The sequence below is a fragment of the Pseudomonas graminis genome (assembly GCF_004364335.1).
Lineage (GTDB): Bacteria > Pseudomonadota > Gammaproteobacteria > Pseudomonadales > Pseudomonadaceae > Aquipseudomonas > Aquipseudomonas graminis_D.
On the sequence record NZ_SOCR01000004.1, the window covers coordinates 392,580 to 507,922 of the forward strand.

General features: G+C 61.2%; 94 protein-coding genes, 4 tRNA genes and 1 riboswitch (2 of these 99 cut by a window edge). Of the genes, 57 read left to right on the plus strand and 41 right to left on the minus strand.

Going from position 1 to position 115,343, the window contains the following annotated elements; all coding sequences use genetic code 11:
- Together EC919_RS09400 and pap are read left to right on the plus strand one after the other, a co-directional pair.
- Window positions 1-593 carry the end of an NEL-type E3 ubiquitin ligase domain-containing protein gene (locus EC919_RS09400; protein WP_166650517.1) on the plus strand. 3,709 nt of this gene lie to the left of the window's left edge, so the window shows 593 of its 4,302 coding nt (coding positions 3,710-4,302); its start codon lies off the left edge, out of view; it ends in the stop codon at window positions 591-593.
- A 153-nt stretch (window positions 594-746) separates the two neighbouring features.
- Complete coding sequence (gene pap, locus EC919_RS09405) at window positions 747-2,249, plus strand: polyphosphate:AMP phosphotransferase (protein WP_133773281.1); 1,503 nt, start codon at window positions 747-749, stop codon at window positions 2,247-2,249.
- A gap of 74 nt (window positions 2,250-2,323) precedes the next feature.
- Here the strand turns inward: pap and EC919_RS09410 are convergent, their stop codons facing one another.
- Window positions 2,324-2,911: a YecA family protein gene (locus EC919_RS09410; protein ID WP_133773283.1), complete on the minus strand. Its 588-nt coding sequence runs from the start codon at window positions 2,909-2,911 to the stop codon at window positions 2,324-2,326.
- A 210-nt stretch (window positions 2,912-3,121) separates the two neighbouring features.
- Here EC919_RS09410 and recQ point away from each other — a divergent pair, with 210 nt between their 5' ends.
- The 5 genes from recQ to EC919_RS09435 all read left to right on the plus strand — a co-directional run bounded on the left by recQ (window position 3,122) and on the right by EC919_RS09435 (window position 9,559).
- Window positions 3,122-5,248 carry a DNA helicase RecQ gene (gene recQ / locus EC919_RS09415; protein WP_133773285.1) on the plus strand — a complete coding sequence of 709 codons (2,127 nt, stop codon included), beginning with the start codon at window positions 3,122-3,124 and terminating at the stop codon, window positions 5,246-5,248.
- A 178-nt stretch (window positions 5,249-5,426) separates the two neighbouring features.
- On the plus strand, window positions 5,427-5,861 hold the full coding sequence (locus EC919_RS09420) for a MarR family transcriptional regulator (protein WP_133773287.1): 435 nt from the start codon (window positions 5,427-5,429) through the stop codon (window positions 5,859-5,861).
- A 143-nt stretch (window positions 5,862-6,004) separates the two neighbouring features.
- Window positions 6,005-8,320 carry a FimV/HubP family polar landmark protein gene (locus tag EC919_RS09425; RefSeq protein WP_133773289.1) on the plus strand — a complete coding sequence of 772 codons (2,316 nt, stop codon included), beginning with the start codon at window positions 6,005-6,007 and terminating at the stop codon, window positions 8,318-8,320.
- Window positions 8,321-8,323: 3 nt separating this feature from the next.
- Window positions 8,324-8,620, plus strand: a complete 297-nt coding sequence (locus tag EC919_RS09430; protein WP_133773291.1) for a SelT/SelW/SelH family protein — start codon at window positions 8,324-8,326, stop codon at window positions 8,618-8,620.
- Window positions 8,621-8,740: 120 nt separating this feature from the next.
- Window positions 8,741-9,559 (plus strand): UDP-2,3-diacylglucosamine diphosphatase, encoded by an 819-nt coding sequence (locus EC919_RS09435; RefSeq protein WP_133773292.1) that lies wholly within the window; start codon window positions 8,741-8,743, stop codon window positions 9,557-9,559.
- A gap of 67 nt (window positions 9,560-9,626) precedes the next feature.
- On the opposite strand, the gene EC919_RS09440 is transcribed toward EC919_RS09435, so the two are convergent.
- Window positions 9,627-9,938 carry a DUF962 domain-containing protein gene (locus EC919_RS09440; RefSeq protein ID WP_133773294.1) on the minus strand — a complete coding sequence of 104 codons (312 nt, stop codon included), beginning with the start codon at window positions 9,936-9,938 and terminating at the stop codon, window positions 9,627-9,629.
- A 104-nt stretch (window positions 9,939-10,042) separates the two neighbouring features.
- A complete protein-coding gene (locus tag EC919_RS09445) occupies window positions 10,043-11,497 on the minus strand; it encodes a TrkH family potassium uptake protein (protein ID WP_133773296.1) in 1,455 nt (484 codons plus the stop codon).
- 174 nt (window positions 11,498-11,671) lie between these two features.
- Between EC919_RS09445 and EC919_RS09450 the strand changes: the two genes are divergently transcribed.
- Window positions 11,672-12,232: a nitroreductase family protein gene (locus tag EC919_RS09450; protein WP_133773298.1), complete on the plus strand. Its 561-nt coding sequence runs from the start codon at window positions 11,672-11,674 to the stop codon at window positions 12,230-12,232.
- 108 nt (window positions 12,233-12,340) lie between these two features.
- Here the strand turns inward: EC919_RS09450 and EC919_RS09455 are convergent, their stop codons facing one another.
- The 5 genes from EC919_RS09455 to EC919_RS09475 all read right to left on the minus strand — a co-directional run bounded on the left by EC919_RS09455 (window position 12,341) and on the right by EC919_RS09475 (window position 16,356).
- Window positions 12,341-13,681, minus strand: coding sequence for a sensor histidine kinase (locus tag EC919_RS09455; protein WP_133773300.1), 1,341 nt, complete (start codon window positions 13,679-13,681; stop codon window positions 12,341-12,343).
- 93 nt (window positions 13,682-13,774) lie between these two features.
- The gene (locus EC919_RS09460) at window positions 13,775-14,218 is read right to left on the minus strand and encodes a Spy/CpxP family protein refolding chaperone (RefSeq protein WP_133773302.1); all 444 of its coding nucleotides are present in this window, start codon (window positions 14,216-14,218) and stop codon (window positions 13,775-13,777) included.
- Between the two features lie 279 nt (window positions 14,219-14,497).
- Window positions 14,498-15,175, minus strand: coding sequence for a response regulator transcription factor (locus tag EC919_RS09465; protein WP_133773304.1), 678 nt, complete (start codon window positions 15,173-15,175; stop codon window positions 14,498-14,500).
- A 271-nt stretch (window positions 15,176-15,446) separates the two neighbouring features.
- Window positions 15,447-15,746: a YciI family protein gene (locus tag EC919_RS09470; protein ID WP_133773306.1), complete on the minus strand. Its 300-nt coding sequence runs from the start codon at window positions 15,744-15,746 to the stop codon at window positions 15,447-15,449.
- A gap of 1 nt (window position 15,747) precedes the next feature.
- Window positions 15,748-16,356 (minus strand): septation protein A, encoded by a 609-nt coding sequence (locus EC919_RS09475; RefSeq protein WP_133773307.1) that lies wholly within the window; start codon window positions 16,354-16,356, stop codon window positions 15,748-15,750.
- Between the two features lie 65 nt (window positions 16,357-16,421).
- Between EC919_RS09475 and EC919_RS09480 the strand changes: the two genes are divergently transcribed.
- The 6 genes from EC919_RS09480 (at window position 16,422) to rluB (ending at window position 21,265) form a co-directional block, all read left to right on the plus strand.
- Window positions 16,422-17,282, plus strand: a complete 861-nt coding sequence (locus EC919_RS09480; protein WP_133773309.1) for a PHP domain-containing protein — start codon at window positions 16,422-16,424, stop codon at window positions 17,280-17,282.
- Window positions 17,283-17,295: 13 nt separating this feature from the next.
- Window positions 17,296-17,928, plus strand: a complete 633-nt coding sequence (locus tag EC919_RS09485; protein WP_108121457.1) for an L-threonylcarbamoyladenylate synthase — start codon at window positions 17,296-17,298, stop codon at window positions 17,926-17,928.
- 125 nt (window positions 17,929-18,053) lie between these two features.
- Window positions 18,054-18,752 carry a segregation and condensation protein A gene (locus tag EC919_RS09490; RefSeq protein ID WP_166650522.1) on the plus strand — a complete coding sequence of 233 codons (699 nt, stop codon included), beginning with the start codon at window positions 18,054-18,056 and terminating at the stop codon, window positions 18,750-18,752.
- Between the two features lie 17 nt (window positions 18,753-18,769).
- Complete coding sequence (scpB, locus tag EC919_RS09495; protein ID WP_133773313.1) at window positions 18,770-19,561, plus strand: SMC-Scp complex subunit ScpB; 792 nt, start codon at window positions 18,770-18,772, stop codon at window positions 19,559-19,561.
- Window positions 19,562-19,615: 54 nt separating this feature from the next.
- Window positions 19,616-19,810 (plus strand): DUF1289 domain-containing protein, encoded by a 195-nt coding sequence (locus EC919_RS09500; protein ID WP_133773315.1) that lies wholly within the window; start codon window positions 19,616-19,618, stop codon window positions 19,808-19,810.
- Between the two features lie 207 nt (window positions 19,811-20,017).
- The gene (gene rluB / locus EC919_RS09505; protein WP_133773317.1) at window positions 20,018-21,265 is read left to right on the plus strand and encodes a 23S rRNA pseudouridine(2605) synthase RluB; all 1,248 of its coding nucleotides are present in this window, start codon (window positions 20,018-20,020) and stop codon (window positions 21,263-21,265) included.
- Between the two features lie 83 nt (window positions 21,266-21,348).
- Here the strand turns inward: rluB and EC919_RS09510 are convergent, their stop codons facing one another.
- Entirely contained in the window at window positions 21,349-22,317 is a 969-nt protein-coding gene (locus tag EC919_RS09510) for a leucyl aminopeptidase (RefSeq protein WP_133773318.1), read from the minus strand.
- Between the two features lie 69 nt (window positions 22,318-22,386).
- Complete coding sequence (locus tag EC919_RS27135) at window positions 22,387-22,524, minus strand: hypothetical protein (RefSeq protein ID WP_163022139.1); 138 nt, start codon at window positions 22,522-22,524, stop codon at window positions 22,387-22,389.
- Between the two features lie 492 nt (window positions 22,525-23,016).
- Here EC919_RS27135 and EC919_RS09515 point away from each other — a divergent pair, with 492 nt between their 5' ends.
- Both EC919_RS09515 and arfB read left to right on the plus strand, forming a co-directional pair.
- Window positions 23,017-24,441: an amino acid permease gene (locus EC919_RS09515; protein WP_133773320.1), complete on the plus strand. Its 1,425-nt coding sequence runs from the start codon at window positions 23,017-23,019 to the stop codon at window positions 24,439-24,441.
- 53 nt (window positions 24,442-24,494) lie between these two features.
- Window positions 24,495-24,908 carry an alternative ribosome rescue aminoacyl-tRNA hydrolase ArfB gene (gene arfB / locus EC919_RS09520; protein ID WP_065986956.1) on the plus strand — a complete coding sequence of 138 codons (414 nt, stop codon included), beginning with the start codon at window positions 24,495-24,497 and terminating at the stop codon, window positions 24,906-24,908.
- Between the two features lie 890 nt (window positions 24,909-25,798).
- Here arfB and EC919_RS09525 read toward each other — a convergent pair.
- The 5 genes from EC919_RS09525 to phhA form a co-directional block, all read right to left on the minus strand.
- Window positions 25,799-27,013 carry an MFS transporter gene (locus EC919_RS09525; RefSeq protein WP_133773322.1) on the minus strand — a complete coding sequence of 405 codons (1,215 nt, stop codon included), beginning with the start codon at window positions 27,011-27,013 and terminating at the stop codon, window positions 25,799-25,801.
- A gap of 279 nt (window positions 27,014-27,292) precedes the next feature.
- Window positions 27,293-27,430, minus strand: a complete 138-nt coding sequence (locus EC919_RS27140; protein ID WP_166650518.1) for a hypothetical protein — start codon at window positions 27,428-27,430, stop codon at window positions 27,293-27,295.
- A 180-nt stretch (window positions 27,431-27,610) separates the two neighbouring features.
- Complete coding sequence (locus EC919_RS09530; RefSeq protein WP_133773324.1) at window positions 27,611-28,807, minus strand: amino acid aminotransferase; 1,197 nt, start codon at window positions 28,805-28,807, stop codon at window positions 27,611-27,613.
- A complete protein-coding gene (locus EC919_RS09535) occupies window positions 28,808-29,164 on the minus strand; it encodes a 4a-hydroxytetrahydrobiopterin dehydratase (RefSeq protein ID WP_133773326.1) in 357 nt (118 codons plus the stop codon). It abuts the gene before it with no gap.
- 50 nt (window positions 29,165-29,214) lie between these two features.
- The gene (gene phhA / locus EC919_RS09540) at window positions 29,215-30,003 is read right to left on the minus strand and encodes a phenylalanine 4-monooxygenase (RefSeq protein WP_133773328.1); all 789 of its coding nucleotides are present in this window, start codon (window positions 30,001-30,003) and stop codon (window positions 29,215-29,217) included.
- 269 nt (window positions 30,004-30,272) lie between these two features.
- Here phhA and EC919_RS09545 point away from each other — a divergent pair, with 269 nt between their 5' ends.
- Complete coding sequence (locus EC919_RS09545; RefSeq protein ID WP_133773329.1) at window positions 30,273-31,838, plus strand: sigma-54-dependent transcriptional regulator; 1,566 nt, start codon at window positions 30,273-30,275, stop codon at window positions 31,836-31,838.
- Between the two features lie 93 nt (window positions 31,839-31,931).
- On the opposite strand, the gene EC919_RS09550 is transcribed toward EC919_RS09545, so the two are convergent.
- The gene (locus EC919_RS09550; protein ID WP_133773331.1) at window positions 31,932-36,443 is read right to left on the minus strand and encodes a deaminase domain-containing protein; all 4,512 of its coding nucleotides are present in this window, start codon (window positions 36,441-36,443) and stop codon (window positions 31,932-31,934) included.
- A 197-nt stretch (window positions 36,444-36,640) separates the two neighbouring features.
- Entirely contained in the window at window positions 36,641-36,907 is a 267-nt protein-coding gene (locus EC919_RS09555; RefSeq protein WP_133773333.1) for a DUF2790 domain-containing protein, read from the minus strand.
- Between the two features lie 450 nt (window positions 36,908-37,357).
- Between EC919_RS09555 and acs the strand changes: the two genes are divergently transcribed.
- The 14 genes from acs to astE all read left to right on the plus strand — a co-directional run bounded on the left by acs (window position 37,358) and on the right by astE (window position 54,181).
- Complete coding sequence (acs, locus tag EC919_RS09560; protein WP_133773335.1) at window positions 37,358-39,313, plus strand: acetate--CoA ligase; 1,956 nt, start codon at window positions 37,358-37,360, stop codon at window positions 39,311-39,313.
- Between the two features lie 1,278 nt (window positions 39,314-40,591).
- A complete protein-coding gene (locus tag EC919_RS09570; protein WP_133773339.1) occupies window positions 40,592-41,368 on the plus strand; it encodes an ABC transporter substrate-binding protein in 777 nt (258 codons plus the stop codon).
- A 91-nt stretch (window positions 41,369-41,459) separates the two neighbouring features.
- The gene (locus EC919_RS09575) at window positions 41,460-42,149 is read left to right on the plus strand and encodes an ABC transporter permease (RefSeq protein ID WP_133773341.1); all 690 of its coding nucleotides are present in this window, start codon (window positions 41,460-41,462) and stop codon (window positions 42,147-42,149) included.
- The gene (locus EC919_RS09580; RefSeq protein WP_133773343.1) at window positions 42,146-42,844 is read left to right on the plus strand and encodes an ABC transporter permease; all 699 of its coding nucleotides are present in this window, start codon (window positions 42,146-42,148) and stop codon (window positions 42,842-42,844) included. The genes EC919_RS09575 and EC919_RS09580 overlap by 4 nt, the downstream gene beginning before the upstream one ends.
- Before the next feature lies 1 nt (window position 42,845).
- Entirely contained in the window at window positions 42,846-43,958 is a 1,113-nt protein-coding gene (locus EC919_RS09585; RefSeq protein WP_133773345.1) for a succinylglutamate desuccinylase/aspartoacylase family protein, read from the plus strand.
- 21 nt (window positions 43,959-43,979) lie between these two features.
- Complete coding sequence (locus EC919_RS09590; protein WP_108121445.1) at window positions 43,980-44,744, plus strand: ABC transporter ATP-binding protein; 765 nt, start codon at window positions 43,980-43,982, stop codon at window positions 44,742-44,744.
- A 149-nt stretch (window positions 44,745-44,893) separates the two neighbouring features.
- Window positions 44,894-45,877, plus strand: a complete 984-nt coding sequence (gene argR, locus EC919_RS09595; protein ID WP_133773347.1) for a transcriptional regulator ArgR — start codon at window positions 44,894-44,896, stop codon at window positions 45,875-45,877.
- A gap of 295 nt (window positions 45,878-46,172) precedes the next feature.
- Complete coding sequence (locus EC919_RS09600) at window positions 46,173-47,393, plus strand: aspartate aminotransferase family protein (protein WP_133773349.1); 1,221 nt, start codon at window positions 46,173-46,175, stop codon at window positions 47,391-47,393.
- 177 nt (window positions 47,394-47,570) lie between these two features.
- Window positions 47,571-48,602 carry an arginine/ornithine succinyltransferase subunit alpha gene (gene aruF / locus EC919_RS09605; protein ID WP_133773351.1) on the plus strand — a complete coding sequence of 344 codons (1,032 nt, stop codon included), beginning with the start codon at window positions 47,571-47,573 and terminating at the stop codon, window positions 48,600-48,602.
- A 124-nt stretch (window positions 48,603-48,726) separates the two neighbouring features.
- Complete coding sequence (astA, locus tag EC919_RS09610; protein WP_133773353.1) at window positions 48,727-49,752, plus strand: arginine N-succinyltransferase; 1,026 nt, start codon at window positions 48,727-48,729, stop codon at window positions 49,750-49,752.
- Window positions 49,749-51,218 carry a succinylglutamate-semialdehyde dehydrogenase gene (gene astD, locus EC919_RS09615; RefSeq protein WP_208294962.1) on the plus strand — a complete coding sequence of 490 codons (1,470 nt, stop codon included), beginning with the start codon at window positions 49,749-49,751 and terminating at the stop codon, window positions 51,216-51,218. Before astA ends, astD begins: the two co-directional genes overlap by 4 nt.
- 218 nt (window positions 51,219-51,436) lie before the next feature.
- Window positions 51,437-52,783, plus strand: a complete 1,347-nt coding sequence (gene astB / locus EC919_RS09620; protein ID WP_133773357.1) for an N-succinylarginine dihydrolase — start codon at window positions 51,437-51,439, stop codon at window positions 52,781-52,783.
- Between the two features lie 76 nt (window positions 52,784-52,859).
- Window positions 52,860-53,153: a topoisomerase II gene (locus EC919_RS09625; protein WP_065986195.1), complete on the plus strand. Its 294-nt coding sequence runs from the start codon at window positions 52,860-52,862 to the stop codon at window positions 53,151-53,153.
- Window positions 53,154-53,173: 20 nt separating this feature from the next.
- Window positions 53,174-54,181, plus strand: coding sequence for a succinylglutamate desuccinylase (astE, locus tag EC919_RS09630; protein WP_133773359.1), 1,008 nt, complete (start codon window positions 53,174-53,176; stop codon window positions 54,179-54,181).
- A 250-nt stretch (window positions 54,182-54,431) separates the two neighbouring features.
- Here the strand turns inward: astE and EC919_RS09635 are convergent, their stop codons facing one another.
- Entirely contained in the window at window positions 54,432-54,926 is a 495-nt protein-coding gene (locus EC919_RS09635; RefSeq protein WP_133773361.1) for a 6,7-dimethyl-8-ribityllumazine synthase, read from the minus strand.
- Window positions 54,927-55,051: 125 nt separating this feature from the next.
- Window positions 55,052-55,211: riboswitch (FMN riboswitch) on the minus strand.
- A 183-nt stretch (window positions 55,212-55,394) separates the two neighbouring features.
- Between EC919_RS09635 and ltaE the strand changes: the two genes are divergently transcribed.
- The 7 genes from ltaE (at window position 55,395) to EC919_RS09670 (ending at window position 61,406) form a co-directional block, all read left to right on the plus strand.
- Window positions 55,395-56,399, plus strand: a complete 1,005-nt coding sequence (ltaE, locus tag EC919_RS09640) for a low-specificity L-threonine aldolase (RefSeq protein ID WP_133773363.1) — start codon at window positions 55,395-55,397, stop codon at window positions 56,397-56,399.
- A 142-nt stretch (window positions 56,400-56,541) separates the two neighbouring features.
- Window positions 56,542-59,163: an alanine--tRNA ligase gene (gene alaS / locus EC919_RS09645; RefSeq protein WP_133773365.1), complete on the plus strand. Its 2,622-nt coding sequence runs from the start codon at window positions 56,542-56,544 to the stop codon at window positions 59,161-59,163.
- A gap of 90 nt (window positions 59,164-59,253) precedes the next feature.
- Window positions 59,254-60,486 (plus strand): aspartate kinase, encoded by a 1,233-nt coding sequence (locus EC919_RS09650; RefSeq protein ID WP_065986190.1) that lies wholly within the window; start codon window positions 59,254-59,256, stop codon window positions 60,484-60,486.
- A gap of 178 nt (window positions 60,487-60,664) precedes the next feature.
- Window positions 60,665-60,853, plus strand: a complete 189-nt coding sequence (csrA, locus tag EC919_RS09655) for a carbon storage regulator CsrA (RefSeq protein WP_133773367.1) — start codon at window positions 60,665-60,667, stop codon at window positions 60,851-60,853.
- Window positions 60,854-60,915: 62 nt separating this feature from the next.
- Window positions 60,916-61,006, plus strand: a tRNA-Ser gene (locus tag EC919_RS09660).
- 107 nt (window positions 61,007-61,113) lie between these two features.
- Window positions 61,114-61,190 (plus strand) — tRNA-Arg (locus EC919_RS09665).
- A gap of 139 nt (window positions 61,191-61,329) precedes the next feature.
- A tRNA-Arg gene (locus tag EC919_RS09670) sits at window positions 61,330-61,406 on the plus strand.
- Between the two features lie 41 nt (window positions 61,407-61,447).
- Here the strand turns inward: EC919_RS09670 and EC919_RS09675 are convergent.
- The gene (locus EC919_RS09675; RefSeq protein ID WP_133773369.1) at window positions 61,448-61,933 is read right to left on the minus strand and encodes an outer membrane protein assembly factor BamE; all 486 of its coding nucleotides are present in this window, start codon (window positions 61,931-61,933) and stop codon (window positions 61,448-61,450) included.
- 321 nt (window positions 61,934-62,254) lie between these two features.
- Here EC919_RS09675 and mgtE point away from each other — a divergent pair, with 321 nt between their 5' ends.
- Window positions 62,255-63,697 carry a magnesium transporter gene (gene mgtE / locus EC919_RS09680; protein WP_133773371.1) on the plus strand — a complete coding sequence of 481 codons (1,443 nt, stop codon included), beginning with the start codon at window positions 62,255-62,257 and terminating at the stop codon, window positions 63,695-63,697.
- A gap of 145 nt (window positions 63,698-63,842) precedes the next feature.
- On the opposite strand, the gene EC919_RS09685 is transcribed toward mgtE, so the two are convergent.
- The 3 genes from EC919_RS09685 to EC919_RS09695 all read right to left on the minus strand — a co-directional run bounded on the left by EC919_RS09685 (window position 63,843) and on the right by EC919_RS09695 (window position 65,120).
- Window positions 63,843-64,169, minus strand: a complete 327-nt coding sequence (locus EC919_RS09685) for an Arc family DNA-binding protein (protein WP_065986187.1) — start codon at window positions 64,167-64,169, stop codon at window positions 63,843-63,845.
- Window positions 64,170-64,599: 430 nt separating this feature from the next.
- Window positions 64,600-64,797 (minus strand): PA3371 family protein, encoded by a 198-nt coding sequence (locus EC919_RS09690; protein WP_133773373.1) that lies wholly within the window; start codon window positions 64,795-64,797, stop codon window positions 64,600-64,602.
- 74 nt (window positions 64,798-64,871) lie between these two features.
- Window positions 64,872-65,120, minus strand: a complete 249-nt coding sequence (locus tag EC919_RS09695) for a hypothetical protein (RefSeq protein ID WP_133773375.1) — start codon at window positions 65,118-65,120, stop codon at window positions 64,872-64,874.
- Window positions 65,121-65,406: 286 nt separating this feature from the next.
- On the opposite strand from EC919_RS09695, the gene EC919_RS09700 reads away from it, so the two are divergent.
- Window positions 65,407-65,478: transfer RNA gene (locus tag EC919_RS09700), tRNA-Arg, on the plus strand.
- A gap of 83 nt (window positions 65,479-65,561) precedes the next feature.
- Here EC919_RS09700 and EC919_RS09705 read toward each other — a convergent pair.
- The 4 genes from EC919_RS09705 to EC919_RS09720 form a co-directional block, all read right to left on the minus strand.
- Entirely contained in the window at window positions 65,562-67,139 is a 1,578-nt protein-coding gene (locus tag EC919_RS09705) for a sensor domain-containing diguanylate cyclase (protein ID WP_133773377.1), read from the minus strand.
- Window positions 67,140-67,162: 23 nt separating this feature from the next.
- Window positions 67,163-67,759, minus strand: coding sequence for a chemotaxis protein CheB (locus EC919_RS09710; RefSeq protein ID WP_133773379.1), 597 nt, complete (start codon window positions 67,757-67,759; stop codon window positions 67,163-67,165).
- 214 nt (window positions 67,760-67,973) lie between these two features.
- Window positions 67,974-69,614 (minus strand): malate dehydrogenase (quinone), encoded by a 1,641-nt coding sequence (gene mqo / locus EC919_RS09715; RefSeq protein WP_133773381.1) that lies wholly within the window; start codon window positions 69,612-69,614, stop codon window positions 67,974-67,976.
- Between the two features lie 378 nt (window positions 69,615-69,992).
- Entirely contained in the window at window positions 69,993-71,633 is a 1,641-nt protein-coding gene (locus EC919_RS09720) for a methyl-accepting chemotaxis protein (protein WP_133773383.1), read from the minus strand.
- Between the two features lie 308 nt (window positions 71,634-71,941).
- Between EC919_RS09720 and EC919_RS09725 the strand changes: the two genes are divergently transcribed.
- Window positions 71,942-73,546 carry a response regulator gene (locus tag EC919_RS09725; RefSeq protein ID WP_133773385.1) on the plus strand — a complete coding sequence of 535 codons (1,605 nt, stop codon included), beginning with the start codon at window positions 71,942-71,944 and terminating at the stop codon, window positions 73,544-73,546.
- On the plus strand, window positions 73,543-74,235 hold the full coding sequence (locus tag EC919_RS09730) for a sensor histidine kinase (protein WP_133773387.1): 693 nt from the start codon (window positions 73,543-73,545) through the stop codon (window positions 74,233-74,235). The genes EC919_RS09725 and EC919_RS09730 overlap by 4 nt, the downstream gene beginning before the upstream one ends.
- A 91-nt stretch (window positions 74,236-74,326) precedes the next feature.
- Here the strand turns inward: EC919_RS09730 and EC919_RS09735 are convergent, their stop codons facing one another.
- Both EC919_RS09735 and EC919_RS09740 read right to left on the minus strand, forming a co-directional pair.
- Window positions 74,327-75,049 (minus strand): FadR/GntR family transcriptional regulator, encoded by a 723-nt coding sequence (locus EC919_RS09735; RefSeq protein ID WP_133773389.1) that lies wholly within the window; start codon window positions 75,047-75,049, stop codon window positions 74,327-74,329.
- A gap of 291 nt (window positions 75,050-75,340) precedes the next feature.
- Window positions 75,341-77,083: an IlvD/Edd family dehydratase gene (locus EC919_RS09740; RefSeq protein WP_133773391.1), complete on the minus strand. Its 1,743-nt coding sequence runs from the start codon at window positions 77,081-77,083 to the stop codon at window positions 75,341-75,343.
- A gap of 230 nt (window positions 77,084-77,313) precedes the next feature.
- Here EC919_RS09740 and EC919_RS09745 point away from each other — a divergent pair, with 230 nt between their 5' ends.
- From EC919_RS09745 to EC919_RS09780, 8 genes are all read left to right on the plus strand, one after another.
- Window positions 77,314-78,630 (plus strand): MFS transporter, encoded by a 1,317-nt coding sequence (locus EC919_RS09745; RefSeq protein ID WP_133773393.1) that lies wholly within the window; start codon window positions 77,314-77,316, stop codon window positions 78,628-78,630.
- 239 nt (window positions 78,631-78,869) lie between these two features.
- Complete coding sequence (gene araD1, locus EC919_RS09750; RefSeq protein WP_133773395.1) at window positions 78,870-79,862, plus strand: AraD1 family protein; 993 nt, start codon at window positions 78,870-78,872, stop codon at window positions 79,860-79,862.
- A 173-nt stretch (window positions 79,863-80,035) separates the two neighbouring features.
- Window positions 80,036-81,361: an MFS transporter gene (locus tag EC919_RS09755; RefSeq protein WP_133773397.1), complete on the plus strand. Its 1,326-nt coding sequence runs from the start codon at window positions 80,036-80,038 to the stop codon at window positions 81,359-81,361.
- A gap of 83 nt (window positions 81,362-81,444) precedes the next feature.
- Window positions 81,445-81,744 (plus strand): DUF5629 family protein, encoded by a 300-nt coding sequence (locus EC919_RS09760; RefSeq protein ID WP_133773399.1) that lies wholly within the window; start codon window positions 81,445-81,447, stop codon window positions 81,742-81,744.
- A gap of 346 nt (window positions 81,745-82,090) precedes the next feature.
- Entirely contained in the window at window positions 82,091-83,260 is a 1,170-nt protein-coding gene (locus EC919_RS09765; protein ID WP_133773401.1) for a lactonase family protein, read from the plus strand.
- 183 nt (window positions 83,261-83,443) lie between these two features.
- Window positions 83,444-83,626: a hypothetical protein gene (locus EC919_RS09770; RefSeq protein WP_065986171.1), complete on the plus strand. Its 183-nt coding sequence runs from the start codon at window positions 83,444-83,446 to the stop codon at window positions 83,624-83,626.
- 557 nt (window positions 83,627-84,183) lie between these two features.
- Entirely contained in the window at window positions 84,184-84,375 is a 192-nt protein-coding gene (locus tag EC919_RS09775; protein WP_133773403.1) for a hypothetical protein, read from the plus strand.
- Window positions 84,372-84,602, plus strand: a complete 231-nt coding sequence (locus tag EC919_RS09780; RefSeq protein WP_133773405.1) for a hypothetical protein — start codon at window positions 84,372-84,374, stop codon at window positions 84,600-84,602. The genes EC919_RS09775 and EC919_RS09780 overlap by 4 nt, the downstream gene beginning before the upstream one ends.
- 35 nt (window positions 84,603-84,637) lie before the next feature.
- Here EC919_RS09780 and EC919_RS09785 read toward each other — a convergent pair whose 3' ends face one another.
- From EC919_RS09785 to EC919_RS09835, 11 genes are all read right to left on the minus strand, one after another.
- A complete protein-coding gene (locus EC919_RS09785; protein WP_208294963.1) occupies window positions 84,638-85,267 on the minus strand; it encodes a glutathione S-transferase in 630 nt (209 codons plus the stop codon).
- A 2-nt stretch (window positions 85,268-85,269) separates the two neighbouring features.
- The gene (locus EC919_RS09790; protein WP_133773407.1) at window positions 85,270-85,779 is read right to left on the minus strand and encodes a peptidylprolyl isomerase; all 510 of its coding nucleotides are present in this window, start codon (window positions 85,777-85,779) and stop codon (window positions 85,270-85,272) included.
- A 104-nt stretch (window positions 85,780-85,883) separates the two neighbouring features.
- On the minus strand, window positions 85,884-89,531 hold the full coding sequence (locus EC919_RS09795) for an AAA family ATPase (protein WP_133773409.1): 3,648 nt from the start codon (window positions 89,529-89,531) through the stop codon (window positions 85,884-85,886).
- A complete protein-coding gene (locus EC919_RS09800; protein WP_133773411.1) occupies window positions 89,528-90,769 on the minus strand; it encodes an exonuclease SbcCD subunit D C-terminal domain-containing protein in 1,242 nt (413 codons plus the stop codon). The genes EC919_RS09795 and EC919_RS09800 overlap by 4 nt, the downstream gene beginning before the upstream one ends.
- A 199-nt stretch (window positions 90,770-90,968) precedes the next feature.
- The gene (locus tag EC919_RS09805; protein WP_133773414.1) at window positions 90,969-92,663 is read right to left on the minus strand and encodes a BatD family protein; all 1,695 of its coding nucleotides are present in this window, start codon (window positions 92,661-92,663) and stop codon (window positions 90,969-90,971) included.
- Window positions 92,660-94,393: a VWA domain-containing protein gene (locus EC919_RS09810; RefSeq protein ID WP_133773416.1), complete on the minus strand. Its 1,734-nt coding sequence runs from the start codon at window positions 94,391-94,393 to the stop codon at window positions 92,660-92,662. The genes EC919_RS09805 and EC919_RS09810 overlap by 4 nt, the downstream gene beginning before the upstream one ends.
- A complete protein-coding gene (locus EC919_RS09815; RefSeq protein ID WP_133773418.1) occupies window positions 94,390-95,457 on the minus strand; it encodes a vWA domain-containing protein in 1,068 nt (355 codons plus the stop codon). Before EC919_RS09815 ends, EC919_RS09810 begins: the two co-directional genes overlap by 4 nt.
- The gene (locus EC919_RS09820; protein WP_133773420.1) at window positions 95,450-95,941 is read right to left on the minus strand and encodes a DUF4381 domain-containing protein; all 492 of its coding nucleotides are present in this window, start codon (window positions 95,939-95,941) and stop codon (window positions 95,450-95,452) included. Before EC919_RS09820 ends, EC919_RS09815 begins: the two co-directional genes overlap by 8 nt.
- Window positions 95,938-96,882 carry a DUF58 domain-containing protein gene (locus EC919_RS09825; protein ID WP_133773422.1) on the minus strand — a complete coding sequence of 315 codons (945 nt, stop codon included), beginning with the start codon at window positions 96,880-96,882 and terminating at the stop codon, window positions 95,938-95,940. Before EC919_RS09825 ends, EC919_RS09820 begins: the two co-directional genes overlap by 4 nt.
- A gap of 4 nt (window positions 96,883-96,886) precedes the next feature.
- On the minus strand, window positions 96,887-97,846 hold the full coding sequence (locus EC919_RS09830) for an AAA family ATPase (RefSeq protein ID WP_037013687.1): 960 nt from the start codon (window positions 97,844-97,846) through the stop codon (window positions 96,887-96,889).
- Between the two features lie 187 nt (window positions 97,847-98,033).
- Complete coding sequence (locus EC919_RS09835; RefSeq protein WP_133773424.1) at window positions 98,034-98,396, minus strand: hypothetical protein; 363 nt, start codon at window positions 98,394-98,396, stop codon at window positions 98,034-98,036.
- 965 nt (window positions 98,397-99,361) lie between these two features.
- Here EC919_RS09835 and EC919_RS09845 point away from each other — a divergent pair.
- Window positions 99,362-104,218, plus strand: coding sequence for an NAD-glutamate dehydrogenase (locus EC919_RS09845; RefSeq protein WP_133773426.1), 4,857 nt, complete (start codon window positions 99,362-99,364; stop codon window positions 104,216-104,218).
- Between the two features lie 745 nt (window positions 104,219-104,963).
- Here the strand turns inward: EC919_RS09845 and EC919_RS09850 are convergent.
- Both EC919_RS09850 and acnB read right to left on the minus strand, forming a co-directional pair.
- Entirely contained in the window at window positions 104,964-105,488 is a 525-nt protein-coding gene (locus EC919_RS09850; protein WP_243842233.1) for a GNAT family N-acetyltransferase, read from the minus strand.
- Between the two features lie 709 nt (window positions 105,489-106,197).
- Window positions 106,198-108,807: a bifunctional aconitate hydratase 2/2-methylisocitrate dehydratase gene (gene acnB / locus EC919_RS09855; protein ID WP_133773430.1), complete on the minus strand. Its 2,610-nt coding sequence runs from the start codon at window positions 108,805-108,807 to the stop codon at window positions 106,198-106,200.
- A gap of 412 nt (window positions 108,808-109,219) precedes the next feature.
- Between acnB and EC919_RS09860 the strand changes: the two genes are divergently transcribed.
- The 6 genes from EC919_RS09860 to EC919_RS09885 all read left to right on the plus strand — a co-directional run.
- Window positions 109,220-109,693, plus strand: coding sequence for a DUF1289 domain-containing protein (locus tag EC919_RS09860; protein WP_133773431.1), 474 nt, complete (start codon window positions 109,220-109,222; stop codon window positions 109,691-109,693).
- Window positions 109,694-109,812: 119 nt separating this feature from the next.
- Window positions 109,813-110,421: a tRNA-(ms[2]io[6]A)-hydroxylase gene (locus tag EC919_RS09865; RefSeq protein WP_133773488.1), complete on the plus strand. Its 609-nt coding sequence runs from the start codon at window positions 109,813-109,815 to the stop codon at window positions 110,419-110,421.
- A 280-nt stretch (window positions 110,422-110,701) separates the two neighbouring features.
- The gene (locus EC919_RS09870; RefSeq protein WP_133773433.1) at window positions 110,702-111,175 is read left to right on the plus strand and encodes a MarR family winged helix-turn-helix transcriptional regulator; all 474 of its coding nucleotides are present in this window, start codon (window positions 110,702-110,704) and stop codon (window positions 111,173-111,175) included.
- Entirely contained in the window at window positions 111,172-112,665 is a 1,494-nt protein-coding gene (locus EC919_RS09875) for an efflux transporter outer membrane subunit (RefSeq protein ID WP_133773436.1), read from the plus strand. Before EC919_RS09870 ends, EC919_RS09875 begins: the two co-directional genes overlap by 4 nt.
- A 10-nt stretch (window positions 112,666-112,675) precedes the next feature.
- A complete protein-coding gene (locus EC919_RS09880) occupies window positions 112,676-113,953 on the plus strand; it encodes an efflux RND transporter periplasmic adaptor subunit (RefSeq protein WP_133773437.1) in 1,278 nt (425 codons plus the stop codon).
- A gap of 69 nt (window positions 113,954-114,022) precedes the next feature.
- On the plus strand, window positions 114,023-115,343 hold the 5' portion of the coding sequence (locus EC919_RS09885) for a DHA2 family efflux MFS transporter permease subunit (RefSeq protein WP_133773439.1). The gene runs 212 nt beyond the window's last position; only the first 1,321 of its 1,533 coding nucleotides appear in the window; its start codon is at window positions 114,023-114,025; the stop codon falls past the right edge of the window.

Consider the following 115,343-nt stretch of genomic DNA (forward strand, 5'->3'; position numbering starts at 1 on the left):
GCCAGGACGGTGCGCGGCTGATTTTCAGTGACATCCAGGTGGCGGTTTACAGTCATGGAGCGCTGCTCGGGGTGGCCGAGGGTCAGCGTACGGAGGCGTTGCTGGGCGTCATTCGCCAGCTCTTTCGGCTCAACGAGGTGCAGGCGATCGCCGACGCCGAAATAGCCAGACGTGAGAGCCTCGGCCGGCCCGTGGACCATGCCGAGGTACGGCTCGCCTACCGGATAGGGTTGGCGGACGATCTCGGCCTGCCGGGGCAGCCTTACCGCATGGCCTGGGAACGGCTGGCCGCGGTTGATCGTGGCGCGTTGCTGGATGCCCGCCGTCACGTACTGGACGCCGAACGCGGGCCGAGGTTTCTGCAGTTCGCTGTCGATGATCGGCAGTGGAATGCGCGGCTGCGCTCGGAGCACCAGGAGGGTCTTGATCTGGCCACTGCTTCAGTGCGCGAGCGCATGAACGCGCTGGAAGACCACCCGCCGACCGATCCGGACGACTATCATCGCCAAGGGGTGGCGCTCATTGCCGAGCGCGAAGCTGCCGAAGCATTGATGCTCCGCCAACTCACGGATCTGTACCGCGCGGGCTGGTAACCTGCGGCACGAGGTGGCTGCCCATGACAGCCACCTTCGGCTTCAACCGCGACCGAATGTCACTCCCGCATTGATCCATCGCTACAGTTGGGGGTCATACCTGCATCGGCACTGTCGCCTGCCAGTCTAGAGCGATCCTGAAGGGAGCCCTGCATGTTCGAATCCGCTGAAATCGGCCACACCATCGACGACGAAACATACGACGCTGAAGTCCCGGCCCTGCGCGAAGCGCTGCTGGAGGCTCAATACGAACTGCATGATCAGGGCAAGCGCCAGATCATCGTATTGATCAACGGCATCGAAGGCGCCGGCAAGGGCGAGACCGTCAAACTGCTCAACGACTGGATGGACCCGCGCTACATCGAAGTGCGCACCTTCGATCAGCAAACCGATGAAGAACTGGCCCATCCGCCGGTCTGGCGTTACTGGCGGCAGCTGCCGCCGAAGGGGCGCATCGGCGTGTTCTTCGGGAACTGGTACAGCCAGATGATTCAGGGTCGGGTGCACAAACAGTTCAAGGACCCGGTGCTGGATCAGGCCATCAATGGTGCCGAGCGACTGGAAAAGATGCTGGTTGACGAAGGCGCAGTGATCTTCAAATTCTGGTTTCATCTGTCCAAGCGGCACATGAAGCTGCGCCTCAAAACCCTCAAGGACGACCCGCTGCACAGTTGGCGGATCAGCCCGCTGGACTGGCAGCAATCGAAGACCTACGACCGGTTCGTGCGTTTCGGTGAGCGCGTGCTGCGCCGCACCAGTCGCGACTACGCACCCTGGCATGTCATCGAAGGCGTAGACCCGAACTACCGCAGTCTGACCGTCGGCCGGCTGCTGCTTGAAGGTTTGCAAAACGCCCTGAAGACGCCTGAAGGGGCGACCCATCTTGTCGGACTCGGCCCTTTGCCCCACAACAGCAATGAGTTGAGCCTGCTCGATAACCTCGACATGACCCTCGCACTTGAAAAGGACGATTACGACGAGCAACTGATTACCGAACAGGCGCGACTGTCCGGGCTCATGCGCGACAAACGCATGCGCCGTCACGCACTGGTGGCGGTGTTTGAGGGCAACGATGCCGCGGGCAAGGGCGGTGCGATCAAACGGGTCGCCGGAGCCCTGGATCCGAGGCAGTACCACATCGTGCCAATCGCCGCGCCCAGTCAGGACGAACTGGCTCAGCCTTATCTGTGGCGGTTCTGGCGGCAGATTCCGGCGCGGGGGAAATTCACCGTGTTCGATCGTTCATGGTATGGGCGTGTGCTGGTCGAGCGGGTCGAAGGCTTCTGCTCCGAGGCTGACTGGCTGAGGGCTTACAGCGAAATCAACGATTTCGAAGAGCAGCTCACGGACTTCGGCATCGTGGTGGTGAAGTTCTGGCTGGCGATCGACGACAAAACCCAGCTGGAGCGTTTCCAGGCGCGGGAGAAAGTGCCGTTCAAACGCCACAAAATCACAGAGGATGACTGGCGCAACCGCAGCAAGTGGCCGCTGTATCGCGAGGCGGTGGGCGACATGGTGGATCGCACCAGCACCGAAATCGCGCCGTGGACACTGGTCGAGGCCAACGACAAACGCTGGGCGCGGGTCAAAGTACTGCGCACGATCAACGAAGCGATCGAGGCGGCATTCAAGAAAAGTGACAAGAAACACAAGTAGCGGGGAGGGGGACGTACGAGCCGGAGTCGGCTCGTACGTGTCTCACTCGGTAACGGTGAGGATGATCCGGGGGCTTAGTGATGGCGTGGCTTGAGGATCGCCGGTTTTTCATCCGGGGCTTGCAGCAGGAGATACAGCGCGGTCAGCGCTTCCGGAATCTGCACGATCATGTCGTCCATCAGGTTGGCGTCGGCGGCGATGTCGGCAAACTCTGGCTGTTCATCGAACAGACCTGAGCCGACCATGATCGGCAGCAGCATCTCGCTGACTTCCTCTTCATCGTTCTCGAACCAGGCCGACTCGCGCAAGAACACGCCTTCCATGAATCCGATGCACCAGCCGCGCAGCTCGGAGTCGTCGGGGTCATCGCCCAGGTCCAGATCGCAAGGCAATTCGAACTCTTCGTCCGACGCCAGCTGACGAGCGATGTGCGCTTTGAGCGCGATCAGGGTGGTTTCGATTTCCTGATGCTGCGCCTCGTCGGCGTAATGCGGCGGCTCGGCGAACAGTGCGTCGATCCACTCGCGATCGGGTACGGTTTCGGCGCAAATGGACAGCGCGGTGAGATAGCCGTGGGCGGCTACATAGTCCAGCGCTTCGTCATGCAGCTCATCGGCATCGAGGAAGGCTTGCAGGCGGTGTAATTGCTCAGCGAAGGACATTGACAGACTACCTTGGGAATAAACGATGCTGAATTCTAGGCCCTGAGGGCGCCCGGCGCCAGCGCAGAGGCCACAGGAATCGGTATTCCGGTTAATTTCGACCGCCGGTGTCACCGCTGTCCAATCTGTCGGAGCGCTCCGGTATACTGCCGCGCTTTGCGATTTCCACAGCGATTCTCGACCGCTGTTGCGGCACCATCCGGGGTATTTATGCTCGACCAGGCTCAACGCGTACTTAAAGACATCTTCGGCTACGACAGCTTCCGTGGTCGCCAGGGTGCCATTATCGAGCGCGTGGCCAGTGGCGGTGATGCATTGGTGCTGATGCCCACCGGCGGCGGCAAATCCCTGTGTTTCCAGGTGCCGGGCCTGTTACGCGACGGCCTTGCGGTGGTGGTTTCGCCGCTCATCGCGTTGATGGACGATCAGGTAGCCACGCTGGAAGAGCTTGGAGTTTCGGCTGCTGCGCTGAACTCAACGCTCAGCGCCGAGCAGCAGCGCGATCTCGCCAACCGCATTCGTCTGGGCGAGATCAAGATGCTGTACCTGGCGCCAGAGCGTCTGGTCCAGCCGCGCATGCTGTCGTTTTTGCAGAACCTCAAGATCGCCCTGTTCGCCATCGACGAAGCCCACTGCGTGTCGCAATGGGGTCACGACTTCCGTCCCGAATACCTGCAACTGGGGCAACTGGCCGAGCTGTTTCCGGACGTGCCGCGCATCGCCCTGACCGCCACGGCCGACAAGCGCACGCGCGAGGAAATCGTCGAGCGTCTGCACCTGCAGAACGCCGAGCGCTTCCTGTCGAGTTTCGACCGCCCGAATATTTTTTACCGCATCGTGCCCAAGGAACAGCCGCGCAAGCAGTTGCTGGCGTTTCTGTCCGAGCGGCGCAGCGACGCCGGCATCGTTTATTGCCTGTCCCGCAAGAAGGTCGAAGAGACCGCCGCGTTCCTCAGCGACAACGGCTACCCGGCGCTGCCGTACCACGCCGGTTTGCCCATCGAAACCCGCTCCAGCAATCAGCGGCGCTTCCTTAATGAGGAAGGCCTGATCATGGTCGCCACGATTGCGTTCGGCATGGGCATCGACAAGCCCAACGTGCGCTTCGTGGCGCACATGGATCTGCCCAAATCGCTGGAAGCCTATTACCAGGAGACTGGCCGGGCAGGGCGCGACGGTCTGCCGGCCGATGCGTGGATGGCGTACGGCCTGCAAGACGTCCTGATGCTCAAGCAGATGCTGCAGAACTCCGAAGGCGACGAGCGCCACAAGCGCGTCGAACAGCACAAGCTCGACGCGATGCTGGCGCTGTGTGAAGAGACCCGTTGCCGACGTCAGTCGTTGCTCGCCTACTTCGACGAAATCATGCCCAACCCTTGTGGGCATTGCGACAACTGCGTCGACGGCGTACAGACATGGGATGCCACCGAACCGGCGCGACAGGCGCTTTCAGCGATCTACCGGACCGGCCAGCGCTACGGCGTGGGCCATCTGGTCGACGTTTTGCTGGGCAAGGAAAACGACAAGGTGCAGAGCTTCGGTCATCAGAAGCTTGCGGTGTTCGGTGTCGGCAAAAGCCGCAGCGAAGGGGAATGGCGTTCATTGTTCCGACAGCTGGTGGCGCGCGGTCTGGCCGACATTGATCTGGAAGGCTACGGCGGCCTGCGCCTGAGCGACACGTGCCGGCCGTTGTTGCGTGGCGAAGTGACCTTGCAGCTGCGCCGTGATCTGAAACCGCAGACCACCGCCAAAGCCTCCGGCAGCCCGGCGAGCCAGCTGGTGCGCGGCGAAGAGCGCGAACAGTGGGAAGCGCTGCGCGCATTGCGACGCAAGCTGGCGGAAGAACATGGCGTGCCGCCTTATGTCATTTTCCCGGATTCAACTCTGCTGGAAATGCTCCGCAGCCAGCCGGGGACCATGGCCGAAATGGGCCGGGTCAGCGGTGTGGGCGCGCGCAAGCTGGAGCGTTACGGCGAGGCATTCCTGGAAGTGCTCGGCGGTGCTGCGCCGGCGCCGCGCGTGGTCGCCGATGTGCGGCACGAGCTCATCAGCCTTGCCCGCGCCGGCATGACGCCGATGCAGATCGCCGGGCAACTGCAGTGCTCGGAGAAGAACGTCTACACAATGCTCGCCGAAGCCATTGGCAAACAGCAGCTTTCTCTGGATCAGGCGCTGGACCTGCCCGAGGACCTGATGACCGAGATTCAGGATGCGTTCCTCGACGGCGAAGGCGAGCTGCCCCCTGTCGCCGCCATTGCCGAATTGTTCACCGGCCGTGTACCCGAAGGGGTGCTGTACTGCGTGCGCGCGGCGTTGCAGTCGGAGTTTGAGGTTTAACCCGACGCAGTCGCGGCCGGCTGCACACGCTCACTCAAGCCATCCCGAGCAATCCGAAGGCATACCCGCCGCATCCTGGCCCCTGCGACGAATCACCACGTCCAGGCGCTTGCCTCGTACCGGCCTCCATGGTTAGCTGCCTATTAATTAGGAATCGCCTTTAACCATCGAGTTACCTATGCCGTTAACCGAAGAACACCGCTTTGGCATGCAGCTGGCCCATATGTCCCGGGGCTGGCGTGCGGAGCTGGATCGCCGCCTCGCTGATCTGGGATTGTCCCAGGCGCGCTGGCTGGTTTTGCTGCATCTGGCCCGCTTCAAAGCACCGCCGACCCAGCGTGAACTGGCCCAGAGCGTGGGCGTTGAAGGCCCGACCCTGGCCCGGCTGCTGGACAGTCTGGAAAATCAGGGGCTGGTGCTCAGGCAGGCAGTGCTCGAAGACCGTCGGGCGAAAAAGATCGTGCTCTGCGATACCGCGCGGCCGCTGATCGAAAAAATCGAAACCATCGCTACCGCCTTGCGCCACGAGTTGTTTGAGGGCATCGACGAAGAAGAGCTGCACCTGTGCATGCGCGTTCATTCGAAAATCCTCGCCAATCTCGAAAAATCCTGAAAACCGCGCGAACGCCCGCGACAAATACATTGATGCGGGCGAAACATCCTGTTCTATTTGCACCCATACTGATGCTGCCCGGGTGACGTGTCCGGGCGTACCGAATGTGCAGGGACGCCTGCCTCGTCTTCTAAAGGGTTCGCATGCTGAAGAGTTTTCAGACCGGTAGTCGTCGCGAAGGGGGTGCGCCCCTTCGCGTTCAGTCAGGTCTTCGTTCGGGTTTTTTCGCCATCGGGCTCCTCTCGGCCGCGTTGCTGCACAGCTCCGTGGCCGCTGCGCTGGGTCTGGGCGAAATCAGCCTGCATTCTGCCCTCGGGCAACCCTTTAACGCCGATATCGAGTTGATTGAAGCGGGCGGGCTGAGCCCCGAGGAAATCGTCGTCGGTCTCGCACCGCGCGACGCTTTTGCCAAAGCTGGCGTGGATCGCGTGTTCTTCCTCAACGACCTGCGTTTCACCCCGGTAATCCGGGGCAACCGCAGTGTGATTCACATCGAATCGCACAAGGCAGTCACCGAGCCGTATCTCAATTTTCTCGTCAGGCTGATGCGGCCCAACGGCGACCAGTTGCATGAATACACCGTGCTGCTTGATCCGCCGACATCGGCGACAGGACTTGCCGCGACGCGCAGCCGTACTCAATCGCCGGCGGCCAGTGCGAAGAATGATGAATCGCGCCTGCCGGTCGCGCCGCCTCAGGCCAGACAAGGCAAGCATTACACGGTTGTGTCCGGCGACACGCTGGCGGGTATTGCCCGTCAGGTACAGGCACCGGGCAGCAAGACCTCTTCTGCTGAGTTGATGAAAGGCGTGGTCGCGCTCAATCCGCAAGCGTTTCCCAATGGCGAGCGCAGCCAGTTGAAAGTCGGTCAGAGCCTGTTGCTGCCGGACAACGCCGTTGAACCGAAGGCCGCCAGTGCGCCTGCCGTTGCAGGCAGCAGCGCTTCGGCGGCGGCCTCTGCCCCATCGTCTGCACCGGCCAATCAGAGCGCCGTCGATCAACTGTCGGCGACGGCGCTGGAAAACCAGCAGTTGAACAGGACGCTGGACGACCTCAAACAGCAAGTGCAGACGTCCACTGTCGAAGAGGCTGACAAGGACAAGCAGATCATCGAGCTGCAGACCCAGCTCGCCGAACTCAAGGCGGGGGCGGCCAAACCGGCGCCCGTTGCTCCTGTCGTTTCGGCGCCGACGTCAGCGCCGATCCCTGCGCCGGCCGCCACTGCGGTACAAGCGCCGACGCCGGTGCCGGTTGCCGCCGAGGATGACTTCCCCTGGACGTCGGTCCTGGCAGCGCTGCTGGTGATATTGCTGCTGCTCGCGCTGGTCTGGTCGGTGCGCCGCAACCGGATCAAAAACCAGCTGGCTCTCGAGCCCGTGCCGGTGGAGCCGGTGGTCAGGTCTGCCGCGACGGTGACGCCAGTCTTCGAGGTGCCGGCCGTCACGGCCGCGCGTCCGGCCTCGTCAGCGCCTGCCGGTCAACGCCTGGCCGGTGCTGCCACCGACGCGCTGGATGGTGCGAGCATTTACATCGCCTACGGTCGTTTCGCCGAAGCGCTGGCCATTCTGCGCGACGCGCTGGACAAACAACCGGAGCGCACCGATGTTCGCCTGCGCATCCTTGAACTGCTCGGCGAGCAGGGCGAGGTGGAAGCGTATGACGAGGAAGAAAGAATCCTCCTGAGCCAGGGCGTCGACGCGCAGAAGCTTCAGGACATCCGTAATCGGTACCCGAAACTGAAGCCCGAGGCCGTTGCGCCCGAAGCGCCGCCCGCGCCAGTCGCGTCGCCTGCCATGATTTCGGCGGCAGCCCCTGCTGCGGCGCTGGGTGCAGCCGCGGTGCTGGCGGGTCAAACAGTCTCGGCCAGCCAAGCCTCGGAGGCCCCTCCAGAGCTCAGCCTGACAGACCCCGCTGAGTTGGACGAAAATCCGGCCGCGTCGCTGAACCCGGTTGACCCGGCCGATGATTTCCAGCTCAACCTCGACGACCTCTCCATGGACGCCGACTGGGATCTGGTCGATCCGTTCGACAGCACGCCCGCGCCCCGCAAGCCCGCACCTGCACCGGAAGCCGAACCTGAACTCGACGCCTCGTTCTCGTCCGACCTCACGCAACTGCCCGAGGTCTTTGAAATGCCGGAAGAGGGGTTCCTCAGCGATTTCGCCGAAGAGGAAACGCCGCCGGAAATGGACGTGCAGTTCGAGCCGGGGCCGGCAGCCATTGTGCAGAGCAACAGCGATTTGCTGGACGACGCTTTTCTCGACAGTTTCATGATCGAGGAGGGCGGCTTCGATTTGCTGAGTCTGGACGAAGAGCCGCTGAGCAAGATCAATGAGGCGCAAGTGCTGATCGATGAAGGCAAGGTCGACGAGGCCCGCCGGCTGTTGCAGGAAGTGATCGACGGCGCCGACGACGGCCCGCAGCAGACGGCCCGTGATCTGCTGGCAGGGTTGGGCTGATCAATGTCCGCCAGGCCTGAAATCACCATCACCTACTGCACCCAATGCCAATGGCTGTTGCGCGCCGCCTGGCTGGCTCAGGAATTGTTAAGCACCTTCACCGATGATCTCGGCAAGGTGTCGCTGATTCCGGGCACCGGCGGCGTGTTCCGCATCACCTGCGATGACGTGCAGATCTGGGAGCGCAAGGCCGACGGCGGATTTCCCGAGGCCAAGGTTCTCAAGCAGCGCGTGCGCGATCAAATCGACCCGGCCCGGAATCTGGGGCACAACGATCGTCACGCAGGCCTGGACACCTGAATGCGCGTCGGGTCTCGCAAAGTGTTAACCGATATGTCGTGTCATCAAAGCTAAACACAGCCGTCATGTTCATATCACCGGCCGCGTCCACCCTTGGGAAAACCAAAGTGGAGGTGGTCCATGAGCATTGCCGAGAACGTGAAACCCAGCCGTAAACAACGTGTCCGGACCTTGTGGATCTCCGATGTGCACCTGGGCACCCGCGACTGCCAGGCCGAGCACCTCTCCGGATTTCTCAAGCAATACCACGCCGACAAGGTGTATCTGGTGGGCGACATCATCGACGGCTGGAAGATGCGCGGCGGCATGTACTGGCCGCAGGCTCACACCAACGTCATCCGCCGCCTGCTGACCATGAGCAAACGCGGCACCGAAGTCATCTACGTCACCGGCAACCACGACGAATTCCTGCGCCGCTATTCGAAGCTCATTCTGGGCAATATCCAGCTGGTCGATGAAGCTGTGCACCTGACCGCCGATGGTCGTCGTCTGCTGGTGATCCATGGTGACCAGTTCGACGTCATCACCCGTTACCACCGCTGGCTGGCGTTTCTTGGCGATTCGGCCTACGAATTCACCCTGACCCTCAATCGCTGGCTCAACCACTGGCGTGCCAAATACGGCTACGGCTATTGGTCGCTGTCGGCGTACCTGAAGCACAAGGTCAAGACTGCGGTGAGTTTCATCAGTGACTTCGAGGAAGCCATCGCCCACGAATGCGTAAAGCGCGGGCTGGACGGGGTGGTCTGCGGGCACATTCACCACGCCGAAATCCGTCAGGTGGGTGGCGTGGAGTACCTCAATTGCGGCGATTGGGTCGAGTCCTGCACCGCCTTGATCGAACACTGGGACGGCACGATCGAGCTGTTCCGGCTGGCCGATGCCCACCTCAAAGCGAAAAGTCCGGAAGTACCGCAGCCAGTGGGCGAGACGGTCTGAGCGCCGGCAGCTCTTTGCTCAATCGGCGCCGCAGCGAGGCGTCATACGTGATGCCGAGAAGTGCCGATCAAAACGGCACTTTGCCCCTGAGCATGTCCTTGTACATCACGAAATCGCCGAGCAGGCTGTAGAACGGATGCTTGAACGTGGCCGGGCGGTTCTTCTCGAAAAAGAAGTGGCCGACCCAGGCGAAGGTGTAGCCCGCCAGCGGCAGGACCCACAGCAATGTCCAGTGAGCGCCGAGCACGGCGAATGCCAGAATCAGGATAACCAGACTCGTGCCGATGAAATGCAAACGGCGGCAGGTGCTGTCTCGATGCTCATGCAGATAATAAGGGTAGAAGTCTGCGAATCGGTCAAAACGCTTCACTGTTTCCACAGGGCTGTACTCTGAAGCAGGCGTTGGCTGAGCTTAGTCCAGCCAACGTGTTCTTCGCGAAATTTCTCAGAGCTTCGCGAATGACAGTCCCGGCCCGCCGGGCTCTAGTGCCGCCAAAACGCCGGGATGCACAGCACCAGCACCGTGATGATTTCCAGCCGACCGAGCAGCATGCCCAGGGACAGAATCCACTTGGCCGCATCCGGCAGCGTCGAGAAATTACCCGCCGGCCCGATGGTTTCACCCAGCCCCGGCCCCACGCCTGACACCGTGCTGGCAGCGCCGGTCAGCGCGGTCATCCAGTCCAGCCCCAGCAGCGACAGCATCAATGCGATCAGGCAGATGGTGAAGGTGAAGAAAAAAGAGAAGGTCAGAATCGAACGCACAATCTCGTCGTCGAGCCGGTGACCGTTGTACTTCTGCTTGATCACCGCGCGCGGGTGAATCAATTGGTGCAGGTTGGCACGCAGCAGGATGTACGCAACCTGAAAGCGGAAGACCTTCACGCCGCCCGCCGTTGACCCCGAACACCCGCCGATGAACCCCAGATAGAAGAACAGCATCAGGGCGAAGTTGCCCCACAGGCTGTAGTCACCCAGCGCGAAGCCGGTGGTGGTCACCACTGAGGTCACGTTCAGCGCCACATGACGCAACGCGTCGTACCACGGCAGATCGGTTGTCGCCCAGTACCAGGCGGTCATCACCAGCCACATCACCAGCAGCAGGACGAGGAAACCCTGCACCTGCTGATCCTTGAGCAGCGCCCCGCGATTGCCTCGCAGGGTCGCGACATACAGGGTGAACGGCAGGGCGCCGAGGATCATCACCACGATCGCCACCCAGTGCACGGCGGGTTGCGGCCATTTCGCCAGGGATTGATCCGAGGTGGAGAAGCCGCCGGTCGAGATCGCCGACATGGCGTGGTTGATGGCGTCGAACAGGCTCATCCCCGCCCACCAGAACGCCAGCGTCCCCACCACGGTAATGCCGAGATAAACGAGGACGATGAACTTGGCGACCATGTGCGAACGCGGCATGACTTTTTCGGAGCGGTCCGACGACTCGGTCTGGAACAGGCGCATACCGCCGATGCGCAATAACGGAAGAATCGCCACCGCCATGCCGATGAAGCCGATGCCGCCGAGCCAGTGCAGCAATGAGCGCCAGATCAGGATGCCGGGAGACATGGTGTCCAGGCCGCTGAGTACGGTGGAGCCGGTTGCGGTGATGCCGGACATGCTTTCGAAGAAGGAGTCGGTGTAGCTGATGTGTTGCGTGAGCAGAAACGGCAGCGCCGCGAAGATGCAGACGATGACCCAGCTGCTGACCGTCAGCAGGTACATGTCCCGCGGGCGCAGGTGCACGTGTTCAGGTCGGCCCTGGCCCACCAGCGCCAGCCCGGACAGGAAGGTGATCAGGCTCGACCATAGGAACGACGGCATGTCGGCGGTGCGGTGGAAGATCATCAGGGTGATCATCGGCACGACCATGGCGATGGCCAGGGTAATCAGGAAGATGCCGATAATGAAACCGATGATGCGGAGAGTCGGCAACGCCATGCAGTCGCTCTGATCAGGTAGTGAGAGGGCGGCCATTCTACCCGCGGGCCCGTTTGTGTAAACCGAGGCGTTTCCGAGAGTGTTGTAAGTAAATGCCCTGGTTAATCGTTATTGAAGTTCAAGACTGCACTCAGGGCACTACAATGGCCCGTCATTTTTCCTGGAGACGACTTAATGGAAGCGCTCGACGTATTGCTTAATCGCGTGTCCGTGCCCCGCTTGATCGAACCCGCGCCGGACGCCGAGCAACGCGAGATCCTCTTCGGCGCTGCCCTTCGCGCGCCCGACCACGGCGTTTTGCGGCCTTATCGCTTTCTCACCGTCGAAGGCGACGCACGTAACCGCATGGGTGATCTGCTGGCTCAGGCGTTGATCGACAAAGGCGGCGATGTCGAGGCCAAAGCGCTGGACAAGGCTCGGAACGGGCCATTGCGTGCGCCGTTGGTGGTCGTGGTCATCGCCAGGTTGACCGACCATTTCAAGGTGCCGAAAAAGGAGCAACTGATCACCGCAGGGTGTGCCGCCCACGGCATTTTGCTGGCTGCCTACGCGATAGGCGTTGGTGCGGTCTGGCGCTCGGGGGACTTGTCCTACACACGCCATGTCGCCGAAGGGCTGGGGCTGACAGCCGACGAAGAAGTCGTCGGCTTTCTCTACCTCGGTACCCCGCAAAACCCGCCTCGTGAACCCGCGAAGCCTGAGGTGGCCGGGTTTGTGAGCGCGTGGGAGGGCTAGTGGGACCGGCTTTAGCCGGGAAGGCGTTCGGCGTCACGCTGCAAAATGGATGGCGCCTGCACTGGCCTCTTCCCGGCTGAAGCCGGTCCTACCAGGCACCGCACCCATTCAGCGGGACTGCGTACCGGTCAGCTCGCGGGGGACCACGATGCTGGCCACGAATCCACCCTGCGGGTGATTGCCCAGCGTCAGCGTCCCGCCGTGCTTCTCCGCTGCCCGCTTGGCAATTGCCAGACCCAGTCCGTAACCCGGTGCGGTCTGGTTGGGCGCGCGATAGAACGGCTCGCCCAACTGCGCCAGATGCTCCGGGTTGGCGCCGGGGCCATGGTCCCGAACGCTGAGCCGTAACTCATCCCCCTCAAGGGTCGCGCTCAGCTCGATCGGCTGTCCCACCGGATTGAAGCGCAGGGCGTTGCGCAGCAGATTATCCAGCGCCCGTTCCAGCACGCTCGGCCAGCCCTGTAACTGCACGTCTGGCTGCACCGACACAGAAACCGTCTGCTCGCCGCTGCCCATCTCCGTCTCGGCCTGCAAATGGTGCAACAGCCCTGACAAATCCACCGGCGTGGCGCTGCCCATGTCAGCGTCCAGTCGTGCCAGCGCCAGAATTTCACTGATCAACTCTTCCAGCCGGTCGCACTCACGGGTCAGGCGCGGCCACAGCTTGTCGCGCTCCACCGGCTCGGCGCGTTCGGCCAGGGCCAGGGCAATTCGCAGCCGGGCCAGGGGAGAGCGCAGTTCATGGGAAACGTCGCGCAGCAACTGGCGCTGGCTGCTGATCTGACTTTGCAGGCGGGCGCCCATGCGGTTGAAGTCGTTCGCCAGCACGCCGAATTCATCGCGGCGGTTGGCCAGTTGCGCCAGGCTGTTCTGCTGGTAGGTGGTCTGGCCGAGATCATGCACCGCGCCACGCAAACGGCTTAACGGGCGGGTGATCGACAGCGTCACCATCAGGCTGAACAACGTCAGCACCACCAGCGCGATACCCAGCGCACTCAGCGGCCAGACCAGACTGTCGCGGTGCCAGGCGTCCAGCTCCGGATGAGGGATCCGGTAAATCAGCAGGTAGGTTTCCCCGGTTTTGTCACTGGTGTATTCGGTGGTCAGGCGCCGCCACGGCAGTGGACGCGTGTCGTCATTCTGCCGCTCTTCAAAGGCCGCCGCGCGGGGCGGGAAAGTGCCCGGAATCACCGCTTCGCCGCTGTCGTTCAGCACCTGAACGTCGATGTGGTATTTGCGCTTGAGGTCTTGCAGATAATCCTGGGCAGATTTCTCGCCCTGGCCTTCGTACAGTTCGACCCACTTCTGCGGCAAATTGTGCAGGCCGGGATGACGGCTGAGGATCCAGGCGTCCTGATTGAGCACATGCCCCATCAGAATCGACAGGCCTGCCACCAACGCAATAGCCAGCCAGAAGCTCGCCAGGATTCTCCAGAACAATGAACGCACGTGCTGCCCTCGACCCGGTTCGTCAAACAGAAAACCCGACACGCCGGGGAGCGTGTCGGGTTGGGGGAAGTGTAATGCCGCGCCAGCAGCCGGTTACTGGGTTTTTTGCGCTTTTTGCGCTTTCCAGGCTTCGAACTCGGCGCGGTCCGCACGGCGCTGGGCTTCATCCTTCTGCATCTGGTCGAAGGTCTTCTGTTGCTCGGGCGTCAGCAAAGCGCGGACGTCGGACTGGGTTTTGTCGTGGGCAGCGGCCATTTCATCCTTCATCGCCTTCTGATCGGCGGCCGACAGCTTGGCCAGATACTTCTGAACGATCTCGTTGCGGCCGTGCCACTGAGCGCCCATCAGTTTGTCGACTTGCTGACGTTGTTCCGGGGTCAGGTTCAGCTTGTCCATCGGACCTTTGCGATGATGCATGCCGGGGCCATCGAAGCCTTGGCCGCCAGGGCCACCCATCGGGCCGCCTTCCGGAGGCATGGCCATTGCTACGGTCGGCAGGGCTGCGGCGAACATCAAAGCCATCAAAGTCTTGCGCATGGTGAATCTCCTTGTCTCGATTTCGGCTCTGTGCCGGTTGAGGCCAGTTTAGGGAGATCAAGGTCAAGCGAGGTCAGGCGTCGGTAAAGCTTGGGTAAAGAGGATCCGTCGGGCGGCTGACACAAAGAGAGGAGCGCGTAGTCACACTGTAGGAGCGCGCTTGCCCGCGAACGCAATCTCCCTGCAACGAGGATGGCGCCTGACACACCGCAATCGCGGGCAAGCGCGCTCCTACAGGGGGCATGGCTCAATCCTGATGGTTATCCCCAAACACGAAGATCAGACCGCGTAGTAATACCCACGGCTGCGCAGGGCCACGATGCGCGGGCGGCCGTCGGCGTGGGGGCCGATCTTCTTGCGCAGGTTGCTGACGTGCATATCAAGGCTGCGGTCGTACAGGGTCAGCTTGCGGCCCAGGGCCAGTTGCGCCAGCTCCTGCTTTTCCAGAGGTTCACCGGGCTGGCCGAGCAAGGCCTCAAGCAGGCGCGCTTCGGAAACGGTCAGGGTGAATTCCTGCTCGTCAATCGTGACCACGCCCCGCGCCGGACTGAAACACAGGTCGCCCAGTTCGATCTGTGACGACACGGCCGTCGGGTGGCTGCGGCGCAGCACGGCGCGCAGACGCGCCGTCAGTTCGCGGGGGTCGCAGGGCTTGGCCAGATAATCGTCGGCACCCAGCTCCAGACCGAGAATGCGGTCCAGCGGTTCGCCGCGGGCCGACAGCATCAGCACGGGGAGGTCGGGGTGATCGGTACGCAGTTGTTTGAGCAGTTCCAGACCGCTGCCGTCGGGCAGCATCACGTCCAGCACCACCGCGGCAGGTGCGGATTCGGCGAGCGCCTTGCGCGCACTGAGGCCATCGTGGCAGGCGCGCACGGCAAAGCCTTCCTGACTCAACCAACTGCTCAGGAGCTCACACAGCTCCTGGTCATCATCAATAAGTAACAGCTCGCTCATGACTCACTCAATTTAGCCATTGCCGACGACGTCTACGCCAGCCGCTGGCAAAGATACCGCAATGGAGGGCCACCCTTGCTGCGCGGCCCTTTGCGACACACCATTATTGTTCGATCAACCCCCATAAAGGCATGACCGCCCGTGCCTCTTTGAGCCACAGTCTGGCCCTTGGTTCTAGCAACTTATCGGCAGGCCCGTGGGAAGGGTGAGCAAGGGAAAGCGGATGAAGGCGGTCCGGCCCGGTGTACGGAGCCGGGCGCTTGACACAGAATCAGGGCAGGACTTGCTTGAACGGTTTGACGATCACGTCGGCATAGACACCCGCTGCCACGTAGGGATCGGCGTCAGCCCAGGCCTGGGCGTCCTTGAGCGACTCGAATTCGGCGACGATCAGGCTGCCGGTAAACCCTGCAGTGCCCGGGTCGATGCTGTCTACCGCAGGCATCGGGCCGGCGAGGACGATGCGGCCCTCGGCTTTCATTGCGTTCAGACGCTCCAGGTGCGCAGGGCGCGCGGCCAGGCGTTTCTCCAGCGAGTTGGCGACGTCGGTTGCCACGATTGCGTAGAGCATGTCAGTCCTCTCTTTTCTTGTTTGAAGGCTGGGTAGACGGGTCGGCGTCATGGATGTGGCGGGCCAGGTAGACGCCCTGGCCGACCAGGAACAGCAGGGTCATGCCCAGGCTGCCGAACACCTTGAAGTCGACCCAGAATTCTTGATAGGTAAACGCCACATAGAGATTGGCGGCGCCGCAGAACAGGAAGAACACGATCCAGGCGATGTTCAGCTTGGTCCAGACCGCCTGGGGCAGGGTCAGCGCGTGGCCCATGATGCGTTGAATCAACAGACGGTCGCCAATGAAGTGACTGCCGGCGAAGATCAGCGCGAAGACCCAGTTGACGACCGGGGCTTTCCACTTCAGGAAGGTTTCGCTGTGGAAGGCCAGGGTCAGGCTACCGAAGATCAGACAGGCAATGAGCGTCAGCCACTGGCTTTTTTCCAGTCTGCGCTGACGGACATAAAGGACGCCGTAAACCACGAGGGAACTGGCGATCAGCATCGCGGTGGCGCTGTAAATACCGCCTACCATGAAGCTGTGGCCAAGGACATCGACGGCTTGCGGGCTGATTTTGTAGACGATGAAGAACAGGATGAGCGGGATGAAGTCGATGAATTGTTTCACAGTAAGAGCCAGAAGCTGGATGTGACGGCATAATAACAAACATCAATGACTGCGAAAGCGCCCCTATGAACGTCGATCTGCACTGCCACAGCACCGCTTCCGATGGCGCCCTTGCGCCCGCGGTACTTGTCGCACGTGCCCATGAGCACGGCGTGAAAGTCCTCGCGCTGACCGATCACGACACCCTTGAAGGCCTGGCCGAGGCCCGTACTGCGGCGGTTGCGCTGGGTATGCAGCTGATCGACGGCATCGAATTGTCCTGCACCTGGGGCGGTGCCACTATTCATGTGCTGGGCTATGCATTCGATGTGGACGCCCCGCAATTGCGTGAGGCCATCGAGCAATTGCACACCGGCCGATGGCTGCGGGCCGAAGAAATAAGCCGCAAGTTGGCGATGAAAGGTATGCCCGGTGCGCTCGAAGGCGCTCGCGCGGTGCAGCAGGCACTCGGCGACAGTGGCAATGCGCCGGCCCGGCCGCACTTTGCCGACTTTCTGGTCAACCAGGGTTTCGTCAAGGACCGCGCCGAAGCGTTCCGCAAATGGCTCGGCGCGGGCAAGCTGGGCGACGTCAAGCAACACTGGCCGACCCTTGAGCAAACGGTGGCCACCCTGCGCGCCGCCGGTGCATGGATCAGCCTCGCGCACCCTTCGCATTACGATTTCACTCGCAGCAAGCGTCGCAAGCTGGTCGCCGACTTCATCCAGGCCGGCGGCCATGCAATAGAAGTGGTCAACGGCCTGCAGCCTGCCGATCAGGTCGGCAGTCTGGCGATTCTGGCCCGTGAGTTCGGTCTGCTGGTCAGTGCCGGCAGTGACTTTCATGCCCCAGGCGCATGGTCTGAAATCGGCGTTTATCGCCCATTGCCCGAAGACCTGCCGCCCCTTTGGTGTCGGTTCAAACATGACCAGCCTACTGCCGTCTGAACAGGAAATTACCGTGAGTCAATTTTTCCAGGTCCACCCGGAGAACCCGCAAGCGCGCCTGATCAAACAGGCCGTGGAAATCATCCGGGCGGGCGGTCTGGTGGTTTATCCCACCGATTCGTCCTACGCATTGGGTTGCCAGATGGGCGACAAGACGGCCGTCGAGCGCATCCGTCGCCTGCGTCAACTCGATGACAAGCACAACTTCACGCTGATGTGCAGTGATCTGTCGCAGCTGGGGTTGTTCGCCAAGGTCGACACGGCGGCGTTTCGCGTGCTCAAGGCGCACACGCCGGGGCCGTATACCTTCATCCTCGGCGCCACCCGTGACGTGCCGCGGCTGGTGCTGCACCCCAAGCGGCGCACCATCGGTTTGCGCGTGCCGGGTCATCCGATCGCGCAGGCGCTGTTACAGGAACTGGGCGAGCCGCTGATGAGCGTCAGCCTGATCATGCCCGGCGAGACCATTCCTATGAGTGACCCCTACGAGATGCGCGGGATTCTCGAGCATCAGGTCGACTTGATCATCGACGCAGGCGAGGGCGGCATTTCGGCCTCCACCGTGGTCAATCTGACCGATGGCGAGCCCCAGGTGGTGCGCGTGGGTTGCGGCGATCCGACGCCGTTCGGGGTCGAAGTCGAGTGACCGAGGCGCCGACCCTGGATGCTCAGACCGATCAGGCCAACGCCCAGCAAGAGCTGCCGTTTGCCATGGTCTACGGTCAGGCCGTCACGCAGATGCCGGTCGACCTGTACATCCCGCCGGATGCGCTGGAAGTGTTCCTCGAAGCCTTCGAAGGCCCGCTGGATTTGCTGCTTTACCTGATTCGCAAACAGAACATCAACATCCTCGACATCCCCGTGGCGGAAATCACCCGTCAGTACATGGGCTATGTCGAGCTGATGAAAACCGTGCGCCTGGAGCTCGCCGCCGAATACCTGGTCATGGCGGCCATGCTCGCCGAGATCAAATCGCGCATGCTTTTGCCCCGCTCGGAAATGGCCGAGGAAGAAGAGGGCGATCCCCGCGCCGAACTGATCCGTCGCCTGCAGCAATACGAGCGGTTCAAGGCAGCGGCTGAAAGCATCGATCAGCTGTCTCGCGTGGGCCGCGACGTCGTCATACCTAGGCTTGAGGCCCCCGAAGCGCGGGTGCGCAAGTTGTTGCCGGACGTCGCCCTCGAAGAGCTGTTGATGTCCATGGCCGACGTGCTGCGCCGCGGCGATATGTTCGAAAGTCACCAGGTCAGCCGCGAAGCGCTGTCCACCCGCGAGCGCATGAGTGATGTGCTGGAGCGCTTGAAAGGCGCGGGTTTCGTGCCCTTTGCCGAGCTGTTCACGGCAGAAGAGGGACGGCTGGGCGTGGTGGTGACGTTCATGGCCGTGCTGGAACTGGTCAAGGAGCAACTGGTGGAGCTCGTACAAAACGAAGCTTTCGCCGTTATTCATGTGCGGGCGCGAGCCGAATAAAGAGCAAGAGCTGATCAATGAACCTGAATGAACCCCGCGATCTGGCGCCGTTGCTCGAAGCGTTTCTGCTCGCCTCCGGAAAACCGCAGTCCCTGGAGCGCCTCTACGAGCTGTTCGAAGAGGGCGAGCGGCCCGAACCGCCGGTGTTCAAAAAGGCGCTGACGTTGCTGGGCAAGTCCTGCGACAACCGCGCCTTTGAACTGAAAGAAGTTGCCACTGGCTATCGCTTGCAGATCCGCGAGAAGTTCGCGCCCTGGGTCGGGCGCCTGTGGGAAGAACGCCCCCAGCGTTATTCGCGGGCCCTGCTGGAAACCATGGCGCTGATCGCCTATCGCCAGCCGATTACCCGGGGCGAGATCGAGGACGTGCGCGGCGTGGCGGTCAACAGCAACATCGTCAAGACCTTGATGGAGCGCGAGTGGATCAGGATCGTCGGCTACCGCGATGTGCCCGGCAAGCCGGCGATGTTCGCCACCACCAAAGCCTTTCTGGATCATTTCAACCTGAAGAACCTCGACGAACTGCCACCGCTGGCCGACCTGCGCGAGATGGAAACCGAGCCAGTGCTGGAGTTCGACGACGCGCCGGTGCCCGCTCATTTGCAGGCGTTGGCCGACGCCAGCCTGTCGCTCGATGCTGACGCAGAGCCTGAAGCGCCCCGGGATGAGACCAGTTTCCGCAGCCTGCTCGCCGAACTGGATACCATGGAGCAGGGCCTGAAAATCGACTTCGACGATTTATTGCTCGATGAGCCCGATAAAGAGTCTGAATTGGAAGAACCGCCGCAGGACGATGAAGATCCGCGGTGATGATCGCTGTGGCAGGAAGATGCACAGCGCCCAATTCCTCACTCAGGCGAACCCATGAGCACCAAGAATCCCTGCATCAGCCTCTGCAAGTTTGACGAAGATATCTGCCTGGGCTGTGGTCGCAGCAAGCGCGAGATCAAATCCTGGAAGAAGATGGAGAAGGACGAAAAACGCTCGGTGCTCGACGAGTCGGCGCTGCGGTTGATCAAGCTCAAAGGCGCCAGTCGGCGGAAAAAGAAGTCAGCCTGAATTTTTCATCTAGTCTCTGATGCGCAACGCGCGTCAGGCGCGTATGATTCGCGACCTTTTGGCGATCCACACGCGCCAGGGATTTCAGTTTTCCGCCCGTTCCGCCTCAGAATTGTTCTGATCCGGAGCCGCTTTCGTCCAGGGAGCCGGGCCACAGGCCATGCCCACTCGCGCATGCCCTGATTCGACACACCGGGAGGTGCCCAGATGAGTGAACAAGACAAGCAAGACAAAGAGATCGGCCCAGCAGGCGAAAAACTGCAGAAGGTTCTGGCGCGCATTGGCGTCGGTTCCCGTCGCGACGTTGAAGCCTGGATCGGCGAAGGCCGCATCAAGGTCAACGGCGTTCAGGCCACTCTCGGTCAGCGCGTCGACCTGCACGACGCCATCACGGTCGACGGTCGCGTTATTCGACGCGAAGAAGCCGCCGAAACCGTTCGCCGCGTCGTCATGTACAACAAGCCAGATGGCGAAATCTGCACCCGTGACGACCCTGAAGGCCGTCCGACCGTATTCGATCGCCTGCCGCGCCCGAAAGAAGGCCGCTGGATCAACATTGGTCGTCTGGACATCAACACCACCGGCTTGCTGATGTTCACCACCGACGGTGAACTGGCCAACCGCCTGATGCACCCTTCGTTCGAAATGGACCGCGAGTACGCCGTGCGCGTCCGTGGCGAAGTCGACGACGACATGCTCGCGCGTTTGAAGGCTGGCGTGGTGCTGGAAGACGGCCCGGCGCGTTTCACCGACATCCAGCAGGCGCCGGGTGGCGAAGGCTTCAACCACTGGTACCACTGCGTGGTCATGGAAGGCCGCAACCGTGAAGTTCGCCGGTTGTGGGAATCCCAGGGGTTGGTGGTCAGCCGCCTGAAGCGCGTGCGTTTCGGTCCGGTGTTCCTCAATTCCGATCTGCCGATGGGTCGCTGGCGCGAAATGAGTCAGCAGGAAGTCGACATCCTCAGCGCCGAGGTCGGCCTGACGCCGGTCGCGATGCCGCAGATGACCGCCAAGACCAAGGACAAGCTGGAGCGTTTGCAGCGCCAGTCGTCCCGTCCGTTGGGCAAAGGCGAGCGTGTGCGTCAGGTGCGTCCGGCCAAGGATGCGGTGTCGCCGGATCGTCCGGCCCGCGAGCCGCGTCTGGCGGATGGCGAGCGCCCGGCGCGCAAACCTGCGGAAAGCGGTCGTCCGGCGCGCACCCCGCGTCCGGCCATCGGTGGTCGTGGCGACAATGCCCGTGGCGGCACTCCACGTGGCGACAGCGCTCGCAGCGAAAACGGTCGCGGCACGCCGGTCGCGGAACGTCCGAGCGACATGAACAAGCGTCCTGCCAAGCCGAAGCCTTCGCGTCCCGGCATCGGTCTGGTGGACGACAAGACGCCGTCCGGCAAACGCCGCGGCCCGCCAAGCGGCTCTGGTCAACGTCCTGGCTTTGGTCGTCGCAAGCCCGAGTAATGGCGTTGTAAAACGGTAATCGCGGTCTGAAGTACAAAAAACGCCAGTCGAGAGACTGGCGTTTTTTTATGCACGCTTGGGAGTCAGACGACGTAGGCAGTCCCGTCAAACACCACGCGCTTGTCCACGGCCAGTGATCCGCCGTTGAAAATCAGGTCCATGTGATGGCTGCCCTTGGCGCCGCCGCCCAGTCCCAGGTGCAGCCCGCAGTGGCGCTCTTCGAAGCCTGCGTTGCGCGCGTACAGCTGACTGACGCCTTCGTTGGTGCCGATCCCCAGTTCTTCGATGCGCCGGTTCGAGGGATTGGCGTCCAGGTATTTGTTGAAGTCGTGCTCCAGCCCCGGTACGTCAGTGGCAATGCGCGTCACCACGGAATTCTCGATCCACAATTCCAGTGGCGACTCGATGATCCCGTACTTGCGTGCGAAAGGAATGGTGCTGAGAAACGTGCCGAGAAACCGCACATGCCCGTTGATGGATTCGCTGTGGGTGGCGATCTCACCGGGTGCCAGGTCGTAATTGCCGACGCCGTTGATGTTGGTCCACTTCTTCAGTTCGCGCAGTGGGGCCTCGAAGTAAGAGCCGTGGGCGTCGCTGAAGCTGAGGGTTTCGCCCTGGTTCATGGTGTCGATGAGTGCAGCATTCAGCTGCGCGATACGCTCCGGCTCAACGCTGAATGTGTCGTAGAAATAGTCGCCGTAATCTTTGAACAGCAAAGACTTCTTCCACTGCGCCGACATCACCTCCTGTAACTGGCGAATGAACGGCGGCCCTTCCGCGCGAGGATTGGGCAGCGTTGAGGAATCGTAGAACAGGACGAAGAGATCGGAATCGGTGATGGCTTCTGTCAATTCGTTGATAGGGGAAGTGTCCAGCGGCAGGGTGCTGAATCGGAAAAAATCCCGCGCCGTCGAGCTTTCGATGATGCCGTCGACGATGTTGCGGTATTCCGGGGTATGGGCCAGCAGGACTTGGGGGGTGGTTATGCCGGTGACGGCGGGGTGGCGTTGCAGGTAATACAGGAAATGTTCGATGGCGCTGCTGTTATCCATAGTGCGCTCCACTGCGAATGCTTAAAACAAGAGGGCGAACGCGTTAGCCACGTTCGCCCTTCAGCTGTTTTAGAACGGCCACATCGCGGTGCCAAATGGCACCACGGCGTCAGCCTGCATCATCTCCACAGCGGCATCATGAGTCGGTGCTTCAAACCAATCGTCCAATTGCAGTTCTTCTTCCAGAGCCAGTTCAACTGTTTGCATAGGTGAATCTCCTGAGAATGACGTACTTGCCGAATGCAGCGAGGACGAAGGGCTGACCCCTCGGGCCTCGTCATGGAAGCACACTGACCTTCGTGGCCAGCAAGCACTGAAAAAACTAGTTCAATAGTCAGACTGTTGCAAAGTAAAAATCGGTCGGTAAATGCTGGCATTTCGCCGGACTTATTGAAACTTGCTGCGAAAACAACGTTAGGGAGGTTTCGATTTCGGTGAATTATTTTTGCGACAGAATTGTGTCGGCGGTGTGATGGAGAGCAGGGTCATTAACAGTTTCCCGGCTAAGGCCGGTCCTCCCGACTGCGTACTTGCGCCCAATCCGGTGTGGGCGGTGTACAATGCGCGCCCGTTTTTTCTGTGATCCACCGGCGTATGGACGCCAACCCCTCGGGGTTATCCACTCCGTTTCCCTCCGCCGCGTCATGAGCGCGTCGGGTTCGATTCCGTCACAGACAAGCGCGCCAAGGTGGTTTGCCAATGAGTGAAAACATGTCCCATTCGGGTGACTTGAAGCGTGGTCTGAAGAACCGTCACATCCAGCTGATCGCCCTCGGCGGCGCGATCGGCACGGGGCTGTTCCTGGGTTCGGCAGGGGTGCTGAAGTCAGCCGGCCCGTCGATGATCCTTGGCTACGCCGTCTGCGGCTTCATCGCCTTCATGATCATGCGCCAGCTGGGCGAAATGATCGTAGAAGAGCCGGTGGCCGGGTCGTTCAGCCATTTCGCCCACAACTACTGGGGCGGTTTTGCCGGCTTTCTGTCGGGCTGGAACTGCTGGGTCCTGTACATTCTGGTGGGCATGTCCGAGCTGACCGCCGTCGGCAAATACATCCAGTACTGGTGGCCGGAAGTCCCGGCGTGGGCGTCAGCGGCGGTGTTCTTCGTGATGATCAACGTCATCAACCTGGCCAACGTAAAAGTCTTCGGCGAGGCCGAATTCTGGTTCGCGATCATCAAGGTCGTGGCGATTCTGGGGATGATTGCCCTGGGCAGCTATCTGCTGGTCAGCGGCGAGGGCGGGCCGCAAGCGTCCGTCAGCAACCTGTGGGATCGGGGCGGGTTTTTCCCCCATGGCGTGAGCGGGCTGGTCATGGCGCTGGCGTTCATCATGTTCTCGTTCGGCGGCCTTGAGATGCTCGGCTTCACCGCCGCGGAAGCGGACCAACCGCGCACCATCATTCCCAAGGCAATCAACCAGGTCATCTACCGGATTCTGATTTTCTACATCGGCTCGCTGGTGGTACTGCTGTCGCTGACGCCGTGGGACGCCTTGCTGATTGACCTCAATGCGTCCGGCGATCCCTACAGCGGCAGCCCGTTCGTGCATGTGTTCTCGATGCTGGGCAGCACCACGGCGGCGCACATTCTCAACTTCGTTGTGCTGACGGCGGCACTGTCGGTCTATAACAGCGGCACCTATTGCAACGCGCGCATGCTGTTTGGCATGGCCGAGCAGGGCGATGCGCCGCAGTCACTGGCGCGGGTCGACAGCCGTGGCGTCCCGGTGCGGGCGATTCTGGTGTCGGCGGCAGTGACGTTGATTGCCGTGCTGCTCAACTACCTGATGCCGCAAAACGCCCTTGAGCTGCTGATGTCGCTGGTGGTCGCCACCCTGGTGATCAACTGGGCGATGATCAGCTATTCGCACCTCAAGTTCCGAGAGCACCTGAACCGGATCGGTCAGCAGCCGCTGTTCAAGGCGCTGTGGTATCCATACGGCAACTACGTCTGTCTGGCGTTTGTGGTGCTGATTCTGGGGATCATGCTGATGATTCCCGGCATCCGGATCTCGGTGTACGCGATTCCGGTCTGGCTGGCGGCGATGTGGATGTTTTATGTGATCAAGAACAAGCGCCGGGCCAATAGCGAGTCGATGGCCCAGCGGACGTCGATCATCAAATAAGGCGAGAGCCGCCGGTGACGTCGCGGCGGCTTCGAACCAGGACACCGATTGCCATGCTGATCATCTCCAATAACATCCATCTGCCGGACAGCGACGTCGAGCTGACCGCCATCCGTGCGCAGGGTGCCGGTGGTCAGAACGTCAACAAGGTGTCCAGCGCCATGCACCTGCGCTTCGACATCAACGCCTCGTCGCTGCCGCCGTTCTACAAGGAGCGCCTGCTGGCGTTGCGTGACAGCCGCATCACCAGCGACGGCGTGCTGGTCATCAAGGCGCAGCAGTACCGGACGCAGGAGCAGAACCGTGCCGATGCGCTGGAACGCTTGAGCGAGCTGATCATCAGTGCGGGGAAGGTCGAGAAGAAGCGCCGGCCGACCAAGCCGACCCTGGGCTCGAAGACCCGCCGGCTGGAGTCGAAAACCAAGCGCGGGTCAATCAAGGCGGGGCGAGGCAAGGTCGATTTTTGAATGTCGCTTGCGCGATCAACTGGCAGAAACCGTTGCAGACCCACCGCGTTCGCCAGCAAGCCGGCTCCTACGGATTTGCATCCACTGCAGACTCGGCGTTTGACGCCGACCCACTGTAGGAGCGCGGTTGCCCGCGAATGCGCCGGTTCAGACAACACTGCCGCTGCTGACCCACCGCGTTCGCCAGCAATCCGGCTCCTACGGATTTCCCTCCACCCCGGACTCGAGGTTCGACGCCGACCCACTGTAGGAGCGCGCTTGCCCGCGAAGGCGTCAGTTCAAACAACACTGCCGTTGCAGACCCACCGCGTTCGCCAGCAAGCCGGCTCCTACGGATTTGCCTCCACTCCGGACTTGGGGTTTGACGCCGACCCACTGTAGGAGCGCGCTTGCCCGCGATGGCGGTGTGTCAGGCGCCACATGGATTGCAGGCATACCGCGTTCGCCAGCAAGCCGGCTCTTACGGATTTGCCTCCACCCCGGACTCGGGATTTGACGCCGAACGACTGTAGGAGCGCGCTTGCCCGCGATGGCGTCAGTTCAAACAACACTGCCGTTGCAGACCCACCGCGTTCGCCAGCAAGCCGGCTCCTACGGATTTGCATCCACTGCAGACTCGGGATTTGACGCCGACCCACTGTAGGAGCGCGCTTGCCCGCGAAGGCGTCAGTTCAAACAACACTGCCGTTGCAGACCCACCGCGTTCGCCAGCAAGCCGGCTCCTACGGATTTGCATCCACTGCAGACTCGGCGTTTGACGCCGACCCACTGTAGGAGCCGGCTTGCTGGCGAACGCGTCAAACCAGCCAATCACCCCCACAGGCATTGTGTTTGCCGCGCGACAGTGCGGGTGTCTCGATGACGCGGCATCTTCTGCAGTCAATGCCGCGTCACAGCGCAGCCGGTTTTTCCCGCATTGCCTTCGCATGCTTGTACAGATACACACTCAGCCCCAGCCCGCTCAGCGAAGCCAGCGCGGCAAACAGGAAGATCGACGCAAAGCCGAAACCTGCCGCCACGGCGCCCGCCACTGGCCCGGTAATCCCCAGGGACAGGTCGATGAACAGCGAATAAGCCCCCACTGCTGCACCGCGACTGGCCGGCGGCACCAGATTCACCGCTTCAACGCCGAGCGCCGGGAACACCAGGGAGAAGCCGAAGCCGGTCAGGGCCGCACCGGCCAACGCCAGATTCGGGTTGGGCGCCAGCCACAGCAGCAGCAACCCCAACGTTTCCACTGACAGGCAGGCAATCGCCACGCGGAAGCCGCCGATGCGATTGATCAGGTTGCCGAACAGCAGGCGTGCGCCGATGAAACAGGCGCCGAACAGGCTCAGGCACAACACTGCATTCGGCCAGGTGTGGCTGGCGTAATAGAGGGTGATGAAGGTGGCGATGGTGCCGAAGCCGATAGAACCCAGCGCCAGCCCGGTGCCGTGGGGCAGCACGCGGCCGAGCACGTGAAGGAAGGGCAGACGCTCCCCATGCACCAGCGGCGCCGGGGTTTTCTTCCAGGCCAGGGAGATCCCCAGCGCCGCCAGCAACATGATGCTGACGCCCATGCTCCACAGCCCCAGCGCGTTGACCAGCAACACCCCCACCGGCGCGCCGATGGCCAAGGCGCCATAGCTAGCGATGCCGTTCCAGGAAATCACTTTGGCTGTATGGGCAGCGCCGACGCGGCCGATGCCCCAGCCGATCGAGCCAGAGCCCACCAGGCTTTCTGCGCTGCCGAGCACCAGTCGCCCCACGAACAGGCTGATCAGGCTGACCATTGGCCAGGCGTCGAGCCAGTCGGCGAGAAGCATGAATATGCCGCTCAAGCCGCAGCCGAACAGGCCGATGATCACCGCTTTCTTCGGGCCTCGGGTGTCGATGAGGCGCCCGGCGTAGGGCCGGCTGAGGAGTGTCGCGAGGTATTGCACGCTGATGACCAGCCCGGCAGCCACCGCGCCGAAGCCAAGGTCGGTGTGCACATAGCCAGGCAATACGGCCAGCGGGATACCGATGTTCAGGTAGCCGATGAAGGTGAACAGCACGATGGAAACAACCTGCAGCGTGACAGCCATAGGACGTTGAGGGGCAGCGCTCGAAGCGTCTGGCATGGGCATAGATCCACGGTTACGACGGAAAAAGAATAGCGAGGGGGCAATCGGGTTGAAGCGTAGACGCTTGAATCCGCGCGAGGGCACATGATAGCGAGGCACGGCGGTTCATGGGAGTGGCGGATGGGCGAAGCTGATGTCGGGGTGGAGCAGAGGTGACGCCTGTCGCGAATGATTCAGCCCTTATGGAAATACACCTTGAAGACGCTCTTCCATAGGGGCTGAAAAATCAGTGGCTGAAAATCAAGCGACTGAAACATCAGTGGCTAAATCAGCGACTCAGCGCGGGCTTTGGGCTTTGCTGCTGTCGTTGCGTTTACCGCTGGCTTTCATCTCGATCGGCTGACCGAGTTCCTGGCGGGCTGCTGCGCTTTGCTGATTCTGGCTTGGGAAGGGGAAGTTCGGGATTTCATGCATATCGTCGCTCCTCACAAGTGTGTTGCGGCTGAATTGAACAGCGCGTCCGAGAACGCTCAAGGAGGATACAGCAGTACAAATGACAATCAGACTTTTAAATGCGGGCCGCTGGTCATGTAGTGAGGATGAGTTCCTACAACATGCGTACGGCCCTCGAAAAACGTCGGACCCGTGATCGCCTCAGTCCTTGCAAACCGCCGCAAACGCCGCCGCCAGCTCGTCCAGCCGAGTGGCGTCGATTCCCGCGACATTGGCTCGACCCGCCGCCACCATGTATACGCTGTGCTCGTTGCGCAGACGCGCCACTTGGTGGTCGTTCATCCCGGTGTAGGAAAACATGCCGCGCTGCACGCCGATGTGGGCGAAGCGTTCACCCAGGCCCAGCGGTGTCAGTGCCTCGACCAGCCCGACCCGAAGTTGCGCAATGCGGCTGCGCATCGCTTCCACTTCTTCAGCCCACAGGGCTTTCAGTTCAGGATCGCCGAGGATTTCGGCCACCACGGCGGCACCATGGTCTGGCGGGTTCGACCACAGATTACGGGCCGTCGCCGACAGTTGACTGCGCACATCCATCAGCTTCTCGGTGGTGTCAGCGCAGACCAGCAAGGCGCCGGTGCGCTCGCGGTACAGGCCGAAGTTTTTCGAGCACGAACTGGTGATCAGCAGCTCAGGCAGCGCGCCGGCGAACAGGCGAACCGCCCACGCGTCCTCCTCGAGACCATCGCCAAAACCCTGATACGCGAAGTCGATCAGCGGCAGCAGGTTGCGTTGCTTGACGATTTCCAGCACCGCGTGCCAGTCATCATGGGACAGGTCAAACCCGGTGGGGTTGTGACAGCACGCATGCAGCAGGACAACATCGCCCTCGGGAATGGTTTTCAACGTCTCCAGCATGGCCGGCACGTTGAGCTTATTGTCGCTGCCCACGTAGGGGTAGTGACTGACCTTCAGGCCCGCCGCGGCGTAGATGGTTTCGTGAATTGGCCAGGTCGGATCGCTCAGCCAGATGCCTTTGCCCGGCAGGCAATTGGCAATGAAGTCGGCGCTCAAACGCAGCGCGCCGGTGCCGCCGGGTGTCTGGGTGGCGCCGACGCGTTTGCTGGAGATGAGCGGCGAATCGGCGCCCATGACCAGCTCACAGATCAGCGTGCCGAAACGCGGTTCGCCATGGCCACCGATGTAACTCTTGGTGGGCTGGGAGTCGACCAGTCGCTGCTCGGCGATTTTCACCGCGCGGGGGATGGTGGTCAGGCCCTGCGCATCTTTATACACGCCCACGCCCAGGTCGAACTTGTTCGGATTCGGGTCTTTGGCGTAGGCCTGAATCAGGCCCAGGATGGGATCGTCCGGTACGCGCTGGATCTGTGAAAAATGCATTTACTTAAGGCCCTCGGCGCTTTTGGCCACCTCGTCGGTGCGGGAGGCCATGATGAAATCGTTGCGGTGCAGCCCCTTGATGGAATGGCTCCACCAGGTCACGGTCACTTTGCCCCATTCGGTCAGCAGACCGGGATGGTGACCTTCGGCCTCGGCAATTTCGCCGACCGCGTTGGTAAACGCCAGCGCAAATTTGAAATTCTTGAACAGAAAGACTTTTTCCAGCTGCATAACGCCGTCACGCACTTCGATGTTCCAGTCCGGTATCTGCTTGAGCAAATCCGGCAGTTCGGCATCGCTGACCTGTGGGGCGTCGGCGCGGCAGGCTTCGCACTGGGATTGGTTGAGAGCGGTCATCGGGAGGTTCCTTGGTCGGGTTCGGGCTGCTTGGTCAGGCAGCATTTGTTTCAGGCGGCTTTCGTTTTAGCGGGAAACTTGGCCGCGTGCAGTCCCCGTTCAGCCGCTGTGCGGGCCATGCCCATGATGTCTTCATGGGCAAGATCGAACAGACGCTTGAGGTCCGGCAGCACAAAATACACCGGCTGCAGAATGTCGATGCGATAGGGCGTGCGCATGGCTTCAATGGGGTCGAAGGGCTGATGTTCAGGGGTTGATGACACGCTGTAAACGGTTTCCTTGGGCGAGGAGAGGATGCCGCCGCCGTAAATCTTGCGCCCCTGGGGCGTGTCGACCAGGCCGAATTCGATGGTCATCCAGTAGAGGCGGGCAAGGTACACGCGCTGCTCTTTGCTGGCTGCCAGACCGAGCTTGCCGTAGGTGTGGGTAAATTCTGCGAACCAGGGGTTGGTCAGTAACGGGCAGTGTCCGAAAACCTCGTGAAAGATGTCGGGCTCTTGCAGGTAGTCGAGTTCTTCTTCGCTGCGAATGAACGTGGCCACCGGAAATCGTTTGCTCGCCAGCAACTCGAAGAAGGTTTGAAAGGGGATCAGCGCCGGCACGCGCTCGACTTGCCAACCCGTGGTGGCGCCCAGCACACGGTTGATTTCGCCGAGTTGCGGAATACGGTCGTGGGGCAGGGCGAGCTGCTCGATGCCGTCCAGGTACTCCTGACACGCACGGCCTTCGATCACCTTGAGCTGTCGGGTAATCAGGGTGTTCCAGATGCTGTGCTCGGCGTCGGAGTAATCGATGAATCCGGTGGCGTCCGGCTCGCGGGCGACGTACTGCGTACTCATGGGGCTCTCCTGATGGTTTGTTCTTATATGGAGCGGCGATATAGGGGTAAATCCGATTGAGCCATTGATAGCTGGTTTGACGCCCGTGTAGTGCAGGGTTAGCACTCGATCTGCGCCCTTATGTCCGCTTATTCGTAAAGAAATCGTGACGATTAGTCTTGCTTGAGCGAATACTGCACCTTGGACGCATCATCCAGCCCTTGCGCTGTAACGTATTCTTGACGGTAAACTCCAGCGAATCCTAAATCGCTGCTACCCGCGAGCGTCCCATGCGCATCAAAGTCCATTGTCAGAACCGCGTCGGCATCCTGCGTGACATCCTCGAGCTGCTGGTGGCCTATGGCGTCAACGTTTCCGGCGGCGAAGTGGGCGGTGAACATGGCGATGCCATTTACCTGCGTTGCCCGAACCTGATCAATCTGCAGTTCCAGGCGCTGGTGCCGAAATTCGAGACCATCGCCGGGGTGTTCGGCGTCAAGCGTGTGGGATTGATGCCCAGCGAGCGTCGGCATATGGAGCTCAATGCCTTGCTGGGTGCTCTTGAATTCCCCGTGCTGTCCATCGACATGGGCGGCTCCATCGTGGCGGCCAACCGCGCTGCGGCGCAGTTGCTGGGCGTGCGGGTCGATGAGGTGCCGGGCATCCCGCTGTCCCGTTACGCCGAAGATTTCGACCTGCCGCAACTGGTGCGCGCCAATCGCTCGCGCATCAACGGCCTGCGCGTGAAAGTGAAGGGCGACATCTTTCTGGCTGACATCGCGCCCCTGCAGTCCGAGCACGAAGACAGCGAGGCCATGGCCGGCGCGGTGCTGACACTGCACCGCGCCGACCGGGTGGGCGAGCACATCTACAACGTGCGCAAGCAGGAGCTTCGCGGCTTCGACAGCATTTTTCAGAGCTCGAAGGTGATGGCGGCGGTGGTTCGGGAGGCCCGGCGCATGGCCCCGCTGGACGCGCCGTTGCTGATCGAAGGCGAAACCGGCACCGGCAAGGAATTGCTGGCGCGGGCCTGTCACCTGGCCAGCCCCCGCGGCCAGTCGCCGATGATGGCGCTCAACTGCGCGGGGTTCTCCGAATCCATGGCCGAGACCGAGCTGTTCGGCTATGGCCCGGGCGCGTTCGAAGGTGCGCGTGCCGAAGGCAAACTGGGGCTGCTGGAACTGACCTCGGGCGGCACGCTGTTTCTCGATGGGGTCGCGGAAATTAGCACGCGGTTGCAGGCGAAACTGCTGCGCTATCTGCAGGAGGGCTGCTTTCGACGGGTAGGCAGCGACGAAGAGGTGTATCTGGACGTGCGGATCATCTGCGCGACGCAAGTGGACTTGTCGGAGCTCTGCGCTCGGGGTGAATTCCGCCAGGATCTCTACCACCGGCTTAACGTGTTGTCGCTGCACATTCCGCCCCTACGCGACTGCCTGGACGGTCTCGCCCCGCTGGTCGAGCACTTCCTCGATCAGGCCAGCCGGCAAATCGGCTGTGCGCTTCCGAAAATCGGTCCCGAGGTGCTGGACCGGCTGCGCCACTACCACTGGCCTGGCAACGTGCGGCAGTTGGAGAACGTACTGTTTCAGGCGGTTTCGTTGTGCGAGGGCGGGCGGATCAAGGCGCAGCACATCCGCTTTCCCGAATACGGCGAGCGTCAGCCACTGGGCGGCTTTTCGCTGGACGGGAGTCTGCAAGACATCGTCGGGCGCTTCGAAAAAGCGCTGCTCGAGCGGCTCCATGAAGAGCACCCGAGCAGCCGCCTGCTGGGCAAGCGCCTTGGCGTTTCCCACACCACAATCGCCAACAAATTGCGCCAGTACGGTCTGGGTCCGAAACCCGATCTACCGTAGGCGCGAATTCATCCGTCAGAGCCGGATTTACTCCCGAGTCACCTTCGCGACCGATGATGCCTCGCGGTTAAACCCGTTCCTGAAGCTCGGCCCTCAGCTTGGCGGGGTGTAGGGCAGAATGTAACTGATGGAAAAGTCTGCCTGTGGGTAGTCCAGTTTCAGGCGTGGCAGCACGAATCCTCCGCAGGAATCGCAGGTGTCCATCAGCGTGAAGAAATGGATCCTGGTCACAGCCGGTCCCGCCGGGATGTCTTGCTTGAACGCTGTTGCAATCAGACGTTCAGCATCGAGGTAGCGGTCATGCTCGCGAATCTTGAGTTTTTGTGCAGTGCGCAGGACCGGCAAACTGGTGAATGCCGGACTGGGCGGCTGGCTGCTCATGCGCTCCCGTGCATCGATAAACGTCGTGGAACTGTTTTCACCGGTTTCGGGGACGCGCAGCGTCAGTTTCCTGGCCCGCTTGCCCCCCGCCAGTGCGTAGTAGACGTGACGCCTGCGATCCGACGTTTCGGCCAGCAGAAACGCCAGATTGGTCGTGTTCAGGTGTCTGCGGATATTTTCGCCCGTCGTCTCCAGGCCAATCTCGGCAGCGGATACCGGGATCCAGTCATGTTTGGACGCGGACGCTGGCAATAATGAATTGAGCACGCCTGCAACATGCAGACGCGTCAGTGCGTCCGCTTCCCCAAGGGGTTTGAAGTTGGCGAGGATGCTTTTGGTCAGCCTGACGAAATTTTCCAGCGCCGTCGCCTGCGTGAGAATGTTTCGCGCGTGGTTTTCCATGATCGCTCGGTAGGGGCGATAGATGCGTTGCATGTCGACGTCGGGGCTTTCCAGTTCAAACAGCATGCGGGCGATGTTATGCACGTCCTGAACAAGGGTGCGTCGGCCCGCTCCCAGACGGTAACTCTCGCTGTATGTCAGGTAGGCGTTGATATCCGCGTCGGATGTCATGCGCTCAAACGTCAATTGCGCAGCCTCCGGCAGCTCCCTGGCTTTGTAAAACTGCCCCGTGTCGGCTTCGACGGCGATATACGGTCCGTCCTCAAGCGTCAGCCTTACCGCGCGCAGTTCACGCTGGTCGTTGACCGTCCTGCAGATTGAATCCAGCTGCACGACCGGCAGCTCGTGGTTTATACCTACGCGCCAGCTGTACTCGAGGTCATCCGGCAGCCCTAGGCTCTGGTCCTTCATCAATCTGCCCTGGACGGAGGGCCGGTAGTGCAGCGGTAGGGTGATACCCAAGTGAAGGGCGTCGTCAGGGGAAATAGGGGCAAGTGTTTTGCGCACCGTCATCTGTACGTTCCGTGCGCCTTGCCCCGGTGACGTTTCGTCGACCCAGGCGCTGACCTTGCCGTCGTCTACCAGCAGGTGAGTTCTTTGCGCAGAGGCCTGTCCGCGTATCGGCGTAAACCGTAATACAGGTCTGAACCGGCGGGTCATGAACGCATGACTCGCCTGTTCGCCAAGCGTGAATGGCTCAAGCGCCGGGTCGATTGGCCGACGCGTGGTGGAGACCAGAACCACTGCGCCGGAACAGCTGGCCTGCATCGGGCTGCGACGAGTCACGCAGTGAGAGGACGCCTCCTCCAGTCGGCCAAGCCTTGCGGCGGGTGATTCCAGTTCCAGTTTTCGTAGCATGCCGGATGGCGCGTTATCGTCGAAGCGGTAGCTGACGTCATCGATGATCAGGTCAGTGACGGATTGACCCCGGCGCGCCAAACGGATGTTTCGTTCACCTGTTACCGACAGATCGTAGCCATGGCCGTCCACTTCGTTCAGGTGCACGGCGCCGGGAAACTGGCCTGGCAGCAAGTGCTTCTGGGTGGTGGTAAACACCGGTGCTTCATCCGTCCATGCAGCCGGGTCGCGGATCAGCAGAGGGCCATAGGGTTTTTGATCGTGGGGATTGCACCAGCGGTAGTCCGGGGTTTGCTCGGTAGCGATGTTTCGTATCAGCACCTGGTCGACGTTATCCACTTTCGCCAGCATCAATGCTGAGTCAGCCGTCTCCTGCGTGTTGGAGATGCGCTGGAACATGCCGCCACGTTGACTGAAATTGCCCATGACGACGGTGGCACGGCCGGCATGCACCCGGCTCTCGAAGCGCGTGCGTGCGGCGTCCTGTCCGGCAAACCACTCGGCGTTTTGCCGGCGGGGGCTGGCTGGCGAAGGAAGACGAGGCGAGCCGATGCGCGCTTTATTCCCCAGCTTGATTAAAGGTTTGAGGGCGCGTCCGGCGATGGCGATGACTCTGCTGGCCTCTGTAGTGCCGTCGGCCACATCGGCGACGCAGGAGACGCCGTCGCCACCGGTCGTGACGTCAAAGCATCCGACGATGGGGATCACCGACTTGATCAGCTTCCAGGCATACATCGCATCCGAGGTCGACTCGCGGTGGCGTTTCCAGGTTTCCTGGCGGGTCGCGCCTTTGCAGGCTTCGCGCAATTCCTGGCTGTGGTGCAGGACAATCTGGTCGACGAAGCCCTGCACCAGATGGGTCTGGTTATCGGCGCCGGGACGACGGGTCAGCGGAACCACTGTTGACAGGCTGGACTTTTCATAGGGCAGGGGAACGCCGTTGTAGCGCTCATGATCGGGACTGACCAGCAGGTTCAGCGCTTCGGCGGCCAGATTTGAATCGTCAAGCTGCATCACCCGGCTGGCCTCGACGACGGTGCACTCGAACCCAAAGCGCTCGGGGAACAACTCGTACACCCAGTGCTGCCCTTCATGGACGACATGCACCAGGCCGCCGTGCCCGCCTCGGCAATCCTGCCAGTCACCGGCAGGACTGCTGTCGATCGAAGGCACTGCGCCCGTGATCCGGCCGACGTATTGGCGCCACACCGCTGCGTAACAGACGATATGTGCGTTTAGCAGACGGTTGCGATGAAGCGTCGGCAGGTCGTCCAGAAACAGCGTCATCAGGTGCGTGTAGGTCTGTCTCGCCTCTATCAAATAGCGATCAAATGCCCGGTTGAACTGCAGCGTGGCATCGGGAAGGGCGGGCGCCGGAGGACGTGCAGGCCGATACGCCGCGCCGTTATCCAGGTACGCCTCAAGTTCGGTGGTGATGTCAGGGCCAGACGTGTTCGCTGCATCGGGGTCGATGCCCGCTTCTATCAGCAGTCGTCGCGCATCATTGAGGCGATCGGGGGGATTGTTGAGTGCCTGTCGATCACACGCGGACTCGAAGTACCGGGTCATGCGAGCGATTTCGTCGGCAGAGTAGCGAGGTTGCTCGACGATGTGGTTGTCGTACAGATTCCACACGATCATGGCGTCAATTCGGGTCGTTGCGATGTGCAGCCTTTCCTCTATTGTCGTGGCCTCGGCCGCCAGTTGCGCGGGCAGCGCTTCCCACTCTGCGAACGTCCGGGATCCTGGGGCTGCGCGGTCCAGTGTCATGGCATGGCGAAGATTGGCCCAGCGCAGGTCGGGTTGGTAACGAAAATCGTCGGGCGCATCGGTCAGCAGCAGTTCCGGGGCAAAGCGCGTCGCCAGTAACTGCATGATGATCTGCGCGTCGGCGTACCGGCATCCCAGGGCGCTGCGCAGACTGTTGATCAGATTGATGCGAATGTCGTACAGCGAACCGCCGGCGTTGTCCTCGGCGAACAGGTGGAAATCGAGCAAGTAGCCGATGCGCCTTTGTTGGATCGGGTAAATGCAGTCGATCAGCGCCTGGACCGCCAGTTGCCGCGCCATTGAAGTCGAAGCGAGATGCCTGTCCTCAGGGTTGTACCATTCGAGCGCTCCTACCAGACGGTTCTGCAAGGCGGCAAACGGCGCGCAGTTCAACAGTGCATCCAGTGCAATATCGACAGGGTGGGTCAAGGTCGCACCGGGAAAAAACGCCGTTCTGTCGTCTCTGCCCGGAGTCAGGTCGGCGCCTGCTTCGATTTCCTGGGCGCTGGCAGGGCGAAATTGACCGCTGCTCATGCTGAGCAGGTCCATGGGCAGCAGGTTCAAGAGCTTGATGCAAAGGGAGTCCCCAGGTTGATCAACCAAGAGGTGACTGACCAGTGGGTTCAGATCTTGATAACCGTGCAGGTCGAGGGGCGGGGGTAAAGGCGTTGTCTCGGGTGTCGGCACGCCAAGGCCCAAGTCGTCATACAGCAGGAATGCCGCTGCCCACAGAGCACCGACACGGCGCAGTGGCGGCAACGATCTCCACAATCGATCGGCCAGGGAAAACGTTTTGTAGGCGCAAGCGCTTTGGCGAATCTCGCTGAGCGCAGCATCCAGTGTGTCCGGTCGTTCGTGCTCAATGGCCAGGCGACACACCGTCTGGAAAAACGTCACTCGGGTTTTCGTGTCAATGGCGGTGTTTTCATCGCCGTCGTACAGCATGCCGCTGATATAGCGTTCCACTTTGGCGGAGCCGAGTGCGCGGTGTATCAGCGCCAGGTAATCACTGTCGCGCAGCGTCTTCTCAACAATCGCATCAGCCGCCAGGTATTCTTTGAATAGATCACCCAACGATACGGCGATGGATTGGGGGCCGGTAATCTCGTTGACCCGCACTATGTCCTCAGCCTTGAGGCCTTGAAGTCTCGGGTGAATCAATGCGGATGTTTCGCGATGGGGGCGGGAACTCATAATGTGCACTTCCTGATTAACTATCGAACGTTCAGCTCCCAGTGATGACTGGCAACCGTTCCCAGGACACGTTCGTTATTTCAAGCAGTGCGTGGTATTACATAGTTATTGAAAGCAATATTTTAAAGGCGCAGACAAGATAACGTTCACCGCCTCGTGATGAGAGTCCGCGAGACGGTGAATGTCGGGGGCGCCGGTCAGCCGTTGCTGCAGCCGTTACCCATGACCTGATACTCAAGCACGTGGCGTTTGCCCTGCGAGTCTTCGTAGGTCATGTGCTGCGGGACGACCTGGCAGACGTTCGGCACTTCATCCACCGAAATGACCTTCGCGATATCCAGCTTGGTGGAGTAGGTGTACTCCTCGACACGCTGTTGTTGGGCGGCCACTTTAGCGCCGGATTCTTCTGCCATTGCCATGGCGCTGAAACCACAAAGAGCCATTACAACCAGTGCAGCTTTCATTACTGAGTTCCTCTAAGTTGCTTCATTAACACTGCGGCGCAGAAAGTGCGGTCGGCAGGGTGCACAGAACCCTTGTGGAGCTCTGGGTGAAGCGAATATTTACCGGGTGGGTTTAATTGATTGAAAGTCCAGCGTGGGGGGCTGTTGTTTATCAATCATTTGCCGTGTTGGCGGAACGGATTCTAAGCCCCTGTCTGGAATTCATATAGAAACCATTTTGATAAAGTCTATTGAGCAAAACTGCAACAATCGCCGTTATCAGATTGTTGGCAGGCGCTCGATGGGTTCTTTAGTCGTAGCCGGGACATGAAGATTTGCCTGAAACCGGGCACTTCACCTGCATTCGGCGCTATGCTCGGGGTCGGTAAGACCATCGTCGAATGGCCTTCGCAGCCATCGGCGGATACAACAGGGTCATAAAACAACAACATTTCCACCGAGGTAAGAAAGATGAGTGCGGCTTCCCTGTACCCCGTCCGCCCTGAAGTGGCAGCCAACACGCTGACTGACGAGGCGACCTACAAGGCGATGTACCAGCAGTCGGTGGTCAATCCCGATGGCTTCTGGCGCGAGCAAGCTCAGCGCCTTGACTGGATCAAGCCATTCACCACCGTCAAACAGACCTCCTTCGACGACCACCGCGTCGATATCAAGTGGTTCGCCGACGGCACCCTGAACGTTTCCTACAACTGCCTCGACCGCCATCTGGCCGAGCGTGGTGATTCGATCGCGATCATCTGGGAAGGCGATGATCCTTCCGAGAGTCGCAACATTACCTACCGCGAACTGCACGAAGAAGTCTGCAAGTTCGCCAACGCGCTGCGCGGGCAGGATGTCCATCGCGGCGACGTCGTCACCATCTATATGCCGATGATCCCCGAAGCCGTGGTTGCCATGCTGGCCTGCGCGCGTATCGGTGCGATTCACTCGGTGGTGTTCGGCGGTTTCTCGCCTGAAGCACTGGCCGGTCGCATCATCGACTGCAAATCGAAGGTGGTGATCACCGCGGACGAAGGTCTGCGTGGCGGCAAGAAAACCCCGATGAAGGCCAACGTCGACCGTGCGCTGACCAACCCGGAAACGGCCAGCGTACAGAAAGTGATCGTGGCCAGACGCACCGGCGGCGAGATCGAGTGGAACCGCCATCGCGACATCTGGTACCACTCGTTGCTGGACGTGGCTTCAAGCACCTGCGCGCCGAAAGAAATGGGCGCCGAAGAGTCGCTGTTCATCCTCTACACCTCGGGCTCCACCGGCAAGCCGAAGGGCGTGTTGCACACCACAGCGGGTTATCTGCTGTACGCCGCGCTGACCCACGAGCGCGTATTCGACTACCGTCCGGGCGAGGTGTACTGGTGCACCGCCGATGTCGGCTGGGTCACCGGCCACAGCTATATCGTCTACGGCCCGCTGGCCAATGGCGCCACCACGCTGTTGTTCGAAGGCGTGCCGAACTACCCGGACATCACCCGCGTGTCGAAAATCGTCGACAAGCACAAGGTCAACATTCTCTACACCGCACCGACCGCCATTCGCGCCATGATGGCCGAGGGCACCAAAGCCGTAGAGGGCGCCGATGGTTCGAGCCTGCGCCTGTTGGGTTCGGTCGGCGAGCCGATCAACCCGGAAGCCTGGAACTGGTACTACAACACCGTCGGCAACAAGAATTGCCCGATTGTGGACACCTGGTGGCAGACCGAAACCGGCGGCATTCTGATCAGCCCACTGCCGGGCGCCATTGCCTTGAAGCCGGGTTCGGCGACGCGTCCGTTCTTCGGCGTGATCCCGGCCCTTGTGGATAACCTGGGCAACCTCATCGAAGGCGCGGCGGAAGGCAATCTGGTGATCCTCGATTCGTGGCCGGGTCAGTCGCGCAGCCTGTACGGCGATCACGACCGTTTCGTCGACACCTACTTCAAGACCTTCCGCGGCATGTATTTCACCGGCGACGGTGCTCGTCGCGACGAAGACGGTTACTACTGGATCACCGGCCGCGTCGATGACGTGCTCAACGTGTCCGGCCACCGCATGGGCACCGCCGAGATCGAGAGCGCGATGGTGGCTCACCCGAAAGTCGCCGAAGCGGCCGTGGTGGGCGTGCCTCACGATCTTAAAGGGCAGGGCATCTACGTCTACGTCACGCTCAATGGCGGTGAAGTGCCGGATGAAGCGTTGCGCATTGAATTGCGCAACTGGGTGCGCAAGGAGATCGGTCCGATCGCCTCGCCGGATGTGATTCAGTGGGCACCGGGCCTGCCGAAGACCCGTTCCGGGAAGATCATGCGCCGCATCCTGCGCAAGATCGCCACCGGGGAGTACGACGCGCTGGGCGATATCTCCACGCTGGCCGACCCGAGTGTGGTTGCGCATCTGGTGGAAACCCACAAGACCATGACTGCGGCCTGACGGACACGTTTCGGCGAGCGATTTGACAATCGTTAAGATCAAGAGCGTCCGCCTAATGGCGGACGTTTCGCCTTCGGCGAGTTACTTTTAAAAAGCACTAAAAGTAACTAAAAGTGCCTGCTCTCGGTTGGGCCCTTCCTTCGTCAGGGTTCCTTCACCCCGGTCCCGCTCCGTGGGCCCGCTGCCATCCGCCATCCATGGCGGGGGGCAGCTCTCGCCGCATCCATGCGGCTCGGCCCACTCCGCGAGACCTCCGTTCAGCCTGCACCCAAGTCGCTTTTTGCGGTGTCTGGACTATCGCGTAGAAGATCAAGAGCAACAGCTTCCCGGCTAAAGCCAGTCCTACAAAACCACGCGTACACACTGTGGGACCGGCTTTAGCCGGGAAGGGGCCAGTGGGTTCACCATCAATTTTGCGGCGTACATAACGACGCCTTCCCGGCTAAAGCCGGTCCTACAGTCGGAGCCAGTCTCACTGGACGCACGCGATGCTTTTGCAGGACCGGCTTCAGCCGGCAAGCCTCTGATCTGCCTTTGATCTTGATCTTCAAACACAAGAAGCTCAGACGACACCTATCGCGACTTGGGTGCAGGCCGAACGCAGACGACGCGCAGTGGGCCGAGCCGCATGGATGCGGCGAGAGCGCCGTTGCGGACATGGATGTCCGTTCGGCGCGGGCCCACGGAGCGTCGTCGGAGTGAGGGGACCCCGAGGAACGAGGGGCCCAACCAGGAGCAGGCACCCTTGGTTACTTGGGGTGCTTTTCCAAGTAACTCGCCGAAGGCGAAACAGTCTGCCCTCAGGCAGACGCTCTTGATCTCAAGCCGTTAGGCGTCCACGAGAATCGGGAAATATCGATTTGTTACCGCACACCCGCCCCGGTAACCTCCCGCGCTCCAGTGGGGCATTTCCACCCGAAAAGAAAGCATCTCATCGCCCTGAATCAACCCGCTCCAACGCTGGACTTGCCGGATCATAAGGCTTTGCCAATAATGGGCGCGTTATTTGCTTCGTTGATAGGTTTGCCAACTCTGGCACTTGCATAAAGCTTTTTGGATGTCAATTGGCCTGATCGCGATTTCATGCGCTTCTGTAACTAGTTGTCGCATTGAAGAAATATCGACTTTCAGCCTGCCGCTAAAATGCCGACCACTCGCCGAAGGCTTGTCGGGTCCAGAGACCCGCCGGCACCTCGCGTCGCAATTTCTGATTCCTCCTGTTCAATGAGCGCTTCGCTCACTGCCATTTGTCGCGTTATACCGATGGAGTTCCAAGAAATGAAAAAGCTCATGCTGCTGGGTGCGCTGGCACTGTCCGTATTGGCACAGCCCGTATTCGCCGATGAAAAGCCCATGAAGATCGGCATCGAAGCGGCATACCCTCCGTTTGCCTCCAAGGCCCCGGACGGCAGCATCGTCGGCTTCGACTACGACATCGGCAACGCCCTGTGCGAAGAGATGAAGGTCAAGTGCGTATGGGTCGAACAGGAATTCGACGGCCTGATCCCGGCGCTGAAAGTGCGCAAGATCGACGCCATCCTGTCCTCGATGTCCATCACCGAAGACCGCAAGAAGTCCGTCGACTTCACCAACAAGTACTACAACACCCCGGCCCGTCTGGTCATGAAGCAGGGCACCGTCGTCAGCGACAGCATGACCGAACTCAAGGGCAAGAACATCGGCGTGCAGCGTGGCTCGATCCACGAGCGTTTCGCCCGCGAAGTCCTGGCCCCGCTGGGTGCTGAAATCAAGCCGTACAGCTCGCAGAACGAGGTCTACCTGGACATCGGCGCCGGTCGTCTCGATGGCACCGTGGCTGACGCCACCCTGCTGCAGGACGGCTTCCTGAACACCGAATCCGGCAAAGGCTACGCGTTCGTCGGCCCGGCCTTCACCGACGTCAACTACTTCGGCGACGGCGTCGGCATCGCCGTGCGCAAAGGCGACAAGGCTGATCTGGACAAGCTCAACGCCGCCATCGCGGCCATTCGTGCCAACGGCAAATACAAAGCCATTCAAGACAAGTACTTCGACTTCGACATCTACGGCAAGTAACGTGGTTTGAAGCCGTCAATGGCGCAAGCAGCCGGTCACCGTACCGACTGATTGCGCCATTTTTCTATCCCGCGCTTGAGGGCCAAACAACATGTTGAAAGGTTACGGAGCCGTCATCCTCGACGGTGCATGGCTGACCTTGCAGCTCGCTCTGTGCTCCATGGCGCTGGCGATCGTGCTCGGCCTGATCGGCGTGGCATTGCGGCTGTCGCCGGTGCGCTGGCTGGCCTGGCTGGGCGATCTGTATTCCACCGTGATCCGCGGCATTCCCGATCTGGTGCTGATTCTGCTGATTTTCTACGGCGGTCAGGACCTGCTCAACCGCGTTGCGCCGTTGCTCGGTCACGACGATTACATCGACCTGAATCCGCTGCTGGCCGGTATCGGCACGCTGGGTTTCATTTTTGGGGCGTACCTGTCGGAGACCTTCCGCGGCGCGTTCATGGCCATCCCCAAAGGACAGGCCGAAGCGGGCATGGCCTACGGCATGAGCAGTGGCCGGGTGTTCTTCCGCATTCTGGTGCCGCAGATGATTCGTCTGGCGATCCCCGGCTTCACCAATAACTGGTTGGTGCTGACCAAGGCCACCGCGCTGATTTCCGTGGTCGGTCTGCAGGACATGATGTTCAAGGCCAAGCAGGCGGCCGATGCCACCCGCGAACCCTTCACTTTCTTTCTCGCAGTCGCGGCCATGTACCTGGTGATCACCAGTGTCTCGCTGCTGGTACTGCGCTACATCGAAAAACGTTACTCGGCCGGCGTAAGGGTGGCAGACCTATGATTTTCGATTACAACGTCGTCTGGGAAAGCCTGCCGCTGTACTTCGGCGGCTTGCTGATTACCCTAAAACTGCTCGCGCTGTCGCTGTTCTTCGGCCTGCTCGCCGCACTGCCGCTGGGCTTGATGCGCGTGTCGAAAATCGCCTGGGTCAATCTGCTGGCGTGGAGCTACACCTACGTCATTCGCGGCACGCCGATGCTGGTGCAGCTGTTCCTCATTTACTACGGGCTGGCGCAGTTCGAGGCGGTGCGTGAAAGCATTCTGTGGCCGTGGCTGTCGAGTGCGACCTTCTGCGCGTGCCTGGCCTTCGCCATCAACACCAGCGCCTACACCGCTGAAATCATTGCCGGCAGCCTGAAGTCCACGCCGCCGGGCGAGATCGAGGCGGCGCGTGCGATCGGCATGTCGAAAGCCAAGATGTACCGCCGGATTCTGCTGCCATCGGCCCTGCGCCGGGCGCTGCCGCAGTACAGCAACGAGGTGATCATGATGCTGCAGACCACCAGTCTGGCGTCGATTGTCACGTTGATGGACATCACCGGTGCCGCGCGCGCGGTGAACGCGCAGTTCTATCTGCCGTTCGAGGCTTACATCACCGCCGGTGTTTTCTACCTGTGCCTGACGTTCATTCTGGTGAAACTGTTCAAGCTGGCCGAGCGCCGCTGGCTCAGTTACCTCGCCCCGAGGAAGCACTGATATGCAGCGCATTGATCACCACCTGCCGTGGGGCAACCTTGGCACCCAGCGCACCTTGAGTGTGTTCCGTTTCGGTCAGGGCGGGCGCAAGGCCTACATTCAGGCCAGCCTGCATGCCGACGAGCTGCCGGGCATGCGCACCGCCTGGGAATTGAAGAAACGCCTGACGCAGCTTGAAGAACAGGGCCTGCTCAACGGCGTCATCGAGCTGGTGCCGGTCGCCAACCCGATCGGGCTGGGCCAGTTGCTGCAGGGCAATCACCAGGGCCGTTTCGAGTACGGCAGCGGCAAGAACTTCAATCGCGATTTCACCGAGCTGAGCGAGCCGGTCGCCCAGGCGCTGGCGGGCAAGCTCGGTGATGACCCCCACGCCAACGTCAAACTGATTCGTCAGGCCATGGTCGATGTACTTGAGCAATTGCCACCTGCCGGCAGCGAGCTGGCCGGCATGCAGCGCGTCTTGCTCACTCATGCCTGCAACGCCGATGTCGTGCTGGACCTGCATTGCGACACCGACGCGTCGCTGCACATGTACGCCTTGCCCCAGCACTGGCCGCAATGGCGTTCGCTGTCGGCGCATCTGGGGGTGACCGTTGCGCTGCTGGCCGAAGATTCCGGCGGCAGCTCGTTCGACGAAGCCTGTTCGCTGCCGTGGTTGCGCTTGTCCAAGCAGTTCCCGGACGCGCAGATCCCGCTGGCGTGCCTGGCGACCACTCTGGAACTGGGCGGCCAGACCAACACCGGCAAGGCTGAAGCCGAGGCGTACGCCGAAGGCATTCTGGCGTTTCTCGCCGAGCAGGGCCTGATCAGTGGCGAGTGGCCGCAGCCCATCCATGAAGCCTGCGAGGGCATGCCGTTCGAAGGCACTGAAATGATTTATGCGCCCCATCCCGGCGTGCTGACGTTTTTGCGGCGGGCGGGGGCGTGGGTCGAACCCGGTGAACCGCTGTTCGAGGTCATCGACCCGTTGACCGATCGCGCCACCACCGTCTGTGCCGGAACCGCCGGCGTGCTCTTCGCCATCGAAAAATTGCGTTACGCCCAGCCGGGTTTCTGGATGGCCAAAGTGGCCGGCCGCACGCCGTTGCGCAGCGGCCGCCTGCTCAGTGACTGATTACTTGTGAGAACCGACATCATGAACAAACTGGAAGTCCAGGACCTGCACAAGTGCTACGGCAGTCACGAAGTGCTCAAGGGCGTTTCGCTGACCGCCAAAGCCGGCGATGTCATCAGCATCATCGGCTCCAGCGGTTCGGGTAAAAGTACCTTTCTGCGCTGCATCAATTTGCTGGAGCAGCCGAAATCCGGCCGCATCCTGCTCAACAACGAAGAGCTCAAACTGGTCTCCAACAAAAACGGCGGCCTCAAGGCGGCTGACCCGAAACAGCTGCAGCGCATGCGTTCGCGACTGTCGATGGTGTTTCAGCACTTCAACCTGTGGTCGCACATGACCGCGATGGAAAACATCATCGAAGCGCCGGTGCACGTCTTGGGCGTGCCGAAGAAAGAAGCGCTGGAAAAGGCCGAACATTATCTGAACAAGGTCGGCGTCTATCACCGCAAGGACGCTTACCCAGGGCATATGTCCGGCGGCGAACAGCAGCGGGTGGCGATTGCCCGGGCGCTGGCGGTGGAGCCGGAAGTCATGCTGTTTGACGAGCCGACGTCCGCCCTGGACCCGGAGCTGGTCGGCGATGTGTTGAAGGTCATGCAGGCGCTGGCCCAGGAAGGCCGGACCATGGTGGTGGTGACCCACGAAATGGGCTTCGCCCGTGAAGTGTCGAATCAGCTGATCTTCCTGCACAAGGGCCTGGTCGAGGAAAGCGGCAACCCCCGGGAAGTGCTGGTCAATCCGAAATCCGAGCGTTTGCAGCAGTTCCTCTCCGGCAGTTTGAAGTAATCAGCCCGCCACGTGAGAGCGGTGCGTTTTGCTTCAGAACGGTTCATGCTGCGCGTCATTCAGACCGCAGCCATTGACTGACGTTTACAGAATCCCATCGCATGCCAGGCGTGCGACCCCTTTTAGCGACACGTTTCGGATTGCACGCCATGACTGCCCATCGAATCGGATTTCTCATCTGGCCCGGCACCAAAGCCTTGACCCTGGCGCTGGCGGAGGAAGCCCTGCGTGTTGCTCAGCGCGTTCACCCCGAAGTGGTTTACGAACTGTCGTTTCTGCAGGCCGAACCGCCCGTTGACGCTGCCGGTTGGCAGCTGCCGGGCGAGCCGTGGGTCGGTCGTCTGGAAGGGTTTCAGAAGCTGTTTCTGCTGGCCGACGAGCCGCCGCTGCCGATGTCTTCAGCCCTCGGTGGCGCGCTCAAACAACTGGTCCGCGCCGGTTGCGTGATCGGTGGGTTGTCGGCGGGCGTCTATCCGCTGGCGCAGCTGGGTTTGCTCGACGGTTACCGCGCGGCGGTGCACTGGCGCTGGCAGGACGATTTCGCCGAGCGCTTCCCCAAGGTCATCGCCACCAGTCATTTGTTCGATTGGGACCGCGATCGCCTGACGGCCTGCGGCGGCATGTCGGTGCTGGATCTGTTGCTGGCGGTGCTGGCCCGTGATCATGGCGCCGAGCTGGCCGGCGCGGTGTCGGAAGAACTGGTGGTGGAGCGCATTCGTGAAGGCGGCGAGCGCCAGCGGATACCGCTGCAGAACCGTCTTGGTTCCAGCCACCCGAAGCTGACCCAGGCGGTGCTGTTGATGGAAGCCAACATCGAAGAGCCGCTGACGACCGACGAAATCGCCCAGCACGTGTGCGTGTCGCGCCGTCAGCTGGAGCGCATCTTCAAACAGTACCTCAATCGCGTGCCGAGCCAGTATTACCTCGAACTGCGCCTGAACAAGGCCCGGCAGATGCTCATGCAGACGAGCAAATCGATCATTCAGATCGGGCTGTCCTGCGGGTTTTCTTCGGGGCCGCACTTCTCCAGCGCCTACCGCAACTTCTTCGGCGCCACCCCTCGCGAAGACCGCAATCAGCGCCGCAGCAGCAGCCCGTTCGAATTGTCCTCGGTGCCCGCCGAGCGCGGGTGAATCCGCTTCGCGACCTTCATCTGTAAAGGCACGCTTGCCCGCGAAGGCGTTAGTTCACCCACTGCATTTTTATCGCCTGATCAATCTTTCGCGGGCAAGCGCGCTCCTACAGGTCTGCAGTGTTTAAACTGCGCCTTTGTGACGCAATTTGTCGCATTGCCGAAAACCCCGTAAAAAGCCGGTTTGGCGCTATAAGAAGTTGTCGCTTGGCGGCAAGGCCCGGCCCGAATCAGTCCTTACAATCCTTTCATCGCTCGCCTGTCCCAGGCAGGCGTTCCGTCTTCAGGAGACTCCGATGTCCGTTGAGCAAGTACCGGTGCAACGTGCCGATTTCGACCAGGTGATGGTTCCCAACTATGCCCCGGCAGCGTTCATTCCCGTGCGCGGTCAGGGTTCTCGCGTCTGGGACCAGTCGGGTCGCGAACTGGTTGATTTCTCCGGCGGCATCGCAGTCAACGTGTTGGGCCACGCGCACCCTGCGCTGGTGGGCGCGCTGACCGAACAAGCCAACAAGCTGTGGCATGTCTCGAACGTCTTCACCAACGAACCGGCGCTGCGCTTCGCCAAAAAGCTGGTCGATGCCACCTTCGCCGACCGCGTGTTCTTCTGTAACTCCGGCGCCGAAGCCAACGAAGCTGCGTTCAAACTGGCCCGTCGCGTGGCCCACGATCTGTACGGCCCGGACAAGTACGAAATCGTCGCCGCCCTGAACAGCTTCCACGGTCGCACCCTGTTCACCGTGAGCGTCGGCGGTCAGCCGAAATACTCCGACGGCTTCGGCCCTAAAATCACCGGCATCACCCACGTCCCTTTCAATGACCTGGACGCGCTGAGAGCCGCCGTCTCGGACAAGACCTGCGCGGTTGTGCTGGAGCCGATCCAGGGCGAGGGCGGTGTACTGCCTGCCGAACTCGAATACCTGCAAGGCGCGCGCAAGTTGTGCGACGAGCACAACGCGCTGCTGGTTTTCGACGAAGTGCAGAGCGGTATGGGCCGTAGCGGTCATCTGTTTGCGTACATGCATTACGGCGTGACGCCGGACATCCTCTCCAGCGCGAAAAGCATCGGCGGCGGTTTCCCGATGGCGGCCATGCTGACCACTGAAAAACTCGCCAAGCACCTGGCCGTCGGCGTTCACGGCACCACCTACGGCGGCAACCCGCTGGCGTGCGCGGTGGGCGAGGCGGTCATCGACGTGGTCAACACCCCAGAAGTGCTGGCCGGCGTGAAGGCCAAGCATGAGCGGTTCAAGACCCGTCTGGAGAAGATCGGTCAGCAATACGGCGTGTTCAGCCAGGTGCGCGGCATGGGGCTGTTGATCGGCTGCGTGTTGACCGACGCCTGGAAAGGCAAGGCCAAGGACTTCTTCAATGCCGCCGAGCAGGAAGGCGTCATGGTGCTTCAGGCCGGTCCCGACGTTGTGCGTTTCGCGCCGAGTCTGGTGGTTGAAGACGCCGACATCGAGGAAGGCCTGAACCGCTTCGAACGGGCGGTGGCCAAGCTGACCGGGGCTTGAAACTGCGCTGACTTTGTAGGAGCCGGCTTGCTGGCGAACCCGTTGCATCAGCGACATTTATGTCGATTGACCCGGCGCATTCGCCAGCAAGCCGGCTCCTACGGATCGCAGTCCTGCCGGATATTTTTATTTTTCGCCGTTAAACCGGCCCCGATTTTTTTCTCAAGGAGTGACACCATGCTGGTGATGCGCCCCGCGCAAATGGCGGATCTGAGCGAGGTTCAACGACTCGCGGCAGACAGCCCGATTGGTGTCACGTCCCTGCCGGATGACGCTGGACGTCTGGGTGACAAGATTGCCGCGTCCGAAGCCTCGTTCGCGGCGGAAGTCAGTTTCAACGGCGAAGAGACCTACTTCTTTGTCCTTGAAGACACAGAAGCCGGCCGTCTGGTGGGCTGTTCCGGGATCGTCGCCTCGGCGGGGTATTCCGAGCCGTTCTACAGCTTTCGCAACGAGACCTTCGTCCACGCCTCCCGCGAACTGAAGATCCACAACAAGATCCACGTCCTCTCGCAGTGCCACGACCTCACGGGCAACAGCCTGCTGACCAGCTTTTACGTGCTGCCTGAACTGGTTGGCACCCTGTGGTCGGAGCTCAACTCTCGCGGCCGACTGCTGTTCGTCGCCAGCCACCCGGAGCGCTTCGCCGATTCAGTGGTCACCGAGATCGTCGGCTACAGCGACGACCACGGCGACTCGCCGTTCTGGGACGCCATCGGCCGCAACTTCTTCGACATCAATTACGCCGAAGCCGAGCGCCTGTGCGGGCTGAAAAGCCGGACCTTTCTCGCCGAGCTGATGCCCCATTACCCGATCTACGTGCCGCTGCTGCCGGATGAGGCGCAGGAAGCCATGGGCCAGGTCCATCCGCGCGCGCAGATCACCTTCGACATTCTGATGCGCGAAGGCTTTGAGACCGATCATTACATCGACATCTTCGACGGCGGGCCGACTCTGCACGCGCGGGTGTCCGGCATTCGCTCGATTGCCCAGAGCCGCGTCGTGCCCGTCAAGGTCGACACGGTCAGCACCGGTGACGCAGTCAAAGGCGGGCGGCCTTATCTGGTTTCCAATGGCCAGTTACAGGATTACCGCGCGGTGATGCTGGAACTGGACTGGGTGCCCGGCAAGCCGGTGGCCCTGAGTCTGGCCGCAGCCGAAGCGCTGGGTGTCGGCGAAGGCGCCAGCGTGCGCATCGTCGCGGTCTGACGACCGGGTCAAGCTGGGTTGAGATGAGTTGACGGCCACCGGCGCTGCAGTAGCAGGCCGACGCCGTAAAGCAGGTTAGCGAGTTCGCCGGGCGTTGCAGAACCCCCCGGTTTGAGGAGAAAGCATGATCGTTCGTCCCGTACGCAACAGTGACCTTCCGTCGCTGATCGAGCTGGCGCGCAGCACCGGCGCTGGCCTGACCACATTGCCGGCCAATGAAGAGCGTCTGGCGCACCGGGTCGGCTGGGCCGAGAAAACCTTCCGCGGCGAGGCCGGGCGGGGTGACGCCGACTACCTTTTCGTGCTCGAAGATGACGACGAGAAAGTCGTGGGCATTTCCGCCGTCGCCGGGGCCGTAGGGCTGCGCGAGCCCTGGTACAACTATCGGGTGGGCCTGACGGTCAGCGCTTCTCAAGAGCTGAACATCTATCGCGAGATCCCGACGCTGTTCCTGGCCAACGACCTCACCGGCAACTCCGAGCTGTGTTCGCTGTTCCTCCACGCCGACTACCGCAACGGCCTCAACGGCCGCTTGCTGTCCAAGGCGCGGATGCTGTTCATCGCCGAATTCCCGGAGCTGTTCGGCACCAAGACCATCGCTGAAATGCGCGGCATCTCCGACGAGGAGGGGCATTCGCCGTTCTGGGAAAGTCTGGGCCGGCACTTCTTCAAAATGGAATTCAGCCAGGCCGACTACCTCACCGGGGTCGGCAACCGCGCGTTCATTGCCGAGCTGATGCCCAAGTTTCCGCTGTACAGCTGCTTCCTCTCGGAGGCGGCGCGCGAAGTCATTGGCCGCGTACACGTCAGCACCGAACCGGCGCTGGCGATGCTCAAGGCCGAGGGCTTCAGCTACCAGGGTTACGTCGATATTTTCGACGCCGGCCCGGCCATCGAATGCGAGACCAGCAAGATCCGCGCGGTCCGTGACAGCCAGGCGCTGGTGCTGGCGGTCGGCACGCCGGGCGACGACGCAACGCCATTTCTTATCCACAATCGCAAGCGCGAAGACTGCCGCGTGACCGCCGCGCCTGCGCGTTTCGCCGCCGGCACACTGGTGGTCGACCCGCAGACGGCCAAGCGCTTGCGCCTCAGCGCCGGTGATCAGGTTCGCGCCGTGCCACTGTCGCCTGCCCGGGAGAGCATTTGATGACTACCTTGTATATCGCCGGTGCCTGGCAGGACGGGCAGGGCGACGCATTCGAGTCCCTGAATCCGGTGACCCAGCAAGTGATCTGGTCGGGCAAAAGCGCGACGGCTGGACAGGTCGACGCGGCGGTCAAATCGGCTCGTCAGGCGTTTCCGGCCTGGGCGACGCGCAGTCTGGACGAGCGCATTGCCGTGCTCGAGGCTTTCGCCACTGCGCTAAAGAACCGCGCCGACGAAATCGCCCGTTGCATCGGTGAAGAAACCGGTAAGCCGCTGTGGGAATCTGCGACTGAAGTGACCAGCATGGCCAACAAGGTCGCGATCTCCATTCAGAGCTATCGCGAGCGGACCGGCGAGAAGAGCGGCCCGCTGGGCGACGCCACCGCCGTGCTGCGACACAAGCCCCACGGCGTGGTGGCGGTGTTCGGTCCTTACAATTTCCCGGGCCACTTGCCGAACGGCCACATTGTCCCGGCGCTGCTGGCGGGTAACACCGTGGTGTTCAAGCCCAGCGAATTGACTCCCAAGGTCGCCGAACTGACCGTGCAATGCTGGATCGAAGCCGGTCTGCCGGCGGGCGTGCTCAATCTGCTGCAGGGTGCGCGGGACACCGGCATCGCACTGGCCGGCCATTCAGGCATCGATGGGTTGTTCTTCACCGGCTCCAGTCGCACCGGCAACTCCCTGCATCAGCAGTTCGCCGGCCGCCCGGACAAGATTCTTGCCCTGGAGATGGGTGGCAACAACCCGCTGGTGGTCGATCAGGTCGCCGATGTCGATGCCGCGGTGTACACCGTGATTCAGTCGGCCTTTATTTCCGCCGGCCAGCGCTGCACCTGCGCTCGCCGTCTGCTGGTGCCCCAAGGTGAGTGGGGCGATGCATTCCTGGCGCGGCTGGTCGAGGTGACTTCGACGATTCAGGTCGGCGCATTCGATCAACAACCTGCGCCGTTCATGGGCTCGGTGATTTCCCTGGCCGCTGCGCAAGCGCTGATTGATGCCCAGGAAGTGATGCTGGCCAACGGCGCGGTTGCCTTGCTTGAAATGACCCAGCCTGCCGCGCAGTCGGCGCTGCTGACCCCAGGCATCATCGACGTCAGTGACGTGGCTGATCGTGAGGATGAGGAATTGTTTGGCCCGCTGCTGCAGGTCATTCGATACGCTGATTTCGACGCAGCGATCGAAGAGGCCAACGCCACGCAGTACGGTCTGGCGGCGGGCCTGTTGTCAGATTCCCAGGCGCGCTATCAGCAGTTCTGGCTGCAGAGCCGGGCAGGTATCGTCAACTGGAACAAGCAACTGACCGGCGCGGCCAGTACCGCACCGTTCGGCGGTGTCGGCGCCTCGGGTAACCATCGCGCCAGCGCTTATTACGCGGCGGATTATTGCGCGTACCCGGTGGCGTCGCTGGAAACCGAAACCCTGGCACTGCCTGCCAGCCTGACGCCCGGCATCACCCTGAACTGAGCCCCGTAGGAGCTCAGTTGATTATCTGGCCCAGTGGCGAGCGGACTGTAGGAGCCGGCTTGCTGGCGAACACGGTGGGTCAGTCGGCGATGGGATGTCAGGGCTGACCCCTTCGCCAGCAAGCCGGCTCCTACAGGTGAAGAGGCGTAGCGGTCATTGCAGCCTTGCCACACGACTTTTGATGTTTATAAAAAATACAGATCCACGGAGCCTCACCGATGAAATCCTGTGAAGTCAACTTTGACGGTCTAGTGGGCCCGACCCACAACTACGGTGGGCTGTCCTACGGCAACGTCGCGTCCCAGAGCAACTGCCAGCAATCCTCCAATCCGCGCGAGGCCGCTTTGCAGGGGCTGGCCAAAATGAAAGCGCTGATGGAGATGGGTTTCACCCAGGGCGTGCTGGCCCCGCAGGAACGTCCCGACGTGGCCGGTCTGCGCAAGCTGGGCTTCAGCGGCAGCGACGCACAGGTCATCGAGCGCGCCGCCAAAGAGTCGATGCCGCTGCTGGCCGCCAGTTGCTCGGCGTCGAGCATGTGGGTGGCGAATGCCGCCACGGTCAGCCCGAGCGCCGACACCGCCGACGGCCGCGTGCATTTCACCGCCGCCAACCTCAACTGCAAGTACCACCGCAGCATCGAGCACCCGACCACCAGCCGCGTGCTCGGCGCGATGTTCGCCGATCAGCAGCATTTCGCCCACCACCCTGCGCTGCCTGCCGTCGCCCAGTTCGGCGACGAGGGCGCGGCCAACCACACGCGCTTCTGCCGCAGCTACGGTGAGCCCGGCGTCGAGTTTTTCGTTTTCGGCCGCGCGGCATTCGACAGCCGTTTTCCCGCGCCGCAGAAATACCCGGCCCGCCAGACCCTTGAAGCGTCCCAGGCCGTAGCGCGCCTGCATGGTCTGAGCGCCGAGGGTGTGGTTTTCGCTCAGCAGAATCCGGCCGTGATCGACCAGGGCGTGTTCCACAACGACGTGATTTCGGTGGGCAATGGCGAGGTCCTGTTCTATCACGAGGATGCGTTCCTCAATACCGAGCCCATGCTCGTTGAGCTGAACGACAAACTCGGTCAACGCGGCGGTCGCTTCCAGGCCATCTGCGTGCCGCGCAGTGAAGTGGCGGTGGAAGACGCGGTGCGTTCGTACCTGTTCAACAGCCAGCTGCTGTCCCGCGCCGACGGTTCGATGCTGCTGATCGTGCCGGAAGAATGCCGCAGCAACGAGCGCGTGTGGCATTACCTGCAGCGCCTGCTGGCGGACGACAGCCCGATCCGCGAGGTCAAGGTGTTCGACCTCAAGCAGAGCATGCAGAACGGCGGCGGGCCGGCGTGCCTGCGTCTTCGCGTGGCGCTGAATGAAACCGAACTGGCGGCGGTCAATCCAGGCGTTATCATGACCGCGCCGCTGTACGACACGCTGACGCAGTGGGTCGACAAGCACTATCGCGACCGCATGAGCGACAGCGATCTGGCCGATCCACAATTGCTGACTGAATGCCGCACGGCGCTGGACGAGCTGACGCAGCACCTGAAACTGGGCGCGGTCTATCCTTTCCAGATCACCTGATGCACCCCATCCGTTACGCCTGCGCCCAAGCGGTGTCAGGCGACGATGTTTTTGCTTTTACAGAGAGAGTTTTGCCATGACCGACGCGCTGCGTTTGATCCTCGAAGACACCGACGGCACTCAGCTGGAAACGTCCTGCACCCGTCTTGCCGTTATCTGGCAGGGCAAAGAGGTCTGGATTCAGCAGGATGGCCGTGGCCAGTTGCTGATCGGCGTTGACGTCGAAGAAGGCGATGCCGAATACGCCAACCTGCTGTTGCGTCCATTGGCGACCAACCTGGTCAGCCTGCAGCTGGAAATGGAACCGGCCGACATGAGCGGCGACGATGAAGAAGGCCACGTGCACGGCCCAGACTGCACCCACGACTAAGCCTGCGCAGGAAACTCCCCATGCTCGCCCTCGGCAAACTGCTTGAACTGACCCTCGCGGGTCGCGAACCCGCGGAAAAGACTCAGCTGACTGTCGACGGCGTTCGCATGCGCTGGCTCGCTGAAGGGGCGCTGGAAGTCCGGCCTCCCGAAGCGCGGGACAATGGCACCGACCTGCTGCTGTCCGCCGGCATCCACGGCAATGAAACCGCGCCGATCGAGCTGCTCGACGAGCTGATTCACGCCATCGCCCGAGGCGACCTCAAGCCTCGCGCACGTATTCTGTTCCTGTTCGGCAACCCCGAAGCGATGCGTAGCGGCGGGCGCTACGTCGAGCAGGACGTCAACCGTCTGTTCAACGGCCGTCACGAGCACAGCGGCGGCAGCGAAGCCTTGCGCGCCTGCGAACTCGAGCGTCTGGCCGCCAGCTTCTTCAACATTCCGGGCCGCTACCGCCTGCACTACGACCTGCACACGGCCATTCGCGGCTCGAAGATCGAGCAGTTCGCGCTGTATCCGTGGAAGGAAGGTCGCGCCCATTCCCGCCGTGAACTCGCCCGGCTGCGTAAGGCGGGCATGGAAGCGGTGCTGCTGCAAAACAAGTCCTCGATCGTGTTCAGCGCCTATACCTACGACAAGCTCGACGCCGAAGCCTTCACCCTGGAGCTGGGCAAGGCGCGCCCGTTCGGGCAGAACCAGCAGGTCAATCTCGACAAGCTGAAGGCCTGTCTGGAACAGCTGATCGCTGGAACCGAAACCGATGTGCCTGCGGACCTGAACGGGTTGCAGCTGTTCAGCGTGGCCCGGGAAATCATCAAGCACAGCGATGCTTTCCGCATGCACTTGCCGGCGGACATCGAGAACTTCACGGAACTGGAAAAAGGTTACGTGCTGGCCGAAGACCTGGCCGATTCACGCTGGGTGATAGAAGAAGAGGGCGCCCGGATCATCTTCCCCAACCCGAGCGTCAAAAACGGGCTGCGGGCCGGGATTCTGATCGTGCCGGCGACGGACGAGACGCTGGCCTGATAAACCCCAGCGCGCCTGCCTTGCAGGAGCGCGCTTGCCCACGGATGCGGTGCGTCGGTCACGCTGCGCAATAAGACCAACGCCGATCTCTGCAGGAGCCGGCTTGCTGGCGAACCACATCCAACTGCCGCCATCAACGTGACTGACACGGCGCCTTCGCCAGCAAGCCGGCTCCTACAGGGGACCATGCGTCAGGCTCACGTCTGCGCCAGGCTCGAATCCGTAGGAGCCGGCTTGCAGGCTCGTCGGTTCAACCCGCCGCTTTCTGCACCTCACCGATCCGACGCACTGCGCGCAGCTTGGTCAGCGTGTCCGCGCAGGTCTTGGCCGCTTCCTGGCCCTTGTGCACGAAGTGATCGAAGAAGAACTTCTGATGCTCTTCGCCAGCGTGGAAATGGTGCGGGGTCAGCACGACCGAGAACACCGGCACTTCGGTTTCCAGCTGGACCTGCATCAGCGCGCTGATCACCGATTGCGCAACGAATTCGTGGCGATAGATGCCGCCGTCGACCACCAGACCGGCCGCCACGACGCCGCCATAGCGACCTGACTTGGCCAGCAACTTGGCGTGAAGCGGGATTTCGAATGCGCCGCCGACTTCAAAGAAATCGATATCGGTCTCGGCGTAACCGTGTTGGGCCATTTCGGCGACAAAGCCTTTGCGCGCCTGATCGACGATTTCCTTGTGCCAGCAGGCTTGTATGAAGGCGATGCGCTCGTGAGCGTGAATGGCGGTAGGTTGCATGTGTTCTGACTCCTGTTTAATGAAAAAACAGGGCGTTTTGGATCGAATGGGATGCCAGGGTACGTGCGAAACCGTGCCCGACGCCAAGCGCCTGGACCCGTCTCGAAACGATCCTGCTGTGCCAGTCCCGTTCTCTCTTCATCCGGACTATGACCGTCGGCCCCGGGATCACACCGGGTCTGCTGACCTTGCATCAAGGCTAAGCTCGCTGCAAGCGCTCGCGGGCTAGACGCATTGCGCGCCATTACCGCCGGTGGGGAATTGCACCCCGCCCTGAGAACGTTGCCAACGGCATCTTCCGTCGGCGTGCATTTTGTAACATAGATTTCCGGGATTCGCTTGGAGCCTTTTTGATGGTTTTCATCAGCTTTTCTTATAAGGCGTCTTGGCATTCCAGTCCCAAGCCTTGATTATCGATGCCCCTGACCTCAGAACTGAGGCTCGACCCTAATGAACGGGAGCTTCATCGTGGCGGCAATCGATCTGCGCAGTGACACCGTGACTCAACCCTCGGCCGGCATGCGCGACGCCATGGCCAGCGCGCCCCTTGGCGATGACGTGTATGGCGAAGACCCGACGGTCAATCGGCTGGAGTCGTGGCTGGCGGAGCGTCTCGGTTTTGCCGCCGCGCTGTTCGTACCAACCGGCACCATGAGCAATCTGCTCGGCCTGATGGCCCACTGCGAGCGCGGCGACGAATACATCGTCGGTCAGCAGGCGCACACCTACAAATACGAAGGCGGCGGCGCCGCGGTGCTCGGCTCGATTCAGCCTCAGCCCCTGGACAACCAGGCAGACGGATCGCTGGACCTGGATCAGGTTGCTGCCGCCATCAAGGCCGACGACTTTCATTTCGCCCGCACCCGCCTGCTGGCCCTGGAAAACACCATGCAGGGCAAGGTCCTGCCGATGGAATACCTCGCGGCGGCCTGGGCGTTTACCCGTGAAAAAGGACTGGGCCTGCACCTCGACGGCGCTCGGCTGTACAACGCCGCCGTCAAGCTGGGCGTGGACGCGCGGGAGATCACCCGGCACTTCGATTCGGTGTCGGTGTGCTTGTCCAAAGGACTCGGCGCGCCGGTCGGCTCGGTGCTGTGCGGCTCAAGCGAGTTCATCGCCAAGGCCCGGCGTCTGCGCAAGATGGTTGGCGGCGGCATGCGTCAGGCCGGCATCCTGGCAGCAGCGGGGTTGTACGCGCTGGAGCATCAGGTCGAGCGTCTGGCCGACGATCACGCCAATGCCACCGCCCTGGGCAAGGCACTCGCGGACCTCGGTTTTGACGTCGAGCCGGTACAGACCAACATGGTTTACGTACGGATCGGCGATCGCGCTCAGGCGCTCAACGCCCTGTGCGCCGAGCGCGGTATCGTGCTGAGCGCCGCGCCGCGGTTGCGCATGGTCACCCATCTTGATGTGACCGCTGTGCATCTGGACAAGGTGGTTGCGGCATTTGCCGAATTTGGCGCTCGCTGATCGGGTGATCAGCCCGATTGCCGGTTTCTATCGAATAACACGCTGTACCGAGCGTACAACGCCTATATAATGCGGCCCTTTGCCGTCGCTGCGTCGAATGACGCTATGCATGTGCCAGGCCGCAGTTTCCGTGGAAGAACCTATGAAAAGCGCAGAAATCCGTGAAGCCTTCCTTCGCTTCTTCGAAGAGCAAGGCCACACCCGAGTCGCCTCCAGCTCCTTGATCCCGGGCAACGACCCGACCCTGCTGTTCACCAACGCAGGCATGAACCAGTTCAAGGATTGCTTCCTCGGCCAGGAAAAGCGGGCCTACACCCGCGCCGTCAGCAGCCAGAAGTGCGTGCGTGCCGGTGGCAAGCACAACGACCTGGAAAACGTCGGCTATACCGCGCGTCACCACACCTTCTTCGAGATGCTGGGCAACTTCAGCTTCGGCGACTATTTCAAGCGCGACGCGATCACCTACGCCTGGACCTTCCTCACCGGCGTGCTGAACCTGCCCAAGGAAAAACTCTGGGTCACTGTGTACGCGTCGGACGACGAAGCCTACGACATCTGGACCAAGGAAATCGGCGTGCCGGCCGAGCGCATGGTGCGCATCGGTGACAACAAGGGCGCGCCATACGCCTCCGACAACTTCTGGACCATGGGCGACACCGGCCCGTGCGGCCCTTGCACCGAGATCTTCTACGACCACGGCGCCGACATCTGGGGTGGCCCGCCGGGTTCGCCGGAAGAAGACGGCGACCGTTACATCGAAATCTGGAACAACGTGTTCATGCAGTTCAACCGCACGGCCGACGGCGTTCTGCACCCGCTGCCAGCGCCATCGGTCGACACCGGCATGGGCCTTGAGCGCGTCAGCGCCGTTCTGCAACACGTCAATTCCAACTACGAAATCGACCTGTTCCAGAGCCTGCTGGCCGCTGCTGCAAAAGCCATCGGTTGCAGCAACGACAATCAGGCGTCCCTGAAAGTCGTCGCCGACCACATCCGTTCGTGCGGCTTCCTGATTGCCGACGGCGTGCTGCCGTCCAACGAAGGCCGTGGCTACGTGCTGCGCCGCATCATTCGTCGTGCCTGCCGTCACGGCAACAAGCTGGGCGCCAAAGGCAGCTTCTTTTATCAGATCGTCGCCGCACTGGTCGCCGAAATGGGCGAAGCCTTCCCCGAGCTGAGAAACCAGCAGGCGCACATCGAGCGCGTGTTGAAGGCTGAAGAAGAGCAGTTCGCCAAGACCCTGGAGCAGGGCTTGAAGATCCTCGAGCAGGATCTCGCCGAACTGAAGGGCACCGTCGTTCCCGGCGACGTGGTGTTCAAGCTGTACGACACCTTCGGTTTCCCGATGGACCTGACCGGCGACATCGCCCGCGAGCGCAACCTGACCCTCGACGAGGCCGGTTTCGAGCGTGAGATGGATGCCCAGCGTGAGCGCGCGCGTTCCGCCAGTTCCTTCGGCATGGACTACAACAGCCTGGTCAAGGTTGACGTGGCCACGCAGTTCACCGGTTATAAAGCCACCGCAGGCGAGGCCAAGGTCGTCGCGCTGTACAAAGACGGCCTCGCGGTCGAGCAGTTGAGCGAAGGCGAGGACGGCGTGGTCATCCTCGACCAGACCCCGTTCTACGCAGAATCCGGCGGCCAGATAGGCGATAGCGGTTACCTGACTGCCGACGGCGAAGTGCGCTTCGACGTAAGCGACACCACCAAGACCGGCGGCGCGTTCCTGCACCACGGTGTTCAAGTGTCGGGCAGCCTGAAAGTCGGGACCACCGTCAGCACCGACGTCGCTGCCGAAGTTCGCCAGGCCACCTCGTTGAACCACTCCGCCACGCACTTGCTGCACGCCGCGTTGCGCCAGGTGCTGGGCGATCACGTCCAGCAGAAAGGCTCGCTGGTCGACAGTCAGCGCCTGCGTTTCGACTTCAGCCACTTCGAAGCCATCAAGCCCGAGCAGATCAAGGCGCTTGAAGACATCGTCAACGCCGAAGTGCGCAAGAACACGGCCGTCGAGACTGAAGAAACTGACATCGAGACTGCCAAGCAGAAGGGCGCCATGGCGCTGTTCGGCGAGAAGTACGGCGACAACGTCCGCGTGCTGAGCATGGGCGGCGGTTTCTCGGTCGAGTTGTGTGGCGGGATTCACGCCAACCGTACCGGCGACATCGCATTGTTCAAGATCATCAGCGAAAGCGGTGTGGCTGCAGGCGTGCGCCGTATCGAAGCGGTGACCGGCGCCGTGGCGCTGGAATACCTGAACGCGGCTGAGGAACAACTGAAGGAAGCCGCGAACCTGGTCAAAGGCAATCGCGACAACGTTCTGGACAAACTGTCGGCGGTGCTGGAGCGCAACCGTCTGCTGGAAAAACAACTGGAACAACTGCAGGCCAAGGCTGCCAGTGCTGCGGGCGACGATCTGTCGGGCTCGGCAGTGGACGTCAAGGGCGTCAAGGTTCTAGCTGCCCGTCTCGACGGTCAGGATGGCAAGGCGTTGCTGGCTCTGGTTGACCAATTGAAGAACAAGCTTGGCCGCGCAGTGATCCTGCTCGGCGGGGTGCATGAAGACAAGGTCGTCCTGGTGGCAGGCGTCACCAAAGACCTGACTGGCCAACTCAAAGCCGGTGATTTGATGAAGCAAGCGGCTGCCGCTGTAGGCGGTAAAGGCGGCGGTCGTCCTGACATGGCGCAAGGCGGCGGTGTTGATGCTGCCGGACTGGAAGCAGCGCTGGCACTGGCTGTTCCGTTCGCCGAACAAGGTATTTAAGTCGACCCACCCGGGGCCCGTCATTCGGGTTCCGGCGCTTCGCGGTTTGAATGATAACGGGCGCCCTTCATGGGCTGAGGCGGCTTTGAGATGGCTTTAATCGTACAAAAGTTTGGCGGCACCTCGGTGGGCTCGGTAGAGCGCATCGAACAGGTGGCCGACAAGGTCAAGAAATTCCGTGATGCGGGCGATGATCTGGTGGTCGTGCTGTCGGCCATGAGCGGCGAAACCAATCGCCTGATCGAACTGGCCCGGCAGATCAGTGATCAGCCGGTGCCACGCGAGCTGGACGTCATTGTTTCCACCGGCGAGCAGGTCACCATCGCTCTGCTGGCCATGGCGCTGATCAAGCGTGGCGTGCCGGCTGTGTCGTACACCGGTAATCAGGTTCGCATCCTGACCGACAGCGCCCATAACAAGGCGCGTATCCTGCAGATCGACGATCAGAAAATTCGCGCTGACCTGAAGGCGGGTCGTGTGGTGGTGGTCGCCGGTTTCCAGGGCGTCGACGAGGACGGCAACATCACGACCCTGGGTCGTGGCGGTTCCGACACCACCGGCGTGGCGCTGGCTGCGGCGCTGAAAGCGGATGAATGCCAGATCTACACCGACGTCGATGGCGTCTACACCACAGACCCGCGCGTTGTTTCGCAGGCCCAGCGTCTGGACAAGATCACCTTCGAAGAAATGCTGGAGATGGCGAGCCTGGGCTCCAAGGTCCTGCAGATCCGCGCGGTCGAGTTCGCCGGCAAGTACAACGTCCCGCTGCGCGTACTGCACAGCTTCAAGGAGGGTCCAGGGACCCTCATTACCATTGACGAAGAGGAATCCATGGAACAGCCGATCATTTCGGGCATCGCCTTCAACCGCGACGAAGCCAAGCTGACCATCCGTGGCGTGCCAGACACCCCGGGCGTTGCGTTCAAGATTCTCGGCCCGATCAGTGGCGCGAACATCGAAGTCGACATGATCGTGCAGAACGTTTCGCACGATAACACCACCGATTTCACCTTCACCGTGCACCGCAACGATTACCAGGCCGCGCTGCAGGTTCTGCAGAACACCGCCAACGAGATCGGCGCCCGTGAAGTCATTGGCGACACCAAGATCGCCAAGGTTTCCATCGTCGGTGTCGGCATGCGTTCCCACGCCGGTGTTGCCAGTCGCATGTTCGAAGCGCTGGCCAAGGAAAGCATCAATATCCAGATGATTTCGACGTCGGAGATCAAGGTCTCGGTGGTGATCGAAGAGAAGTATCTGGAGCTGGCCGTTCGCGCGCTGCACACCGCCTTCGAACTCGACGCACCGCGTCAGGGCGAGTGAGCCTTGGGCACAATGTTCGGTTTCAGCCGCGCCTTGTGCCAATAGATGTGCGTGAGTCGCTATTCTTTTTCCGGCGCTGGTCGATACTGAGGCATGGACCTGCGGCCTCTGGCTCGGGATCATGCCGTTTGTCTATGCAGACTGTAGTCCCTTGAATGTAAGCCGTAAGGAGATAGGTATGCTGATTCTGACTCGTCGGTGCGCGGAAAGTCTGATCATCGGTGATGGTGAAATCACCGTGACCGTGCTCGGCGTTAAAGGTAATCAAGTACGCATTGGGGTCAACGCGCCCAAGGAAGTGGCCGTTCACCGCGAAGAGATTTACCTGCGTATAAAGAAAGAGAAGGACGGAGAACCAAGCCATTAATTTTTATTGAATTTTTGGTTTGCAAACGGGGAAAAGGGTGGTTATTATACGCCCCGTGTTGCGGAGAGCTGGCCGAGTGGCCGAAGGCGCTCCCCTGCTAAGGGAGTACACCTCAAAAGGGTGTCGGGGGTTCGAATCCCCCGTTCTCCGCCATTATTTGCGTAGTACGTTGCAATCTGGCTTGATCGGTAAGTTGTTGAATTTACTAGAAAAAGTGCTTGACCAAGAGATTCGACGGCCTATAATGCGCGGCAACAAATGCACTCGTAGCTCAGCTGGATAGAGTACTCGGCTACGAACCGAGCGGTCACAGGTTCGAATCCTGTCGAGTGCACCATTTAAGCGTTGGTTGTAGTGATACAAGCAACAGTCTTAAGTTAGAAAGAGCCTGGCTTCAACAGGTCTTCGGAAGCACCACTCACTTCCAGAAGTAAAATGCGATGCCCAGAGGTGAACTGGTTTAAAAAGCGCCATTTGCACTCGTAGCTCAGCTGGATAGAGTACTCGGCTACGAACCGAGCGGTCACAGGTTCGAATCCTGTCGAGTGCACCATAAAACGAAAAGCCCGCATGAAAATGCGGGCTTTTTGCTTTCTAGCGTTTGCCTTTTACGCAGCCGTGTTCATCGAATGACACCTGTCTACTGCGTCCCTTCTTCTCCTCATATACGTAACGAACTTCAGCGTTGCGGCTGATGACCTTGTCCGGTCGTCCCAGCAAGTTTTCCACGTCGCGTTTGGTCATCCCCGCGGGTGTCTGCTGATTGATGATCGCCTTGCGGCGCTGCTCCGCACTCAGGATATTTCCGCAACCGTCATCGCGCTGGCCTACGACCACCACTTCTCGGCTTCTGCGATCTCGCGGCGTGTCCGCTGTTGTACCTCGGGGAGGGGCCGTAAAGGTCGTGCCCGATGCCGGGTTGATACCCTGTGGCGCCGTCGTGTGACCGCTGGGGCAACTCAGCGTGGTGAACGTCACGCTGCCGCTTTGATCCTGGCAGCGATTGACGGTAGTGGCGCCTGCGCCGACTGGCAAAAACAGCAGCAGGGTGATGAAGAGTTTTTTAGCGTTCAGCGGCATCGCAGTGTCCTCCCTGGCCCGTTTGCGGAAAGGGTAGCGATGACGATTTCTCACGGCGAGCGGGTTTTGTTCACCGGATGTGACGGGCCAATAGCCGTGACTCGGACAGCCGTTAGCGAAGTGTTGCAACCGATTGTTTCACGTTGAATTTTTAGACTCCCGCCCCGGCAAGCGGTGTATGATTGCGCCCGTCAGCCCCGCCGGGGCTTGTGGACTACCTCCATGGACTTACCCAGTAGCAACTCAACACTAAGTTTCACCAATCAAGAATCGACTGATTGATCTTCTGGCGGGTTCCACTGCTGGGAGTGGAGTTCGCCTATGACCCAAATCGAAGTAAAAAAGACGCAGGAAAGCCTTCAGGATCGTCTCGCCCAAGTCATCGACTTGCTGCAGCGTCAGCGCATCGTCGAAGACCTGACGCACCGTCAGGAAGGCCAGAATCAGGATCGTGTCGAAAGCCTCGTTCACCGGCAAAACCTCGTCGAGCTGCAGCGTAAGCTCGACGACCTGCACTCTGCCGACGTTGCCTACATCCTCGAAGCACTTCCCCTCGAAGACCGTCTGACGGTCTGGCAGCTGGTGAAGGCCGAGCGTGACGGCGACATCCTTCTTGAAGTATCCGACTCCGTTCGGGAAACCCTGATCGCCGACATGGACGATCATGAGCTGCTCGCTGCCGCCAAGGAAATGGACGCCGACGAGCTTGCCGACCTTGCGCCAGAGCTGCCGCGCGATGTTGTCCATGAGTTGATGGAGGCGCTGGACAGCCAGCAGCGTGAGCGCGTTCGCTCCGCCTTGTCCTATGACGAGGAGCAGGTCGGCGCCCTGATGGACTTCGAGATGGTGACCATCCGTGAGGATGTCAGCCTGGAAGTCGTTCTGCGGTATCTGCGCCGCCTCAAAGAGCTGCCCGGTCATACCGACAAACTGTTCGTGGTCGATTCCGATGGCGTGCTCAAGGGCGTACTGCCCATCAAGCGTCTGCTGGTCAACGACCCCGAGAAACAAGTGTCGGAGGTCATGGCCAGTGACCCCGTGAGCTTCCATCCTGACGGTGATGCGTATGAAGCCGCCCAGGCGTTCGAACGTTACGACTTGATCTCTTCCCCGGTGGTCGACAAGAACGGCAAGCTGATCGGCCGTCTGACCATCGATGAGATGGTCGACCTCATCCGTGAGGAAAGCGAGACCGAAGTGCTCAACATGGCGGGTCTGCGCGAGGAAGAAGACATCTTCGCGTCGGTCTGGCGATCCCTGCGCAACCGCTGGTCCTGGCTGGCCGTCAACCTGATTACCGCCTTCCTCGCCTCGCGGGTTATCGGTTTGTTCGAAGGCTCCATCGAGAAGCTGGTGGCGCTGGCGGCCTTGATGCCGATCGTGGCGGGGATCGGGGGTAACTCCGGCAACCAGACCATTACCATGATCGTTCGGGCGATGGCCCTTGATCAGGTCAACACCGGCAACACCTCACGTCTGATGCGCAAGGAACTGGGTGTTGCGCTCATCAACGGTCTGGTGTGGGGCGGGGTGATAGGGATCGTCGCTTACCTGCTGTATCACAGCTGGTCCCTTGGGGTGGTGATGACCGTCGCCATGACATTGAATCTGCTGTTGGCGGCGCTGATGGGCGTGCTGATCCCGATGACCCTGTCGCGGTTCGGTCGCGATCCGGCGATGGGCGCCAGTGTAATGATCACGGCCATGACCGACAGCGGTGGGTTCTTTATCTTTCTCGGGTTGGCGACGCTGTTCCTACTGTGACTGCTCGTTTCATAAAAAACCGCCTTCAGGGCGGTTTTTTAATGTCCGCGACCTCACTTAATGGGTGGGAAACAATCAGGTCATTAAATTTCAGGCACAAAAAAGCCAGCAGTACGCTGGCTTTCAAGTCTCTGGTTTAAACGACTTACTCGTCGTCGTTTGCCAGGCTAGTGTCATGTGCAATCAGGGAAACCAGTGCGTTCTGCTGGCGGTGAGCCAACTGACGGAAGCGCTGCAGCAGCTCGCGTTCGTGAAGCGACAGCTCCGGGCTGTCCAGACGCAGACTTGGCTCATCACCTAGCGCGCCTTCTTGAATCAGACTCTGCTCAATACGCGCAATGATTTCCGAGTTCATGCTGCGGTGGTGCTGTTTGGCGACGTCCGCAATACGCTCGCGCATGCCTTCCGGGAGACGAACTACGAACTTGTCAGCTGTGCGACTGGAATAATTGGCCTGTTTCATAGGGCTCATATATTTAACCGAATTAGTTCAAAGAGAGAGGCGGTTCTTGCATTAGGCCGCAGATGTCATGCTCTGACTGTCTTTTGGACGAAATGTTCAACCAACCCGCATAAAGGATCGCCATCCTGCACCAATGCGTCGATTCCTTGGCGTCAAATGTGTGACAAATACTGAACTAGATAAAGGCTTTTAGCCAGCACCAATTATCCGAAATGCGTTCTGGTTTGCAAACTGGAAAGCGGTTCGCCCTTGTGGTGCTGGGCAGACGCCGTGATGGCTATCTGTCTTCAGCGTAGTGGGAGAGTGAGGATAATACGAGGGGGGAGTCAAGAAAGAGACGAAGGGTCTGTGTGCAACATGGCCGATGTGGTGTAAGCCAAAGCCGACAGGCACATGATGATTTGCCTGTGTGACCCGCGAGCAGGGCGCCGACGAGGGCTCAGGGCTTGGCCTGGCGCAAGACTGGGTCGAACTTGATACGGCGTCCTACGAACAGCGCTGCAACGAACAGGCTGGCAAAAATCCCGGCAGCTGCTTTCACAAGGGTACTTGGAGTTTCCATTGACGGAGCCAGCAGTTGGTCTGCGGCGAGGGCCATCACGGCCAGGATCAGGAACGAAATTGCTGCTTTGGACATGGCTGCTCTCTAATGGTGTGCTCTTTGACGGAGCGCGCGTCGAAGCGGTGCAGAAACTGATCAGATAATTCTGATTAGAACACCCAGCGCTCCGGACGATTAACCGGCATGGCTTCTTCATTGTCATGAGCCAGAATGGCTTCTGTACCCTGACTTTGCATGGCTGCGAACCGCGGCGTCTGTTGCATAAGGTGATGAGGCTGCGCCTGAAGGGCGACGCTATCTGATTTCACAGCCTCTGCCGTGCTGCCATCATCCTGGAAGTGGAAGGCGACCAATGCGACAAGCGCGGCAGCGTTGAGCAAAGACAGTGTCATGTTCATCTCGGGTACCTTCGCGGGGACGACGTTCAGAGGGGCAGTTCGCGAAGAAGAGTAGTGCAGTCTGCATGCCAATCTTTGGCACAAATAAAACCAATACAAATCAATAGGATAGGCAGGATTCTATGGATTGTAGGGTTGCGTTTTGCAATAAGGCCCTTGGCCATCGTTGCATTCTGCACGATAGCCCTCTGATGTGACCTGCAGGCAGCGTCTTACAGCTCCCGTTGATAATGACGACATGACAAGCCAGCGCCTTGTCGTTAAGATGCACGCCGTCTGTTTTGGTGTCCTCTTAGTTCAACGGATAGAACGAGCCCCTCCTAAGGGCTAGATGCAGGTTCGATTCCTGCAGGGGACATATCTGATTCACCTCTGGTCGCCAAAACACCACGCTTTCTCGGTAACACTTCTCGGCCGTCTGGACAGTCAGTCCAACCTCTTTCACACCTGTGCGCTCGCCTGAGTGTGCTGATCCGCATACCACCGATTACGGCCATTATTTTTCGCGTAGTAGAGGTAGGCATCCGCCGCTTTGATCATGCCGGCAGGGGTGGTGTCTTCCAAAGCTGGGAACCTGGCGGTAACACCGGCGCTTGCGGTGACGATCTTCTCAGGATGATCGGCATGCTCCAATGCGAGCCCCCGGATGGCCTGCAAGATGTCCTCGGCGAGACGGCCAGCACCTTTGATGTCCGTGTCCGGAAGCAGCACCGTGAATTCCTCGCCACCGTAGCGAACGGCGAGATCCGCCGGTCGTTTCAACACTCCGCTGATGGCCTGGGCCACCTGCTGGAGGCAGTCGTCGCCTGCCGCGTGTCCGTAGCGGTCGTTGAAGCGCTTGAAGTAATCGATGTCGAGCATGATCAAGGCGAGCGGGTAGCGCTGTCGTTTTGCCCTGCCGATCTCGCTGTGCAGCGCCATGTCGAGGCGGCGCCGGTTGCCCAGTCCGGTCAGGCTGTCTGTCAGCGCCATGTCTCTGACTGCCTGATGGGCAAGGCGAATCTCGCTCTCCATGGCCATGCGGCCGCGTAATTGCGTGAGAACGATAAACGCAAACCCGATAAAGCCGGCGACCAGGACCAACAGCACGAGTCCTGACTTGAGCAGGTCGCGACGCCATGGCCCAACGAAGGACTCCCTGGACAGCCCTGCTGCGACCACCAGCGGGTAGCTCGACAGCGCCCGAAAAGCGTACAGCCGATACGTGCCGTCCACGACGGCTTTGATTTCCACAACTCCCTCGTTGGCGGTCGGCAGGTAGCGTTTGAAAATGTCGCTGTCGGCCAGGCTTTGCCCCACCACCGAATCCATGAACGGGCGCCTGACCAGAATGGTGCCATTACGCATCGCCAGCACCAGCGCGCCGCGATCATCAATTTTGAAGTCGCCGTAATAATCCATGAAGTAACTGAGCTTGATGGTCCCCAGCACCACACCCGCAAACGAGCCGTCGGCGTTATTCAGACGTCTGGAGACCGGGATGATCAGCTCGCCGGTGGATCGGCTTTTGACCACGTTGCTGATGCGCACGCGGTGATCGGTGTGGGTGCGGTGATAGTTGAAATAGTCCCGGTCGGCGTTGTTCGCGGTGTCCGGGCTTACGTCCTTGTCCGTGACGATCCAGCGCCCATCGGCGCCATAGACGAACAGTCCGTGGAGCTGCGGCATGAGCTTAGATTGCTCGGCCATCAGTGCATGGATGCGCGGGACGTTGATGTTGGCCAGGCCATCGCCTTCGACCCGTTCGCCCAAGGCGTACGTGAGGATGTCGACCTGGCGGATGGCGTCCTCGGCGTGCTGCGCGGTGGCTCGGGCCAGATTGGTGACCGAGTCCCGGGCGAAGTCATAGGCGTGGTTGTAATCGCGCCACGCGCGCCACCCCTCGACCGAGATAAACGTCAGCAGCACCAGAATCATGAACGCAAGGGTGAGGCGAAAAACGGCCGTGTTGCGGCCCGGCCCCAGATCCAATAGATCGAAAGCGCCCGACGGCGGTGGATGCTGTTCGCCTCCTGGCATGGCCTCTGGCCTCCTGTGAAATATCAGCTGTGAACGCTACCGACCGCTTTGATCAGCGCGTCCGCCATTTCTTCTGCACTCAGCTGAGGACTCAATAGGGTTTTGCGCATCGTCTCAATCGGCATGCTGGGCACCGGCGCTTCCTCGGGACGCTGCACGAAACTCAGCCCGCCAGCATTCCTGACCTCTACCGCCCCATCCGCACCATCGGAGTCGCCGCCGGACAGCACCAGGCTGATCACCCGCTCGCGAAACACGTCGGCAGCAGTGGCAAACAGGCGATCGGCGGCAGGACGTGCAAGCTTCACCTTGGGGCCGTCGTCGAGATGAATGATCCCGGGCGAGACGATTTCCATGTGCCGGTCAGGAGGTGCCAGGTACACACGGCCGGGCAGTACCGGTTCGCCTTCCTCACCGTAGGCGACAGGCAGCGTCGAGTAACGACTGAGCACCGATGCCATGTAATCCGGACCTGACGAGTGTGTGTGAATCACGATCAATACGGCAGCGGGAAAATGTGCCGGCAGTCGAGTGAGGAGGACACGCAGGGCTTCCATCGCACCTTGGGAGCCCCCGATGACAACAACGTCCCTCAGCACTTCAGTGTTATGAGCGTCCATTCCTTTCTCCCTGTTGGCTCTACAGGGTGGACACGGCGCATGAGCCAGCCGTTCACTTTGAAATGGCCTGGGCTGCCGAGCGTTACCGGTCGGAAGCGGGAAGGTGCGGGGCGGGTTACAGGTTGATTCACGGCCCAATAAAAAAGCCACGAGACGCGGAGTCTCGTGGCTTGGTGAACAGCAGCACCGGAATCGATGCAACCGGTCAGGCGTTTTACAACGCCATGTCGCTGGCGGGCTTGCTTTCAGCAGGCTTGCCCGGCGCGGCAGTGCTGGTGCCGACGCTCTGATCGAGCACAGGCGGCTTGCCCAGTTGCAGCACTTCGGCGGTGTAGTTCCACTCTTGCTGAACAGCGGCTGGGGAGTCATTCAGCTTGGTGCCATAGCTCGGCACGATTTGATGGATCTTCGCTTGCCACTCTGGCGTCGCGACCTGGGTTTTGAACAGCTTCTCCAGGACATTCATCATGATCGGTGCAGCGGTCGACGCGCCTGGCGATGCGCCCAGCAGCGCGGCAATGGTGCCGTCCTGGGAGGAAACGACTTCAGTGCCCAGTTTCAGCACGCCGCCCTTGTCCGCATCACGCTTGATGATCTGCACGCGCTGACCGGCTTGCCACAGGCGCCAGTCTTCTTTCTTGGCGTGCGGGAAGTATTCCTGCAGCGCCTTGAAGCGGTCGTCGTCAGACAGCATCAGCTGACCGGCGAGGTACTCGACCAGTGGATACTGCTCCACGCCCACCTTGGTCATCGGCCAGATGTTGTGGGTGGTCATGCTGCTGAACAGGTCGAAGTACGAACCTTCTTTCAGGAACTTGGTGGAGAAGGTGGCGAACGGGCCAAACAGGATTACGCGCTTGCCGTCCAGCACGCGGGTGTCCAGGTGCGGAACCGACATGGGCGGCGCGCCGGTGGAGGCGATGCCGTAGGCCTTGGCCATGTGCTGCATGGCAACGGTCGGGTTCTCGGTCACCAGGAACGAACCGCCAACCGGGAAGCCTGCGTAGTCCTGAGCTTCAGGCACGCCGGATTTCTGCAACAGCTTCAATGCGCCGCCGCCTGCACCGATGAACAGGAACTTGGCGTCGGTGCCGGAGGTGGTGCCGTCTTTCAGGTTCTTGTATTCAACGTGCCACGAGCCATCGTCGTTGCGGGTGATGTCGTTCACTTCGCTGGACAACTTCAAATCGAAGTTCGGGCGGGTCTGCAGGTAGGACACGTACTGACGGGTGACTTCACCCCAGTTGACGTCGGTGCCGATGGGCGTCCAGGTGGTCGCCAGCTTCTGCGAAGGATCACGGCCTTCCATCATCAGCGGGACCCACTTGGCGATCTGCGCCGGGTCTTCGGAGTACTGCATCGGGCGGAACAGCGGGCTGGCCTGCAGCGCGTCATAACGCTTTTTCAGGAATTTGATGTTGTCATCGCCCCACACGAAGCTCATGTGCGGCGTGGTGTTGATGAACGAAGGCGGGTTCTTCAGGACGTTCTGGCGGACCTGCCAGGACAGGAACTGACGGGTGACCTGGAAGGCTTCGTTGATCTCGATGGCTTTGGAGATGTTGACCTTGCCGTCTTTGTCTTCAGGCGTGTAGTTCAACTCGGCGAGGCCAGAGTGACCGGTGCCGGCATTGTTCCAGCCGTTGGAGCTTTCTTCGGCGACAGCGTCGAGGCGCTCGACCATTTCCATCGACCAGCTCGGCTCGAGTTCATTGAGCCAGACGCCCAGGGTCGAACTCATGATGCCGCCGCCGATCAGCAGTACATCGACTTTCTTGCTTTCTGCGGCGTGGGCTTGCAGGAAGGTGGCCGAAATCGCGAGGCCCAGTAGAGCGGTGCTCGTTTTCTTGAACATCGAATCATCCAATAGATAGAAAGTTATCCGCCTGCAGCATTCGTCGCGCAACGTCCTGCGGTGCCGGGCGCCAGTGTGCGGCGCGAACGTCAGACAGGCTTCGCTCTCGGAAAACGAGGAGGAAGGGTCAAGAGGCCTTTGAAAAGGTCGACCTCGTGTTCTATGTCCCTCGGTGCTGTGCTTTTTATTCGATCATTGGAATCAGCAGCTTGAGTAAACATCATCCACCGCAGGACCTGGTCATCAGGTCCATCCCCTGCGGCGGGCGGGGATTGTACCCGAAATGTCATTTTCGACAAATCGGGTGTCAAATTAGTCAATACGCCATTTTGTCTCAGGGTGGCGATTGGCTGGCCGAGCGCCGAAACACCCAGCCGGTCACAGCGTGAATTTGCCCACCATGGAGTGGAACGAAACGGCCAGTCGCGACAGCGCCTGACTCGACGCGCTGGTCTGATTGGCGCCCGCTGCGGTCTGCGTCGACAGGTCCTGGATGTTCACCAGATTGCGGTCCACTTCGCGGGCCACTTGCGCCTGCTCTTCTGCCGCGCTGGCGATCACCAGGTTGCGTTCGTTCATCTGGCTGACGCCTTCGCTGATGCGTTCCAGCGCGTGGCCGGCTTCGGTGGCCAATGACTGGGTATGCACGGCGATCGCCTGACTCTTGCCCATGGCCTTCACCGCTTCGTCGGCGCCATTGCGCACCTTGGTGATCATCGATTCGATTTCGCCGGTGGAGGTTTGAGTGCGGTGGGCGAGGGCACGTACTTCGTCCGCCACCACCGCAAAGCCTCGGCCTTGCTCGCCGGCGCGGGCCGCTTCGATGGCGGCGTTGAGTGCCAGCAGGTTGGTCTGCTCGGCGATTCCGCGGATCACGTCGAGCACTTTGGTGATGTCGCGGATCTGCCCGGCCAGCGCTCCGACGCGCTCGGTCGATTCGGTGATTTCCGCGGTCATGGTGTTCATCGCGCTGACGGCCTGCTGCACTTGTTGCTGGCCCTTGATGGCATCTTCGGACGTCTGCGCAGACACCAGCGACGCACTCGCGGCGTTACGCGCCACTTCTTCCACCGCGGCGGTCATCTCGTTGACGGCCGTGGCGGCTTGCTGGATTTCATCGTTCTGACGCATCAGCCCACGGGTGCTGTCGTCGGTCACCATGGTCAGTTCTTCAGCGGCGGACGCCAGTTGGTCCGAAGCGGTGGCGATCTGCTGAACCGTGCCCTTGAGGCTGCCCTGCATGTTGGACAGGGCCTTGAGCAACTGCCCGGTTTCATCCTGGCCGCCGAGGTGGATGGTCTGGCTCAAATCACCGCCCGCCACCCTGGTCGCGCTGGCCACCGATTGATAGATCGGCCGGGTGATCATGCGTGTGACGATCAGCCCCAACGCAATGGCGCACACCACCGCGATCAACGAACCGATGATCAGAATCCACGTCACCTGTTTGTCCGTTTCGATGCCTTGCTGTGCCTGTTCATTGGCTTGCCGCGCGTTGGACTGGATCATGATCTTCAGCTCGCCCATGGTTTTGCGATAGCTCGGGGTCACGCTGGTGGCGGCCAACTTGCTGGCTTGCTCGAGATCGCCGCTTTGCACCACCGACAAGGCGTTGAGGGCGGCGCTGATGTAAGCAGCCCAGTCGCGTTCGAAATCATCGCCAGCGGCTTTCTCATCCGGGTCCAGCGGCGTGGTCCGGTAAGCCTTGAAATCCGTCTCGGCCTGAGCCTGATTTTCCTTTAATGACTGGATCGCCGCATTGATGTCGTCCTGGTTGGCCTTTAGCGCAGTCAGTCCGATGACCTTGAAGAAGTCACGGTTGGTAGCAATGACGTTGGCTTTGACTGAATCGACTGTAGCGATCGAGTAAAGGTTGTCACTGACAGTGTTCTGGAAAAGATCGTACAGCCGGGAAATGCCACTCTGCCCCAGCACACCCACCACCACGGTGATCAGCGCGCACAGGCAGAAAGCCGAAAGCAGCTTGGTCTTCAATTTCAGGTCGGTCAGCCAGGACATGGGGTGCACTCGGAAGGAATGGGTTGTTGCTGTTGGCTACGCGTTGCATGACTGGATATCGGCGGATGACCCAAGGACTTTACCGGTTCTTCTGCGCCTCCTTCGGTATCCATGACCCGTCAATACGGCGCGAGGGCATCACTTTCCCGCGTGGCGTGCCTAAGCTTTGCCCTGCTGCCGCCGATAACTCGGACAAGCGGCGTCATGCCGCAACTCCATTGGCCCTCTCTCCCCGGAACCCGGGAACGAGACCGCCGCCCTTTGCAAGCGCCTCAGGGCCGACTATTTATCCGGTGACAGGAATCTCGATGCTGGCGTGGAACCAAAAAACCTTTCTGATCGTCGACGATTTTTCCGACTTCCGCAGCTCGGTCCGCTCGATGCTGCGCGAGTTGGGCGTCAAGGCGGTGGACACGGCCGACACCGGCGAGGAGGCGTTGAAGATGTGCGCGCAGAAGCGCTACGACTTCATCCTCCACGACTTCAATCTGGGCGACGGCAAGAAAAATGGTCAGCAGGTGCTCGAAGACCTGATGACTGATCGGCTGATCAGCCATGAAAGCGTGTTCGTCATGGTCACCGCCGAAAACAGCCAGGCAATGGTGATGAGTGCGCTGGAGTGGGAGCCGGATGCGTACCTGACCAAGCCGTTCAACCGCGCGAGCCTGGCTCAGCGTCTGGAGAAGATCGTCCAGCGCAAGACCCTGCTCAAGCCGATCCTGCAGGCGCTCGACCGCAGCAATCCGACCGAAGTGCTGGCTGCCTGCGCAGCGCTGACCCGGCAGGACCCACGTTTTGCGCCGCTGTGCCTGCGCTATAAAGCCGATGCACTGCGTGACCTTAACCAGCACGAGCCGCTGGAAGCCTTTCTCAAGTCGATCCTCGCCGACCGTCCGCAGCCTTGGGCGTACGTGGCGTTGGGCAAGCTGCTGTTCAAGCGCGGGCGCAATGCCGAAGCGCAGACCGTGTACGAAGAAGCCATTCGCGCCTTCAATGCCATGCCGGTGCTGTACGACGGGCTGGCCGATGTGCTGGTGGCCAGCGGCGATAACAAGCGTGCGCAGAAGATGTTGGAAGAGGCCGTGCGGTTATCGCCCTACGCTGTGCGCCGTCAGCGTTTGCTGGGCAAGCTGGCGCTGGAAAACGAGGACTTCGACGGCGCTTCAAAAGCGTATCGTCAGGCCGTTTCCCAAGGCCAGTTTTCACGCTTCAAGGACCCGGAAACCAACCTGGGCTTTGCTCAGGCCCTGATCAGCCGTGGCGGCGAGCGCGGGCTGGATGCGCGCACCCGCATCGAGATCAACCAGACCCTCACAGAAGTCGCGAAGGAAAACGGCAACGATGCCGGCCTGCAAGTGCGCGCGCGTCTGATGAAAGCCACCAGCGTGGCGTCATCGGACCCTGAAATGGCCGCCAAGCTGACCGAGCAGGCGATGGAGCGGCTTGAGGGCATGGAGCAGTTTCTCAGCGCCGATGCGGCACTGGCGGTGGCCTCGCAGCTCAAGGCCCTCGGTCAGGAAAACGCTGGCGCGGGCATTCTGAAAAGTTGTGCCGAGATTTACGGCGACGATCCGCTGGTCATGCAGAACATCGCCAAACAGACCGACGATCCGGAGATTCTTGGCGCCGGCAAAGCGGCCATCGATTTTAACGTTCAGGGCATTCGCTGCTACCGCGCCGGCAAGCTCGGCGAAGCGCAGGACCTGTTCCGCCAGGGCCTGGCCCTGCAGCCGAAGAACATCAGTATTGCGCTGAACATGGCGCAGTCGCTGCTGCACATGGGCGTTCAGAATCTCGACGCGGCGAGCCTGGCGGAATGCCAGAACAGTCTCAAGATGGTGGGCAAGATGCCGGAAACCGACGCTCGCTTCGAGCGTTTCCAGAAATTGCGACTCAGGGCTTTCGGCGAATGAAAGATCAGGATCTCGGGCTCGACTTCTCGATGGTGATTGCCTCCACCGTTCATGACATGAAGAACGCGCTGGGGTCGTTGATCCAGGCCCACGGCCAGTGGGTCAAGCAGCTCCCCGACGCCTGTCGTGGGACGCCGGATCAAGGCGTTATCGATTACGAGTTCGCCCACCTCAACGGCATGCTCGTGCAGCTGCTGGGGCTGTACAAGCTGGGCGTGAACCAGTTGCCGTTGCGCCCGGATTATCACGAGCTGGATGACTTCATCGAAGCGCAGCTGGCCTTCCATCAGGAAGTGCTCGTCAGTCGGGGCATTACGGCGCGCTATGCGGTGAACGACTTCGGTCTGCCGGGCTTCTTTGATCGCGAACTGGTCGGTTCAGTGGTGTCCAACGTGGTCATCAACGCCATTCGCTTTGCGCGAAGTGAGGTATTGATTACGGCAGGGCAGGTCGGCGAGCAGCTGGTGATCAGCATCAACGACGACGGCCCGGGGTTTCCCGCACGGATGATCGAGGAGCAGACCGACTACGTGCTGGGCATCAACCAGAACAGCGGCAGCACTGGATTGGGTTTGTATTTCGCGGCCAACATCGCCAGACAGCATCAGCGCAAAGGCGTCCCCGGCCACATCGAAATCACCAACGGCGGCGAGCTGGGCGGTGGGTTGTTCAGCATTTATCTGCCGTGAGATTGGGTGCAGTCAGTAGGACCGGCTTCAGCCGGGAAGCCTTTGATCTGCTGTCGAGCTCAGCAAAGCGCCCTTAACCGTTTTCGCGGAGCTACAGCTTCACGCCTTGCCCCAGCACCACATTCAGCGCATTGCGCGCATCGTCCAGTTGCACCAGCGTGGCGTGGTGGGCGCCCAGCGCATCGCGGTTTTCGATGGCAGTGAGGATCGCGCGATGGCGCGGCAACGCCAGCTCGTGCAGGTTGGGGCGCTTGTTGGAATGCTTCAAGGCCTCGCGCAGTGCCAGCGACAGCATGTTGCACAAATGTGCGAGCAGGTCGTTGTGGGTGGCGTCGGCGATGCGGCTGTGGAAATCGAGGTCCGGTTGCAGCACGTCTTCGACGGTTGGCGCGGCGGCCATGCGCTCGTAGGCTTCGCCAATGGCGGTAATGTCTTCGGGGGTCGCGTGTTGCGCGGCGAGTGCGGCGGCGGCCGGTTCGATGATGCTGCGCACGCTGGTGAGCAGGGCGAAAAACTCGTTCTGCGGCGAGCTTTGCATCAGCCAGTGCAGCACGTCCGGATCGAGGATGTGCCATTCGCGGCGCGGCTTGACCACCGTGCCCACCCGCGGCCGGGAATACACCAGACCTTTGGCGACCAACACCCGGGTGGCTTCGCGCAGCACCGGACGACTGACGGCATATTCTTCACAGAGCAAGGCTTCGGCGGGGAGTTTGTCATCGGGTTTGAAGCGGCCCGAGACAATCTGCATGCCGATGTCCTGGACAATGCGCGAGTGCATGCTTTTACGGTCGGAGGGCTTACGGTAATCCATGGGGCGCGGGGCAATCCTGAGCGGTGAATGCGGCGCATCATAGCATTGGCGAACGGCGCCTGGAGGAGCGCGACCTGCAGACGCGCGGTGTACTCGTATTCAGATAAGAAGCAGATCTTCGTAGGAGCCGGCTTGCTGGCGAATGCGGAGTGTCAGCGAATAAGTTGTCGACTGAACTACAGCGTTCGCCAGCAAGCCGGCTCCTACGGTTTGACGGTGCGAGTGATATTCAGATCAGACGCAGCGTTCTGTGCCGCATCTCAACAATGGCTTTCAATTAATGGCTCTTTATCAATGGGAATGCCGCGGCACTTCCGAGCCGCGCATGCCGACCAGGAAGTCGAAATCGCAACCCTGATCGGCCTGCATCACATGATCGATGTACAGCTGACGATAGCCGCCGATCAACAGCTGAGGCGGCGCTTGCCAATCGGCCAGGCGTGCGGCCAGCTCCGCTTCCGGAATATCCAGATGCAAGCGGCCGGTTGCGCAATCCAGTTCGATGAAATCACCTTCCTGCACCACCGCCAGCGGACCCCCGGCTGCAGCCTCGGGTGCCACGTGCAAAACCACAGTCCCATAGGCCGTGCCGCTCATGCGCGCATCGGAAATCCTCACCATGTCGGTCACGCCCTGGGCCAGCAGCTTGGCCGGCAGACCCATGTTGCCGACTTCGGCCATGCCCGGATAACCCTTCGGCCCGCAGTTCTTCATGACCAGAATGCTGTTGGCATCCACGTCCAGCTCCGGATCGTTGATGCGCGCCTTGTACATGTCGAAGTTCTCGAACACCACCGCGCGACCCCTGTGTTTCATCAGCGCAGGCGTGGCAGCGGACGGTTTGAGCACCGCGCCCAGCGGCGCGAGGTTGCCGCGCAGCACGCAAATTCCGCCATCGGCGACCAGCGGATTGTCGATGGCGCGGATCACTTCATCGTCGCCATAGATCGGCGAGCTCTGCACGTTTTCCCAGAGCGTCTTGCCGTTGGCGGTCAAGGCGTCGGGATGGGGAATCAGGTTGTTCTCGCCCAGACGACGCAACACCGCAGGCAGGCCGCCGGCGTAGTAGAACTCTTCCATCAGGAAGCGCCCGGAAGGCTGCAGGTCCACCAGCGTCGGCGTGCCGCGACCGATGCGGGTCCAGTCGTCCAGCTCCAGCTCTACGCCGATGCGACCGGCGATGGCTTTCAGGTGAATAACCGCGTTGGTCGAACCGCCGATGGCGGCGTTGACGCGAATGGCGTTTTCGAAGGCCTCACGGGTCAGGATCTTCGACAGCCGCAGGTCCTCGTTGACCATCTGCACAGCGCGCATGCCGGACATATGCGCCAGCACGTAACGGCGGGAATCCACCGCAGGTATTGCGGCGTTGTGCGGCAGCGACGTGCCAAGCGCTTCGGCCATGCACGCCATCGTCGAGGCGGTGCCCATGGTGTTGCAGGTACCGGCCGAGCGCGACATGCCCGATTCGGCAGAGAGGAATTCGTCGAGGCTGATCTGCCCGGCTTTATAGGATTCGTGCATCTGCCAGACGATGGTGCCGGCGCCGATGTCCTTGCCTTTGTGTTTGCCGTTGAGCATCGGCCCGCCGGTGACGACGATGGCCGGGATGTCACAGCTGGCGGCGCCCATCAACAGGGCAGGGGTGGTCTTGTCGCAACCGGTCAGCAGCACAACGCCGTCGATGGGGTTGCCGCGAATCGCCTCTTCAACGTCCATGCTCGCCAGGTTGCGGGTCAGCATGGCGGTCGGGCGCAGGTTCGATTCGCCGTTGGAGAAGACCGGGAATTCGACCGGGAAACCACCGGCTTCGATCACGCCGCGTTTGACGTGTTCGGCGATGGTGCGGAAGTGGGCGTTGCAGGGGGTGAGTTCGGACCAGGTGTTGCAGATGCCGATGATCGGCTTGCCCTGGAACTGATGGTCGGCGATGCCCTGGTTCTTCATCCAGCTGCGGTACATGAAGCCGTTCTTGTCGGCGGTACCGAACCACTGGGCGGAGCGCAGCACGGGTTTCTTATCGGAATCGGACATAAATCAGCACTCTTATTGTTAGGCTTTATTTGTAAGACTAAAGGCTGCAGGTGCTGACTAAAATAGGCCGAAAATGTCGCGAGTGGAAGAGTTGTAGTCTTAAATAGTAATACTATATAGTCGATCTCAACCGAGGGACGACCCTGCCGGCTTCATCCGCAGCAATGCGCACACGAAGGCAGAGGCGATCCCCGCAGGCTTCCATAACAAAAACAATGAGGACCGCATCCATGAGCCAGGAACTCAGGCTTATTCGTCGCATCACCCTGAAACTCATTCCTTTTCTGATCCTGCTCTATCTGATCGCCTACGTAGACCGCTCCGCCGTCGGCTTCGCCAAGCTGCACATGGGCGCGGACGTCGGCATCGGTGACGCGGCCTATGGCATGGGTGCCGGCCTGTTCTTCATTGGCTACTTCCTGCTGGAAATCCCCAGCAACCTGATGCTCGAACGCTTCGGCGCGCGGCGCTGGTTCGCGCGGATCATGCTCACCTGGGGCGCGATCACCATGGGCATGGCTTTCGTCCAGGGCCCGACCAGCTTTTACGTCATGCGCTTTCTGCTCGGCGCGGCCGAGGCGGGATTCTTCCCCGGCGTTCTGTACTACATCACCCAGTGGTTCCCCGTCCGCCATCGCGGCAAGATCCTCGGTCTGTTCATTCTTTCCCAGCCCATTGCGATGATGATCACCGGCCCGATTTCCGGTGGTTTGCTGGGCATGGAAGGGGTGGCGGGTCTGCACGGCTGGCAGTGGCTGTTCCTGTGCATCGGCGCGCCGGCGATTCTGCTGACCCTGCCGGTGTTGCGCTGGTTGCCTGACGGCCCCAAAGACGTGAAATGGATGGACCCGGTCGAGAAGCAATGGCTCGCTGGCGAGCTGCAAAAGGACCTGGAAGAATACGGCCAGACCCGCCACGGCAATCCGTTGCATGCGCTGAAGGACAAACGCGTTCTGCTGCTGGCGCTCTTCTACCTCCCTGTCACGCTGAGCATTTATGGCCTGGGCCTGTGGTTGCCGACGCTGATAAAACAGTTTGGCGGCAGTGACCTGACCACAGGCTTCATTTCTGCGGTGCCCTACATTTTCGGCATCGTCGGCCTGTTGATCGTCCCGCGCAGCTCCGACCGGCTCAATGATCGCTATGGCCACTTGGCGGTGCTGTATGTGATCGGCGTGATCGGTTTGTTTCTCAGCGCGTACCTGACGGTTCCGGTGCTGCAACTGGCGGCGCTGTCGCTGGTAGCGTTCTCGCTTTTTTCCTGCACCGCGGTGTTCTGGACCTTGCCCGGTCGTTTCTTCGCCGGCGCCAGTGCAGCGGCGGGCATCGCGTTGATCAACTCGGTGGGTAATCTGGGCGGCTACATCGGCCCCTTTGTCATCGGCTGGCTGAAAGAACTGACCGGCAATCTGGCCAGCGGCTTGTACTTCCTTTCGGGCGTGATGATCTTCGGCCTGATCCTGACCGGTGTGGTCTACCGTGTTCTGGAACGCAAGCACGCTTTGCCCGAATCGAAATTCGCCGCCAGCGCGCGGAGCAAGGCCTGACACAAAACCCCTGTAGGAGCGCGCTTGCCCGCGATGGCGGTGTGTCAGACATGAAGATGTTTCAGACAGATCGCTATCGCGGGCAAGCGCGCTCCTACAAGGGGCGTGGAAATCTGGACACTGATACAAAACCTGTAGGAGCGAATTCATTCGCGAAGCGCCGGTACTGACACCGCGCGGGTTCATCGCCAACACGTTGGCGCCTACGGAGTCTTCGAAAATTCAAACAGGAGAATCCCATGCATTTAGTACAGTTCGAGCTGGGCAATGGCCAGCGTCGCGTCGGTCTGGTGGACGGTCCGCTGGTTCGCGAAATCCAGGGCGCCACCAGCACCCGTGATCTGGCCCTGGCGGCCATCGAAAAGAAGATTTCCCTCGCCGAGCAGGTCGACAGCCTGGGCCTGGGCGAAAACCACGATTATTCACAGCTGCGCGCCGATCTGATGATTCTGCCGCCGCTGGATCACCCGGATCCGGCCCACTTGCTGGTCAGCGGTACGGGCCTGACCCACTTGGGCAGCGCTTCGGCTCGGGACAAAATGCACCAGCACGGCAATGACGAAGCGGGCATGACCGACACCATGCGCATCTTCAAATGGGGGCTGGAAGGCGGCAAGCCAGCGGCCGGTCAGCCAGGCGTGCAGCCGGAGTGGTTCTACAAGGGCGACGGCAGCATTGTCATTCGTCCGGGCGAGTCGTTCCCGCAACCCCCATTCTCCGAAGACGCCGGCGAAGAGCCCGAGCTGAGCGGGCTGTACGTGATCGGTCACGACGGCAAGCCTTACCGTTTGGGTTTCGCCATCGGCAATGAATTCTCCGATCACATCATGGAGCGCAAGAACTACCTGTACCTGGCCCATTCCAAACTGCGCGCCTGCTCGTTCGGCCCGGAGCTGCGCGTAGGTGATCTGCCGCAGAACCTGGCGGGCACCAGTCGCATCCGCCGCGACGGGCAAGTGCTGTGGGAGAAAGAATTCCTGAGCGGCGAGGCCAACATGTGCCACAGCCTGGAAAACCTGGAGTACCACCACTTCAAATACGCCCAGTTCCTGCGGCCGGGCGATGTGCATGTGCATTTCTTCGGCACCGCGACGCTGTCATTTGCCGACGGCATCAAGACCCAGCCGGGGGACACGTTCGAGATCAGCCAGCATGAGTTCGGCGCGCCGTTGATCAATGGCATTGCCCCGGCCGAGGCTGTTTTTCAGCCGGGCGCTATCAAGCAGCTTTGATGCCTCGCCGCTCTGCAGAAATCTCGTAGGCGTGAGCTTGCTCGCGATGCGGTGATCCAGCCACTGAAAGGGGTGACCGGAATGACGCTATCGCGAGCAAGCTCACTCCTACGGTGGGTTGCTGCCTGCTGCGCTCCATACGACACCCATAAAAACAAAATGAGGTGCGACCCATGACCGCCACTGCCATTCCGCTGGACCGCCTCGATGCCGACGCCCTCGAGGACAGCATCTACCGTAAGGTGAGCTGGCGAATCGTGCCGTTGTTCATCGCCTGTTTCCTGTTCGCCTACCTGGACCGCGTCAATATCAGCTTCGCCAAGCTGCAGATGGCCAGCGATCTGGGTTTCAGCGAAACCGTCTACGGCCTGGGCGCGAGCCTGTTCTTCGTCGGCTACTTCCTGTTCGAAGTCCCAAGCAACGTGCTGCTGCACAAGATTGGCGCGCGGATCTGGATCGCCCGGATCATGGTCTCGTGGGGCATCGCGTCCGCGTGCATGATGTTCGTGCAGACCGAATTCTGGTTCTACACGCTGCGCTTTCTGATCGGCGTGATGGAAGCGGGCTTCGTCCCCGGCGTGCTGTATTTCTTCACCCAGTGGTATCCGGGCTCACGTCGGGCGCGGGTCAACTCCTACTTCAAAAGCTCCATCTGCCTGTGCGGGATCGTCGGCGGTCCGATTGCCGGGCTGATCCTCGGTCACTTCGACGGTGTCATGGGCCTGGCCGGCTGGCGCTGGTTGTTCCTCATCGAAGGCATCCCGTCCATTCTGCTGGGCGGCGTGGTGTTCTGGCTGGTCAAGGACCGCATCGAAGATGCCACCTGGCTGAGTGATCAGGAGAAACAGGTGGTGCTGGCGCGCATGGGCAAAGAGGCCAAACCCGTCGTCAAGCAGACCGTCAAAGACATCTGGAAACACCCGACCACCTACGTGATGTCAGGCATTTACCTGTGCCTGGTCATGGCGTTGACCGGCCTTTTGTTCTGGATGCCGCAGCTGATCAAAACCGCCGGTGTGACCGACACTCTGAACATCGGCCTGCTGACGGTGATTCCGTATGCGGGCGCGGTGATCGGCAACCTGCTGATCGGCGCCAGTTCCGACCGTCACGGTGAGCGCCGCTGGCACATGGCGGGCTGCGCGACGCTGACGGCTGCGGGCTATCTGGTCTGTGCATTGTTTCCCGGGCAACTGGTGCCATTGATGATCGGCATGACCATGATCATGACCGGCATCATCGCCTGGATGCCGATCTTCTGGACCATTCCGCCGCGCTTTTTGACTGGCATCGCTGCCGCTGCGGGCATTGCGCTGATCAACTCCCTCGGGCAACTGGGCGGGGTCATCGCGCCGTTCATGGTCGGCCGCATCAAGGACCTCACCGGTACGGCGACGCCAGCGCTGTTCGCGTTATTCGCCGTCAGCGTGCTGGCCATCGCGCTGATCGTTTGGGGCATTCCGTCCCGCTACTACGCGAAGGAAGCAGTTCAGGACTGACTTCGCCATCTAGCCACGCCGAGGCCACTGCTTCGGCGTCTTTTCACCTATCATTCGCACTTTCACTGATGCGAACCACTGCCATGACCACCACACCAGATTCCCTGCGCACTGAACTCCAGACTGCGCTGACCGCCCACAGCATGCTGGAAATCGACGGCCTGCACGCTTTCGAATTCACCCTCGACGAAATGCTCCAGATCGAAAGCATGGACGGCCGCGAGCGCAAGGTATGGCGCTTCTCGCTGGCGCAGATCGATGCCGCCGCGTTCGATGCCGCATTGCAAAGCTGGGTCATCAACGACGGCAACGCCGACCACCGCATCGTCGTGCTTCAAGGAATTGCGGCGAGTGATGAGGACGAAGAGGGCGAGCAGGAGTAACCCCGCGCTCATCAATCAAGGCGACATTTTTGAATTCAATGCGGATCTGTGGCCGGATCGGGATCAAATGTAGGAGCGCGCTTGCCCGCGATTGCGGTGGGGCAGCGAGATATTCAGTGGCTGACACAACGCAATCGCGGGCAAGCGCGCTCCTACAAGGGCTTTGTGTCGTTTAGAGATGCTGCGGCTAAGCTGGCTCCTACAGATGTGTTGCCTGACGCGGATGAGCGACATGTCCCGCCATTTCACGACGCCCAGCCGGCAACTACTTTCTGCAATACGCTGTCATAGCCGTTGACCATCCGCGTGTACGGCGCGCCAACAACTCCAACAAGAGAACAGCCCAATGACTCCCAGACTTCTGCCGTGGTTAGCGCTCGCCAGCAGCCTTTCCGCGCTCTCCGTTCAGGCCAAACCCATGACTGATTACGACGTACTGGTCGGCTCCTACACCGCCGGCACCAGCGAAGGCATCTACCGACTCGGTTTTAACACCCAGACCGGCCAGCTCGACGCCAAGCCGCGTCAGGTGATCAACAGCGATAACCCGTCCTGGCTGACTCTGTCCAAAGACCAGCGGCATATGTTCGCGGTCAACGAGAACGGCCCAGGCCAGAAGGACGTCGTCGGCAAGGTCAGCAGCTACGCCATCGACCCCAAGACCCACGCGGTGTCGTTCCTGAACCAGGTCGAAACCAAAAGCGAGGAGCCTACCCATTCCGGCCTGAGCCTGGACGGGCGTTTTCTCTTCGTCGCCAACTACGCCGTGCACCCTGATCCGGGTGGCCTGCTGGCAGTCGTGCCGGTCGGCAAGGACGGCAGACTGGCGCCGGTAGTGCAGACCGCGACCCACGAAGCGAGCAAGGTCAACCCGGAGCGTCAGGCCTCATCCCACGTCCACGCAGCGGTACCCACGCCTGATGGCAAGTACCTGATCGCCATGGACCTGGGCGCTGACAAGATGTTTGTCTTCAACTACGACGCCAACAAGCCACAGCCGCTGCAACCGGCGAAGGTCTCGGCAATCGACCTGCCACCGGGCAGCGGTCCGCGCCACCTGACGTTCAGCAAGGACGGCAAACACGCCTGGCTGACCATGGAAATGACGGCCCAAGTGGCGGTGTTTGATTACCATGACGGCGTGTTCAAGCGCACCCAGCTGGTCGACCTTGCCAACAAGGAAGGCCAGCAAAACCGTGCCGCCGGTGGCCTGCACACTTCGCCAGACGGCAAATTCCTCTACGTTGCCAACCGTGGCGAAGTGAACGAACTGCTGGTGTTCAGCATTAACGCCGCCAACGGTCAGCTCAAGGAAATCCAGCGTCGCAGCGTGGAAGGTAAGGAACCGCGCGAGTTCGCCTTCGACCCGAGCGGCCACTTCGTGCTGATCGCCAACCAGAAAAGCAACCAGATCGTGACCGTCCGCGTTGACCCGAAAACCGGTCTGCTGGGCGATACCGTGCAGAAAGTCGACTTCGATTCGCCGTCTGACTTTCATTTCCTCACGGCCAAGTAATCGCCAGCGACACTTTGACGCAGGCTCAGCCCTTGGTTCTCAAGGGCTCTGGGCCTCTATCAATCCAAGTGATAAGGGCTAGTGCCAGAAAAGATTTTTTCCAAACCTCCCTCGGGCGTAACTTTCATTCCACGGCCACGACGGTCAAGACTTGAAACGACACACCACAGCGAGGTACCCACCATGAACTTCAATCTCTTCTCCATCATCGCCGCGTCCGCTATCTCCGCCACTGTTGCTCTGCCAGCCAGCGCCAGTGTCGAAGCCACCGACAAAAAAGTCAGCTCTACCCAGAGCTACACCCCGAAGTACCTGCAACAAAGCGCCAACTTCTACGCCGCTCTGGATCACAAGATTCAACAATGAATAGCACTTCGAAGTGAATCCATTCCCCGTTAACGAACGTATCGTTGCCGGGGAATGGATTTGTAAGAACCTGATGTGAGCTGCAATTGTTTGATCACCGGAAAACGCTTTCGCGAGCAACTTCGTCTTCTACAGGTTGATGCGACCCACTGACCACTGAGTGTCAGGCCATGCATCAAGTGCCGGCGAGCTTGTTCGCGAAAGCGTTGAATTCCTCCCCTTTGGTCCCCGTCTGCTGGATAAGCGATGGGGATTTTTTGTGTGTGGGATTTAGGTCCGACGACAACCCTGTAGGAGTGAGCTTGCTCGCGAAGACTGCATTTCAGCCTGTGGAGATTGGGTGGATGTACCAGCTTCTTCGCGAGCAAGGTGGAGCGCCACCCCGGTCACTCCTACAGAAAGGGGATGTACAGGGATATCGTCGATATCTATCAGCGTGATTAAGTCCTTGAATGATCAACCCCATCGATGTTTTGAATCGCCAGCCATCGTTTTTTAATACGCACAACTTCAAGCACTCTGGGCGCCTGAAACAGACACGTCCCGGAGCTACAAACATGGCCACTGCCATCCTCACTTCAATCAAACACGGCGCTTATACCGCCATCGCGTTGTATGTTGTTTTCATCGCAGTGGTCACCGTCATCAGTACGAATCCACCACTCAATGCCGCGTCGCCGTTTTCGACCCAAACAGCTTCCGTTGAACTCAATCGTGCAGCTGTTCAAGCTCAGGGGCGTGCGTCGTGATAGGCGCGAACTTCTGGGTGATTGTGTTCTTTGCTGTGATCAACAACGGCTGCTCATTGCTCGGCCACGGCGAAGGGTCGGTGGGCGGTGTGGCGCGCAGCATGGCGTTCAAGACCGAGGTCGCTGAAGCGGTCGAGATGCAGCGCTCGCAGAAGCTCAACGCAGGCAATCCGCCCCCACGGCACAGCGAGATGATTTCGCCGATCTTTCAGATGGAAGTGGTGTAGCGAGGTGGTTTGACTATTAACCAACGCGGTCGCAATCAGCGCTTGGCCATCGCTGTGATGAACAGCTCTGACGCCAGAAATCGCTGTAACCAGCGTTGCAGGTGGGGGTAGGGGCTTTGCCAGAACCAGTCCGCATCCACCGCGCAAAATTGCCGTATGAACGGCGCTATGGCGATGTCGGCCAGGGTCAGTCGATCGGTGATCAGAAAGTCCCGTGACGCCAGTAAATCGTTCAGCCTGCGCAGAAACCTCTCACCCCGCTGGCGGTAGTCTTCCTGGGTGAATTCGGGATAACGCACGGCATATTTGTAGTGATCCAGATCCTGCTTGAACCTGCTGTCGTTTTCCGCGATCAGCTCGGCGATCTGTTGCTGACCTTCGACGTTGCGTGCGAGGGACCAATCGTCCGGGTCATGCTGCGCCAGGGCCCAACCCATGATGTCCAGGCTCTGCTCAAGCACCCGGTCTTGCAGCACCAGAACCGGTACGGTGCCCTTGGGTGATCGTTCGAGCATCTCCGCAGGTTTGGCCTTCAGGCTGACTTCCACCGTATGCACCGGTACGCCGCAATACCCCAGCGCCATGCGGGCGCGCATGGCGTAGGGGCAGCGGCGGAACGAGTAGAGCGTCGGCACCGTCGATTCAGTGTGAGGCGCCGACGTCATGCTCAGGCCTCGGTCAGTTCGCCGCAGTCGGCGATGACGACTTTCTTGCTGGTGCGGCCGGATTGCGAACCCAGCGCTTCGATGGCCTTGACCACGTCCATGCCCTCGACGACTTTGCCGAAGACGACGTGTTTGCCGTCCAGCCATTCGGTGACGATGGTGGTGATGAAGAACTGGCTGCCGTTGGTGTTCGGGCCAGCGTTGGCCATCGACAGGTCACCAGGCGCGGTGTGCTTGAGGGTGAAGTTTTCGTCTTCGAACTTGTTGCCGTAGATCGACTTGCCGCCAGTGCCGTTATGGTTGGTGAAATCGCCACCCTGCAGCATGAAGTTCTGGATCACGCGGTGGAACGACGAACCCTTGTAGCTCAGGCCGTCGCCTTTTTCGCCGGTGCACAGCGCGCGGAAGTTTTCAGCGGTTTTCGGAACGACGTCGTTGTGCAGCTCCATGACGATGCGGCCCATTGGCTCGTCGTTGGCAACGATGTCGAAGAATACTTTTGAGTTTGCCACGTGGTTTTACCTTCTTTCGAGTTTGGCGCGACTACTGCCGCGCAAGGGATACAGGGTTGCACAGAAACGCCATCGGGCGCTTCCGTGCGTCGTGAAAAAACGGATTAGCCGCTGCTGACCTCGACGGTGCTCAGGCCATTGCCCTGACGCCGCACCTGAATCTGCACCGGGATTCGCTCGTGCATTTCCTGCACGTGGGAGATCACCCCGACCTTGCGGCCCTGGGCCTGCAGCCCGTCGAGGGCGTCCATGGCCAGTTGCAGGGATTCGGGGTCGAGGCTGCCGAAGCCTTCATCGATGAACAGCGATTCAATCTTCAGCGTGCTGGAGGCCATGGACGCCAGGCCCAGCGCGAGGGCGAGGGACACCAGGAACGTTTCCCCGCCTGAAAGTGAGTGAACCGAGCGCAGTTCGTCGCCCATTTCGGTGTCCATGACCAGCAGGCCGAGCATGCTGCCGCCGCGTTTCAGGCGATAGCGACGCACCAGTTGCTTGAGCTGCGCGTTAGCGTGGTGCACCAGCAGATCAAGGTTGTAGGCCTGGGCGATCTTGCGGAACGTGTCGCCGGTGGCCGAGCCGATCAACGCGTTGAGCCGGCCCCAGCGCAGATATTCAGCATGCGCGTGGGCGATGCGCTCTTGCAGCTCGCTGCTGGCCTCGCGACGGCGGTTGTCTTCGCTGACCTGGGCGCGCAGGTCGGCGCACAGCTGATCCTGAACCACCGATTGCGCCTGCGCTTCGCTCAACGCGGTCAGTAAGTGCTCGGCGTCGCCGCTGTCGCTGTGCTGGGCCTCATGCTGCTGCAACTGCGCCGCGCGCTCTGCCAGCAGAACCCTGGCTTGCTCCAAGGCTTTTTCACTGGACTGCAATTGCTGACGCAACCCGCTGACATGGTCGTCGCTCAAGCCCAGCAACGCTTCAAGTGCAGCATCGTCGAGCTCGCTGTGGCTGCTGCGCCACTCGGCGATCTGCCGTTCCAGCTCTGCCACTTCCTGTTCAAGGGCCTGCAAGCGCTGCTGCTCGCCGTCCAGTTCTGCGGTCAGCTTGATCAGTTCGCTGCGCGCCGCTTGCAGTTCATGGGCGATGGCGGCCTGGGCCGCACGGGCCTGCTCGACCGCCTGTTCCAGGGCATGCTGCCAGCGCTCCGGTGACGCGTGTTCGCCGAGGGTCTGCGCCAGATGCTGTTGCACCGTCTGTTGCTGCTGCTGACGGGCATCGAGTTGCCCTTGCACCTTTTGATGTTCTGCCGCGCGATTTTGCTGGGCAACCTGCTCGCGCTCGAGCTTTTGCGCCCGCTCGCTGTGCTCCTGCTGCTCGGTCTTCTGTTGATCGAGCTGCTCGACACGGGCGGCGATGTCGTTGTCCAGCTGCATGAAGCTCTGGGTTGCGGACTCGCGCCACTGGCTGAGGCTTTCGGCAGGTAGCAGCGGCTCGAACTCCTGCAGCGCCGCTTCGAAATCCTGGTTGTCCACCGCGATGTGGCGTTGCTGATCGTCCAGCAGCTTCATCGCCTGCTGACTGGCCTCGCGGGCATCGAGCACTTGCTGCTGCAACGACTCGGCGTCCCGCTGCACTTTCAGCAGCCGGGTCTGGCGCTGCTCGGCGGTCTGGATGTCCTGAGCCAGTTGATGCAGACGTTCGCTCAGCCAGTCCCCGCGCAGGTGCTCGGGTTGCTCCAGCAAGCGCGGATGCAGCGGGTGAGCTTCCAGTTCAGGCGCCAGGGTTTGCAGCTGTTCAGCCAGTTGATCCTGTTGCGGTTTGGACTGCTTGAGCTGGTTATTGAGCTCGGCAACTTCGGCGCGCAGCTCGGCGAGCTTTTCGCTGAGCTGCCCAACGGTTTGCCGGGCGCGCGCTTCTTCACCATCGTCGTGGCCCGACAGCGCTTCGAGCAGTGCCTCGGACTGGTGATACGGATGTTCTTCGCTGCCGCATACGGGGCACGGTTGCTGGTCGACCAATTGCTCGCGCAGTTGCTCGACACTGGCGCTGCGGGCCAGGCGCTGGCGTTGCAGCAGTTCAACGGTGACCTTCAGCGCCTGCTCGGCGGCTTCGTGTTCGGCCTTGAGTTTCAGGCCCTGGGCGATGCCTTGGGCACGACGCTCGGTGGCCTGCTGCTGACGGGTTTGCACGTCGAGCAGGCGGCTGGCGACGTCCTGATGGCGCTGCCACAGACGTTCAAGTGAATTACTGGCGCTGTGCTGCTGGCGGTTGTCCTGCAGCAGTTGCCCCAGCCGTTCGATCTCGTGGCTGACCGCGTCGGCCTTGACCTCGGCGTCGTCGTACAGCGCCTGCAACGCGCTGCGGCGTTCGCCCAGGGTCTGTTCGGCGAGGGTGGCGTTTTTCTCCAGCTGCGGCAGCTCGGCACGGCCCTGAATCAGGCGCGCGCTGAGTTGCACGGTTTGTTGGAGGCGCGGCCGGTAGGCGCTCCACGACTGACTCAAGGTGGTCAGCGACGCGCTCTGCTCCAGTTGTTCGGCGATCAATTGCAAACGCGCTTCGACCTGGCGCTGCTGCTCGGCCAGTTGATCGAGGGTCGACTGACCCTCGGTGCTGGCTTGCTGCGCGGCACGTGCCTGCTCGCCGAGCTGTTGCAGCTCCTGATTCAGATGGTTGAGCTGGGCCTGCTGCTCGAACGCTTGACTCAGGGCCGGCCGGGCGTTGACGAGTTGTTCCTGCGCCTGCTGCAACGCGCCGTCGGCGGCGATGCGTTTGCTGTCCAGTTCGGCGATGCGCGAATCGAGCCCGGTTTGCCTGCGCTGATGGGCCTGAATCGCGGCGGTCAACGGCGCAAGCTGAGCCTGAAGCCTGGACCGCTGACCGAACAGATGCCGCTGCGGCGCCAGACGCTCCAACAACGCGAGCTGCTGACGATCGGCGCTGTGTGCGTCCCACGTCTGCTGGGCGCTGGCGAGCTGTTCGTTGGCCGCCTGGTGGCTGTCACGCAGGCGATTCAATTCCTTGAACCACTGCTGCTTGAGCTCCAGCTGGCGCAGTTGCCCCTGTTGCAGTTTCAGTTGCTGCTGGGCGTCGTTGAACCGCTGCTCAAGCTCGGCGCGCTGCGCAGGCTCCATCGGCGTCAGCGTGCCGGCCTGGGCCTGGAGGGTTTTCAGCGCTTCTTCGGCTTCCTTGCTTTTGCTGTAGGCGCGGCGGCCCAGCTGGCTGTAGATCGCGGTGTCGGTGAGCTTTTCCAGCAGCTCGCTGCGGTCTTTGTCGTCGGCCTTGAGGAAGGCGCTGAATTCGCTTTGCGCCAGCATCACCGCGCGGGTGAACTGCTCGAAGTTCAGCCCCAGGCGCGCTTCCAGCAGGGTCTTGTATTCGGTCTTGTTCTGGGTGCTGAGAATCTGCTCGCTGTCCAGATCGATCAGCGTCTGGCGGCTGGCCTGGAGTTTTTTCGTGGCGTTGTCCCGGGCGCGGTTGGCTTCCCAGCGCGCGCGATACCGGCGCTTGTCGATACCGACGAAATCCACCTCGGCGTAACCGCTGCCGGTGCCGCGACGCAGCAGGTTGCGCGGGTCGTTGGTGCTGATGTCGCCATCGATCTCCGGCACGCGGGACTGACCGATGTTGTTCAGCCGGGGAATCGCGCCGAACAGCGCCAGGCACAGGGCATCCAGCAGGGTGCTTTTGCCCGCGCCGGTGGGGCCGGTGATCGCGAACAGGCCGGCGCTGGCGAGGGGTTCGGCGGTAAAATCCAGCTCGAACGGGCCCGCCAGCGAGGCGAGGTTTTTCAGGCGAATGGCGAGAATCTTCATGGCTGTTCGCTCTCCAGCTGCACGTCCTGAAGCAGGGTCGCAAAGTCCTGCAGCGTCTGTTCGTCCACCTCACTGCCATAGCTGTCCTGCCACGCACGGCTGAACAGCTCCTGCGGGCTCAACTGGTCCAGCTCGATCAGGTCCTGATTGGCGTCTTCATCGCGACCGCCTTTGCCAGCGTATTCGGCGGCGATGCGCACCAGTCGCACGGCCTTGCCTTCCAGCGCGGCCTCTATCTGATTGCGCAGGTCCGGCTGAGGTTCGTCCAGGCGCACGCGGACTTCAAGCCACGGCTGACGGTCAACGTCGGCCAGCAGGTCGATGTCCGGAAGATCGCGTAGCTGCAGCAACAGCTCGGCCAGTGGCGCCGGGCCGACCCGTTGCAGGTTCACGGCGCGGGGAATCAGCAGGGGTTTCACGCTGACCAGCGTGTCACCGTCGCACTCGATTTCGAGGATCTGATGCTGATAGCCGATTTCCGAAAACGACAGCGGAATGGGCGATCCGCTGTAGCGAATGCGGTCTTCGCCGTTGATCCGCTGGGGTTTGTGCAGATGTCCGAGGGCGACGTAGGTGATGCTCTCGCCGAACAGGCTGGCGGGCAGGGCTTCGGCGTTGCCGATGATCAGGCTGCGTTCGGAGTCTTCCGACACCGAGCCGCCGGCCATGTGCGCGTGGCTGATGGCGATCAGCGCCTGGCCTTTCTTGCGCCGCTGGTTGGCCGCTGCGATGAGCATTTCATGGACCTGACCGATGCCACGCAGATAGTTGTCGCCCAACGCCGCACCGGTCACTTCGGAGGGACGCAGGAACGGCAGCGCCAGGCACCAGCCGAGGATTTTGCCCTTGGCGTTGCTCAGCGGCAGCAGCAGTCGGTCGACGTCCAGCACGCCATCGTCGAGCCAGAGCACCCGGCCCAGCGCGTGGGTGCGCAGGCGTCGCATCAATGGCGCGGGCAACTCGATACGCGAGCCCGAGTCGTGGTTGCCGGCGATCATGACGATGGTCAGCTGCGGGTTCTGCTCATGGGCGCTGACGATGAAGTCGTACAGGCGCTCCTGGGATTTGACCGGTGGATTGACCGTGTCAAAGATGTCGCCAGCAATCAGCAGGACATCCGGTTTGCGCTCGGCCAGACGGGCCAGCAGCCAGGTCAGAAAGCTGGCGTGTTCGAAATCTCGCTCCTGACCATGAAGGTTCTGGCCGAGGTGCCAGTCGGAGGTGTGGAACAGACGCATGGGGGTACCTTGGTTTAAATACGTTGCGCCGGCAGCGGCGTCCTCTGCAGGAGCGTGGCTTGTCCCGCGATCGACCGGGGACCGGTCGTAAAGTCGCTCATCGAGATGACCATGACACACCGCGCGGGCAGGTTCTGCTGCCGCTGCGCGCCAGATCGCGGGACAAGCCACGCTCCTACAGGGAGAAAGAGCAATTACATCATTTTGGATAAAGCGGCGGCAGGCTGTCGCCTCCGTTTGGGTCCTGGGGGTTCTCAATAGCGGGCAGCGCTTTGACCGCGCGCCAGAGGTCTTCGCCCAGCCACAGTTTTTCGGTCTCGCTGTACAGCGCGCCATTCAGGCCGTCCAGCGCATGGGACAGCGGCACGAAGCGCGCGGCCATGTCGGCCAGGGTTTCCGGCTGCTGACGGGCCCAGGCGTCCAGCGCCTGGCGGGTCGCGTGGGGGTCGTTGGCCAAGGAGGCGCGTTTCAGGTCGTCGAGCACTGTACGCGGACTTGGCCCCGTTTGCGCGACCCGGGCCAGCGCCGGTTGCCAGCGACCGCGCCACCACAGGCCGAAGCCCAGCAGCGTGGTGAAACTCAACAGCACCGTGCTCAACTGCCACGGCCAAACCGGCGGGCCGATCACCGTCACATTGCCGTTGTCGCTCACAGGCGTGTCCACGGCGAACGCCGGATTGAGGCTGACCTGCAAGGTGCGGGCGGGCAGGGCGCTGTGCTCCAGGTGATCTTCCTGGGTGTTCCACCAGACCAGATCGACAGCGGGAATCTCGATGGCGCCGGGACGGCTGGGGACCAGCGCTTCCCGCTCCTCGCGCACGCCGGTCAAACCGCGCTCACCAGGCTGATTGCTCAGTTGCGGCTGGTCGGGGTAACGCCGCAACGCACTGACGTCGGTGGCGGGCAGCGGCGGTAACTGAGCGCTGGACAAGCCTTCGGCCTTGAGCTGCAAGGTGCGCGTGAGGGAATCACCGACCTGGCTGTGGGCAGGTTCCGGGCTCCAGTTTTCACTGAGGCTGACGCTGCGCGCCGGCAGCCATGGCGTGTCGGCGGGGTAGTGCGCCGGTTGCGGCTTGACGTCGAGGGTCAGGGGCAGCGATGTCACGTGCATCAACCGGCCCGGCTTTGGCCCGCTGGCGATTGCGCCCGGCGCCATGGCGGCGGCCGCAGCGGCGTCGGTGGTGTCCTGAACCAGTGTGGCGCTGAAGGCCTGGGCCGGGATAGTCAGCTTACCGCTGTGCTGCGGATACAGCGCGTAGCGCATTTCGATCACGCCGTGGCGAATGCCGTTGATCTGCTTCTCGTACGTGCGCGTGTCGCCGAGCTTTTCGATGCGCGCATCCGGCACTTGCAGCGGGGTCAGGCTGCTGTCGTCGAACAGTGACACCGAATGGTAGATGCGCACGGTCAGCAGGACCTGCGCCTGAACATACACGCTGTCCTGATCGAGGCTCGCCTCCATGAACACCGGGGCAAGCTTCTGCTCCTGGCCCTGGGCGGCGGGGCCGACATCGACCACTTGCAGCACGATCGGCTGGCTGGTCATTTCGCCCAGCTTCAGCGACGGGATTTCGATCGAGCCGCTGTGGCGCGGCATCAGTGTGATCAGCCAGCGGGTCGTCGCATGGACGTTGCCTTCCAGGGTGGTCAGGCTGTTGAGCTGGCGGGTGTCGCGCACCTCGAAGTCGGCGTCCAGCGCGCTCATGTCCGGCCGGCCGAAGACGGTCGCGTCGTCGGTTTCAAGGGTCAATTCAACGGTTTCGCCGGTGTTGACGCGTGTGCGGTCGACGCTGGATTGCAGCGTGGAGCCCACACTGTCGGCCTGGGCCAACTGCGCCACTAGCGCGAACAGGCACCACATTCCTGCGATCAGCAACCTGTGCAGACGACTCATCGGGTCTTTTCCTGATGCTGCTGTTGTTCGTACCAGAATTTGCGCCGCAACAGTTCGCCGGGTTCGTCGGGGATCTGCCGCAGCCATTGTTCGAGCGCCTGTTTCTGCTCACCATCGATCTGTGCGTCGGCGGGTTTGCCCGAGGCACGGGCAGGCTCATCGCTGTCGGAGCCTGCACCGGAAGCCTGCTCGTCGGCGGCGCTTTGCTGTTCGCTGGCCGAGCGATCGGCATTGGCATCCGGCGGCGCCGACGGCGCGCTCGATGACGACTGTCCGGTGTTGCCTTCGCGGGCATTGTCGGCATTCTCGTCAGTCTTCGACTTCTCGTCAGCCTTTGTCTGATTCGACGCCTTGTTCTGCTCCAGGACTTGTTCCACCAGCGCCTTGTTGGCTGACGCTGCCGGGAAGTCCGGTTGACGCTCCAGCGCCTGTTCATAGGCGTCGATGGCGGCTTCCAGCTCACCGCTTCGGGCCAGTGCATTGCCGCGATTGTAATGGTCGGCGGCGCTGCTGCCCTGGGCAAAGCGCTGCACGGCGCCGGCATAGTCACCGGCCTGATACAGCGCGATGCCTTGCCACTGCGGGTTCTCGAAGTGCCGCGCGGCTTCGGCCGGGTGATGACGCTTGAGCAGGTGCTCGCCCTGTTGATCGGGGCGGCGCCACAGGTCGTCGAAACCGAAGGCATAGCTGGGCTGCGGCACGGCGATCAACAGCAACGGCAAACACAGCAGCCAACCGCGTCGCCCGGCGCAACCGGCCAGCAGCAGAAGCGGCAGCAGCAACCAGTAGCCCTGGTCGGCCCAGCGGTCGAGCCGTACTTTCTGACCCTCGCTGATCAGACTTTTGGGACCGTCGAGCAGGCCAAGGTCATTGAGGTCCTGGTTGTCCAGGCGCAACGAAGTGTAGCGACCGCTCATGCTGTCGGCGAAATCTTTGAGCACCGGCCCGTCCAGACGCGGCACAAGGATGCCGCCCTGAGCGTCTTTCAGAAAGCCGCCTTTTTCTTGGGTGACGGGCGCGCCTTCAGCGGTGCCGACGCCCAGCATCAAGAAAGGAGGGGCGTCGCGGCCGGTCATTGCGGCGCGAATGCCCTGACGCTCGGCGTCGCTGAGGGACGAACCTATCCACAGCAGCCGCCCCTGGCCGAGGTCACCCTGTTCCAGTAAATCCAGCGCCTTGCGCACGGCAAGGTCTGCACGCCGGCCGGCTTCGGGCATGATCGACGGCTTGATCGCATCCAGCAGGTTTTTGCTGGTCGCCAGATCGTCCGACAGCGGCACCAACGTGTGGGCGCTGCCGGCATACACGATGATCGCGGTCTGTGAATCGCTGCGCGCCTGCAACAGGTCGAGCACTTTGCGTCGCGCCTGTTCGAGGCGGGTCGGCGGGCTGTCGGCGGCGAGCATTTCCGGGGTCAGCTCCAGCATCACCACCAGTGGATCGACCGGCCGCTGGCTGTTCTGCTCGACGCGCTGCCAGCTCGGGCCGAGCAACGCCAGGACCGCCAGCCACCAGCCAAGACCCAACACCACCCATGGCAATTTGCTTTCCCGACCGCCGCCACCGCTGAGCAGGGCGGAATGAAAGGCGCTGGGAATAATCATCTGCCAGCGCCCGACGCGCTTCTGCCGATTCCATAACCGCCACAACAGCCAGCCGAGCGCCGGCAGCAGGAGCAGCCACCCAGGGCGTGACCAATGGGGCCAAAGACCGGAGAGGAATTCGATCATGGGCGCCTCGTCAGGCGCTTCAAACGTTGACGCCACTGCCTGCCCTGCACAAAGGTCGGCCGGCGCGCAAGAAAGCGGTAAACCGGGTTGTTCGGCCAGCGTTCCTGGACCACCAGCAACAGGCTCAGCAACAGGGCCATCGTCAGCGGTAGGTGATAAAGCGCCCGGGCCGGACGTGCCTGGGTCGGTTGCTGTGCGACCGGCTCCAGCCGATCCAGCGCCTTGCCGATGCCGGCCAGTTCGGCGCCGTTGCGCGCGCGGAAATATTGCCCACCGCTGACCGCGGCGATTTCCCGCAGCGCGGGCTCATCCAGATCGAGGCTGGGGTTGAGGCCGAGAATGCTGGTGGCGCCCTTGTCAGGATCGGCACCGATGCCGATCGGGTAGATTTTCACGCCTTCGCTGGCGGCCAGACGCGCAGCGGTTCGCGGGTCGATCTGACCCGCGTTGTTGGCACCGTCGGTGACCAGGATCAGCACGCGGCTCTGGGCCGGACGCTGGCGCAGACGCTTCAGTGCCAGGCCGATCGCGTCGCCGATGGCGGTGTTCTTGCCGGCAATGCCGATCCGCGCTTCGTCCAGCCAGACGCGCACGGTCTTGCGGTCGAAGGTCAGCGGCGCCTGCAGGTACGCCTGGCTGCCGAACAGGATCAGGCCGATGCGATCGCCCTGACGGTGCTCAAGAAAGTCGCCCAGCAACGTCTTCACCAGGGTCAGGCGGCTGACCTCGTCGTTTTTCCAGACCATGTCCGGGTAATCCATCGACCCCGACACGTCCACCGCGACGAGCAGATCGCGGCCGCTGGCGGCAACCGGCAACGGCTCGCCCAGCCATTGCGGGCGAGCGGCAGCAACCACCAACAGGAGCCAGACGGTCATGAACGGCAACTGACGCCGCCAGCCCGGTAAATGGGTTCGCGCACGGCGCCCGGCCAGTCCTTCCAGCTCCTGGATAAAGCTGACCTTCAGCGCCGCTTCGCCGCTGTCTGCGGCAGGCAGCACCAAGCGCATCACCCAGGGCAGCGGGAGGAGGGCGAAGAGCCACGGCCAGGCGAACTCAAACATGCTTGCGAATCCAGGTCTCGACCGACTGGGTCAGGCCGTTGATGGCCTTGTCGTCGAGTTTGCACTCCGGCTTGTAGGCGCCCTCGACGAGGATCATCCAGCGCGTCAGGCCGGCGGCCGGGCAGCGGTTGTCGAGAAACGCCAGCCATTTGCGGCCGTTGAGAGTATGGCTCTGGCTGTAGGGATAGTGATTGCGGCACAGACGTTTGAGCAGGCCGTTGATCTGTTGCAGCCAGGCGCCGGCCGGTGCGCCGTCGTAGGGTTTGGGCATCTGCGCGAGTTCGACCAGCGCGGCCTGGCGCAGCGGGTCCAATGGCTCGACGGTTTCGCTGCTGGCCTTTTTCGGCAGCAGCCTGCGCGCGCGCCACAGGCCGTAGCCCAGCGCCGGCAGCAGGATCAGCAGCAGCCACCAGCCCGGCGCGGGCGGCCAGAACCCGACCGGCTCCGGCAGGATCAGCGGTTGCAACTGGTCCAGCGCACTCATGGCTGTTTTACCGGGCGCTGGCCGTTGAGGTATTCGCGCAGTTGCTCGACCATTTCACGCTGGGTGCTCAACGGCATCATCAGCACACGCAGTTTCTGCGCCAGCAGTTCCCAGCGCGCCTGACGCGCCTCGCCTTGGGCACGGTAGCTCTGCCGCAAGTCGGCGTTCAGGGTGTCGAGCTCAAGATGCGCACCGCGATCGGCAAAGCGCAGCAGCCCGGCAGCAGGCAAAGCGTGATCCAGCGGATCGGACAGCGGCAGCAGCAACAGGTCGCAATGCCGTGACAGCAAGGCCAGTTGCTGTTCGGCCGAATCGGACAACGCGCGCTCGTCGCACAGAATGATTGCCAGACTGCCCGGACGCATCACCTCCCGTGCGCGCCGCAGGGCCACGCCGAAGGTGTCGCGGTCGGCAGCGGCTTCGGTGTGCAGCGACTGATTCACCCGCACCAGCCGGTTCAACAGTTGCAGCAGACTTTGTTTGCTGCGCCGCGGCTTGATCTCGTAATGCTCGTTGTCACCGAACACCAGCCCGCCGACCCGGTCGTTGTGGCCCAGCGCGGCCCAACCGACCAGCGCCGCGGCCTGGGCGGCGAGGACTGACTTGAACATGAGCCCGGACCCGAAAAACAGACGGCGGCTTTGCTCGACCATGATGAAAATCGGTCGCTCGCGTTCCTCGTGAAACAGTTTGGTGTGGGGCTCTTGGGTGCGGGCGGTGACGCGCCAGTCGATGGTCCGAACGTCGTCACCCGCCTGATACACCCTGACCTGATCGAAATCGACCCCACGCCCGCGCAGCTTGGAGTGGTGCAGACCGATCAGCGGGCTGCGCTGGCTGGGCGTGGAAAACAGCTGCACTTCCCGCACGCGATGACGCATTTCAATCAGCTCGGCGAGGCTGATGCGAATGCCCGGTTGGGAGATCAGGTAGGGTTGCATGGGGTCAGGCGACGGCCACGACGTCGAGAATGCGCTGGATCACGCGGTCTTGATCGATGCCCGCCGCTTCTGCTTCAAACGACAGAATGATGCGGTGACGCAGCACATCGAAGACCATCGCCTGGATGTCTTCCGGGCTGACGAAATCGCGCCCGGCCAGCCAGGCGTGGGCCCGGGCGCAGCGGTCCAGGGAAATCGAACCCCGGGGACTGGCGCCATAACCGATCCACTCGGCCAGCTCGGCATCGAACTTGGCCGGCGTACGAGTCGCCATCACCAGCTGCACCAGGTATTCCTCGACGGCATCGGCCATGTACAGGCCGAGGATTTCCTTGCGCGCCGCGAAAATCGCCTGCTGGCTGACCCGGCGCTCGGGCTTGGTCTCGCCATTGAGCGCTTCGCCCCGGGCCTGCTGGAGGATCTTGCGTTCGACGGTGGCGTCCGGGAAGCCGATCTTGACGTGCATCAGAAAACGATCGAGCTGCGCTTCGGGCAGCGGGTAAGTGCCTTCCTGCTCGATGGGGTTCTGCGTCGCCATCACCAGAAACAGCGGCGACAGGTCGTAGGTGCTGCGCCCGACACTGACCTGACGCTCGGCCATGGCCTCCAGCAAGGCAGATTGCACCTTGGCCGGCGCGCGGTTGATTTCGTCGGCGAGGACCAGGTTGTGGAAGATGGGGCCTTGCTGGAACACGAAGCTGCCGGTTTCCGGACGATAGATCTCGGTGCCGGTGATGTCGGCCGGGAGCAGGTCTGGGGTGAACTGGATGCGATGGAATTGTGCTTCGATGCCTTCAGCCAGCTCTTTGATCGCCTTGGTCTTCGCCAGACCCGGCGCGCCTTCGACCAGCATGTGGCCGTCGGCCAGCAGCGCGATCAGCAAGCGCTCAACCAGTTTCTCCTGCCCGAGAATCTGGGTGGAGAGAAAGGTCCGCAGCGCGATCAACGCTTCACGATGTTCCATCGATGACAGTTCCTGGCAGGAGAGGCAGCAGCGCCAGGTGGCGCCGAAGCTGGGGGCGTTACTTTAATCCATCGCAGGGGCGCCGACTAATCGGCCGGCGGGTTTTTTCGGCTTTTCAGCAAACGACTGGGCAAAAACAAGAACTGTCTTACATTTGCGTCAATTGGCGCCCGGTGCCGACGGGGGCTCAGTTGATCTGGCTGACGTACGACCCGACACCGTTGAGGATGATCCGCAGCGTAGCGTCCAGCTCGGCCAATTCATTGGCGGGGGTGCTGTGGGTGATCTCATACGAGGTATCGCCGCCCAGGGGTTTGGCGTCGGCGGCGTCGATTTCGACCAGCAGCCGGGTGGCGCTCAGGGTGACGGTGATGTTGTCTTCGACGTGAATGGTGTCGTCACGAAACGTGATATCGACCTCATCCTCATCGGGAAAACGCGCGAGTAAAAACAGATCCCCGGTGCTGCTGCCATGGCAACACGCCAGCGCCATATCATCTTCCTCCTCGTCGCATGGGTTATAGATGAAGCTGTCGGTGGTCATGTGCATGGTGGCGATTCCTGTGGCGTGGTTCAGGGCAGGGTGGGATTTTGCCAGTCCTGCGGGAGATTTGCTGAAGATTGCGGTTGGCGATGGGCCGAGTGGTTGGGCGGCGCCTGATCCGACGCTTTCGCCAGCAAGCCGGCTCCTACAGGGTAATGCCGCACAACCCGGCCTCTTCCCGGCTGAAGCCGGTCCTACGAAGGCATCGCGTGCATCGAGTGGGAACGATCAACCGCGAAATTGATGGCGACCAAACTGGCCTCTTCCCGGCTAAAGCCAGTCCCACTAAAAAAGCACCGCGTACTTCCAGTGGGATTGACTCTGACCGTAGGACCGGCTTCAGCCGGGAAGCTTTTGCTTTTGATCTTCATACACAAAAAGTCCAGGCACCGCCAAACGCGACTTTGGTGCAGGCTGAACGCAGGTTTCGTGCAGTGGGCCGAGCCGCATGGATGCGGCGAGAGCTGCCCCCCGCCATGGATGGCGGATGGCAGCGGGCCCACGGAGCGAGACCGGAGTGAAGGAACCCGACGAAGTCGGGCCCAACCGAGAGCAGGCACCCTTGGTTACTTGGGGTGCTTTTCCAAGTAACTCGCCGAAGGCGAAACGTCTGCTGTTAGGCAGATCACACGCTTGGTGTCAGCCGAATACGATGTCGGATGTGCCGACGCATTCGCGGGCAAGCGCGCTCCTACAAATTAAGCCAGCACGTCATTTGCAACCCGATGTCCGAATATGTCGCAGCATCGCAAGCAGATTCAGGGCACCACTCGTTAAGCTGCACCCTAGCCGAACAAATGTGACGGCACACACACCAAAAGCGTTAGTAATTCACGCAGTGCGAATCGCATTGCCCCCTGTCACGTTATGCTGACTATCATCGACCAGACGCAAACGTGACAAACGAACAAGCTCCACCCGACACACGCATCTCTCCTATATAAAAGCTCAAGCCAATCGGAGTACCACAGATGGCGTTCTTCACCGCAGCCAGCAAGTCCGACTTCCAGCACCAACTGCGAGCGGCACTGGCTCAGCACATCAGCGAACAGGCACTGCCACAAGTGGCGCTGTTCGCCGACCAGTTCTTCGGCATCATCTCCCTCGACGAACTCACCCAGCGCAGACTCTCTGACCTGGCCGGTTGCACCCTGTCGGCCTGGCGCCTGCTCGAACGCTTCGAGCACGGCACGCCCCAGGTCCGCGTCTACAACCCCGATTACGAACGTCACGGCTGGCAGTCCACCCACACCGCCGTCGAAGTGCTGCACCACGACCTGCCGTTCCTGGTCGACTCGGTGCGTACCGAACTGAACCGCCGCGGCTACAGCATCCACACGCTGCAGACCACCGTGCTCAGCGTACGCCGTGATGCGAAAGGCCAGCTGCTCGAACTGCTGCCAAAAGGCACCAGCGGCGACGACGTCCTGCAAGAATCGTTGATGTACCTGGAGATCGACCGTTGCGCCAATGCCGCGGAGCTGAACGTGCTCGCCCGCGAACTGGAGCAGGTGCTGGGTGAAGTCCGCGTCGCGGTGGAAGACTTCGAGCCGATGAAAGCCAAGCTCCACGAGCTGCTGGCCGGCATCGACGCCACGGCGTACGACATCGACCCCGAGGAGAAATCCGAGGTCAAGGTGTTCCTCGAATGGTTGGTCAACAACCACTTCACCTTCCTGGGCTATGAAGAATTCACCGTCAGCAACGAAGGCGAGGGCGGTCAGCTCAATTACGACCCATCGTCCTTCCTCGGCCTGACCAAACTGCTGCGCGCAGGGCTCACCGCCGACGACCTGCACATCGAAGGCTATGCAGTGAACTACCTGCAGGAGCCTACCCTGCTGTCGTTCGCCAAGGCCGCACACCCGAGCCGCGTGCATCGCCCGGCCTACCCGGACTACGTGTCGATCCGCCAGATCGACGCCGACGGCAAGGTCATCAAGGAATCGCGCTTCATGGGCCTGTACACCTCGTCGGTGTATGGCGAAAGCGTGCGCGCCATCCCGTACATCCGCCGCAAGGTCGCCGAAGTCGAGCGCCGTTCCGGGTTCGATGCCAAGGCGCACCTGGGCAAGGAACTGGCGCAAGTGGTCGAAGTGCTGCCGCGCGATGACCTGTTCCAGACCCCGGTGGACGAGCTGTTCACCACGGTGATGTCGATCGTGCAGATCCAGGAGCGCAACAAGATCCGCGTGTTCCTGCGCAAAGACCCGTACGGCCGTTTCTGCTACTGCCTGGCCTACGTGCCGCGCGACGTCTATTCCACCGAAGTCCGTCAGAAAATCCAGCAAGTGCTGATGGATCGTCTGAAAGCCACCGATTGCGAGTTCTGGACCTTCTTCTCCGAGTCGGTGCTGGCGCGCGTGCAGCTGATCCTGCGTGTGGACCCGAAAGTCACCCTCGACATCGACCCGCAGCAACTGGAAAACGAAGTCATCCAGGCCTGCCGTTCGTGGAAAGACGACTACGCCAGTCTGGTCATCGAAAGCTTCGGCGAAGCCCAGGGCACCAATGTCCTGGCCGACTTCCCGAAAGGTTTCCCGGCGGGCTATCGCGAGCGTTTCGCCGCGCACTCCGCCGTGGTCGACATGCAGCACGTGCTGAGCCTGTCCGAAGCCAATCCGCTGGTGATGAGCTTCTACCAGCCGCTGTCGGGCGATAAAGCGCAGCTGCACTGCAAGCTGTACCACGCTGACACGCCGCTGGCGCTGTCCGACGTCCTGCCGATTCTGGAAAACCTGGGCCTGCGTGTGCTCGGTGAATTCCCGTATCGCCTGCGCCACACCAATGGCCGCGAGTTCTGGATTCATGACTTCGCGTTCACCTATGGCGAAGGTCTGAAACTGGACCTGCAACAGCTCAACGACACGCTGCAGGACGCCTTCGTCCACATCGTGCGTGGCGAGGCCGAGAACGACGCCTTCAACCGTCTGGTGCTGACGGCCGGTTTGCCGTGGCGCGACGTGGCGCTGCTGCGTGCCTACGCGCGGTACCTGAAGCAGATCCGTCTGGGCTTTGACCTGGGTTACATCGCCAGCACGCTCAACAACCACGCCGACATCGCCCGCGAGCTGACGCGTCTGTTCAAAACCCGCTTCTACCTGGCGCGCAAGCTGAGCGGCGGCGACCTCGACGACATGCAGCAGCGTCTGGAGCAGGCGATTCTGACCGCGCTGGACGGCGTGCAAGTGCTCAACGAAGACCGCATCCTGCGTCGCTACCTTGACCTGATCAAGGCGACCATGCGCACCAACTTCTACCAGACCGACGCCAACGGCCAGAGCAAGAGCTACTTCAGCTTCAAGTTCAACCCGCGCCTGATCCCCGAGCTGCCAAAGCCGGTACCGAAGTTCGAGATCTTCGTCTACTCGCCGCGCGTCGAAGGCGTGCACCTGCGCTTCGGCAACGTAGCCCGTGGCGGCCTGCGCTGGTCCGACCGTGAAGAAGACTTCCGCACCGAAGTGCTGGGTCTGGTCAAAGCCCAGCAAGTGAAGAACTCGGTCATCGTGCCGGTCGGCGCCAAGGGCGGCTTCCTGCCCCGTCGTCTGCCGACCACCGGGACCCGCGACGAGATTCAGGCCGAAGCGATCGCCTGCTACCGCATCTTCATCTCCGGTTTGCTGGACATCACCGACAACCTGAAAGAAGGCGCGCTGGTGCCGCCGACCAACGTCGTGCGCCACGACGACGATGACCCGTACCTGGTTGTCGCTGCCGACAAAGGCACCGCAACCTTCTCCGACATCGCCAACGGCATCGCCATCGACTACGGTTTCTGGCTCGGCGACGCCTTCGCTTCCGGCGGCTCGGCGGGTTACGACCACAAGAAAATGGGCATCACCGCCAAGGGCGCGTGGGTCGGCGTGCAGCGCCATTTCCGCGAACGCGGCATCAACGTGCAGCAGGACAGCATCAGCGTGATCGGCGTCGGCGACATGGCCGGTGACGTGTTCGGCAACGGCTTGTTGATGTCCGACACGCTGCAACTGGTCGCGGCCTTCAACCACCTGCACATCTTCATCGACCCGAATCCGGATCCGGCCAGCAGCTTCGTCGAGCGTCAGCGTCTGTTCGACCTGCCGCGTTCGGCGTGGACCGATTACGACACCAGCCTGATGTCCGAAGGCGGCGGTATCTTCCCGCGCAGCGCGAAAAGCATCGCGATCACCCCGCAAATGAAAGCGCGTTTCGACATCACCGCTGACAAGCTGACCCCGACCGAGCTGATGCACGCGCTGCTCAAGGCGCCCGTGGATCTGCTGTGGAACGGCGGCATCGGCACCTACGTCAAGGCCAGCACCGAAACCCACGCGGACGTGGGCGACAAGGCCAACGACGCACTGCGCGTCAACGGCAATCAGCTGCGCTGCAAAGTGGTGGGCGAGGGCGGCAACCTCGGCATGACCCAACTGGGCCGTGTCGAATTCGGCCTGATGGGCGGCGCGACCAACACCGACTTCATCGACAACGCCGGTGGTGTGGACTGCTCCGACCACGAAGTAAACATCAAGATCCTGCTGAACGAAGTGGTCCAGGCCGGCGACATGACCGAGAAGCAGCGCAACCTGCTGCTCGAAAGCATGACCGACGAAGTGGGCAACCTCGTCCTTGGCAACAACTACAAGCAGACCCAGGCCCTGTCCCTGGCGGAGCGCCGTGCCTACGAGCGCATCGCCGAGTACAAGCGCCTGATGAGCGACCTGGAAGCGCGCGGCAAGCTGGATCGCGCCATCGAGTTCCTGCCGGCGGAAGATCAACTGGCCGAGCGCATCGCCGAGAAGAAGGGCCTGACCCGGGCCGAGCTGTCGGTGCTGATTTCCTACAGCAAGATCGACCTCAAGGAAGCGCTGCTGGAATCCCGCGTTCCGGATGACGACTACCTGGCGCGCGACATGGAAACGGCGTTCCCGCCGTCACTGGGCGCGAAGTTCTCCGAGTCGATGCGTCGTCACCGTCTGAAGCGCGAAATCGTCAGCACGCAGATCGCCAACGATCTGGTTAACCACATGGGCATCACGTTCGTGCAGCGACTCAAAGAGTCGACCGGCATGACTGCGGCCAACGTGGCCGGTGCTTACGTGATCGTGCGTGACATTTTCCATCTCCCCCACTGGTTCCGTCAGATCGAGGCGCTGGACTACAAGGTCCCGGCCGAGATTCAGCTGGCGTTGATGGATGAGCTGATGCGTCTGGGCCGTCGCGCGACGCGCTGGTTCTTGCGCAGCCGTCGCAACGAACTGGACGCGGGGCGTGATGTGGCGCACTTCGGTCCGCACATTGCGGCGCTGGGTCTGAAGCTGGACGAGTTGCTGGAAGGCCCGACCCGTGAGGTCTGGCAGACGCGTTATCAGGAGTACGTTGCGGCCGGCGTGCCGGAGTTGCTGGCGCGGATGGTGGCGGGTACGAGTCACCTGTACACGCTGTTGCCGATCATCGAGGCGTCGGATGTGACCGGTCAGAATGCAGCGGACGTGGCGAAGGTGTACTTCGCGGTGGGCAGTTCGCTGGATGTGACGTGGTATCTGCAGCAGATCAGTGCGTTGCCGGTGGAGAACAATTGGCAGGCGCTGGCCCGTGAGGCGTTCCGCGATGATATCGATTGGCAGCAGCGGGCGATTACGGTGTCGGTGTTGCAGATGGCGAATGGTCCTGCGGATGTTGAGGAGCGTTTGAATCTGTGGCTGGAGCAGCATGTGTCGATGGTCGAGCGCTGGCGCGCGATGTTGGTGGAGTTGCGTGCGGCGAGTGGCAATGATTATGCGATGTATGCGGTCGCTAACCGTGAGTTGCTGGATCTGGCGATGAGTGGGCAGACAGCTGTGGTTTGATGGTTTAGTCGGCTGTAAAGCGAAGCCCCGCGTTGAGAGACGCGGGGCTTTTTGTTTTGTTGTTTTTAAGGTCAAGAGCGTCTGCCTGGGGGCAGACTGTTTCGCCTTCGGCGACTTACTTTTGAAAAGCACCAAAAGTAAGCAAAAGTGCCTGCTCCTGGTTGGGCCCTTCGTTCCTCAGGGTTCCTTCACTCCGGTCCCGCTCCGTGGGCCCGCGCCGAACGGACATCCATGTCCTGACGGCGCTCTCGCCGCATCCATGCGGCTCGACCCACTCCGCGAGACCTGCGTTCAGCCTGCACCCAAGTCGCGATTGGCGGTGACTGGACTTTTTGTGTAGGGAGATCAAGATCAAAAGCGCGTTTAGGCAGATCAACAGCTTCCCGGCTGAAGCCGGTCCTACGGTCGAGGTCGTCGCCAGTGTCATTGGATGCACGCCATACCCTGGTAGGACCGGCTTTAGCCGGGAAGGGGCTGGTCTGGGCACCAACAATCTTGCGGTTCAACGCTTGATCGTTCCCACGCTCCGCGTGGGCATGCATCCCGCGACGCTCCGCGTCACTTCGCGTACGACCTGCAAAGTGCTTTCGCCGCGTGACGCGGAGCATCCGGGGCGGCATTAACGCTCCGCCCGCCGTTTCACTGGCTGTATGCATCCCCCTGTAGGAGCCGGCTTGCTGGCGAACGCAGTGGGTCTGTTGTGAAGATGTCGACAGACTGACTGTTTTCGCCAGCAAGCCGGCTCCTACGAGGTCGGCGTTGCGCCCTTATTCAACCGCGCCATGCTGATGGCGTCGACGAGGACGCCGTCGCGTATGGCGTAGTCGCGCAGGCGGCCTTCGGTTTCGAAGCCGAATTTGCGGTAGAGCGCCAAAGCGGCTTCGTTGTCGGCAAACACGGTCAGTTCAACCCGGTGCAGGTTCATCCAGTTGTCTGCGACTTCCAGAACGGCGGCCATGAGTCGCGACCCCACCCCTTTTCCCTGCCACCCCGCCGCCACGCCCATGCCGATGGCGCCAACGTGGCGCTGGCGAATGCGCGCGTATTGCTCCAGCCCAATGTTGCCGATCACCTGACCCTGATGCAAAGCGACCAGCTTTAATGAGCGTTCATCCGCTCCTGCCAGCCGTTTACGCCAAACATCGGCCGACTGATACGGCATCTGAAGCACCTGACGGCACACCGCGGGGTCGTTATACAACGCCGTGACACCCTCGATATGGGCCTCGGTAAAACGATGGATCACCACCTGATCAACAGCAACATTCACTGGATTCATCCTTTGAAAACAGAAAGAGGGGACAGTCTAAGCGGCTGATTGCGGACCTGGCTACGGCGACGCAGAGCGTCACGGTATACGGGCCCACGCAGAGCGTGGGAACGATCAGGTCACGATCAGCCGCAAGCCCAATGATCGAGTGCAGAGCTCGCCAGCGAACGGGGGTGTCAGAGGATTGAAATGCAGTCGACCCACCGCGTTCGCGGGCAAGCGCGCTCCTACAAAGGAATTCATTCAGCCAGCGACACCGCGTTACGTCCGTAGGACCGGCTTTAGCCGGGAAGCCTTTGACCTGCTGCCCTTGATCTGCTTGTGAACTGCCTTTGATCTTCATACGCAGAAAGTCCAGTCACCGCCAAGCGCGACTTGGGTGCAGGCCGAACGCAGACGACGCGGAGTGGGCCGAGCCGCAGGGATGCGGCGAGAGCGCCGTCAGGACATGGATGTCCGTTCGGCGCGGGCCCACGGAGCGTCGTCGGAGTGAGGGAACCCCGAGGAACGAGGGGCCAAACCAGGAGCAAGCACCCTTGGTTACTTGGGGTGCTTTTCCAAGTAACTCGCCGAAGGCGAAACCGTTGGCCGTTAGGCCAACTCCAGCGCCACCACAAAAATTCGCATAAACCCCAAATACCCGCGCCAGCAAAAAAAACCCATAAAAAAACCCCGCCGAAGCGGGGTTCTCTCAACACGGTCTCAGCTATTAAGCCTGAACCACCGGGATATTAGCGTTCGCTGCAGCCTCACGGAATTCCGCGATCTGATCGAAGCTCAAGTAACGGTAAACATCGGCAGCCATGCTGTCGATCTTGCCCGCGTACTCCATATACTCCTCGACCGTCGGCAGACGACCCAGAATCGACGCCACAGACGCCAACTCAGCCGACGCCAGATACACGTTCGCTCCATCACCCAAACGGTTCGGGAAGTTACGGGTCGACGTCGATACTACGGTCGAATTCGGCTCTACACGTGCCTGGTTACCCATGCACAGCGAGCAGCCCGGCATTTCCATGCGCGCGCCAGCCTTGCCGTAGATCCCGTAGTAGCCTTCCTCGGTCAGTTGATGAGCATCCATCTTGGTCGGCGGCGACAGCCACAGACGCGTAGGAAGCTGACCCTTGACCTGATCCAGCAACTTGCCCGCAGCGCGGAAGTGACCGATGTTGGTCATGCACGAACCGATGAACACTTCGTCGATCTTCTCGCCAGCAACGCTGGACAGCAGACGGGCGTCGTCCGGATCGTTCGGCGCGCAGAGCACAGGCTCTTTGATGTCGGCCAGGTCGATCTCGATGATCTCTTCGTACTCGGCATCAGCGTCCGCAACCATGAGTTCCGGATTGGCCACCCAGGCTTCCATCGCTTGAGCACGACGCTCCAGGGTGCGCGGATCGCCGTAACCCTGTTCGATCATCCAGCGCAGCAGGGTGATGTTCGAGTTCAGGTATTCGGTGATCGATTCTTTCGACAGCTTGATCGTGCAACCTGCGGCAGAACGTTCGGCCGAGGCGTCGGACAGTTCGAATGCCTGCTCGATGCTCAGGTTGTCCAGGCCTTCAATTTCCAGGATGCGGCCGGAGAAGGCGTTTTTCTTGCCTTTCTTCTCGACGGTCAGCAAACCCTTCTGGATCGCAAAGTAAGGAATCGCGTGAACCAGGTCGCGCAGGGTGATGCCCGGTTGCATCTCGCCCTTGAAGCGGACCAGGATCGACTCAGGCATATCCAGTGGCATCACGCCAGTGGCCGCTGCAAACGCAACCAGACCAGAACCGGCCGGGAACGAAATCCCCATCGGGAAACGGGTGTGGGAGTCACCACCGGTACCGACGGTGTCCGGCAGCAGCATGCGGTTCAGCCAGCTGTGGATGATGCCATCGCCCGGACGCAGGGAAACGCCGCCGCGGGTCATGATGAAGTCAGGCAGCGTGTGGTGCGTGGTCACGTCGATCGGCTTTGGATACGCCGCGGTGTGGCAGAACGACTGCATCACCAGATCGGTGGAGAAGCCCAGGCACGCCAGGTCTTTCAGTTCATCACGGGTCATTGGACCGGTGGTGTCCTGAGAACCGACGGTGGTCATCTTCGGTTCACAGTAGGTGCCAGGACGCACACCTTTGCCTTCCGGCAGACCGCAGGCCTTGCCCACCATCTTCTGCGCCAGGGTGAAACCTTTGCCGGTGTCGACAGGGGCTTCAGGCAGCTTGAACAGGTCGGTCGGGCCAAGACCCAATTCAGCGCGCGCCTTGTCGGTCAGGCCACGGCCGATGATCAGCGGGATACGACCGCCAGCACGGACTTCGTCCAGCAGCACAGGGGTCTTCAGTTCGAAGGTGGTGATGACTTCTTCGCTGTCGTGCTTGCAGACTTTGCCTGCGTACGGGTAGACGTCGATCACGTCGCCCATGTTGATGTTCGAGACATCGAATTCGATTGGCAGGGCGCCGGCATCTTCCATCGTGTTGTAGAAGATCGGGGCAATTTTGGTGCCGAAGCAGAAACCGCCCGCGCGCTTGTTCGGTACGTTCGGGACGTCGTCGCCGAAGAACCACAGCACCGAGTTGGTTGCCGACTTGCGCGAAGAACCGGTACCGACCACGTCGCCGACGTAAGCGATAGGGAAGCCCTGGCCGCGCATTTCTTCGATCTGTTTCATCGGGCCGATGGAGCCCTGAACGTCAGGCACGATGCCTTCCCGGGCCATCTTCAACATGGCGAGGGCGTGCAGCGGGATGTCCGGACGCGACCATGCATCAGGTGCAGGCGACAAGTCGTCGGTGTTGGTTTCGCCGGTGACCTTGAAGACGCGCAGGCTGATCTTCTCGGCCAGGGTCGGACGCTTGCGGAACCACTCGCCGTCAGCCCAGGACTGCAGAACGCCTTGGGCGATTGCATTACCGTTTTTGGCTTTTTCAGCGACGTCGTGGAACGCGTCGAACATCAGCAGGGTGTGCTTGAGTTGGTCGGCAGCGACCTGACCCAATGCAGCGTCGTCCAGCAGTTCGACCATGGTCACGATGTTGTAACCGCCCTGCATGGTGCCGAGCAGCTCTACAGCGTGTTTGCGGTCCAGCAGAGGGGAGGTGACTTCGCCCTTGGCCAGAGCGGACAGGAAACCGGCTTTGACGTAGGCAGCTTCGTCAACGCCAGGTGGAACGCGATTGGTGATCAGATCAAGCAGAAAAGCTTCTTCGCCAGCCGGTGGGTTTTTCAGCAGCTCGACCAGGCCTGCGGTTTGTTCGGCGTTAAGCGGCTGGGGCACGATACCCAGGGCGGCACGCTCTTCGATGTGTTTACGGTAGGCTTCAAGCACAGTATTACCCTCATCAGTGGTCCCAAATGGGTGTCCGGGACGCTCATCCAGAGAAGGTCCGCATCGGCGCGCTCGAACTTTTTAAAGTTTCTTGGCAGGAAGCTGACGATCTCCAACAGAAGCTGTTTTCAAAGTTTTACGCCTGCATCGAACGGTTTGAGAGGGGAACGCAGGGCGAACCTGCGTTAAACCGGACTGCGGGGTTGGGCTCTCTACGAGGGTAAAAGGCCCTGACTGTGCTCGTGACGCTTTGAAAACAGCTTCCAACGGACATTGGCGCCTTAAAAGGCCCGGTGATTCTACGGTAAAAAACCGCTGAAGGTAAGTTAGCCCCTACAGGTTGAAGGGTGTACCTCGTTAGACAAAGGGCTAACATGCCGGCTTGTTTCGTTTGCCGTCGTGTTGCCTTGCCATGCCCAATCAAATCATCAAGACGCCCTGCGTGGGCCTGTGCTCCACCGTCTACGGGGACCTCGTGTGCCGGGGATGCAAGCGCTTCCACCACGAAGTGATTCACTGGAACGGCTACGACGAGGATGCAAAGCGCGCGGTCTGGCTGCGCCTGGAACAGCTCCTGGTGCAGGTGATGGCGGGGAAGGTCGAGGTATTCGATCGGGCAAAGCTGCGGTCGCAACTGGAGCAACGCAAAATCCGTTTCGTCCCGCATCAGTCCGAATATTGCTGGGCGTACCAGTTGATTGCCCGGGGCGCGCGGGTGATCAACCAGCTGGACGCCTACGGCATGGTGCTGCTGCCGGAATTTCGCGACTGGTCGCTGCCTGAGCTGCGCGATGCCATTGATCGGGAATTCTTCCTGCTCTCCGAAGCGCACTACGAGCGTTACATTGCGCCGGGCTTCCTCAAGGATGCGATGGGCGCGGTCTGACAGCGGCGTGACACTCACGCTCGTGCGGTGATTACAGCGCTTTTCATCTGCGCAGGCTGGCTCTGCCCGTCAGGCTCCGTATAATGCTGCGCCTTGCCCAGCCAGCCATCCGTGAACCCATGCAGATTTATCCAGAAATCGACGCCTTCCTGCTTTGCCCCACGCCCGACAGTTGGGTTCAGGCCGCCTTGCAGAATCTGGATATCCTGCTGATCGATCACGCCAACAATGAAAAGAAGGCCGCCGGTGCGGCATTTCAGTTCATGTTCCAGTACAACGACAAGTTCGATCTGCTGGCCAAGATGTCGCGGCTGGCCCGCGAAGAGCTGCGTCACTTCGAACAGGTGATCGGCATCATCAAGAAGCGCAACATTCCGATGGCCAATATCAGTTCGGCGCGCTATGCCGGGTCGTTGCGCAAACTCGTTCGCACCCACAACCCCTATCGCCTGACCGACGCGCTGGTCGTCGGCGCCATCGTTGAAGCGCGCTCCTGCGAACGCTTCGCTGCGCTGGTGCCGCATCTGGACGAAGACCTGTCGAAGTTCTACGCCAGCCTGCTCAAGTCCGAAGCCCGGCATTTTCAGGATTACCTGAAGCTCGCCTACACCTACGGCACCGAGGCGGACGTCGACGCCAAGATCGAAGAAATTCGCCTGGCCGAGCGCGAGCTGATCCTGAGCCCGGACGAAGACTTCCGTTTTCACAGTGGTGTGCCGGCGGTTTAAACGCCCTCTCTGACGAGCCCAGACTGTAGGAGCCGGCTTGCTGGCGAACCGGGTCTGCCATCCAATAGATCAGCGACTGGCAGATCTCATTCGCCAGCAAGCCGGCTCCTACAGTCGGGGCGCCCGCATTTTCATCAACATACTCTGAGATCCGATCTTTGCTCGGCGAACCACGTTCGTCCGATTTCGTGCACCTTAAATATTGTTTCATTGTGTGTTTACTGCCTAGGCAGTAAGATCCGCTCCATTCACTGCCTAAGCAGATAATGGGTGGCTATCAATGGCACATTTCACTCCTGAAAACTTTCACGACAGTCTGCTGGGCATGTTGCTGGGCCGGACTGAGCAGCTGAAAAACCGCATCCTCGACCGGCATCTCGAGCCCCACGGCGTCACCGCTCAGCAATTCAAGGTGCTGGTGATGATCGCGCGTTTTTGCGCCGAGACCCCGGCTGATATTTGCCGCATGTTGAACCTCGACAGTGGTTCGATGACCCGCATGCTCGACCGTCTGGAGCAGAAAAGTCTGCTGTCCCGCGCGCGTTCTGAATCCGATCGACGCCAGGTGCAACTGGTGCTGACCGAAGAAGGCAAAGCGCTCTCCGACCTGCTGCCGGAAATCGGCGCACACGCGATGAACGAGATGGTGGGCGTGCTGGAAGACAGCGAGCTGCTGGCGCTGGAAAAAATCCTGACGAAAATTCTGGTTGCCTCGGGCGACCCCATCACGATTGCCCGGATCGCCGAACAATGAGCACTCACCTTCAGCGGGGCTCGACCCTGCGCACGTCCCTGAGCCTGATAGTTGTGGCACTGGTGCTGGCCGGTTGCGCCAGTTCCAAAGGCCTGAAAACCGAAGCCGTCGGCATTGATGCCAACAGTCTGCAGAGTGCGCAAAGCCTCAACGGCATCACCCTGTCGCCGGCGGCGTGGCCGAAGCGCGACTGGTGGACCCGCCTGGGCGATCCGCAACTTAATAACCTGATCACCGAAGCACTGCGCGACAGCCCGGACATGCAGATTGCTGCAGCCCGCACCCATCAGGCCACTGCGCAGGCGTATGCCGCCGACGCCGAACGCATGCCGACCGTGGATGCCGACGCCAGCATCAGCCGTTCGCGCCTGGCCCGTGACCAGGACCCGACCGGGGCAGGCGGGCGCTACAGCACCTTGCGCAGCCTGAGCGCTGGCTTCAATTACAACTTCGACCTGTGGGGCGGCCAGCGGGCTGCCTGGGAAGCAGCATTGGGCCAGGCCCGTGCCAGCGAAGTCGATCAGCAAGCGGCGCAGCTGACCCTGGCTGCCGACGTCGCCCGTGCCTACAGCGACCTGGGCCAGGCCTACATCGTCCGCGATCTGGCGGCCGAAGACCTCAAACGCACAAGTCAATTGCTGGACCTCGGGTCGCGGCGCTTCAAATCGGGCATCGACAGCGAGTACCAGTACGAGCAGACCCAGAGCCTGGAAGCCAACTCTCGCGAGTCGTTGGCAGATGCGGAAAAAAGCCTGCGCAGCGCGAAAATCCAGCTGGCCGTCCTGATGGGCAAAGGCCCGGACCGTGGCGAACAGCTGAGCCGGCCGGCGGTGCTGCAACCTGCTGTCGTGGCCCTGCCTTCGGTGGTGCCCGCCGAGTTGCTGGGCCGCCGCCCGGATCTGGTCGCAGCGCGCTGGCGGGTTGAAGCGGCGAGCAAAAACATCGACGTCAGCAAGACCAACTTCTACCCGAACCTCAACCTGAGTGCGTCGGCAGGGGTGGAGTCGCTGTTGGGGGACGCGATGTTCGGCTCGGCCAGTCGCTTCTTCAACGTGGCGCCGACGGTGTCGCTGCCGATTTTCGACGGTGGCCGTCGCCGTGCCGACCTTGATGCGCGGGACGCCGACTACGACCTTGCCGTGGCGCAGTACAACAAGACGCTGGTCCGGGCGCTGGGCGATGTCAGCGATGGCATCGGCCAGCTGCGCGACATCCGCCGCCAGATCGAGGCGCGCCAGCAGGCGACCGACGTGATTCAGAAATCCTACGACACCGTCGTTCAGCGCTACTCCTCGGGCATCGGCAACTACCTGGACGTGCTGAGCGTCGAGCAACAACTGCTGCAATCGCAACGCCAACAGGCTGATCTCAACGCGGAACGAATCGATCTTTCGATCCAGTTGATGCAGGCCCTCGGGGGAGGCTTCGAAGAAAGCAAGTCCGGCGACAACGCCGCCCCGGTCGTCCCGTCAACTGCTTCGCTACATTAAGGTAATCGTCATGGCCACTGCCACTACCGACAACAACGCTGCAAACGAACAAAAGGACGTCAATGCATCGGCGTCTGACAAGGCCGCTGACAAATCAGCTGACAAAAGCGCCGAGCAAACCACACCGACCAAGAATCCGCGCAAGCGCAAGCTGTTGTTGCTCGGCCTGCTGCTGATCGTGGTGCTTGGTGTGATCGGCGTCTGGGCCTGGTACGAGATGTACGGTCGCTGGAGCGAGAGCACCGACGATGCCTATGTAAACGGCAACGTCGTGGAGATCACCCCGCAAGTCACCGGCACCGTGGTCAGCATCGGCGCCGACGATGGCGACTTGGTCCGCGAAGGGCAGGTGCTGGTGCGATTCGACCCGAATGACGCCGAAGTGGCGCTGCAAAGTGCTGAAGCCAATCTGGCCAAAGTCGTGCGTCAGGTGCGCGGTCTTTACAGCAACGTCGACGGCATGAAAGCCCAACTGGCGGCTCAGCGCGCCGAAGTGCAGAGAGCCCAGGACAACTACAACCGTCGTCGCAGTCTGGCGGCGGGCGGGGCGATTTCCCAGGAGGAGCTGTCCCACGCCAAGGATGACCTGACCACCGCGCAGAACGCGTTGACCAACATCCAGCAGCAGCTGGCAACCAGCACCGCGTTGGTGGACGACACCCAGGTGTCCTCGCACCCGGACGTCAAATCGGCGGCCGCGCAACTGCGTCAGGCCTACCTGAGCAATGCGCGCAGCACGCTGATCGCGCCGGTCACCGGTTACGTCGCCAAGCGCACCGTGCAACTGGGCCAGCGGGTTCAGCCGGGCACTGCGCTGATGGCGGTGATTCCCCTCGACCAGCTGTGGATCGACGCCAACTTCAAGGAAACCCAGCTCGGCCAGATGCGCATCGGCCAGCCGGTGGACATTGAAGCGGACCTCTACGGCGGCGACGTCAAATACAGCGGCACCGTGGACAGCGTCGGCGCCGGTACCGGCAGCGCGTTTGCGTTGCTCCCCGCGCAGAACGCCACCGGTAACTGGATCAAGATCGTCCAGCGTGTGCCGGTGCGGGTTCGCATCAACGCCGACGAACTGGCCAAACACCCGCTGCGCATCGGCCTGTCGACCACCGTTGACGTGAACCTGCACGACCAGAGCGGTCCGGTGCTGGCGCAGCAACCGCCGAAGCAGCCGCTGTTCACCACCGATGTCTATGCCAAACAACTGGCCGATGCCGACACCATGATTGCCCGCGTGATTCACGAGAACAGCGCGTCAACCGGCGGCAAGACGGCCCAGCGCTGATTCGCCAATCCATCTGCCACGGCTCGTGTGTACAGGCCGTGGTGATCTTCGAGTGTCAAAGGATTCGCGATGAGTACTAACGCTCCCGCTTCTTTTACGCCGCCAAGCCTGTTGCTGACCACCATCGGCCTGTCGCTGGCGACTTTCATGCAAGTGCTCGACACGACCATCGCCAACGTGGCCTTGCCGACCATCTCCGGCAACCTCGGCGTGAGCTCTGAGCAGGGCACCTGGGTCATCACCTCGTTCGCGGTCAGTAACGCCATCGCGCTTCCGTTGACCGGCTGGCTCAGCCGACGCTTCGGGGAAGTGAAGCTGTTTCTGTGGGCGACGCTGCTGTTCGTGACCGCCTCGTTTCTCTGCGGCATTTCCACCTCGATGCCTGAGCTGGTGGGCTTCAGGGTTTTGCAGGGCATGGTTGCCGGGCCGTTGTACCCGATGACGCAAACGCTGCTGATCGCGGTGTATCCCCCGGCGAAACGGGGGATGGCACTGGCACTGCTGGCGATGGTCACCGTTGTGGCGCCGATTGCCGGCCCGATTCTCGGCGGCTGGATCACCGACAGTTACAGCTGGCCGTGGATCTTCTTCATTAACGTGCCGATCGGTCTGTTCGCGGCGTTCGTCGTGCGTCAGCAGATGGCCACACGCCCGGTCAGCACCAGTCGCCAGCCCATGGATTACGTGGGCTTGATCACGCTGATCATTGGCGTGGGGGCGCTGCAGATCGTGCTCGACAAGGGCAATGATCTGGACTGGTTCGAGTCGAATTTCATCATCATCGGTTCGGTGATTTCAGCCATTGGCCTGGCGGCGTTCGTGATCTGGGAAATGACCGATGATCATCCGGTGGTCAACCTGCGGCTGTTTGCGTTCCGCAACTTTCGCTACGGGACGATCTGTCTGGTGGCGGGCTACGCGGGGTTCTTCGGGATCAACCTGATTCTGCCCCAGTGGCTGCAAACACAGATGGGTTACACGGCGACCTATGCGGGGCTGGCGGTGGCGCCACTCGGGGTGCTGCCGGTGTTGATGTCGCCCTTCGTGGGACGTTACGCGCATAAATTCGACTTGCGCCTGCTCGCCGGTCTCGCGTTTCTGGGGATTGGCCTGAGTTGCTTCATGCGGGCAAGCTTCACCAGTCAGGTGGATTTCGAGCACATCGCGCTGGTGCAGTTGTTCATGGGGGCGGGGATTGCGCTGTTCTTCATGCCGACCTTGAGCATTCTGCTCTCCGACCTGCCGCCGTCGCAGATCGCCGACGGCTCCGGGCTGGCGACGTTCCTGCGTAACCTGGGCGGCAGCTTCGCGGCATCATTGACCACCTGGATCTGGATACGCCGCGCCGATCAGCACCACGCCTATCTGAGCGAAAGCGTGAACGCCTACG

Excerpts from the sequence above, each read along its gene's own strand:
- mgtE (WP_133773371.1), top strand. The coding sequence starts at position 62,255 with ATGACCCAAATCGAAGTAAAAAAGACGCAGGAAAGCCTTCAGGATCGT.
- EC919_RS09580 (WP_133773343.1), top strand. The coding sequence starts at position 42,146 with ATGATTTTCGATTACAACGTCGTCTGGGAAAGCCTGCCGCTGTACTTC.
- EC919_RS09570 (WP_133773339.1), top strand. The coding sequence starts at position 40,592 with ATGAAAAAGCTCATGCTGCTGGGTGCGCTGGCACTGTCCGTATTGGCA.
- EC919_RS09865 (WP_133773488.1), top strand. The coding sequence starts at position 109,813 with ATGCAGATTTATCCAGAAATCGACGCCTTCCTGCTTTGCCCCACGCCC.
- EC919_RS09625 (WP_065986195.1), top strand. The coding sequence starts at position 52,860 with ATGACCGACGCGCTGCGTTTGATCCTCGAAGACACCGACGGCACTCAG.
- pap (WP_133773281.1), top strand. The coding sequence starts at position 747 with ATGTTCGAATCCGCTGAAATCGGCCACACCATCGACGACGAAACATAC.
- EC919_RS09735 (WP_133773389.1), bottom strand. The coding sequence starts at position 75,049 with ATGGATTACCGTAAGCCCTCCGACCGTAAAAGCATGCACTCGCGCATT.
- EC919_RS09480 (WP_133773309.1), top strand. The coding sequence starts at position 16,422 with ATGAACGTCGATCTGCACTGCCACAGCACCGCTTCCGATGGCGCCCTT.
- EC919_RS09880 (WP_133773437.1), top strand. The coding sequence starts at position 112,676 with ATGGCCACTGCCACTACCGACAACAACGCTGCAAACGAACAAAAGGAC.
- acs (WP_133773335.1), top strand. The coding sequence starts at position 37,358 with ATGAGTGCGGCTTCCCTGTACCCCGTCCGCCCTGAAGTGGCAGCCAAC.
- EC919_RS09675 (WP_133773369.1), bottom strand. The coding sequence starts at position 61,933 with ATGCCGCTGAACGCTAAAAAACTCTTCATCACCCTGCTGCTGTTTTTG.
- EC919_RS09875 (WP_133773436.1), top strand. The coding sequence starts at position 111,172 with ATGAGCACTCACCTTCAGCGGGGCTCGACCCTGCGCACGTCCCTGAGC.
- EC919_RS09755 (WP_133773397.1), top strand. The coding sequence starts at position 80,036 with ATGACCGCCACTGCCATTCCGCTGGACCGCCTCGATGCCGACGCCCTC.
- EC919_RS09585 (WP_133773345.1), top strand. The coding sequence starts at position 42,846 with ATGCAGCGCATTGATCACCACCTGCCGTGGGGCAACCTTGGCACCCAG.
- EC919_RS27135 (WP_163022139.1), bottom strand. The coding sequence starts at position 22,524 with ATGCAAACAGTTGAACTGGCTCTGGAAGAAGAACTGCAATTGGACGAT.
- EC919_RS09720 (WP_133773383.1), bottom strand. The coding sequence starts at position 71,633 with ATGTCCTGGCTGACCGACCTGAAATTGAAGACCAAGCTGCTTTCGGCT.
- EC919_RS09745 (WP_133773393.1), top strand. The coding sequence starts at position 77,314 with ATGAGCCAGGAACTCAGGCTTATTCGTCGCATCACCCTGAAACTCATT.
- EC919_RS09800 (WP_133773411.1), bottom strand. The coding sequence starts at position 90,769 with ATGCGTCTGTTCCACACCTCCGACTGGCACCTCGGCCAGAACCTTCAT.
- EC919_RS09510 (WP_133773318.1), bottom strand. The coding sequence starts at position 22,317 with ATGGATAACAGCAGCGCCATCGAACATTTCCTGTATTACCTGCAACGC.
- EC919_RS09710 (WP_133773379.1), bottom strand. The coding sequence starts at position 67,759 with ATGGACGCTCATAACACTGAAGTGCTGAGGGACGTTGTTGTCATCGGG.
- EC919_RS09805 (WP_133773414.1), bottom strand. The coding sequence starts at position 92,663 with ATGAGTCGTCTGCACAGGTTGCTGATCGCAGGAATGTGGTGCCTGTTC.
- EC919_RS09685 (WP_065986187.1), bottom strand. The coding sequence starts at position 64,169 with ATGAGCCCTATGAAACAGGCCAATTATTCCAGTCGCACAGCTGACAAG.
- astE (WP_133773359.1), top strand. The coding sequence starts at position 53,174 with ATGCTCGCCCTCGGCAAACTGCTTGAACTGACCCTCGCGGGTCGCGAA.
- EC919_RS09820 (WP_133773420.1), bottom strand. The coding sequence starts at position 95,941 with ATGAGTGCGCTGGACCAGTTGCAACCGCTGATCCTGCCGGAGCCGGTC.
- EC919_RS09590 (WP_108121445.1), top strand. The coding sequence starts at position 43,980 with ATGAACAAACTGGAAGTCCAGGACCTGCACAAGTGCTACGGCAGTCAC.
- EC919_RS09555 (WP_133773333.1), bottom strand. The coding sequence starts at position 36,907 with ATGAAAGCTGCACTGGTTGTAATGGCTCTTTGTGGTTTCAGCGCCATG.
- alaS (WP_133773365.1), top strand. The coding sequence starts at position 56,542 with ATGAAAAGCGCAGAAATCCGTGAAGCCTTCCTTCGCTTCTTCGAAGAG.
- EC919_RS09600 (WP_133773349.1), top strand. The coding sequence starts at position 46,173 with ATGTCCGTTGAGCAAGTACCGGTGCAACGTGCCGATTTCGACCAGGTG.
- EC919_RS09785 (WP_208294963.1), bottom strand. The coding sequence starts at position 85,267 with ATGACGTCGGCGCCTCACACTGAATCGACGGTGCCGACGCTCTACTCG.
- EC919_RS09545 (WP_133773329.1), top strand. The coding sequence starts at position 30,273 with ATGCGCATCAAAGTCCATTGTCAGAACCGCGTCGGCATCCTGCGTGAC.
- EC919_RS09695 (WP_133773375.1), bottom strand. The coding sequence starts at position 65,120 with ATGAACATGACACTGTCTTTGCTCAACGCTGCCGCGCTTGTCGCATTG.
- EC919_RS09730 (WP_133773387.1), top strand. The coding sequence starts at position 73,543 with ATGAAAGATCAGGATCTCGGGCTCGACTTCTCGATGGTGATTGCCTCC.
- recQ (WP_133773285.1), top strand. The coding sequence starts at position 3,122 with ATGCTCGACCAGGCTCAACGCGTACTTAAAGACATCTTCGGCTACGAC.
- EC919_RS09450 (WP_133773298.1), top strand. The coding sequence starts at position 11,672 with ATGGAAGCGCTCGACGTATTGCTTAATCGCGTGTCCGTGCCCCGCTTG.
- EC919_RS09575 (WP_133773341.1), top strand. The coding sequence starts at position 41,460 with ATGTTGAAAGGTTACGGAGCCGTCATCCTCGACGGTGCATGGCTGACC.
- EC919_RS09515 (WP_133773320.1), top strand. The coding sequence starts at position 23,017 with ATGAGTGAAAACATGTCCCATTCGGGTGACTTGAAGCGTGGTCTGAAG.
- EC919_RS09725 (WP_133773385.1), top strand. The coding sequence starts at position 71,942 with ATGCTGGCGTGGAACCAAAAAACCTTTCTGATCGTCGACGATTTTTCC.
- EC919_RS09465 (WP_133773304.1), bottom strand. The coding sequence starts at position 15,175 with ATGAGCGAGCTGTTACTTATTGATGATGACCAGGAGCTGTGTGAGCTC.
- phhA (WP_133773328.1), bottom strand. The coding sequence starts at position 30,003 with ATGAGTACGCAGTACGTCGCCCGCGAGCCGGACGCCACCGGATTCATC.
- EC919_RS09705 (WP_133773377.1), bottom strand. The coding sequence starts at position 67,139 with ATGCCAGGAGGCGAACAGCATCCACCGCCGTCGGGCGCTTTCGATCTA.
- mqo (WP_133773381.1), bottom strand. The coding sequence starts at position 69,614 with ATGTTCAAGAAAACGAGCACCGCTCTACTGGGCCTCGCGATTTCGGCC.
- EC919_RS09830 (WP_037013687.1), bottom strand. The coding sequence starts at position 97,846 with ATGGAACATCGTGAAGCGTTGATCGCGCTGCGGACCTTTCTCTCCACC.
- EC919_RS09535 (WP_133773326.1), bottom strand. The coding sequence starts at position 29,164 with ATGACCGCTCTCAACCAATCCCAGTGCGAAGCCTGCCGCGCCGACGCC.
- astA (WP_133773353.1), top strand. The coding sequence starts at position 48,727 with ATGATCGTTCGTCCCGTACGCAACAGTGACCTTCCGTCGCTGATCGAG.
- EC919_RS09770 (WP_065986171.1), top strand. The coding sequence starts at position 83,444 with ATGAACTTCAATCTCTTCTCCATCATCGCCGCGTCCGCTATCTCCGCC.
- EC919_RS09765 (WP_133773401.1), top strand. The coding sequence starts at position 82,091 with ATGACTCCCAGACTTCTGCCGTGGTTAGCGCTCGCCAGCAGCCTTTCC.
- EC919_RS09860 (WP_133773431.1), top strand. The coding sequence starts at position 109,220 with ATGCCCAATCAAATCATCAAGACGCCCTGCGTGGGCCTGTGCTCCACC.
- argR (WP_133773347.1), top strand. The coding sequence starts at position 44,894 with ATGACTGCCCATCGAATCGGATTTCTCATCTGGCCCGGCACCAAAGCC.
- EC919_RS09775 (WP_133773403.1), top strand. The coding sequence starts at position 84,184 with ATGGCCACTGCCATCCTCACTTCAATCAAACACGGCGCTTATACCGCC.
- astB (WP_133773357.1), top strand. The coding sequence starts at position 51,437 with ATGAAATCCTGTGAAGTCAACTTTGACGGTCTAGTGGGCCCGACCCAC.
- EC919_RS09690 (WP_133773373.1), bottom strand. The coding sequence starts at position 64,797 with ATGTCCAAAGCAGCAATTTCGTTCCTGATCCTGGCCGTGATGGCCCTC.
- EC919_RS09430 (WP_133773291.1), top strand. The coding sequence starts at position 8,324 with ATGTCCGCCAGGCCTGAAATCACCATCACCTACTGCACCCAATGCCAA.
- EC919_RS09740 (WP_133773391.1), bottom strand. The coding sequence starts at position 77,083 with ATGTCCGATTCCGATAAGAAACCCGTGCTGCGCTCCGCCCAGTGGTTC.
- EC919_RS09825 (WP_133773422.1), bottom strand. The coding sequence starts at position 96,882 with ATGCAACCCTACCTGATCTCCCAACCGGGCATTCGCATCAGCCTCGCC.
- EC919_RS09650 (WP_065986190.1), top strand. The coding sequence starts at position 59,254 with ATGGCTTTAATCGTACAAAAGTTTGGCGGCACCTCGGTGGGCTCGGTA.
- EC919_RS09410 (WP_133773283.1), bottom strand. The coding sequence starts at position 2,911 with ATGTCCTTCGCTGAGCAATTACACCGCCTGCAAGCCTTCCTCGATGCC.
- aruF (WP_133773351.1), top strand. The coding sequence starts at position 47,571 with ATGCTGGTGATGCGCCCCGCGCAAATGGCGGATCTGAGCGAGGTTCAA.
- EC919_RS09835 (WP_133773424.1), bottom strand. The coding sequence starts at position 98,396 with ATGCACATGACCACCGACAGCTTCATCTATAACCCATGCGACGAGGAG.
- EC919_RS09870 (WP_133773433.1), top strand. The coding sequence starts at position 110,702 with ATGGCACATTTCACTCCTGAAAACTTTCACGACAGTCTGCTGGGCATG.
- EC919_RS09460 (WP_133773302.1), bottom strand. The coding sequence starts at position 14,218 with ATGCGCAAGACTTTGATGGCTTTGATGTTCGCCGCAGCCCTGCCGACC.
- EC919_RS27140 (WP_166650518.1), bottom strand. The coding sequence starts at position 27,430 with ATGCATGAAATCCCGAACTTCCCCTTCCCAAGCCAGAATCAGCAAAGC.
- arfB (WP_065986956.1), top strand. The coding sequence starts at position 24,495 with ATGCTGATCATCTCCAATAACATCCATCTGCCGGACAGCGACGTCGAG.
- EC919_RS09635 (WP_133773361.1), bottom strand. The coding sequence starts at position 54,926 with ATGCAACCTACCGCCATTCACGCTCACGAGCGCATCGCCTTCATACAA.
- scpB (WP_133773313.1), top strand. The coding sequence starts at position 18,770 with ATGAACCTGAATGAACCCCGCGATCTGGCGCCGTTGCTCGAAGCGTTT.
- EC919_RS09470 (WP_133773306.1), bottom strand. The coding sequence starts at position 15,746 with ATGCTCTACGCAATCGTGGCAACCGACGTCGCCAACTCGCTGGAGAAA.
- csrA (WP_133773367.1), top strand. The coding sequence starts at position 60,665 with ATGCTGATTCTGACTCGTCGGTGCGCGGAAAGTCTGATCATCGGTGAT.
- rluB (WP_133773317.1), top strand. The coding sequence starts at position 20,018 with ATGAGTGAACAAGACAAGCAAGACAAAGAGATCGGCCCAGCAGGCGAA.
- EC919_RS09815 (WP_133773418.1), bottom strand. The coding sequence starts at position 95,457 with ATGTTTGAGTTCGCCTGGCCGTGGCTCTTCGCCCTCCTCCCGCTGCCC.
- EC919_RS09530 (WP_133773324.1), bottom strand. The coding sequence starts at position 28,807 with ATGCATTTTTCACAGATCCAGCGCGTACCGGACGATCCCATCCTGGGC.
- EC919_RS09795 (WP_133773409.1), bottom strand. The coding sequence starts at position 89,531 with ATGAAGATTCTCGCCATTCGCCTGAAAAACCTCGCCTCGCTGGCGGGC.
- EC919_RS09550 (WP_133773331.1), bottom strand. The coding sequence starts at position 36,443 with ATGAGTTCCCGCCCCCATCGCGAAACATCCGCATTGATTCACCCGAGA.
- EC919_RS09525 (WP_133773322.1), bottom strand. The coding sequence starts at position 27,013 with ATGCCAGACGCTTCGAGCGCTGCCCCTCAACGTCCTATGGCTGTCACG.
- EC919_RS09845 (WP_133773426.1), top strand. The coding sequence starts at position 99,362 with ATGGCGTTCTTCACCGCAGCCAGCAAGTCCGACTTCCAGCACCAACTG.
- EC919_RS09420 (WP_133773287.1), top strand. The coding sequence starts at position 5,427 with ATGCCGTTAACCGAAGAACACCGCTTTGGCATGCAGCTGGCCCATATG.
- EC919_RS09500 (WP_133773315.1), top strand. The coding sequence starts at position 19,616 with ATGAGCACCAAGAATCCCTGCATCAGCCTCTGCAAGTTTGACGAAGAT.
- EC919_RS09435 (WP_133773292.1), top strand. The coding sequence starts at position 8,741 with ATGAGCATTGCCGAGAACGTGAAACCCAGCCGTAAACAACGTGTCCGG.
- EC919_RS09760 (WP_133773399.1), top strand. The coding sequence starts at position 81,445 with ATGACCACCACACCAGATTCCCTGCGCACTGAACTCCAGACTGCGCTG.
- EC919_RS09445 (WP_133773296.1), bottom strand. The coding sequence starts at position 11,497 with ATGGCGTTGCCGACTCTCCGCATCATCGGTTTCATTATCGGCATCTTC.
- EC919_RS09810 (WP_133773416.1), bottom strand. The coding sequence starts at position 94,393 with ATGATCGAATTCCTCTCCGGTCTTTGGCCCCATTGGTCACGCCCTGGG.
- araD1 (WP_133773395.1), top strand. The coding sequence starts at position 78,870 with ATGCATTTAGTACAGTTCGAGCTGGGCAATGGCCAGCGTCGCGTCGGT.
- EC919_RS09425 (WP_133773289.1), top strand. The coding sequence starts at position 6,005 with ATGCTGAAGAGTTTTCAGACCGGTAGTCGTCGCGAAGGGGGTGCGCCC.